114 protein-coding genes, 1 tRNA gene and 3 pseudogenes (1 of these 118 running past the window's edge) are annotated in these 108,365 nt (G+C 70.1%); 68 read left to right on the top strand and 50 right to left on the bottom strand.

Going from position 1 to position 108,365, the window contains the following annotated elements; genetic code table 11:
* The 4 genes in view from ACIBQ6_RS44220 to ACIBQ6_RS44205 are tightly spaced (each overlapping or abutting the next) and all read left to right on the top strand, a layout consistent with a single transcriptional unit that may run on beyond the window.
* Nucleotides 1-761 carry the 3' portion of a sugar ABC transporter permease gene (locus ACIBQ6_RS44220; protein WP_358298176.1) on the top strand. It extends 157 nt beyond the left edge of the window, so only the last 761 of its 918 coding nucleotides appear in the window; its start codon lies beyond the left edge, outside the window; the stop codon is at nucleotides 759-761.
* Nucleotides 758-1,558, top strand: coding sequence for a carbohydrate ABC transporter permease (locus tag ACIBQ6_RS44215; RefSeq protein ID WP_358298174.1), 801 nt, complete (start codon nucleotides 758-760; stop codon nucleotides 1,556-1,558). The genes ACIBQ6_RS44220 and ACIBQ6_RS44215 overlap by 4 nt, the downstream gene beginning before the upstream one ends.
* Nucleotides 1,555-2,877 (top strand): M28 family metallopeptidase, encoded by a 1,323-nt coding sequence (locus ACIBQ6_RS44210; RefSeq protein ID WP_397218824.1) that lies wholly within the window; start codon nucleotides 1,555-1,557, stop codon nucleotides 2,875-2,877. Before ACIBQ6_RS44215 ends, ACIBQ6_RS44210 begins: the two co-directional genes overlap by 4 nt.
* Complete coding sequence (locus tag ACIBQ6_RS44205; RefSeq protein ID WP_397218823.1) at nucleotides 2,874-4,229, top strand: carboxylesterase/lipase family protein; 1,356 nt, start codon at nucleotides 2,874-2,876, stop codon at nucleotides 4,227-4,229. Before ACIBQ6_RS44210 ends, ACIBQ6_RS44205 begins: the two co-directional genes overlap by 4 nt.
* 3 nt (nucleotides 4,230-4,232) lie before the next feature.
* Here ACIBQ6_RS44205 and ACIBQ6_RS44200 read toward each other — a convergent pair whose 3' ends face one another.
* A complete protein-coding gene (locus tag ACIBQ6_RS44200; RefSeq protein WP_397218822.1) occupies nucleotides 4,233-5,078 on the bottom strand; it encodes an SDR family oxidoreductase in 846 nt (281 codons plus the stop codon).
* A 103-nt stretch (nucleotides 5,079-5,181) separates the two neighbouring features.
* Between ACIBQ6_RS44200 and ACIBQ6_RS44195 the strand changes: the two genes are divergently transcribed.
* Together ACIBQ6_RS44195 and ACIBQ6_RS44190 are read left to right on the top strand one after the other, a co-directional pair.
* The gene (locus tag ACIBQ6_RS44195) at nucleotides 5,182-6,189 is read left to right on the top strand and encodes a helix-turn-helix transcriptional regulator (protein ID WP_397218821.1); all 1,008 of its coding nucleotides are present in this window, start codon (nucleotides 5,182-5,184) and stop codon (nucleotides 6,187-6,189) included.
* Between the two features lie 129 nt (nucleotides 6,190-6,318).
* Nucleotides 6,319-7,149, top strand: coding sequence for a hypothetical protein (locus ACIBQ6_RS44190; protein ID WP_397218820.1), 831 nt, complete (start codon nucleotides 6,319-6,321; stop codon nucleotides 7,147-7,149).
* 57 nt (nucleotides 7,150-7,206) lie between these two features.
* Here the strand turns inward: ACIBQ6_RS44190 and ACIBQ6_RS44185 are convergent, their stop codons facing one another.
* Entirely contained in the window at nucleotides 7,207-7,677 is a 471-nt protein-coding gene (locus ACIBQ6_RS44185) for a pyridoxamine 5'-phosphate oxidase family protein (RefSeq protein WP_397218819.1), read from the bottom strand.
* Between the two features lie 295 nt (nucleotides 7,678-7,972).
* Between ACIBQ6_RS44185 and ACIBQ6_RS44180 the strand changes: the two genes are divergently transcribed.
* The 6 genes from ACIBQ6_RS44180 (at nucleotide 7,973) to ACIBQ6_RS44155 (ending at nucleotide 14,626) form a co-directional block, all read left to right on the top strand.
* On the top strand, nucleotides 7,973-9,616 hold the full coding sequence (locus ACIBQ6_RS44180; RefSeq protein ID WP_397218818.1) for a chitobiase/beta-hexosaminidase C-terminal domain-containing protein: 1,644 nt from the start codon (nucleotides 7,973-7,975) through the stop codon (nucleotides 9,614-9,616).
* Between the two features lie 270 nt (nucleotides 9,617-9,886).
* Nucleotides 9,887-10,762, top strand: coding sequence for a hypothetical protein (locus ACIBQ6_RS44175; RefSeq protein WP_397218817.1), 876 nt, complete (start codon nucleotides 9,887-9,889; stop codon nucleotides 10,760-10,762).
* 64 nt (nucleotides 10,763-10,826) lie between these two features.
* Complete coding sequence (locus ACIBQ6_RS44170; RefSeq protein WP_358298157.1) at nucleotides 10,827-11,270, top strand: hypothetical protein; 444 nt, start codon at nucleotides 10,827-10,829, stop codon at nucleotides 11,268-11,270.
* 51 nt (nucleotides 11,271-11,321) lie between these two features.
* Nucleotides 11,322-12,452 (top strand): sensor histidine kinase, encoded by a 1,131-nt coding sequence (locus ACIBQ6_RS44165; RefSeq protein WP_397218816.1) that lies wholly within the window; start codon nucleotides 11,322-11,324, stop codon nucleotides 12,450-12,452.
* 5 nt (nucleotides 12,453-12,457) lie between these two features.
* Nucleotides 12,458-13,144, top strand: coding sequence for a response regulator transcription factor (locus ACIBQ6_RS44160; protein WP_358298154.1), 687 nt, complete (start codon nucleotides 12,458-12,460; stop codon nucleotides 13,142-13,144).
* Between the two features lie 36 nt (nucleotides 13,145-13,180).
* Nucleotides 13,181-14,626 carry a hypothetical protein gene (locus tag ACIBQ6_RS44155; protein ID WP_397218815.1) on the top strand — a complete coding sequence of 482 codons (1,446 nt, stop codon included), beginning with the start codon at nucleotides 13,181-13,183 and terminating at the stop codon, nucleotides 14,624-14,626.
* On the opposite strand, the gene ACIBQ6_RS44150 is transcribed toward ACIBQ6_RS44155, so the two are convergent.
* Nucleotides 14,574-15,617 (bottom strand): Lrp/AsnC family transcriptional regulator, encoded by a 1,044-nt coding sequence (locus tag ACIBQ6_RS44150; protein WP_397218814.1) that lies wholly within the window; start codon nucleotides 15,615-15,617, stop codon nucleotides 14,574-14,576. The genes ACIBQ6_RS44155 and ACIBQ6_RS44150 overlap by 53 nt on opposite strands.
* A 139-nt stretch (nucleotides 15,618-15,756) precedes the next feature.
* On the opposite strand from ACIBQ6_RS44150, the gene ACIBQ6_RS44145 reads away from it, so the two are divergent.
* Complete coding sequence (locus tag ACIBQ6_RS44145; RefSeq protein ID WP_397218812.1) at nucleotides 15,757-17,169, top strand: diaminopimelate decarboxylase family protein; 1,413 nt, start codon at nucleotides 15,757-15,759, stop codon at nucleotides 17,167-17,169.
* On the top strand, nucleotides 17,166-17,612 hold the full coding sequence (locus ACIBQ6_RS44140) for a VOC family protein (RefSeq protein ID WP_358298147.1): 447 nt from the start codon (nucleotides 17,166-17,168) through the stop codon (nucleotides 17,610-17,612). The genes ACIBQ6_RS44145 and ACIBQ6_RS44140 overlap by 4 nt, the downstream gene beginning before the upstream one ends.
* A gap of 567 nt (nucleotides 17,613-18,179) precedes the next feature.
* Here the strand turns inward: ACIBQ6_RS44140 and ACIBQ6_RS44135 are convergent.
* The 4 genes and pseudogenes from ACIBQ6_RS44135 to ACIBQ6_RS44120 form a co-directional block, all read right to left on the bottom strand.
* Nucleotides 18,180-22,022 carry a S8 family serine peptidase gene (locus ACIBQ6_RS44135; RefSeq protein WP_397218811.1) on the bottom strand — a complete coding sequence of 1,281 codons (3,843 nt, stop codon included), beginning with the start codon at nucleotides 22,020-22,022 and terminating at the stop codon, nucleotides 18,180-18,182.
* Nucleotides 22,023-22,206: 184 nt separating this feature from the next.
* Nucleotides 22,207-25,059: an ATP-binding protein gene (locus ACIBQ6_RS44130; RefSeq protein WP_397218810.1), complete on the bottom strand. Its 2,853-nt coding sequence runs from the start codon at nucleotides 25,057-25,059 to the stop codon at nucleotides 22,207-22,209.
* A 220-nt stretch (nucleotides 25,060-25,279) separates the two neighbouring features.
* Nucleotides 25,280-25,465: pseudogene (locus ACIBQ6_RS44125) on the bottom strand (hypothetical protein); the annotation flags it as partial.
* 30 nt (nucleotides 25,466-25,495) lie between these two features.
* On the bottom strand, nucleotides 25,496-26,104 hold the full coding sequence (locus ACIBQ6_RS44120) for an AAA family ATPase (RefSeq protein WP_397218809.1): 609 nt from the start codon (nucleotides 26,102-26,104) through the stop codon (nucleotides 25,496-25,498).
* A 717-nt stretch (nucleotides 26,105-26,821) separates the two neighbouring features.
* On the opposite strand from ACIBQ6_RS44120, the gene ACIBQ6_RS44115 reads away from it, so the two are divergent.
* The 4 genes from ACIBQ6_RS44115 (at nucleotide 26,822) to ACIBQ6_RS44100 (ending at nucleotide 30,158) form a co-directional block, all read left to right on the top strand.
* Nucleotides 26,822-27,430 carry a dihydrofolate reductase family protein gene (locus ACIBQ6_RS44115; protein WP_397218808.1) on the top strand — a complete coding sequence of 203 codons (609 nt, stop codon included), beginning with the start codon at nucleotides 26,822-26,824 and terminating at the stop codon, nucleotides 27,428-27,430.
* 53 nt (nucleotides 27,431-27,483) lie between these two features.
* Nucleotides 27,484-27,807 carry a YciI family protein gene (locus ACIBQ6_RS44110; protein WP_358298135.1) on the top strand — a complete coding sequence of 108 codons (324 nt, stop codon included), beginning with the start codon at nucleotides 27,484-27,486 and terminating at the stop codon, nucleotides 27,805-27,807.
* Between the two features lie 364 nt (nucleotides 27,808-28,171).
* Nucleotides 28,172-28,378: a cold-shock protein gene (locus tag ACIBQ6_RS44105; RefSeq protein WP_020545593.1), complete on the top strand. Its 207-nt coding sequence runs from the start codon at nucleotides 28,172-28,174 to the stop codon at nucleotides 28,376-28,378.
* 352 nt (nucleotides 28,379-28,730) lie between these two features.
* A complete protein-coding gene (locus ACIBQ6_RS44100) occupies nucleotides 28,731-30,158 on the top strand; it encodes a DEAD/DEAH box helicase (RefSeq protein ID WP_397218806.1) in 1,428 nt (475 codons plus the stop codon).
* 196 nt (nucleotides 30,159-30,354) lie between these two features.
* Here ACIBQ6_RS44100 and ACIBQ6_RS44095 read toward each other — a convergent pair whose 3' ends face one another.
* Entirely contained in the window at nucleotides 30,355-30,489 is a 135-nt protein-coding gene (locus ACIBQ6_RS44095; protein WP_397218805.1) for a hypothetical protein, read from the bottom strand.
* A gap of 74 nt (nucleotides 30,490-30,563) precedes the next feature.
* On the opposite strand from ACIBQ6_RS44095, the gene ACIBQ6_RS44090 reads away from it, so the two are divergent.
* Nucleotides 30,564-30,719: a hypothetical protein gene (locus ACIBQ6_RS44090; protein ID WP_358298133.1), complete on the top strand. Its 156-nt coding sequence runs from the start codon at nucleotides 30,564-30,566 to the stop codon at nucleotides 30,717-30,719.
* A 44-nt stretch (nucleotides 30,720-30,763) separates the two neighbouring features.
* Here the strand turns inward: ACIBQ6_RS44090 and ACIBQ6_RS44085 are convergent, their stop codons facing one another.
* From ACIBQ6_RS44085 to ACIBQ6_RS44075, 3 genes and pseudogenes are all read right to left on the bottom strand, one after another.
* Nucleotides 30,764-31,018 (bottom strand): hypothetical protein, encoded by a 255-nt coding sequence (locus ACIBQ6_RS44085; protein ID WP_397218804.1) that lies wholly within the window; start codon nucleotides 31,016-31,018, stop codon nucleotides 30,764-30,766.
* A 90-nt stretch (nucleotides 31,019-31,108) separates the two neighbouring features.
* Entirely contained in the window at nucleotides 31,109-31,537 is a 429-nt protein-coding gene (locus tag ACIBQ6_RS44080; RefSeq protein ID WP_397218803.1) for a hypothetical protein, read from the bottom strand.
* Between the two features lie 564 nt (nucleotides 31,538-32,101).
* Nucleotides 32,102-32,821: pseudogene (locus ACIBQ6_RS44075) on the bottom strand (helix-turn-helix domain-containing protein); the annotation flags it as partial.
* Nucleotides 32,822-32,990: 169 nt separating this feature from the next.
* On the opposite strand from ACIBQ6_RS44075, the gene ACIBQ6_RS44070 reads away from it, so the two are divergent.
* Nucleotides 32,991-34,901: a sensor histidine kinase gene (locus ACIBQ6_RS44070; RefSeq protein ID WP_397218802.1), complete on the top strand. Its 1,911-nt coding sequence runs from the start codon at nucleotides 32,991-32,993 to the stop codon at nucleotides 34,899-34,901.
* On the opposite strand, the gene ACIBQ6_RS44065 is transcribed toward ACIBQ6_RS44070, so the two are convergent.
* Nucleotides 34,827-35,432 carry a response regulator transcription factor gene (locus ACIBQ6_RS44065; RefSeq protein WP_358302969.1) on the bottom strand — a complete coding sequence of 202 codons (606 nt, stop codon included), beginning with the start codon at nucleotides 35,430-35,432 and terminating at the stop codon, nucleotides 34,827-34,829. The two genes, ACIBQ6_RS44070 and ACIBQ6_RS44065, sit on opposite strands and share 75 nt — an antisense overlap.
* Before the next feature lie 71 nt (nucleotides 35,433-35,503).
* On the opposite strand from ACIBQ6_RS44065, the gene ACIBQ6_RS44060 reads away from it, so the two are divergent.
* The 6 genes and pseudogenes from ACIBQ6_RS44060 to ACIBQ6_RS44035 all read left to right on the top strand — a co-directional run bounded on the left by ACIBQ6_RS44060 (nucleotide 35,504) and on the right by ACIBQ6_RS44035 (nucleotide 40,007).
* Complete coding sequence (locus ACIBQ6_RS44060; protein ID WP_358302966.1) at nucleotides 35,504-36,049, top strand: dihydrofolate reductase family protein; 546 nt, start codon at nucleotides 35,504-35,506, stop codon at nucleotides 36,047-36,049.
* A 99-nt stretch (nucleotides 36,050-36,148) separates the two neighbouring features.
* Entirely contained in the window at nucleotides 36,149-36,697 is a 549-nt protein-coding gene (locus tag ACIBQ6_RS44055; protein ID WP_397218801.1) for a dihydrofolate reductase family protein, read from the top strand.
* 5 nt (nucleotides 36,698-36,702) lie between these two features.
* Complete coding sequence (locus ACIBQ6_RS44050) at nucleotides 36,703-38,052, top strand: DUF6351 family protein (RefSeq protein ID WP_397218879.1); 1,350 nt, start codon at nucleotides 36,703-36,705, stop codon at nucleotides 38,050-38,052.
* A gap of 11 nt (nucleotides 38,053-38,063) precedes the next feature.
* Nucleotides 38,064-38,242: pseudogene (locus ACIBQ6_RS44045) on the top strand (transposase); the annotation flags it as partial.
* Between the two features lie 10 nt (nucleotides 38,243-38,252).
* Nucleotides 38,253-38,807: a hypothetical protein gene (locus tag ACIBQ6_RS44040; RefSeq protein ID WP_397218800.1), complete on the top strand. Its 555-nt coding sequence runs from the start codon at nucleotides 38,253-38,255 to the stop codon at nucleotides 38,805-38,807.
* A gap of 162 nt (nucleotides 38,808-38,969) precedes the next feature.
* Nucleotides 38,970-40,007, top strand: coding sequence for a helix-turn-helix domain-containing protein (locus ACIBQ6_RS44035; protein WP_397218799.1), 1,038 nt, complete (start codon nucleotides 38,970-38,972; stop codon nucleotides 40,005-40,007).
* Nucleotides 40,008-40,156: 149 nt separating this feature from the next.
* On the opposite strand, the gene ACIBQ6_RS44030 is transcribed toward ACIBQ6_RS44035, so the two are convergent.
* Both ACIBQ6_RS44030 and ACIBQ6_RS44025 read right to left on the bottom strand, forming a co-directional pair.
* On the bottom strand, nucleotides 40,157-40,447 hold the full coding sequence (locus ACIBQ6_RS44030) for a hypothetical protein (protein ID WP_397218797.1): 291 nt from the start codon (nucleotides 40,445-40,447) through the stop codon (nucleotides 40,157-40,159).
* A 262-nt stretch (nucleotides 40,448-40,709) separates the two neighbouring features.
* Nucleotides 40,710-41,249, bottom strand: a complete 540-nt coding sequence (locus ACIBQ6_RS44025; RefSeq protein ID WP_397170915.1) for a DUF5994 family protein — start codon at nucleotides 41,247-41,249, stop codon at nucleotides 40,710-40,712.
* Between the two features lie 535 nt (nucleotides 41,250-41,784).
* Between ACIBQ6_RS44025 and ACIBQ6_RS44020 the strand changes: the two genes are divergently transcribed.
* Nucleotides 41,785-42,636, top strand: a complete 852-nt coding sequence (locus ACIBQ6_RS44020) for a universal stress protein (protein WP_397218796.1) — start codon at nucleotides 41,785-41,787, stop codon at nucleotides 42,634-42,636.
* Here ACIBQ6_RS44020 and ACIBQ6_RS44015 read toward each other — a convergent pair.
* From ACIBQ6_RS44015 to ACIBQ6_RS43965, 11 genes are all read right to left on the bottom strand, one after another.
* Nucleotides 42,631-43,002, bottom strand: coding sequence for a hypothetical protein (locus ACIBQ6_RS44015; protein WP_397218795.1), 372 nt, complete (start codon nucleotides 43,000-43,002; stop codon nucleotides 42,631-42,633). The genes ACIBQ6_RS44020 and ACIBQ6_RS44015 overlap by 6 nt on opposite strands.
* A 34-nt stretch (nucleotides 43,003-43,036) precedes the next feature.
* Entirely contained in the window at nucleotides 43,037-43,339 is a 303-nt protein-coding gene (locus ACIBQ6_RS44010) for a hypothetical protein (RefSeq protein ID WP_397218794.1), read from the bottom strand.
* Between the two features lie 300 nt (nucleotides 43,340-43,639).
* Nucleotides 43,640-44,245: a hypothetical protein gene (locus ACIBQ6_RS44005; protein ID WP_397218793.1), complete on the bottom strand. Its 606-nt coding sequence runs from the start codon at nucleotides 44,243-44,245 to the stop codon at nucleotides 43,640-43,642.
* Between the two features lie 542 nt (nucleotides 44,246-44,787).
* Entirely contained in the window at nucleotides 44,788-45,924 is a 1,137-nt protein-coding gene (locus tag ACIBQ6_RS44000) for an AI-2E family transporter (RefSeq protein WP_397218792.1), read from the bottom strand.
* On the bottom strand, nucleotides 45,846-46,088 hold the full coding sequence (locus ACIBQ6_RS43995; RefSeq protein WP_397170926.1) for a DUF6328 family protein: 243 nt from the start codon (nucleotides 46,086-46,088) through the stop codon (nucleotides 45,846-45,848). Before ACIBQ6_RS43995 ends, ACIBQ6_RS44000 begins: the two co-directional genes overlap by 79 nt.
* 121 nt (nucleotides 46,089-46,209) lie before the next feature.
* Nucleotides 46,210-46,869, bottom strand: a complete 660-nt coding sequence (locus ACIBQ6_RS43990; protein WP_397218791.1) for a hypothetical protein — start codon at nucleotides 46,867-46,869, stop codon at nucleotides 46,210-46,212.
* 139 nt (nucleotides 46,870-47,008) lie between these two features.
* The gene (locus ACIBQ6_RS43985; protein WP_397218790.1) at nucleotides 47,009-48,064 is read right to left on the bottom strand and encodes a LysR family transcriptional regulator; all 1,056 of its coding nucleotides are present in this window, start codon (nucleotides 48,062-48,064) and stop codon (nucleotides 47,009-47,011) included.
* Nucleotides 48,065-48,157: 93 nt separating this feature from the next.
* Entirely contained in the window at nucleotides 48,158-48,355 is a 198-nt protein-coding gene (locus ACIBQ6_RS43980; RefSeq protein ID WP_397218788.1) for a hypothetical protein, read from the bottom strand.
* A gap of 129 nt (nucleotides 48,356-48,484) precedes the next feature.
* The gene (locus ACIBQ6_RS43975) at nucleotides 48,485-48,658 is read right to left on the bottom strand and encodes a CsbD family protein (protein WP_397218787.1); all 174 of its coding nucleotides are present in this window, start codon (nucleotides 48,656-48,658) and stop codon (nucleotides 48,485-48,487) included.
* A gap of 134 nt (nucleotides 48,659-48,792) precedes the next feature.
* Nucleotides 48,793-49,782: an acyl-CoA desaturase gene (locus ACIBQ6_RS43970; protein WP_397218786.1), complete on the bottom strand. Its 990-nt coding sequence runs from the start codon at nucleotides 49,780-49,782 to the stop codon at nucleotides 48,793-48,795.
* Between the two features lie 19 nt (nucleotides 49,783-49,801).
* Nucleotides 49,802-50,113, bottom strand: a complete 312-nt coding sequence (locus tag ACIBQ6_RS43965) for a UBP-type zinc finger domain-containing protein (protein ID WP_397218785.1) — start codon at nucleotides 50,111-50,113, stop codon at nucleotides 49,802-49,804.
* A gap of 336 nt (nucleotides 50,114-50,449) precedes the next feature.
* Between ACIBQ6_RS43965 and ACIBQ6_RS43960 the strand changes: the two genes are divergently transcribed.
* A complete protein-coding gene (locus tag ACIBQ6_RS43960) occupies nucleotides 50,450-50,743 on the top strand; it encodes a hypothetical protein (protein WP_397218784.1) in 294 nt (97 codons plus the stop codon).
* Nucleotides 50,744-50,875: 132 nt separating this feature from the next.
* Here ACIBQ6_RS43960 and ACIBQ6_RS43955 read toward each other — a convergent pair whose 3' ends face one another.
* Entirely contained in the window at nucleotides 50,876-51,133 is a 258-nt protein-coding gene (locus tag ACIBQ6_RS43955) for a hypothetical protein (RefSeq protein ID WP_397218783.1), read from the bottom strand.
* A gap of 350 nt (nucleotides 51,134-51,483) precedes the next feature.
* Here ACIBQ6_RS43955 and ACIBQ6_RS43950 point away from each other — a divergent pair, with 350 nt between their 5' ends.
* Nucleotides 51,484-51,849, top strand: a complete 366-nt coding sequence (locus ACIBQ6_RS43950; protein WP_397218782.1) for an STAS domain-containing protein — start codon at nucleotides 51,484-51,486, stop codon at nucleotides 51,847-51,849.
* A 705-nt stretch (nucleotides 51,850-52,554) separates the two neighbouring features.
* Here the strand turns inward: ACIBQ6_RS43950 and ACIBQ6_RS43945 are convergent.
* Entirely contained in the window at nucleotides 52,555-53,544 is a 990-nt protein-coding gene (locus ACIBQ6_RS43945) for a NaeI family type II restriction endonuclease (RefSeq protein ID WP_397218781.1), read from the bottom strand.
* 79 nt (nucleotides 53,545-53,623) lie between these two features.
* Nucleotides 53,624-54,583 (bottom strand): HNH endonuclease, encoded by a 960-nt coding sequence (locus ACIBQ6_RS43940; protein ID WP_397218780.1) that lies wholly within the window; start codon nucleotides 54,581-54,583, stop codon nucleotides 53,624-53,626.
* A gap of 274 nt (nucleotides 54,584-54,857) precedes the next feature.
* On the opposite strand from ACIBQ6_RS43940, the gene ACIBQ6_RS43935 reads away from it, so the two are divergent.
* Nucleotides 54,858-55,853: a hypothetical protein gene (locus tag ACIBQ6_RS43935; protein ID WP_397218779.1), complete on the top strand. Its 996-nt coding sequence runs from the start codon at nucleotides 54,858-54,860 to the stop codon at nucleotides 55,851-55,853.
* 119 nt (nucleotides 55,854-55,972) lie between these two features.
* Here ACIBQ6_RS43935 and ACIBQ6_RS43930 read toward each other — a convergent pair whose 3' ends face one another.
* Both ACIBQ6_RS43930 and ACIBQ6_RS43925 read right to left on the bottom strand, forming a co-directional pair.
* Nucleotides 55,973-56,677 carry an HAD family hydrolase gene (locus ACIBQ6_RS43930; RefSeq protein WP_397218778.1) on the bottom strand — a complete coding sequence of 235 codons (705 nt, stop codon included), beginning with the start codon at nucleotides 56,675-56,677 and terminating at the stop codon, nucleotides 55,973-55,975.
* Entirely contained in the window at nucleotides 56,674-57,564 is an 891-nt protein-coding gene (locus tag ACIBQ6_RS43925; RefSeq protein WP_397218777.1) for a GntR family transcriptional regulator, read from the bottom strand. The genes ACIBQ6_RS43930 and ACIBQ6_RS43925 overlap by 4 nt, the downstream gene beginning before the upstream one ends.
* 231 nt (nucleotides 57,565-57,795) lie before the next feature.
* Here ACIBQ6_RS43925 and ACIBQ6_RS43920 point away from each other — a divergent pair, with 231 nt between their 5' ends.
* From ACIBQ6_RS43920 to ACIBQ6_RS43885, 8 genes are all read left to right on the top strand, one after another.
* Nucleotides 57,796-57,933, top strand: a complete 138-nt coding sequence (locus ACIBQ6_RS43920; RefSeq protein ID WP_397218776.1) for a hypothetical protein — start codon at nucleotides 57,796-57,798, stop codon at nucleotides 57,931-57,933.
* A gap of 96 nt (nucleotides 57,934-58,029) precedes the next feature.
* Nucleotides 58,030-58,689: an NUDIX domain-containing protein gene (locus ACIBQ6_RS43915; RefSeq protein WP_397218775.1), complete on the top strand. Its 660-nt coding sequence runs from the start codon at nucleotides 58,030-58,032 to the stop codon at nucleotides 58,687-58,689.
* 97 nt (nucleotides 58,690-58,786) lie between these two features.
* The gene (locus ACIBQ6_RS43910) at nucleotides 58,787-58,966 is read left to right on the top strand and encodes a hypothetical protein (RefSeq protein WP_397218774.1); all 180 of its coding nucleotides are present in this window, start codon (nucleotides 58,787-58,789) and stop codon (nucleotides 58,964-58,966) included.
* An 81-nt stretch (nucleotides 58,967-59,047) separates the two neighbouring features.
* Complete coding sequence (locus tag ACIBQ6_RS43905) at nucleotides 59,048-59,410, top strand: WhiB family transcriptional regulator (protein WP_397218773.1); 363 nt, start codon at nucleotides 59,048-59,050, stop codon at nucleotides 59,408-59,410.
* Entirely contained in the window at nucleotides 59,410-59,823 is a 414-nt protein-coding gene (locus tag ACIBQ6_RS43900; protein ID WP_397218772.1) for an RRQRL motif-containing zinc-binding protein, read from the top strand. The genes ACIBQ6_RS43905 and ACIBQ6_RS43900 overlap by 1 nt, the downstream gene beginning before the upstream one ends.
* Entirely contained in the window at nucleotides 59,820-60,785 is a 966-nt protein-coding gene (locus tag ACIBQ6_RS43895) for a hypothetical protein (protein WP_397218771.1), read from the top strand. The genes ACIBQ6_RS43900 and ACIBQ6_RS43895 overlap by 4 nt, the downstream gene beginning before the upstream one ends.
* 111 nt (nucleotides 60,786-60,896) lie before the next feature.
* Complete coding sequence (locus ACIBQ6_RS43890; RefSeq protein WP_397218770.1) at nucleotides 60,897-63,164, top strand: cell division protein FtsK; 2,268 nt, start codon at nucleotides 60,897-60,899, stop codon at nucleotides 63,162-63,164.
* Nucleotides 63,165-63,304: 140 nt separating this feature from the next.
* Entirely contained in the window at nucleotides 63,305-63,523 is a 219-nt protein-coding gene (locus ACIBQ6_RS43885; protein WP_397218769.1) for a hypothetical protein, read from the top strand.
* A 17-nt stretch (nucleotides 63,524-63,540) separates the two neighbouring features.
* Here the strand turns inward: ACIBQ6_RS43885 and ACIBQ6_RS43880 are convergent, their stop codons facing one another.
* Nucleotides 63,541-63,810 carry a hypothetical protein gene (locus ACIBQ6_RS43880; protein ID WP_397218768.1) on the bottom strand — a complete coding sequence of 90 codons (270 nt, stop codon included), beginning with the start codon at nucleotides 63,808-63,810 and terminating at the stop codon, nucleotides 63,541-63,543.
* A gap of 122 nt (nucleotides 63,811-63,932) precedes the next feature.
* On the opposite strand from ACIBQ6_RS43880, the gene ACIBQ6_RS43875 reads away from it, so the two are divergent.
* The 9 genes from ACIBQ6_RS43875 to ACIBQ6_RS43835 all read left to right on the top strand — a co-directional run bounded on the left by ACIBQ6_RS43875 (nucleotide 63,933) and on the right by ACIBQ6_RS43835 (nucleotide 73,037).
* Nucleotides 63,933-64,379, top strand: coding sequence for a single-stranded DNA-binding protein (locus ACIBQ6_RS43875; protein ID WP_397218767.1), 447 nt, complete (start codon nucleotides 63,933-63,935; stop codon nucleotides 64,377-64,379).
* 115 nt (nucleotides 64,380-64,494) lie between these two features.
* Nucleotides 64,495-64,719, top strand: a complete 225-nt coding sequence (locus ACIBQ6_RS43870; RefSeq protein ID WP_397218766.1) for a hypothetical protein — start codon at nucleotides 64,495-64,497, stop codon at nucleotides 64,717-64,719.
* Nucleotides 64,716-65,732, top strand: coding sequence for a DNA cytosine methyltransferase (locus tag ACIBQ6_RS43865; protein ID WP_397218765.1), 1,017 nt, complete (start codon nucleotides 64,716-64,718; stop codon nucleotides 65,730-65,732). Before ACIBQ6_RS43870 ends, ACIBQ6_RS43865 begins: the two co-directional genes overlap by 4 nt.
* Nucleotides 65,729-66,631 carry a bifunctional DNA primase/polymerase gene (locus ACIBQ6_RS43860; protein WP_397218764.1) on the top strand — a complete coding sequence of 301 codons (903 nt, stop codon included), beginning with the start codon at nucleotides 65,729-65,731 and terminating at the stop codon, nucleotides 66,629-66,631. Before ACIBQ6_RS43865 ends, ACIBQ6_RS43860 begins: the two co-directional genes overlap by 4 nt.
* Before the next feature lie 20 nt (nucleotides 66,632-66,651).
* Complete coding sequence (locus ACIBQ6_RS43855; RefSeq protein WP_397218763.1) at nucleotides 66,652-67,824, top strand: DUF3631 domain-containing protein; 1,173 nt, start codon at nucleotides 66,652-66,654, stop codon at nucleotides 67,822-67,824.
* Between the two features lie 180 nt (nucleotides 67,825-68,004).
* On the top strand, nucleotides 68,005-68,202 hold the full coding sequence (locus tag ACIBQ6_RS43850; protein WP_397218762.1) for a helix-turn-helix transcriptional regulator: 198 nt from the start codon (nucleotides 68,005-68,007) through the stop codon (nucleotides 68,200-68,202).
* Complete coding sequence (locus ACIBQ6_RS43845; RefSeq protein ID WP_397218761.1) at nucleotides 68,202-69,626, top strand: tyrosine-type recombinase/integrase; 1,425 nt, start codon at nucleotides 68,202-68,204, stop codon at nucleotides 69,624-69,626. The genes ACIBQ6_RS43850 and ACIBQ6_RS43845 overlap by 1 nt, the downstream gene beginning before the upstream one ends.
* Before the next feature lie 319 nt (nucleotides 69,627-69,945).
* A complete protein-coding gene (locus ACIBQ6_RS43840) occupies nucleotides 69,946-71,868 on the top strand; it encodes an ATP-binding protein (RefSeq protein ID WP_397218760.1) in 1,923 nt (640 codons plus the stop codon).
* The gene (locus ACIBQ6_RS43835) at nucleotides 71,865-73,037 is read left to right on the top strand and encodes a hypothetical protein (protein WP_397218759.1); all 1,173 of its coding nucleotides are present in this window, start codon (nucleotides 71,865-71,867) and stop codon (nucleotides 73,035-73,037) included. The genes ACIBQ6_RS43840 and ACIBQ6_RS43835 overlap by 4 nt, the downstream gene beginning before the upstream one ends.
* Before the next feature lie 213 nt (nucleotides 73,038-73,250).
* Here the strand turns inward: ACIBQ6_RS43835 and ACIBQ6_RS43830 are convergent.
* Nucleotides 73,251-73,324 (bottom strand) — tRNA-Ile (locus ACIBQ6_RS43830).
* A 239-nt stretch (nucleotides 73,325-73,563) separates the two neighbouring features.
* On the opposite strand from ACIBQ6_RS43830, the gene ACIBQ6_RS43825 reads away from it, so the two are divergent.
* On the top strand, nucleotides 73,564-74,109 hold the full coding sequence (locus ACIBQ6_RS43825) for a histidine phosphatase family protein (protein WP_397218758.1): 546 nt from the start codon (nucleotides 73,564-73,566) through the stop codon (nucleotides 74,107-74,109).
* A gap of 281 nt (nucleotides 74,110-74,390) precedes the next feature.
* Here the strand turns inward: ACIBQ6_RS43825 and ACIBQ6_RS43820 are convergent, their stop codons facing one another.
* Nucleotides 74,391-75,323, bottom strand: coding sequence for a LysR family transcriptional regulator (locus ACIBQ6_RS43820; protein WP_397218757.1), 933 nt, complete (start codon nucleotides 75,321-75,323; stop codon nucleotides 74,391-74,393).
* A 96-nt stretch (nucleotides 75,324-75,419) separates the two neighbouring features.
* Between ACIBQ6_RS43820 and ACIBQ6_RS43815 the strand changes: the two genes are divergently transcribed.
* The gene (locus ACIBQ6_RS43815) at nucleotides 75,420-75,644 is read left to right on the top strand and encodes a DUF6158 family protein (RefSeq protein ID WP_125631040.1); all 225 of its coding nucleotides are present in this window, start codon (nucleotides 75,420-75,422) and stop codon (nucleotides 75,642-75,644) included.
* Nucleotides 75,644-75,883, top strand: coding sequence for a hypothetical protein (locus ACIBQ6_RS43810; protein WP_358302494.1), 240 nt, complete (start codon nucleotides 75,644-75,646; stop codon nucleotides 75,881-75,883). Before ACIBQ6_RS43815 ends, ACIBQ6_RS43810 begins: the two co-directional genes overlap by 1 nt.
* Before the next feature lie 104 nt (nucleotides 75,884-75,987).
* Here ACIBQ6_RS43810 and ACIBQ6_RS43805 read toward each other — a convergent pair whose 3' ends face one another.
* Nucleotides 75,988-76,155: a hypothetical protein gene (locus ACIBQ6_RS43805; RefSeq protein WP_352353608.1), complete on the bottom strand. Its 168-nt coding sequence runs from the start codon at nucleotides 76,153-76,155 to the stop codon at nucleotides 75,988-75,990.
* Complete coding sequence (locus ACIBQ6_RS43800; RefSeq protein WP_397218756.1) at nucleotides 76,152-77,783, bottom strand: sodium:solute symporter family protein; 1,632 nt, start codon at nucleotides 77,781-77,783, stop codon at nucleotides 76,152-76,154. Before ACIBQ6_RS43800 ends, ACIBQ6_RS43805 begins: the two co-directional genes overlap by 4 nt.
* A 102-nt stretch (nucleotides 77,784-77,885) precedes the next feature.
* On the opposite strand from ACIBQ6_RS43800, the gene ACIBQ6_RS43795 reads away from it, so the two are divergent.
* Nucleotides 77,886-78,665: a putative hydro-lyase gene (locus tag ACIBQ6_RS43795; protein WP_358302488.1), complete on the top strand. Its 780-nt coding sequence runs from the start codon at nucleotides 77,886-77,888 to the stop codon at nucleotides 78,663-78,665.
* On the opposite strand, the gene ACIBQ6_RS43790 is transcribed toward ACIBQ6_RS43795, so the two are convergent.
* Nucleotides 78,574-80,847: an excinuclease ABC subunit UvrA gene (locus ACIBQ6_RS43790; protein ID WP_397218755.1), complete on the bottom strand. Its 2,274-nt coding sequence runs from the start codon at nucleotides 80,845-80,847 to the stop codon at nucleotides 78,574-78,576. The two genes, ACIBQ6_RS43795 and ACIBQ6_RS43790, sit on opposite strands and share 92 nt — an antisense overlap.
* Nucleotides 80,848-80,899: 52 nt before the next feature.
* Between ACIBQ6_RS43790 and ACIBQ6_RS43785 the strand changes: the two genes are divergently transcribed.
* Nucleotides 80,900-81,520: a TetR/AcrR family transcriptional regulator gene (locus ACIBQ6_RS43785; RefSeq protein ID WP_397218754.1), complete on the top strand. Its 621-nt coding sequence runs from the start codon at nucleotides 80,900-80,902 to the stop codon at nucleotides 81,518-81,520.
* Here ACIBQ6_RS43785 and ACIBQ6_RS43780 read toward each other — a convergent pair.
* Nucleotides 81,445-82,089 carry an AAA family ATPase gene (locus ACIBQ6_RS43780; protein ID WP_397218753.1) on the bottom strand — a complete coding sequence of 215 codons (645 nt, stop codon included), beginning with the start codon at nucleotides 82,087-82,089 and terminating at the stop codon, nucleotides 81,445-81,447. The two genes, ACIBQ6_RS43785 and ACIBQ6_RS43780, sit on opposite strands and share 76 nt — an antisense overlap.
* Before the next feature lie 85 nt (nucleotides 82,090-82,174).
* Between ACIBQ6_RS43780 and secY the strand changes: the two genes are divergently transcribed.
* The gene (secY, locus tag ACIBQ6_RS43775) at nucleotides 82,175-83,464 is read left to right on the top strand and encodes a preprotein translocase subunit SecY (protein ID WP_358302476.1); all 1,290 of its coding nucleotides are present in this window, start codon (nucleotides 82,175-82,177) and stop codon (nucleotides 83,462-83,464) included.
* 48 nt (nucleotides 83,465-83,512) lie between these two features.
* Here the strand turns inward: secY and ACIBQ6_RS43770 are convergent, their stop codons facing one another.
* The 3 genes from ACIBQ6_RS43770 to ACIBQ6_RS43760 form a co-directional block, all read right to left on the bottom strand.
* The gene (locus ACIBQ6_RS43770; protein ID WP_352353595.1) at nucleotides 83,513-84,163 is read right to left on the bottom strand and encodes a response regulator transcription factor; all 651 of its coding nucleotides are present in this window, start codon (nucleotides 84,161-84,163) and stop codon (nucleotides 83,513-83,515) included.
* A 128-nt stretch (nucleotides 84,164-84,291) separates the two neighbouring features.
* On the bottom strand, nucleotides 84,292-85,479 hold the full coding sequence (locus tag ACIBQ6_RS43765) for a sensor histidine kinase (RefSeq protein ID WP_358302473.1): 1,188 nt from the start codon (nucleotides 85,477-85,479) through the stop codon (nucleotides 84,292-84,294).
* Between the two features lie 129 nt (nucleotides 85,480-85,608).
* Nucleotides 85,609-86,514 (bottom strand): aryldialkylphosphatase, encoded by a 906-nt coding sequence (locus ACIBQ6_RS43760; protein ID WP_358302470.1) that lies wholly within the window; start codon nucleotides 86,512-86,514, stop codon nucleotides 85,609-85,611.
* Between the two features lie 149 nt (nucleotides 86,515-86,663).
* Here ACIBQ6_RS43760 and ACIBQ6_RS43755 point away from each other — a divergent pair, with 149 nt between their 5' ends.
* Nucleotides 86,664-87,119, top strand: coding sequence for a TIGR02611 family protein (locus ACIBQ6_RS43755; RefSeq protein ID WP_358302467.1), 456 nt, complete (start codon nucleotides 86,664-86,666; stop codon nucleotides 87,117-87,119).
* A 72-nt stretch (nucleotides 87,120-87,191) separates the two neighbouring features.
* Nucleotides 87,192-88,121 (top strand): hypothetical protein, encoded by a 930-nt coding sequence (locus ACIBQ6_RS43750; protein WP_397218752.1) that lies wholly within the window; start codon nucleotides 87,192-87,194, stop codon nucleotides 88,119-88,121.
* Here the strand turns inward: ACIBQ6_RS43750 and ACIBQ6_RS43745 are convergent.
* Together ACIBQ6_RS43745 and ACIBQ6_RS43740 are read right to left on the bottom strand one after the other, a co-directional pair.
* On the bottom strand, nucleotides 88,116-88,436 hold the full coding sequence (locus ACIBQ6_RS43745) for a co-chaperone GroES (RefSeq protein ID WP_357700902.1): 321 nt from the start codon (nucleotides 88,434-88,436) through the stop codon (nucleotides 88,116-88,118). The two genes, ACIBQ6_RS43750 and ACIBQ6_RS43745, sit on opposite strands and share 6 nt — an antisense overlap.
* 74 nt (nucleotides 88,437-88,510) lie before the next feature.
* Nucleotides 88,511-89,434, bottom strand: a complete 924-nt coding sequence (locus ACIBQ6_RS43740; RefSeq protein ID WP_397218751.1) for an endonuclease/exonuclease/phosphatase family protein — start codon at nucleotides 89,432-89,434, stop codon at nucleotides 88,511-88,513.
* Nucleotides 89,435-89,489: 55 nt separating this feature from the next.
* On the opposite strand from ACIBQ6_RS43740, the gene ACIBQ6_RS43735 reads away from it, so the two are divergent.
* Nucleotides 89,490-90,743, top strand: coding sequence for an ArgE/DapE family deacylase (locus ACIBQ6_RS43735; RefSeq protein ID WP_358302458.1), 1,254 nt, complete (start codon nucleotides 89,490-89,492; stop codon nucleotides 90,741-90,743).
* Nucleotides 90,744-90,762: 19 nt separating this feature from the next.
* Here ACIBQ6_RS43735 and ACIBQ6_RS43730 read toward each other — a convergent pair whose 3' ends face one another.
* Nucleotides 90,763-91,080 (bottom strand): rhodanese-like domain-containing protein, encoded by a 318-nt coding sequence (locus ACIBQ6_RS43730; RefSeq protein WP_352323684.1) that lies wholly within the window; start codon nucleotides 91,078-91,080, stop codon nucleotides 90,763-90,765.
* 37 nt (nucleotides 91,081-91,117) lie between these two features.
* On the opposite strand from ACIBQ6_RS43730, the gene ACIBQ6_RS43725 reads away from it, so the two are divergent.
* Entirely contained in the window at nucleotides 91,118-91,756 is a 639-nt protein-coding gene (locus tag ACIBQ6_RS43725) for a TetR/AcrR family transcriptional regulator (protein WP_397218750.1), read from the top strand.
* A gap of 85 nt (nucleotides 91,757-91,841) precedes the next feature.
* On the opposite strand, the gene ACIBQ6_RS43720 is transcribed toward ACIBQ6_RS43725, so the two are convergent.
* The 3 genes from ACIBQ6_RS43720 to ACIBQ6_RS43710 are packed head-to-tail and all read right to left on the bottom strand — an operon-like array spanning nucleotide 91,842 to nucleotide 94,734.
* Complete coding sequence (locus ACIBQ6_RS43720) at nucleotides 91,842-92,645, bottom strand: ABC transporter ATP-binding protein (protein ID WP_358302451.1); 804 nt, start codon at nucleotides 92,643-92,645, stop codon at nucleotides 91,842-91,844.
* The gene (locus tag ACIBQ6_RS43715; protein ID WP_397218749.1) at nucleotides 92,645-93,652 is read right to left on the bottom strand and encodes a FecCD family ABC transporter permease; all 1,008 of its coding nucleotides are present in this window, start codon (nucleotides 93,650-93,652) and stop codon (nucleotides 92,645-92,647) included. Before ACIBQ6_RS43715 ends, ACIBQ6_RS43720 begins: the two co-directional genes overlap by 1 nt.
* On the bottom strand, nucleotides 93,649-94,734 hold the full coding sequence (locus tag ACIBQ6_RS43710) for a FecCD family ABC transporter permease (RefSeq protein WP_397218748.1): 1,086 nt from the start codon (nucleotides 94,732-94,734) through the stop codon (nucleotides 93,649-93,651). The genes ACIBQ6_RS43715 and ACIBQ6_RS43710 overlap by 4 nt, the downstream gene beginning before the upstream one ends.
* An 85-nt stretch (nucleotides 94,735-94,819) precedes the next feature.
* On the opposite strand from ACIBQ6_RS43710, the gene ACIBQ6_RS43705 reads away from it, so the two are divergent.
* Nucleotides 94,820-95,836, top strand: coding sequence for an ABC transporter substrate-binding protein (locus tag ACIBQ6_RS43705; protein WP_397218747.1), 1,017 nt, complete (start codon nucleotides 94,820-94,822; stop codon nucleotides 95,834-95,836).
* Here the strand turns inward: ACIBQ6_RS43705 and ACIBQ6_RS43700 are convergent.
* Both ACIBQ6_RS43700 and ACIBQ6_RS43695 read right to left on the bottom strand, forming a co-directional pair.
* Nucleotides 95,830-98,247, bottom strand: coding sequence for a helicase-associated domain-containing protein (locus ACIBQ6_RS43700; protein ID WP_358302439.1), 2,418 nt, complete (start codon nucleotides 98,245-98,247; stop codon nucleotides 95,830-95,832). The two genes, ACIBQ6_RS43705 and ACIBQ6_RS43700, sit on opposite strands and share 7 nt — an antisense overlap.
* 77 nt (nucleotides 98,248-98,324) lie before the next feature.
* Nucleotides 98,325-98,819, bottom strand: coding sequence for an ATP-binding protein (locus ACIBQ6_RS43695; protein ID WP_358302435.1), 495 nt, complete (start codon nucleotides 98,817-98,819; stop codon nucleotides 98,325-98,327).
* 232 nt (nucleotides 98,820-99,051) lie between these two features.
* Here ACIBQ6_RS43695 and ACIBQ6_RS43690 point away from each other — a divergent pair, with 232 nt between their 5' ends.
* The 5 genes from ACIBQ6_RS43690 (at nucleotide 99,052) to ACIBQ6_RS43670 (ending at nucleotide 102,015) form a co-directional block, all read left to right on the top strand.
* Nucleotides 99,052-99,873 (top strand): helix-turn-helix transcriptional regulator, encoded by an 822-nt coding sequence (locus tag ACIBQ6_RS43690; RefSeq protein ID WP_352323686.1) that lies wholly within the window; start codon nucleotides 99,052-99,054, stop codon nucleotides 99,871-99,873.
* On the top strand, nucleotides 99,874-100,110 hold the full coding sequence (locus ACIBQ6_RS43685; protein ID WP_352323675.1) for a DUF397 domain-containing protein: 237 nt from the start codon (nucleotides 99,874-99,876) through the stop codon (nucleotides 100,108-100,110).
* 87 nt (nucleotides 100,111-100,197) lie between these two features.
* The gene (locus ACIBQ6_RS43680; protein ID WP_358302432.1) at nucleotides 100,198-100,449 is read left to right on the top strand and encodes a hypothetical protein; all 252 of its coding nucleotides are present in this window, start codon (nucleotides 100,198-100,200) and stop codon (nucleotides 100,447-100,449) included.
* 43 nt (nucleotides 100,450-100,492) lie between these two features.
* Nucleotides 100,493-101,251, top strand: a complete 759-nt coding sequence (locus tag ACIBQ6_RS43675; protein WP_358302429.1) for a hypothetical protein — start codon at nucleotides 100,493-100,495, stop codon at nucleotides 101,249-101,251.
* 20 nt (nucleotides 101,252-101,271) lie between these two features.
* Nucleotides 101,272-102,015 (top strand): maleylpyruvate isomerase family mycothiol-dependent enzyme, encoded by a 744-nt coding sequence (locus ACIBQ6_RS43670; RefSeq protein ID WP_397218746.1) that lies wholly within the window; start codon nucleotides 101,272-101,274, stop codon nucleotides 102,013-102,015.
* A gap of 38 nt (nucleotides 102,016-102,053) precedes the next feature.
* Here ACIBQ6_RS43670 and ACIBQ6_RS43665 read toward each other — a convergent pair whose 3' ends face one another.
* Nucleotides 102,054-102,638, bottom strand: coding sequence for a histidine phosphatase family protein (locus ACIBQ6_RS43665; RefSeq protein ID WP_352323671.1), 585 nt, complete (start codon nucleotides 102,636-102,638; stop codon nucleotides 102,054-102,056).
* A complete protein-coding gene (locus ACIBQ6_RS43660; protein WP_397218745.1) occupies nucleotides 102,631-103,557 on the bottom strand; it encodes a TIGR03621 family F420-dependent LLM class oxidoreductase in 927 nt (308 codons plus the stop codon). Before ACIBQ6_RS43660 ends, ACIBQ6_RS43665 begins: the two co-directional genes overlap by 8 nt.
* 59 nt (nucleotides 103,558-103,616) lie before the next feature.
* Between ACIBQ6_RS43660 and ACIBQ6_RS43655 the strand changes: the two genes are divergently transcribed.
* The 5 genes from ACIBQ6_RS43655 (at nucleotide 103,617) to ACIBQ6_RS43635 (ending at nucleotide 108,278) form a co-directional block, all read left to right on the top strand.
* Nucleotides 103,617-104,384, top strand: a complete 768-nt coding sequence (locus ACIBQ6_RS43655) for a phytanoyl-CoA dioxygenase family protein (protein WP_397218744.1) — start codon at nucleotides 103,617-103,619, stop codon at nucleotides 104,382-104,384.
* Nucleotides 104,369-105,325, top strand: a complete 957-nt coding sequence (locus tag ACIBQ6_RS43650; RefSeq protein ID WP_397218743.1) for a phosphotriesterase — start codon at nucleotides 104,369-104,371, stop codon at nucleotides 105,323-105,325. The genes ACIBQ6_RS43655 and ACIBQ6_RS43650 overlap by 16 nt, the downstream gene beginning before the upstream one ends.
* The gene (locus ACIBQ6_RS43645; protein ID WP_397218742.1) at nucleotides 105,322-106,539 is read left to right on the top strand and encodes a cytochrome P450; all 1,218 of its coding nucleotides are present in this window, start codon (nucleotides 105,322-105,324) and stop codon (nucleotides 106,537-106,539) included. Before ACIBQ6_RS43650 ends, ACIBQ6_RS43645 begins: the two co-directional genes overlap by 4 nt.
* Nucleotides 106,536-107,348 carry an SDR family oxidoreductase gene (locus tag ACIBQ6_RS43640; protein WP_358302412.1) on the top strand — a complete coding sequence of 271 codons (813 nt, stop codon included), beginning with the start codon at nucleotides 106,536-106,538 and terminating at the stop codon, nucleotides 107,346-107,348. Before ACIBQ6_RS43645 ends, ACIBQ6_RS43640 begins: the two co-directional genes overlap by 4 nt.
* A 72-nt stretch (nucleotides 107,349-107,420) precedes the next feature.
* The gene (locus ACIBQ6_RS43635; RefSeq protein WP_358302409.1) at nucleotides 107,421-108,278 is read left to right on the top strand and encodes a Gfo/Idh/MocA family oxidoreductase; all 858 of its coding nucleotides are present in this window, start codon (nucleotides 107,421-107,423) and stop codon (nucleotides 108,276-108,278) included.
* Nucleotides 108,279-108,365 lie beyond the last annotated feature (87 nt).

The raw sequence follows: 108,365 nt of genomic DNA, 5'->3' as shown, positions 1-108,365 counted from the left end.
TCAGCTTCACCGACTACGAGATGGCCGGGACGCCCAACTGGATCGGCCTGGCCAACTACGAGCGCATGTTCGCCGACCCCGGCTTCCTCAACTCGGCGTGGATCACCGTCGTCTACACGGTGTGCACGGTCGTCCCGACGATCGTGCTGGCCCTGCTGGTGGCCGTGCCGCTGAGCAGGCCGGGACGGCTCAACCGCTGGCTCAGGGCGCTCGTCATGATCCCGGCCGTGATGCCGCTCGCCGCCACGTCCATGGTCTGGGTGATCATCTACTCCGACCGCGGCCTGGCCAACACCCTCCTCGGCCTGGCCGGGATCCCGCCGCAGTCCTGGCTGACCAGCTCCGGCCTGGCCATCTGGGCCCTGGTCGTGATGGTCGTCTGGAAGAGCATGGGGCTGTTCGTGATCATCCTGACCGCCGGGCTGCAGGCGCTGCCCGGCGAGGTGTACGAGGCCGCCGCCATCGACGGCTCGGGGCCGGTCACCACGTTCACCCGCATCACGCTCCCGCTGCTGCGCAGGACGCTGCTGTTCGTCCTGGTCATCTCGGTCGCCGGATCGATGCAGGCGTTCGTGCCCGCCTTCCTGCTCACCGGCGGCGGGCCCGCCGACGCCACCCAGGTGCTGCCGTACTACATCTGGGCCAACGCCTTCCCCTACGAGCACATGGGCTACGCCGCCGCCATGGGCATGGTGCTGCTCGTCGCCATGGTGATCGTCTCGGCGCTGCAGTTCGCGTTCCTGAAGGGCGGCGACGAATGAGGGTGCTGCGCGCCGTCTGGCTGATCGTCGCGGTCGGGTTCATGCTGCTGCCGGTCTACGCCATGGTCGTCGTCGCCTCGGCGCCGGACGACACCGACCTGCGCGGGCTGGTCTTCAACGGCTTCCACCTGCCCGAGAACATCGGCGTGCTGTTCGGCGCGGGCAACCTGCCCACGTACCTGCGCAACAGCCTGATCCTGTGCGTCGGCACCGGCGTCCTGGACGTGATCTTCTCGGCCGCCGCCGGGCACGCGATGGCCCACCTGTCCTTCCCCGGCCGCCGCGTCCTGTTCGCGCTGGTGGTCGGCACGCTCGCGCTCACCCCGATGGTCATGGTCATCCCGGTCTTCCTCATCGTGAAGGAGCTCGGCTGGGTCAACACGTTCCAGGGCATGATGGTGCCGGGCATGATCAGCGCGTTCGGCGTCTTCCTGGTGCGCCAGTTCGCCCTCGGCATCCCGAAGGAGCTGCTGCTGGCCGCGCGGGTCGACGGCGCGGGGGAGTTCCGCATCTTCGCGCGCATCGCCGTGCCGCTGCTGCGGCCCGCGCTCATCACCCTGTTCCTCGTGCACTTCCTGGCGCAGTGGGACAACCTGCTGTGGCCGCTGATCGTGGCCAACGAGCAGGAGCTGTGGCCGCTGCCGGTGGGGCTGGCCAACTTCCAGAGCGAGGTCGGCGTCACCTACCACCTGACCACCACCGCGGCGCTGGTCACCGCCGTGCCGCCGTTCATTCTCATGGTCGCGCTGCAGCGCTACTACGTGGCGGGGCTCACCTTCGGAGGCGTGAAACGATGATCCCGGACCTGATCCCCGGCGCCGCCCGGATGATGGAGTGGATCGAGACCGTCACCGCGCGCGGCGTCCGGCGGCCCGGGTACCCGGCCGACGACTGGACCGCCGCGTGGGCCGCCGAGCGCCTCGCCGGGTTCGGGCTGCGCGACGTACGGCTCGCGCCGGTCGAGCTGCCCGTCTGGCGGCCGGTGACGGCGTCCCTGGTGGTGCGTCTGGACGCCGACCCGTCGAAGGTCGTGCGGGTGGCGGCGTCCGCGCTGCCGTACACCACGCCGAAGGCGACCGTGACCGCGCCGGTCAGCCGCGAGGTCGTGCCGGGCGCGATCGTCGTGCCCGAGTACGCCTTCACCGAGCTGCCGCAGTCCTACGTCAGGGATCTGGCGACGGCCGTGCACGACCCCGAGGGCGTCTTCGACGACCTGGTCCAGATGCTGCCGTTCCAGCTCGACTACCTCGACGTGCTCCAGGGCGTGATCGACGGCGGCGCCGCCGCGTTCGCGGGCGCGCTGACCGGGGTGCCGTGGGAGACCCGCGACTACTACGTGCCCTACGACGCCGTGCGTCGCGACCTGCCGGCCGTCTGGTTGTCGGGCGGCGACTCGCGGCGGGTGCTCGACCTGGTCGACGCGGGCCCCTGCACGGGCACGCTCACCGTCGAGTCGGAGACCGGCCCGGCCGTCTCGCACAACGTGATCGGCACGCTTCCCGGCCGCTCCGACCAGTGGGTGATCATCGGCTCGCACCACGACGCGCCCTGGGCCTCGGCCGTCGAGGACGCCTCGGGGATCGCGCTGGTGCTGGCCGCCGCCCGGTACTGGGCGGCCGTGCCCGAGCGGGACCGGCCGCACAACCTGCTCTTCCTGCTGACCGCGGGGCACATGGCGCACGCAGCCGGCACCCGGGCCTTCATCGAAGAGCACCGCGGCCTGCTCGGCGACGTCGTGCTCCAGCTCCACCTGGAGCACGCCGCCCGCCGGTGCGTGGCCGTGGACGGCGAGCTGGTCCCCACCGGCGACCCCGAACCCGGCTGGTGGTTCACCACCCGCAAGCCGGAGCTGGAGAGCCTGGTGGCGGCGGCCCTCGTCGCGGAGGACCTGAGACGCTCGTTCGTGCTGCCGCCGGACGCCTTCTCCCCGATGCCGCCCACCGACGGGGCCTTCTTCCACCCCGAAGGGGTGCCGCTGGTGCACTTCCTGTCGGCCCCCATGTACCTGTTCGACTCGGCCGACACCCTCGACAAGGTGTACGAGGACGGCCTCGAACCGCTCACCCGGGCGGCCGTCAGAATCGTCGAAGGGACGGCCGGATGGCGTCGCGCATGATCGTCCGTACCACGTCCGGGCTGGTCGAGGGCAGGGCCGAGGAGGGCGGGCCGGCCTTCCTCGGCGTGCCGTACGCCGCCCCGCCCTTCGGCGAGCACCGCTTCGGCGCGCCCGTCCCGCCGCCTCCGTGGGACGGCGTGCGGCCCGCCGTCACGCGCGGCCCCGCCGCCCCGCAGGCGGCCGGCGCGGACATCGGCCTGTACGCGCCCGACGTCTTCGAGACCGGCGAGGACTGCCTCAACCTCGACGTGCGCATCCCCGGCGGCGGCGAGACGGGGCTGCCCGTCCTGGTCTGGATCCACGGCGGCGCGTTCTCCATCGGCGGCAACGGGGCGGCCTGGCACCAGGGCCACCGCTTCGCCCGCGACGGCGTGGTCTGCGTGGCCGTCAACTACCGGCTCGGCTTCGAGGGCTTCCTGGCCCTGGACGACGCCCCGCTCAACCGGGGCGTGCTCGACTGGCTGGCCGCGCTGGAGTGGGTGCGCGACAACATCGCGGCCTTCGGCGGCGACCCCGGCAACGTGACGGTCGCCGGGCAGTCGGCGGGCGCCGCGGCCGTCGCGACCCTGCTCACCATGCCGCGCGCCGAAGGGCTGTTCCGGCGCGCGATCGTGATGAGCGGCTCGGCCACCCTGGTCGCCGGCGAGCAGGAGGCCCGCGACCACGCCAGGGCGCTCGCCGCCCGTCTCGGGATCGCCCCGACCAGGTCGTCCTTCGCCGCGCTGCCGCCCGAGGCGCTCGTCGCGGCACAGCCGCCGCCGCTGACCGGCGGCTCCGGTGGGCTGAACGACTCGGTTCCGGTCAAGCCGGTCGTCGACGGCGACCTGATCCCGGCCGTCCCGCTGGACGCCCTGCGCGCGGGCGCGGGCGGGCGCCTTCCGCTGCTGGTCGGCTGCACGTCCCAGGAGGCCGACGTGTTCGTCCGGGGCATGGCCGCCGGGCTCGACGAGGCCGCCGCGCGGGCGGCGCTCGACCACCTCGGCGTCCAGGTGGACGAACCCGGCCTCACCCCGGCCGAGCGGGTCGGACGCGCCGTCACCCGGCACCTGTTCACCCGCGAGACGTGCTGGATCCGCGAGGCCAGGCCCGCCTACGGCTACGAGTTCCGCTGGGAGTCGCCGGTCGAGAGCCCGGCCGGCGGCGGACGCGTGGGCGCGGTGCACAACCTCGACCTGCCCTTCGTCTTCGACGTGCTGGACGCGCCCGGCGTCGCCCGCACGGCGGGACCGGGCGCGCCGCAGGCGCTGGCCGACGCGATGCACGCCGCCTGGGTGCGCTTCGCCCGCACCGGCGACCCCGGCTGGCCGCTCGGCCACACCATGATCTTCGACGATCCCGCACCGCCGGCGTGAGGGTCAGCCGGCCGTGAAGTCCGCGCGGTGGTCGGCGGCCCACTCCGCGAGCGTGCGGCCCGGCCGTCCGGTCACCGCGGTCACCGGACGCGGCACGTCGGGGACGGTGAGGGTGTCGTGCCAGTAGTCGAGCAACATCTTCAGCACGGGCTCGGGAATGAACCGCCCGGTCTCCGCGCGGAACTCCGCCGGCGTGATCTCCACCAGCGGGATCTCCACGCCCAGGGTCTCGCCGATGATCGCCACCTGCTCGGCGCGGGTCAGGGCCTGCGGGCCGGTGAGCGGGATCGCCGTTCCGAGGTGATCGTCGGAGAGCAGGGTCTCGGCGGCGGCCTCGGCGATGTCGTACTCGTGGATCGGGGCCTGCGCCGACGCGAGGTAGGGCGCCCGGATCGGTGCGCCGGAGCGGATCTGCCAGGCCCAGGAGAGCAGGTTGCCGGCGAACGTGCCGGGACGCAGGATCGTCCAGGCGCCGGCGCGGGAGGTCACGGCGGACTCGACCGCCGTGTGGTGGAGCTGGCTCGCCGAGCCGTGGTCGCGCCGGAACTCCTTCGCGGCGGCGAGGGAGGACAACACGGTGAAGCGGTGGACGCCGCGGGCGGTGGCCGCGGCGACGAACGCCTCCACCCCCTCGGCGGGGAAGACGAAGGCACGATCGACGCCGGCGAACACCTCCGGCCCGAGCGTGGCGGCGTCGGCCAGGTCGCCGGCCACGACCTCGACCCCGGCCGGCAGGACCGCGTCATCGGGCTTGCGGCTCAGCGCGCGCACGGCGGCGCCGCGGGCGAGCAGCGTCGTGACGAGGTGACGGCCGACGGCGCCGGTGGCGCCGGTGACAAGGATGCTCAAGATGACTCACCTCAGGGGAAGCGGTGCCGGTCCATCCGGCCCGAACTCCAACCTAGGGAGCTTTTAGGTCATTTCCTGTCCACTTCTACTAGGCTCGGCGGGTATGCCGGACCAGACCACGACCGGGCGGGCGCTGCGCCTGCTGGAGCTGCTGCAGGCCCGCCGGTCCTGGAGCGGCGGCGAGCTCGCCGGCCGCCTCGGCGTCGACGGCCGCACCCTCCGGCGGGACGTCGAGCGGCTGCGGCGCCTCGGCTACCACGTCGAGGCGCGCCGCGGCCCCGACGGCGGCTACCGGCTGTCCACGGGCAGCGACCTGCCGCCCCTGGTGTTCACCCCGGACGAGGCGCTCGCCGTGGCCGCCGCCCTCGCCTCGTCGGCCGCCGGCGGCGCGGCCGGCGGCGGCGAGGTGGCGCTCACCGCCCTGGCCAAGATGGAGCAGGTGATGCCTCCGGCGGTGCGCCGGCGGGTGCGGGCGCTGCGCTCCTCGGTCGCCTTCGGCAGCACGCCGAACGCCGTGGCCGGCGCCTATCCGGCGCCGCTGAACGCCGGCGTGCTGGCGGTCCTGGCGCTGGCGTGCCGGGACGCCGAGCGGGTCCGGCTGCGCGTGATGAGCACCGAGGGCGCCGACACCGGACGGGAGTCCCCGTGCCACGTCGAGCCCGCCGCCCTGGTGCCCCGGCAGACCCGGTGGTTCCTCGTCTGCCGCGACCTCGACCGCGGCTGGCGGGTGCTGCGCGTCGACCGGATCACGGCGGCGTCGGCGACGGGCGTGCGCTTCGAGCCCGAAGAGGTCCCCGGGGGCGACCCGGTCGCGTTCGTCACCAGCCGGCTCGGCGCTCCGCCCCGCCGGCACACGGCGACGATCCTCATCCACGCCCCGATCGAGCAGGTGCAGGCGTACATGGGCGGCTTCGCCACCGACTTCGCCCCGACGACCACCGCCACCGGCCAGGCGGCGACACACTGGCGGATCGCGGACGTACGCCTTGAGGTGCTCGCCGGCGGCCTGCTCTGGGTGCGTTGGCCCTTCGAGGTGGTCGACTCTCCCGAGCTCGCCGCCCTGCTCAGGGACCGGTCCGCGGCCTTCGCCCACGCTGCGGACCCGCGCTGAGGTCCGTGCCCACGACGCGGCGGCCTGACGCCCGGCTCGGGCGTCCGTCGTGACGGCGTCGAGATCTTCCTGCGCGATGATCTTCCACGCCCTCCGTTCCGGACGGCATGCGACCGAGCGGGGGAGCGTATGAGCAAGGGGCGATGGACGATCGGGGCGGCTCTCGTGCTGACGGCCTCGGTCTCGGTCTCGATCTTCGGCCCGCGGGCCGAAGCGGTCACCCGTCCCGGTCCGGTCGAGGCGCTGAAACGGCAGCTCCTCGGTCATGACGGGGTTCGGGAGACTTCGGTGCACCGGAGCGTCTGGGGGCCGAAGAAGGATCGAGCGACCAGCCGGGCGCGGTCCGTCCACGAGTTCGGTGGCGGGCGGGTCGCGGCCACGGACGTCAGCTACCCGAAATCCTCCTTCCCCGGCGCCTCCCGGAGCATCGCCTTCCCCGACCGCACGTACGGCTGGCGGCTCGACCGGCCTGACTACCTGCCCGCGGGGAAGACGTGGCTCCTGCAGACCGGGAAGAACGACCTCCACCTGGGCTGCGGGAAGATCAGGCTGAGCGATCCCGCCACCCTCCGGCACGTGCTGGCCACCACCACGGCCAAGAGGCCCGCCGGCGTCTACGACGGCACCCGCACCACCCTCTACGAGGGCAGCACCACCATCGGCGAACTGTTCAAGCTGGACCCGCGCCTGTGGGTGGCCGACCTGGAGAAGCCCACAGGACGGTACGCGAGCTACGCCAGGTTGCCCGTGAAGTGGCGGCTGTGGCTCGGCGCCGACCAGCTCGTCCGCAGGTGCCAGACGCGCTATGACGAGCCCGACTCCCTCTGGAACGACAAGGACCGCCGAGTCACGACCGCCGACGTGCGGTTCTCCGGCTGGGGCGACCCGATCGACATCAAGCCGCCGCCCGCCGAACTCGTGGCGACGCGCGACGAACTGGTCTTCCCCGACGAGGACTGACCGGTGAGCGGGCGATCCTGCCGGCCGGGGCCCCACCCGCGGCCTTCCACGGCCGGGTCATTCCGGCGGCGTCCAGATGCGGCTGCGGAGATCGGTGCCGCGGATCACCTGGACGCGCCAGGGTTCGAGGCGGAGGACGTGCAGCGCGGGGTCGGCGGGCGACCGCCAGAAGGCCCCGAGGTCGTAACCGGCCCCGCGCGGGCTGGTCGCCCGGTAGAGGTCCCAGACGCGGCGCTTGGTCGCCAGGTCGTCGACCCAGGTGGCCGTGGCGTCGATGGCGACCGAGCTGTTGCCGGGCTTCCAGTAGGAGAAGGAGGTGTGCGGATTGCCCGCCAGGTGGGCCGCCTTGACCGGCGTCCGGTAGGTGGCCAGCCATCCGCGCGGCCGCCCGTCCACGTTCTCCCAGACGGGGATGAGGATGCGGGTGCGGGGACGGTTCCTGGCGTCGACGGTGACCATCGTGGCGTACCGGATGGCACCGATATAGGTGTTGAACTCGCTCTCGATCTCGGCGAACGACGTGGTCATCGACGGCACTCCTTACGACTTGGGTGACCAGGGCATCTTGCGCCGCCGCGAAGACCCTGCGGAAGACGGCACTTCAAAGGCACCGAGTAACCGCCCGGGAACCACTCCTGACCAGGCAGGACGGCGATTGTGCCGCTCTCCAGGGTGAGGGGTGCTCAGTTCTTACCTTGCAGGTCGCGCGAACTTCATGCAGGTCGCCGGTTCCGTACATCTTGGTGCTCCAGGTTCAAGTCGTTCACTTTTGAAGCACGTGTCGTGGCGCCCAGCGCGCCGCGACAAGATCGGGGGGCACCACATGCGACATGCCGACTTCACCGTCCGCCGAGAACCGGCCGCCTGGCGCCACATCGCAGCCGTCTCGGTCGGCATCGGTCTGGGGCTCTTCCCGCTGGCACAGAGCGCGTCGGCCGCCCCGGGCGGGACGCCGCAGGCCCCGGCCTTCAGCGTGGACGGCGGTCGCTACGAGCAGGCGGTGTCCGTCGAGCTGCGGGCCAAGCAGGGCGAGACGATCCGGTACACCACCGACGGCAGCATTCCCACCAAGAGCAGCCTGACCTTCGCCGGCAAGCCCATCCGCATCACCGAGGACACGAATCTGACGGCACGCGCCTTCAAGGGCAACCAGCCCGGCACCGTCAAGTCCGAGGGGTACCTCATTCGCGAGGGGGAGCAGCCGATCGCCCGCATGATGATCGTCTCGGACGTTCACATCGGCGACTACGAAGCCGACCGCCACCGCTGGTCGTCCTACTTCGACACCATCGCGTCGGTTCTGGGCACCCCGGACGCCATCCTCTCCAACGGCGACATGATCAACGACAACTGGGACGGCCGCGGCAAGGACCACCAGTTGACCGCCCGCATCTTCAAGGAGAACCTCGCGCGCAAGGGCATGAACGCCACCCAGGTGTTCATGTCGTACGGAAACCACGACGCGACCCTGGCCGAGCTCCGCGCGGGCTACCCCAAGGAGTGGTTCCCCGACTCCGGCGACGGGTACTACCGCACGGACATCAAGGGCATTCCGATGATCACGGTCAACACCGAGAACTACTCCGCGGCCCAGGGCACCTGGCTGCGTGACCAACTCGGGCAGATCTCCGCGGACCCCGCCTACCGCGACCTGCCGATCATCGTCCAGGGGCACCGGCCGGCTCCGGGCACCGTGATGGACGGCCAGCAGACCAGCAACCCGCGCCTGACCGAGGATCTGTCGAAGTTCCCGCGCGCCGTCTACTTCTCGGGCCATTCGCACCTGAACGTGAACGACCCGCGCTCGATCCACCAGAAGAACTTCACCGCGGTCAACGACGGCAGCTCGTCCTACATCGAGATCGACCACGGATACCAAATGCTCGACGCGGAAGGGCAGCTGGCCAACCGCTTCGAGACCCCCACCGCCCAGGGGCTGGCCGTCGAGGTCTACCGGGGCCGTACCGTCGTCAACCGCGTCAACCTCAACGCCGACCTCCACGACATCTACACCGGCGGGAAGTGGTCGGCGAACTGGAAGCCCCCGTTCCAGAGCGACGGGACGCTGGCCGGCAGGTCCTGGGAGATCAGGACGGCCGGCGCCGACGCCCAGGTCGTGCAGAACTTCGCCTACACCGACGCCAACCGCAACCGCACGGCCCCGGCCTGGACGTCCCCGCGCCCGCTGACGGTCCAGACCGGCAAGGACGGCCGGCTCGCGCTGCGCATCGCACAGGCCCAGGACGACGAGCTGGTGTACCACTACAAGGTGCGCGTCACCCGCGCCGACAACGGCGCCGAGGTGCTCACCACCAAGGTCGCCAACCGCTTCGACGTGGTGCCCGCCGCCGCCTCCATGGACATTCCGGTCCCGGTCCAGCGCGACGGCGCCAGGTACCGCGCGGAGGTCGTCGCGGTCGACGCGCAGGGCAACCAGTCGCCTGTCGCCGCGGACGTGCTGAAGTAGCACCTTGCCCCCGTCATCGACCTGACCCGGTCGATGACGGGGCCTCCGTGGAAAGCCTGACGGCCTGCCGCTCCAGCGCGGGCGTCTCCATCGCCCGGGCGCAGGTAACGGGGACCCGGGACCGGCGGATTCTCCATCGTGGGCTTCTATGTGCGCACCAGCCTCAGGGCTGGACCGTTCCGTTTCACCCTCGACCAGGCCGGATTGGGGATCACGACCGGGATCCCGGGCCTTCGGGCGAGGATGGGCCCGCGCGGCAACGTCGTCCGCATGGGACGCGGCGCGATCTCCTACCGCACCACCGCGCCCGGCCGTGACGTGGTCATGCACGACGTCGTCAGCCTGGTCCCGGCGCGGCCGAGCGACGTCGTGCAGCAGTTGCAGAGGGCCGCAGGACGCCGGCCGTACTGGCCGTTCGCCCTGGCCGCCCTGCTCCTCGCGGGGCTGGTGACCGGACGCTTCGGCCTGGTCGTTCTCGCCGTCGGGCTGCCGGGCGTGCTCTGGGTGGCGTTGCGCGACCGGGCGGCTCGCGCGGTGGTCGTCATGTACGACGTGACCGACGAGGCCGCCCGGCGCTTCGATCACCTCGTCAACGCGATCACCGGCCTCCAGCAGGCCCACGGGTTCTGGCTGATCACCGCGTCCGGCGCGATCACCAGCACCTACCAGTTCAAGGTGAACGCCGGCGCCTCCAGTCTGCTGCGCCGGCTGAACGCCTCGGCCCGGCTGACGGGCCCGCGGATCCTGGTCACCAACGTCGCCGTCCCGACCCTGACCGCGGGCAGCCTGTCGGTGCACTTCCTCCCCGACCGGATCCTGTTCCGGGACGGCCGCCACGTCGCCGACCTGGCCTACCAGCACCTCCAGGTCGCCATGGAGCACGCGCGCTTCATCGAAGCAGGCCCGGTGCCCCGAGACGGCACGGTCGTGGACTCCACCTGGCGCTACGTCAACGTCAACGGCGGCCCCGACCGCCGGTTCAACAACAACGTCCGCCTGCCCGTCCTGCTGTACGGCAGACTGCTGCTCCGCAGCCACAGCGGTCTCAACCTCGTCTGGGACGCCTCCCAGGCCCCGCTCGTCCACGCGGTGGCGAACGCCCTCCACCAGTGCACCGCCGCCCGTCCGCCCATGTTCCATCCCTGACGGCCTCCGCCGGGCCATCCGGACACAGGAGAGCGCCTGAGCTGGAGTGCATAGACTTGTCCTCATGTTCGACGACAAAACGCAGGAGACCCTGCGGCGCCTGCTGGACCTCGCCGAACACCCCTCCACCCCGGACACCGAGCGGGCGCTGGCATTCGTCCGGATCCGCGCCCTGGTGGCGGTGCCGGCCGACGACACCCGGCGCAGGGCGCCCGTGGCCGGCATGGACGCCCAGCTGCTCACCAAGCTCAAACCGCTCCAGCGGCACGTGGACGAGGACCTGGTCGACGACGTGCACGGCGACCTGCACTCCTTCGGCATCCGCTACCGGCTGGTCTCGGAGGTCGCCGGCGAGCTGGCCCACATCCTCGACCTGCGCTCCCGCCTCGCCCCCGACAAACGACACCGCCACGACGACGGCGTACGCCAGACGGCCGCCAGGCTGACCTATCTCCTGGAGCGCTCCGACGGCTTCCGCACCTCCCGCTGGCGCACCAAGCGCGGCTGACCCGCCCGACCCGGTTTCCGCATGCCGGCAGCGACACCCTCGGAGGAGCGGATGACCAGCGTGGGGCGCGCCGGCGGGGTTCTGACGCTCTGGACTGCCAGGTTCTCCGGTCGTAGGGGCGACGTCGCGATCGCGGCGGTCACCACCGCGGCCACCCTCGGTCCGCTGCTGGTGCCGAGTCCGAAGGCGTGGTGGATCGTCGCCCTGGGCGCGCTCGCCTCCGCGCCCGTCTACTGGCGCAGGCGCGCGCCCATGGCCGTGGCGCTGCTCGTCGGGGCCGCGATGACCGTCATGGTCTTGTGGGAGAAGCCGTTCCTCCCGTTCGGGCCCCTGGTCGCCGTCCACACCATCGCCGACCTCAGTCCCATGTGGAAGCGCCTGGCCGCGATCCCGGCGATCGCCGTCATCGTCGGCTTCTCCCTGGCGCTGCCCGGGGAGGACAGCGAGATCTTCCGCCTGATCGGCACCGCCTTCGTGGCCGCCTACGCGCTGGGCACCAGCGCCCGCGCGAACCGGTCACGAGCCGCGGAACTGGCTGAACGGGCCCGTCGCCGCGAACAGCAGCACATCGCCGCGGTGGCGGAGGAACGAGCGCGGATCGCTCGTGACATGCACGACATCATCACGCACGCCGTCGGGCTGATGGTCGTCCAGGCCGAGGCCGGGCCCGTGGTCGTACGGAGCGACGCGCCCAGGGCCGAGGCCGTCTTCGACGCGATCGCCGACACCGGCAGGGGAGCGCTCACCGAGCTGCGCGGCCTGCTCACCGCGCTGCGCGCGTCGGACGGCCCGGCGGGGGAGGACCTCGGGCCCGCCCAGCCGAGCCTGGACGGACTCGCCTCACTGGCCGACCGCAGCGGCCTGGACGTGGTCATGACCGTGGAGGGCGAGCGGCGGCGGACATCGGGCAGCCTGGAAGCCGCCGTCTACCGGATCGTCCAGGAAGCCCTCACCAACGTGCGCAAACACGCCGGGGTGCGCAACGTACGGCTGCACCTGCGCTGGACCGCGCGGGAACTGGTGGTCGAGATCGCCGACGAGGGCGGCGGGCCACGTCGCGACGGCGGCGGCTACGGCCTGACCGGCATGCGGGAACGGGCGACCGCCTACGGCGGGACGCTCACCGCGGGACCGGGACAGGACGGGGGATTCCTCGTCAGAGCCGTCTTTCCGCTTGAATAGCGCGCATGCTGCGCGTGCTCATCGCCGACGACCAGGATCTCTTCCGCGCCGGGTTCGGGCTGATCCTCGGCGCCCAGCCGGACATGCTGGTGGTGGGCGAGGCGGCGGACGGCGACGAGGCGATCGCCCTGGCCGGGCGGCTGCGTCCGGACGTGGTCCTGATGGACGTGCGGATGCCGGGCAGGAACGGCATCGAGGCCACCAGGGAGATCTGCGCGACCACCACCGCCAAGGTGCTCGTCCTGACCATGTTCGACCTGGACGAGTACGTCTACGACGCCGTCCGCGCGGGCGCCAGCGGCTTCCTGCTCAAGGACATCCGCCGCGACGAGCTGGCGCACGCGGTGCGCACCGTGGCCGCCGGTGACGCGTTGCTGGCCCCCGCCGCCACCCGCAGGCTGCTGGAGGACCTGGTCAGAAGGCCGGCTCACGGCCCGATGCCGCGGCTGGCGGGACGGCTGGCGGCGCTCACCGAGCGGGAGCGCGAAACGCTGAGACTGGTCGCCCGCGGACTGTCCAACGCCGAGATCGCCGCCGCGCTCGTGGTCACCGAGCACACGGTCAAGACGCACGTCAGCCGCATCCTGACCAAGCTGGACCTGCGGGACCGGGTGCAGGCGGCGGTGTTCGCCTACGAATGCGGCCTCGTGGTCGCCGGTGAGAGTGACATCGGAGATCACACTCACGACTGACGCGCCGCCAGGGCGGCCGCGAGCAGCATCGTCGTCATGAAACGTGTCCTGATCGCGCTCGCCGCGGCCCTCGCCTCGGCCGTCCTGCTGCACTTCGGCACCGGCCCGCACCCCGTGGCCTGGCTGACGTGGCTCGCCCCCTTGCCCGTGCTGCTCGCCGCCCCCCGGGTGGGGGGAGGCTCGGCCTTCGCGGCGGGCGCCCTCGCCTGGCTCGCCGGGCAGCTGCAGTGGTGGCCGTACTTCACCGGGACGCTTGAGACGCCCGTCCCGGTGGCGGCCGGCCTGCTCGCCGGGCCGGCGCTGCTGTACGGCCTCGGCGTGCTGCTGCACCGTTCGCTGCTGGCCAGGCGGCGGACGCTGTCGGCCGTGCTCGCCGTACCGGCGTCGTGGGTCGGCGTCGAATACCTGATGGCGCTGGCCGGACCGCACGGCGCCTGGTGGAGCCTGGCCTATACGCAGGCCGACGTGTTACCCGTCCTGCAGACGGCCTCCGTCACCGGCGTCTGGGGGATCACCTTCCTGCTCCTGCTCGTGCCCGCCGCCGTGGCCGCGCTTCTCGCGCCGGACGCGCCCCGCCGGCTCTCCGTCGCGGTGACCGCGGGCGCGATGGTGGCGCTGGCCCTGGCGTACGGCTTCGCGCGGCTCGGCACCGGCCAGGACGGCGGGCAGCGCCGCGAGGTCGCGCTGATCTCCACCGACGACCCGAGCGACACCGTGGCACTGGACTCCCCGCAGGGGCGCGACCTGCTCCGGCGCTACCGCCGGGCCGTCGACGCGGCCGCCGCCCGCGGCGCCGAGATCGCGGTGCTGCCGGAGAAGACGTTCGACGCCGCCACCGCCCGCCTGCCGCTGGCCAGGCCGGGAGTGACGGTCGTCGCCGGTGTCGCGCTCGGCGCCGGCGCCACGCGGACCAACAGCGCGCTGGCCTACCCGTCCGGGGCCCGCTACGACAAACACCACATGATTCCCGGGCTGGAGTCGGAGTTCACGCCCGGACGCGCGCTGACCCTGCTCGGCCCGACCGCGACGGGCCTGATCGTCTGCAAGGACCTGGACTTCCCCTGGCTGGTACGGCAGTACCGCCAGGCCGGCGCGACGACGCTGCTCGCCCCCGCCTGGGACTTCGACGACGACGCCTGGCTGCACAGCCGCATGGCGGTGGTCCGCGGGGTGGAGAGCGGGTTGTCGGTGGCGCGCGCGGCCCGCCAGGGCCTGCTCACGGTGAGCGACACCCGGGGACGGGTGCTGGCCGAAGGCCGCAGCGGCAGGCCCGGCGTGACCACGGTGTTCGCGGCGCTGCCGCAGCAGGGCGCCTCCACCGTCTACGCCGGCCTGGGCGACTGGGCGGCCTGGTGCTCGGTCGCGATGCTGCTCATCGCCCTCGCCGGGCTCCGCATCGGCCGCTCCGCTGCCCGTACGGTCCGGCCGTCTACGGGTGGGCCGGCTCCCGGTGCGCCAGTCCGGGCGGCCACGGGTATCTGACCTTGAAGATGGACAGGAAGATCAGGATCTCGACGCCGCGCACGCCCGGGATCGTGCGAATCCGGCCGGTCACCAGCCGGTGGAGGTGCTCCTCGTCCAGATAGCCGACCTCCGCCATCAGGTCGAATCCGCCCGCGGTGGCCATCAGCCACTCGACCTCGTCCACCCGCGCGATCGCCGCCGCGATCGCGTCCAGGTCGCCCGCGCAGTGCAGCCCGACGGCGGCGCGGCGCAGCGGCCCCGCCGTTCTCGGATTGACGATGGCCGCGACCTTGATGACGCCTGTGTCGATGAGGCGGGCCACCCGCTGCCTGGTCGGCGCGAGAGTGAGCCCGACCGCCTCGGCGATGCGGCCATAGGTGCGACGGCCGTCCTGCTGCAGCTCGGCGATGATCCGCCGGTCGATCTCGTCGAGCGGAACCTCCTCCCCGTCGCCGGTCAGCACCGGCAGGACCGGGGCGCACCGCCGGGCGGCGGTCGTCTCGTCCGGTATCCGCCTGCCTGATCCGGGCGGCCAGGAGTACGCGGCCTTGAACAGGTTGAGGTAGAGGAGGGTCTCGACGCCGTGGACCCCGGGGATCACCCGGATCCGGTCGGTGAGCAGGCTGTACAGGTGCTGCTCGTCCACGCACCGCAGCTCGGCGATCAGGTCGTAGCGGCCCGCGGTGGCGACCAGCCAGTCGACCTCGTCCACTCCTGCGATCGCCGCGGCGATCGTGTCGAGGTCGCCCTCGCAGCGCAGGCCGACCGCGACCCGGAGGCGGCAGCCGAAGGCGGCGGGGTTGGTGATGGCCACGATCTCGATCAGGTTGGACCTGGTCAGACGGGCCACGCGTTGCCGGGTCGGGGCCTCGGTGAGCCCGACCGCCGCGGCGATGCGGCCGTAGGTGCGACGGCCGTCCTGCTGCAGCTCGGCGATGATCCGCCGGTCGATCTCGTCCAGCACGGGCCGATCTCGTGGTTCGCGGCTGCCGGGTGGTGCATCGGTCACCCCGCAATCGAAGCATGGAGGCGACTCGCGCACCACATCGCTCGCCGGTGCGGATCTTGCAGCGGAAATGTTTTGCTCTGGCGGATTTTTATTTCATAGTTAGTTGCCTATTCGGTGGGTGCCAACTATTTTCACCACCATGAGCGAATCCTACGATGCCGCGGCGGTGGCGCTGTCGGACGGCATGCTCCGCCGGGAGTCCGGCCGGCTGCTGATCGAGGAGGTGCCGGTGGACGTCCTGGTCGAGAGGTTCCCGGCGCCGCTGTTCGTGGTCTCCGAGTCCGCGTTGCGTCGGCGGGTCCGCCGCATCCGCGCCGCCTTCGAGCGGGTCTGGCGCCATGGCGAGGTGCTGGTGCTGCCGGCGGTCAAGGCCAATCCCGTGCTCGCGCTGCAACGGGTGCTCGCACAGGAGGGATGTGGCGCCGACCTGGTCGGAGCCGGTGAGCTGGAGGTCGCGGTCAGGGCCGGCGTCGACCCCGGCCGGATCTCGCTCAACGGCACCGCCAAGGACCGCGCCACGATCGAGCGCGCCGTGGCGCTCGGCGTCCGCGTCACCGTCGACGACGTACGGGAGATCGAGCTCGCGGTGATGGCGGCCCGCGCCCTCGGCAAGCAGGCCGACCTGCGGGTGCGGCTGCGGCCCCACTTCGAGACCGACGCGCGCATGGATTCCTTCGGCATGCCGATCAACGACATCTACGGCACCTACAAGTCGGGCCTGCCCTACGACGACCTGGCCGAGGCCGGCCGCACCTTGACCGCCCCTGAGCTGCGGGTCAGCGGCGTGATGATGCACATGGGCCGCTACACCACCGACCTGTCCGTCATCGGCGGGTACAGCAGGCGGTTCGGTGAGCTGACCGCCGAGGTGTCGGAACTGTGGGGCGGCTGGACGCCGCGCACCATAGACGTCGGCGGCGGATTCGCGCCGCCGGTCGACGGGTTCGGCCGGGCGAATCCGGACTTCGTCGCACCGGACCCGCCGTCGATCGAACGCCATGCCGAGGTCGTCTGCGAGAACCTGGGCAAGGGCCTGGCGTCCGGCGGCCTCGACCTCGAAGGCTGCGTCCTGGAGGTCGAGCCCGGCCGCGCGCTGTTCGGGCCCTGCGGCATCCACGTGGCGACCCTGCTCAACGTGAAGCGGCAGACCCGGCCCTTCCCCTTCACCTGGTACGAGACGGACACCACGCAACTGTTCCTGTCGGAGATCCCCGACGAGGCCGCTCGCCCGCCGGTGATCCCCGTGCACCTTCCCGAGACGGGCGACCGCGCCGAGGTCCGCGTCGTCGGCCGCTCCTGCATGTCGGACGTGCTCGCCCGCACCGCCACGCTGCCCGCCATGCGCCCCGGCGACCTGCTGGCCTTCTGCTTCACCGGCGCCTACAACGACGCGAACGCCAGCAACCTCAACCTGCTGCCCAGACCGGCCACGGTGCTGGTGAACGGCACACACGCCCACCTGGTACGGCGGGCCGAGACCATCGACGACCTACTGGCCCGCGACACCCTCCCCGACCACCTCCGCCACCCCGCGACAGGAGCCGCCCGATGAACGCCACCCCCACCCTCGACCACGCGGGACTCACCTGCGCCGACCTGTCCGCCTCCCTCACCTTCTACCGCGACCTGCTCGGCATGCCCCTGCTCGAAACGGGCGAGGCGCAGGGCCGCGCCGCGGGCATCGAGGGCGCCTGGCTCGCCTATGCCATGCTCGACGCCGGCCGTGGCCAGATGATCGAGCTGCTGGAGTACCGCGAAGCCGGCACCACCTCGACCGCGCCGCCGGTCAACAGCCCCGGGGGCGGGCACGTCGCCCTGGGCGTCCAGGACCTCGACCTGGTGCTCGCCCGCCTCGCCGAGGCCGGTTTCCATCCGCTCACCGCGACGCCGGTCACCATGTCCGCCCCCGAACTGGGCCGCTGGGACGGCGCAAGGCTGGTGTACGTACTCGATCCCGACCGCCACGTCGTCGAACTGGTCCAGTTCGCCGCGTAGCGCCCCGCTTGGCTCGTTGGTCACCTTCTCGTGGAAGCGCACAGGCAGCAGCGGTCGAAGGAGAACGGCTGGTCGCCGGCCTCTTGCCAGATGCTCATCCTGTTCCTGTGCCAGGCGCTGGGAACGATCAACCGGAGAAGGGCGAGCGCGACCACCTCCTCTGCTCCTGCCTTGAACAGGGTGTACGCAGCGCAAGCGTAGGACCTATGGTGAGAACCGCCTCGTATGTATCGGATCTCCAGTTGTCGCCGGGCATTGGAGCGTCGTTCCGAACGGGAGCGGCTGCGTACGGCGCCGAGGAAGGCGGGGCCTCTCCCCGAAGCGTGGACACCTTGGCTACCGGATGATGCAGATCCGGAGACAAGGAGTTCCACTAGGCACTGAAGTCATACCCGCCGGAGTTCAAGGCGGACGCCGTCGCGTTGCACCTCACATGCCGTCCGCGCTCCACCGTCCGGCGGAGCGGCTGCGGACGGGGAGGACCTGCGAGCCTGTCCAGCGTGGCGGCATGACAAGCCGGAACCCGCCGCCCTTGGCCAGGCGGCGGGTACGGGTCGGCTGCGGGGGTCAGCGCAGGGGGAAGGCGCGGGTGGTGGTCTGTTCGACCTTGTTGCCTCCGGTGTCCCAGGCTTCGGCCTTGAGGGTGACGGCCCTCTTGGTGTCGGCGAGGGCGGGATAGGTGAGCGTGGTGGTGTAGACGCCGGTGCGTACCCTGCGGACCTTGGCGTCCTTCCAGGTCTGGCCGTCGTCGGTGCTGTAGGCCAGCTTCAGCCCCGCGACCGCAGGCATGCGCTCGGCCGACGGGGAATGGGTCACGTCGATCTGGAAGGTGTGCCGCCCACCGGCGCGTACGGTGTTGTCCAGGGCCTGCGTGTCACCCAGGTCGTACCCGACGAACACCAGCGGTTGCGGGTTGCACGAGCCGGACGTTCCCATGATCGGGTGGCAGTCGGTCGTCGGCGGGACGGTGTCCTTGTCGCGGGCCTTGGAGCGGAAGGTCCAGACGTTGGCGTTGCCCGAGCCGCTCTGTTCGAGCCGGTAGACGCCTTCCTCCTTGGGCAGCGTGAACATCGGGACCGCCGCGCCTGCGATGCGCGGGAGCTCCTTGCCGTCCCTGGACAGCTTCACGTCGGCGTTGTAGAGCCCGCCGGGCCCGGCCAGCCGCCCGCCGCCGGTCACGTACGTGTAGGCGGGCAGGAACGTGTCGCCGAGCCGGCACATCGCGCACAACACCTTGTTCAGGACGCCGGGGACCTCCGGGATCACCATGCCGCCCGGGGTGGCCGGACCGGTGCCCCAGCGCATGGTGGCCCTGCCGGGCTTCTCGATCGTCGTGTCCAGCCCCCAGGGCCTGGTGCTGGTGCCGATGACGCTCCCCTTGCGCAGGGTGTCCGCGCCCGACACGCTGAAGTACTCGATCCGCCTGGAGGGGGCGGCGAAGTGGAAGGCCGTCGCGAATGACACCCGCTGCAACGGCTTGAGGCTGTGCCAGATCTCCATCTGGCTGTCGAGGCTCGTCGGCGCGTGGAACGAGGTGTCCACGGCCCGCAGCCGGCCGTCGGTGAAGCGGTAGACGGGCTCGGGGACCCTGCCGTCCTCGTAGTCCTGGAGCTGGTAGGTGTAGTCGACGCTCGGGTTGTTGGTGATCTCCAGCGTCACCGGGCCGTCCGCGAGCCGGGCGCGGAGCTTGTCGCCGACGGCCTTGAAGACCTGGATCACCGGCAGTTCCGGCTTCTCGTCCCGGCTGGGCCAGGTGGGGATCGAGCAGCCGGGGGACACGACGTTGGCGAACAGCACGATCCCGGCGGCGCCCGCGGCCTTCAGCGCCCGCACCCGATCGAGGTCGGTGAGGCATGTGTCGCTGGGGTCGATCGTCATCAGCGCGAGCTTGCCGCGCAGGTCACCCTGCGGGTTCGCGCCGCCGCCGACGTACGCGAGGTCGTAGCGGTGGGTGCCGGCCGGGAACGGCATCTCCCAGCCGAGGTCGAAGCCCAGCCCACCGTCGAAGTACTCATAGGTTCTGGCGTCGATCGCGTACCGCTGCGGGGCCACGGCGCGTACGGCCAGTTGCGGGTTGGCGGCCGTGGCGCTCATCGAGAACAGCAGCTTGCCCTTGGTCACCTTCTTGGTGGGGCTGATGTACCAGTCGTTCATCCCGAGAGCCCCCATGTTCCCGGAGGTTATGGGGGTGCCGTCCCAGGCCGTGCGCACGAGGGAGAAGCTGCCTCGGGCGTGCCGCCAGTCGATCGGCTTGGGCGTCGTGAAGCGCAGCAGTTCGGCTTCGCGGGCGTCGAGGGTGATCTCGGCGCCCTTCTCCGGCACGACCACCTCGGGGTCGTACAGCTGGGCGACCGGGGCCGGCCCGCTGTCGACCGTGTTGTGCTGGATGCCGGCCTGGACGCTGTAGGTGCCCGGTTCGAGCATGTAGCGGTAGACGCCGTCGGCGACGAACGTGCCCTGGGCGGGGCTGTAGCTGTCGACGACGTCGACCGCGCTCGCGGCCACCCAGGTCAACATCGGCGACGGCGGGTTGCCGTACCTGTCGACGAGGTGCACGGTCAGCGGCACCATCTTGGGCCCTCGGCGCAGCCCCACCGGGGTCGTGACGCGCGTGCCGGACGGCCCCGTGGCCACCACGGCGCCGGTGTGGCCGCCCTTGGGCAGGCCGCCCGGGTGCAGGGTGACGGTGACGGACGCCGTGCCGCCCGCCGGGACGGTCACCGACGGGGCGCTCAGCGTCAGCGTGTCCTTGTTCTCGCCCAGGGTGGCGGCGAGGGTCAGCGTCACCTCGGCAGTGCCGTCGTTGGCGTAGGTGAGCGTCTTGTCCGCGGTGTCGTTCACGTCGACCGGGACGATGCCGTAGTCCAGGTTCGGCGTGGTGGAGGTGACGGCCTGGGAGACGGCCCTGGCCACGTCGACGCGACCGGCGCCCTGCTCGTAGGCGGAGAATCCGGCGTCCTTGGCGGTCGACATCAGCGCCGCCTTGAGCCGCTGACCGTCCCAGGACGGATGCTGCTGGGCCAGCAGCGCGGCCGCGCCCGCGACGTGCGGGGTCGCCATGGAAGTGCCGTTCAGGCTGCTGTACAGGTCGTCGACCGGGCTGCCCAGGGATGTGCCGGTGGCGCGGGCGGCGACGATGCCCACGCCCGGGGCGGCGATGTCCGGCTTGAGCGCTCCGTCGACGGCCCTCGGACCGCGGCTGGAGAAGCTCGCGAGCTGGTCGGACTTGTCGGTGGCGGCGACCGTCAGCGCGGACGCGGCGGCGCCGGGCGCGCCGATCGTCTCCTTGCCGGGCCCGTCGTTGCCCGCGGCGATCACGAACAGCGCGCCCGTCGAGGCGCTCAGGTCGTTGACGGACTGGGACAGCGGGTCGGTGCCGTCGGTGGGATCGCCGCCGAGACTCATCGAGACGATCTTCGCCTTCTCCTCGGTGGCGGCCCACTCCATGCCGGCGATGATGTCGGAGATGCTGCCCGAGCCCGAGTCGGCCAGCACCTTGCCGATGACGAGCCTGGCGCCGGGGGCGACGCCCTTGCGTGAACCGTCCGAGCCCGCGCCGGAGCCCGCCACGGTCGCGGCGACGTGGGTGCCGTGGCCGTGGTGGTCGGTCACCTCCTGGCCCTCGACGAAGCTGCGGCTGCCGGCGATGCGGCCGGCCAGGTCGGGGTGGGTGGCGTCGACGCCGGTGTCCAGCACGGCGACCGTCGTGCCCGAGCCGTCGAAGCCGGCCTTCCACGCCTCGGGGGCGCCGATCAGCGGCACGCTCTCGGCCAGGTCCGCCTTGACCTTGGCGTCCAGCCAGACCTTGCCGACGCCGCCGGCCAGCGTCGTCCTGCCGGTGGCCGCGCCGCGCAGGGTGGCCCAGAAGTCGTCCGCCTTCGCCTTGTCGACCGTGAGCGCGGCGCCGTGGATGCTCGGCAGCGACCGGGTGGCGGTGCTGTCGGGCAGGGCGCGGGCGGTGCTCTTCTGGGTGCCCGGGTACTGGACGATCAGCGGCAGGCGGTCGGCGGCGCCGTCGGCGTAGCCGTTCTCGGCCAGGTAGCGGACGTCGAACAGCTTGCGGTCCAGGACGCGCGCGTCGAGGGCGGGCTGGGCGTCGTCCGGGATCACGAAGATCCCCTCCGGGCCGGCCTCGCTGCGGAACAACGGGGTGTGACCGTCGGGGCGGCGGACGGCCTCGGGGGTCGCGGTGTAGCGTCCGTCGCCGTCCCTGGTGAGGCGGACGGTGTCGCCGGTGATCAGGGTGAGGTTCCATTCGCCGCCGGCGGCGCCGGGGAGCGCGACGACGCCTGGGCCGCCCTTATCAGGCGCGGCGAGGGCCGTCGCCGGGGTGAGCAGGCCCGCGGCCAGTGCCGCTACGGCGGCGCCCGCTAACACGCGCGGCCACGGCCGCCTTCTGGTGGTTGGCATCGGGGGTGCTGCCTCTCTCCTCATGCGTCGACCCAGCCCTCTTCGAGTTCGGCCTCGGGCTCGGCCTCGGGCTCGGCCTCGGGCTCGGGTGTGTCCTGCTCGTCCGTCGGATCGGGCTCTTCGGGCATGCGCCCAGCTTCACAGGAGCGACAGAGGGCTACCTATGGGGCAAACACCCCAATAGTCAGGCGTCGAGTCGGTGCGCCAGCCCGGCTCGGGAGCGCAGGCCCAGCTTGCGCATGGCCGACCCCAGGTGCTTGTCCACGGTCTTGGCCGACAGGAACAGCTCCTTGGCGATCTCCTTGTTGGTCAGCCCGGTGGCGGCCAGCCTGGCCACCGCGTCCTCCCTGGGGGAGAGCGCGGACCCGTAGCCGCGCGGGCCGCCGCGGTGCCGGGCGGGCACGGGCAGGCCCCAGCGCCTGCTCAGCCGGCCGGCCCGGTCGAGGTCCCAGGCGGCGCCGAGCCCGCCGTACGCGTGCAGGGCGGCCTCCAGCATCGCCGCGCCCCGCTCGTCACCGGCGGTGAGCAGGCGTCCGGCCGCGTGCTCGCGCGCCTGCGCCGCCTCGTACGTCGCCCCCAGCCGGTCGTACGACGCCGCCGCGTCCACGAAGCGCACGGCGTCGGCGGACAGGAAGCCCCACGCATGGCCGAGCGCGGCCCGCGCGAACGGCGCGTCCAGCGCGGCGAGCTCGCCTTCGAGACGTGACACCAGCTCCCCGGCCTCCTCGGCCCTGCCCAGCCCCACCAGGGCTTCGACCAGCGCCGGAACCGCGCGGACACCCACCGGCCACAGCCCCTTGGCCGCCCACAGCGAGAACGCCTCGCCGGTACGCGCCACCGCCTCCGCGGCCCCGTCCTGCGCGACGGCCAGCCGCAGCAGCGCGCTCACCGGCAGCGCGAGCACGTCGGCCGCGCCCGCCTCCAGGTTCGCCCGCACCAGGTCGCCGAGAAGCGCGGCGTCGGCGCGCCCGCGCGCGAGGGCCAGGCAGCCGGCCACGGTGTCCGCCGTGAGGCGGTAACTCCGCAGGTCGGCGAAGCGGACCCGCAACGCTTCCAGCTCGTCCTCCACGCCGTCCCACGAACCCCGGCAGTACGCCAGCGTCGCCAGGTTCAACCGGCACCTGGACTCGATCAGGCCGGTGACATCGTGCTCGGCCGCCTCGGCCAGCGCGGCGTCCAGCAGACGGTGCGCGGTGTCGTGCTGCCCGGCCAGGCAGGCGACCTCTCCGACGGATTCGTAGGCCACCACCTCCCACCGGTTGGTCGGACGGCCGCCGGTCCGCGCCACGACCTGCGCGGTCAGGCTCGCCCCGCGCGGGTCGCCGACGAGGGTCAGCACCATGGCGACCTTGCCGAGCACGGAGATGCGCCGCTCGGACTCCGCGATCTCGGGCAGTCGTTCGAGCGCCAGGTCGAGCCAGCGCAGGTGCTCGGCGAGCGGGACACCAGGGGTTCTCGGCATGCCCAGGCCCACCATCGCGTACGCGGCCAGCACCGGGCGGTCGGCGAGATCGGCGACCGCCTCGATCATGGCCCCGCGGGTGAGCTCCGGCGCGGCGCCCCCGGCCTCCAGCTTCAGCCCGATGAGGTAGTTCAGCTCGCCGCGCACCGGTCCGGGCGGCTGGCGGGCGGCGGCGGGGCGCAGCAGGCCGATGAGCTCGTCGGCGCCCAGCGCGTAACCGCCCGCCCAGCCCAGTTTCGCCGCCAGCCTGCCCTCGCGTTCCGGGTCGAGGGGCGCGTGCCGCAGGACCGCCTCCAGCAGGCGTTCGGCCTCCGCGTCGTTGGCGAGGGCCACGGCCTGGTCGGCCGCCTTCTCCGCGGCGTCCACCCACGCGTCGTGCCGGCCGGCGTGACGGTGGTGGTGGGCGATCTGGCCGAGCGGCGTGGGATTCTGCCGCGCCACCGCCTTGGCCGCGCGGACGTGCAGGTCCTGGCGTCTGGACAGCGGGATGCTCCCGTACACCGCCTGGACGGCCAGCGCGTGCCTGAACCCCGCCGTGCCGCCCCGCTCGACGAACAGGCCGCGGTCGAGCAACTCGTCCAGGCCCTCGTGGGCGTCCTGCTCCGGCACGCGGCAGGTGGCCACGAGCTCCCGCACCGGCACGGCCACCTGCAGCACCGCCGCGGCCTCCGCCACCGCCTGCCCGTTCGCGCTCAGGCCGCGCACCCGCTCCAGCACCGAGTCACGAACCCCGGCCGGTACGCCGAGCTCGTCGAGCGTCTTGCGCGCCCACCTGGTGCCGCGCTGGACCAGGACGCCGCGGGCGCGCAGCAGCGCGACCAGCTCCTGGATGGCGTACGGCAGGCCGGATGTCCGCTCGCACAGGTAGGCGGCGAACTCGTCCGACACCTGCGCGGTCCCCAGGATCGATGCCGTCAGCTCGTTCGTCCGCGCGACGTCCAGCGGGGCCAGGGCGAGGTGGGCGTGGGCGAGCTCCGGCCGCAGCCGTGCGGTGAGCGCCCGCAGGCCGGGACCGGCCTCCTCAGCACGGAAGGTGAGCACGAGGCCAAGTCCGGGCGGCGGGTCGCTGAGCAGGTAGCCGAGGAACTCGATCGTCTGCTCGTCGGCCCAGTGCAGGTCTTCCAGCACCAGGACGACCTGGCCGAGCGCGGCGAGCAGTTCCGCGAGCCCGCGGAACACGCGGTGCCGCAGCCCGGCGGGGTCGTCGAGCGGGCCGGGTGCGGCCGGCAGGACGGCGGCAAGTTCGGGCAGCAGCGGGTGCAGAGCACCAGTCACCGGCGACAGGCCCACCGCGGGAAGCTTCCCAGCGGCGCCGCGCAGTGCCTCGATGACGGGACCGAGCGGGAACGGCTCACGGATCTGCGCGCATCCGCCGACGAGCGGGGGCCGGTCGCGCAGCTCGACGGCGGCCGCCAGCTCGCCGACCAGCCGCGTCTTTCCGATGCCCGCCTCGCCCTCGATCATGACGACAGCCGGGGGACGCCTCACCGCCGCCAGTAACCGCCGCAGCTCCGTGTCCCGGCCAACGAGAATCGGCGAGATCACGCGCTCCGCGGCCACATCGGCATCGTCCATAATCGAGCAATTGAAGCGCCGACTACGTGAAATGTCACGTCTTGTCGCAGGCCCGGGTAGCCGCCATCGGGCGAGACAGCGTGATCGCCGTCCAGGCGTGCGAACATCGCCCGGCGCGTTCGGCGGCCCTCGCGCAGCGCCCGGCGGTAGCGGCCGTCATCGAGCACCGGCGAGGCCGGCGGAGCTTCGGCGCGGGCCGGCGGCAGCTGGTCGAACCCGGTCACACGAAACCAGAAGTGCAGGTCACGGCGGCCACTCCTGGTCCGCCTGCGGCCGCGGGCGGGAGGCGCACACCGGCCACGTCCGCCGTCTCCAGCCCCAACGCCCCGGTGAAGTAGGCGGTGCCGGTGAAGGTCGCCTTGTTGAAGACGGCGTGGTCGGTGAAGGTCGCCCTGTCGAGCCGGGCGCCGCCGGTGAAGAAGGATCGCCCGGGTGTTCAGCCGGCCGTGCGGAACTCGAAGAGCCGCGCAGCCTGGGAGGCGGTGAGGTGTTGCGTGCGTCCGGGAACGTCCTGCACCAATGACACGCCTTCTGCGTAAAGCTGGCCAGGGCTGGCGTGCATGGCCATGAGCTTGGCGTATCGGGAGACGTCGGCCGCCGGTAGGGCCTTCCGCCGTTCCTGGTTCTGCTCCAGCAGGACCTCCTCGGGCTGGGTGAAGCGCAGTGCGGTGACCGGCATCTGAAACCTGTTGGCGATGGCGAGCAGCCTGGCGCGCGCGTGAGGGAGCACGTTGGTTGACTCGGCGATCACGGTGCGGCCCGTCGAAAGTCGCGCCATGACTCGGCGATCTCGTTCCTGGAAGATCTGGGGGTCGGCTGATTCACGGTCGACAGCAGTGTTGAGGTAGCGCTCGGCGATGGTGTCGCTGGACACGACGGCCTCGGGATCGATCTTGCCTTGATCGATCAGCGCCCGGCAGAAAGAGCTCTTGCCCGAGGCCGGCGGCCCGACCAGCAGCACGAGCCCAACAGGGATCCAGACTCGTTCGGGTTGTCCGCCGTCGCCGTCGCCGTCGCCGTCGCGGATCTCACGCTCGAAAATCACGGTCAGACGATAGACCTCCGCCTTGCACTGTGACTTCACGGTCTATCGGCCAGGCGCCTGGCGTCATGGCAGCCTCTCGCCGTGCGGATGATCACGGGAGTGAGTAGCGGACTGGCACGTCTCTCAGCACTGACGGCCCAGCGGGGTGGCGTTCGGTTCAGGCGGCTCCAACTGCGTGCGAAGTTCCTGGTTCTCCAGGCGGCCTGGTGCCGGGATCGGCCGGGGAACCGGTCGCGGCCGCGGTCGAGCGCTTCCTGGGCTCCTGCGGGCCGCCACCACGTGCGGCAGCTACGCCCGCACCAGTCCGCCTCCCTGTCCCGCTCACGCCGCACCGCAACAGAGCGCCGCCCTGGCTGACGAGACCGCCTGACCGGCTGTCCGCAAGGCGCACAGGGTGTACGCCGCCCGCGTTGCCGCCGTCGATCAGTCACTGCCGACAGGCAACTGACCAACACCCCAGCCAGCGCCCGGTCCGGCTACTCGTCTTCCCAGGTCTTCGCGATCGATCTGGTCCCAAAGCCCCGTCCGCGCTGGGCGCGATCAAGGAGGCGGAGCGCCGTCGCCGCGAAGCCGTCGTGCTGTCGGATCGCTGACGAGACCGGAGCTCCGGCCAGTTCTTCAAAAAAATCCGGGAGGCGGTGTCGGATCGGGGCGGTGGTGTTCGTAGCAGGGGCGAAGGCGCCCACAAGGGGCATCGCACGACAAAGGAACCGCAACATGAAGCTGACGACCATGACTCAGGTCACTCTCGATGGCGTGATGCAGGGAAACGGCGCCGCGTCGGATGACCGCAGGAACGGATTCGAGCGCGGCGGCTGGGCCCGGGGGAAGGGCGACGACGAGACCAGGACGTTCATCACGCAGACCTACCAGCGCGCCGAGGCGTTCCTGTTCGGCCGGCACACCTACGAGCTGTTCGCCGGCTCCTGGGGATCCATCGACCAGATGCGCGCACATCCCATCGGCGTGGCCTTGAACGAGGCCCCCAAGTACGTTGCCTCGACCACGCTCACCACCCCGCGTTGGCAGGACACGACCGTGCTGCGCGGTGACCTCGCGGCGGCCATCAGTGAGCTGAAGGCCAAGCCCGGGGGTGAGCTGCAGGTGCACGGCAGTGGCATCCTGGTCCAGTGGCTGCTGGAGAACGACCTGGTCGACGAGATGACTCTGATCACCATCCCGGTGGTCGTCGGCCAGGGCGCGCGGCTGTTCCCCGACGCGGGCCCGGATCTTGCGCTCGACCTGGTCGAATCGCGGGCCGACTCCAAGGGTGTGTCGATCCAGGTCTACCGGCCGGCCGGGCGCCCGCAGTATGCGACGGCTTGAAGTCCCTGACCAGCGCACCACGCTGATTTGGCACCCCGGGAGTTGATCTTCAGATGCGGTACCTGGTTTCCGTGATCGACGACAGAGACAATCCCGATGACACGGACAGGCGGCCTGCCATCAGCGCGTTCAACGAACGACTGATCGCCGAGGGCTACTGGGTCTTCTCGGGCGGACTCGCGGACACCAGCGCGGCCACGGTCATCGACAACCGGGGCGAGCAGGCGATGTTCGGCGACGGGCCTTTCGTGGAGTCGAAGGAGTACCTCGCCGGCATCTGGGTGTGGGAGGCCCCCGATCTGGATGTGGCGCTCAAGCTCGCCGCCGAGGCGTCGAAGGTCTGCGACCGGAAGATCGAGGTGCGGCCGTTCCTTTGACCGACGTCCGGGAGGTGATCACCCAGGCCCACCACGACGAGTGGGCGCGGGTGATCACCTCCCTGACCAGGCGTTTCGGTGACCTCGACATCGCCGAGGTTGAACCTGGAACTTGCAGGTCAAGGCGGCGATGGCGCGCGGATGAGGTCGGCGTCGGCGGGGGCATGCGCAGCCCGCCGGCACATGTGCTAGATTGAGATCAGTTGCAGTTGTGGTACCCATAAAGACTTGTGTGCACCTGACGGTATGTAGCCTCAGGTGCATTTTTTGTTCTCCGGTCATTTCCGGGTGTGTGGTCCTATCGCGGCGACGCGGAATCCGTTCGATGCGGATTTCGGCTTTGCACCCATCGAAGGAGATCAACATGGCTTCTGGCACCGTGAAGTGGTTCAACGCGGAAAAGGGCTTCGGCTTCATCGAGCAGGACGGCGGCGGCGCCGACGTCTTTGCGCACTACTCCAACATCGTCGCCAACGGCGGCTACCGTGAGCTGCGCGAGGGCCAGAAGGTGGCCTTCGACGTCACGCAGGGCCAGAAGGGCCCGCAGGCCGAGAACATCGTTCCCGCCTGACACTGCGCACCACGTAGCCGGGGCCCGCGCCGCAGGGCGCGGTCCCCGGCGCGTTGCTTTTGTGGCATCCATCGTGCCGTGATGACCTCACAACCCGAGAAGCACAGCATGTCTGTTCTTCCGCCGCACACCGGATGCACCACCGATGGCTCCGGTTCGGGCATAGGCCCGATCCAGTTCCACGGCGCGGCATCACAGCCGCGTTCTTCCCGGCGAAAGCCGACCATTTCGACGTACGAGCCCAGGCTGTTTCCGCCGGTTCGACTCGTCTTTCTTCGGCTCGTGCTAGCCGTTCTTGTGCCGCTCATCGCGCCGAGGATCCTGACACGTGCCGCATCGAGGAAGGTTCTGCATGAACCACGCAACTCGCGCGCACGATCGCAACTCTTCGCCCCGTACGGGCGGCTCCGCCCGAAGCAGGGGCGGCCGATTCAGCTCTCCGGCTCAGGGCCGTTCAGGCGCCTCCAACCGGTCCGGCAACGGGCGGCGTCCCGCCGCGCTCCAGAGAGAGTTCGCGCTGCCGGTCACCGTAACCCCGGCCCTGCCGGCAGCCGCGACATTCGCTGAGCTGAGCATGCCGCCCGCACTGCTCAAGGTGCTCAGCGGCCTGGGCGTGAACGAACCGTTCCCCATCCAGGCGGCCACGCTGCCGAACTCCCTGGCCGGCCGGGACGTCCTGGGACGGGGGCGCACCGGGTCGGGCAAGACACTCGCCTTCGGCCTGGCCCTGCTCGTCCGCACCTCCGGACAGCGGGCACAATCGCGGCGACCGCTCGCCCTGATCCTCGTCCCCACCAGGGAACTGGCCCAGCAGGTCACCGATGCGCTCACGCCGTACGCCCAAGCACTGAAGCTGCGGCTGGCCACGGTCGTCGGCGGCATGTCGATCAGCCGCCAGGCCCATGCGCTGCGCAACGGTGCCGAGGTCGTCATCGCGACCCCGGGACGGCTCAGAGATCTCATCGAGCGCGGCGACTGCAGCCTGGACCAGGTCGGCATCACCGTGCTGGATGAGGCCGACCAGATGGCCGACATGGGCTTCATGCCGCAGATCACCCACCTGCTCGACCAGGTGCGCCCAGATGGCCAGCGGATGCTGTTCTCCGCCACTTTGGACCGCAACGTCGATCTGCTGGTCCGCCGCTATCTGAGCGACCCGGTGGTCCATTCGGTCGACCCCTCGGCGGGCGCGGTCACCACGATGGAGCACCACGTGCTGCACATCCAGGGCGCCGACAAGCAGGCCACCACCGTGGAGATCGCTGCTCGCGACGGTCGGGTGATCATGTTCCTGGACACCAAACACGCTGTGGACCGGCTCACCGAACAGTTGCTGAACAGCGGAGTGCGCGCCGCCGCGCTGCACGGAGGCAAGTCCCAGCCCCAGCGCACGCGCACCCTCGCCGAGTTCAAGAGCGGCCACGTCACGGCGCTGGTGGCGACCAACGTCGCGGCCCGCGGCATCCACGTCGACGACCTGGACCTCGTCGTCAACGTCGACCCGCCGAGCGACCACAAGGACTACCTGCACCGCGGCGGCCGCACCGCCCGCGCCGGCGAGTCCGGCAGCGTCGTCACCCTGGTGCTGCCCAATCAGCGCCGTGACATGACCCGCTTGATGGCCGACGCCGGTATCGTCCCGCAGACCAGCGAGGTCCGTTCGGGCGAGGCCGAGCTGAGGCGTATCACGGGCGCCCAGGCTCCCTCAGGCATCCCCGTGACCATCACCGCACCGGTTGTCAGTCGCCGGTCGGGACGGAACGGCAGACGATTCCGGTAGCAGCGGATGGGGACTCGCCCAAGGCCAGGCAGTTGAGGCTTCTGGGCTGTTGGCAAGAGTGCTGAAGAGATCGGCCGGGCGGTGTGGATACCCGGCCGATCTTGCGGATGAGTTGGCTGCCGGCCCAGCGAGACAGTTGCCGCTACACGGTGTCGAGGGTGACATCGCGGAGGTGGCGGGCGATGCCCCGGGCTGGTCAGGGGCGGTTGGGGTCATGGTGGAGCAGGGCCAGGACCTGTTGTTGTCTGCGGTGCTCGGCCGGGGCGATGGCGTAGTTGTCGCCGTCATCTCTGCGCCTGCCGAAAATTAGATCGGCCGAGGTCGTGACCATGTGAGGCCTTCGCATGGCGGCGCGAACTCAGGGCCACCCGGGGGACAGAAACGCGTGCGGCAGGATGATGAGTCGTGCTCCTTCGCCTGGCCTACCCCACCGTCACGAACACGTTCGCCGCGCTGCGGTTGCTGCCCCTGAGCGATCGGGACAAGGACGTGGAGATACTCCCGTCCTGCGCCACCAGATCACCGTCCTCCAACGCCATATCGGCGCCGACACCAGAGTGAAATTCGCACCCGAGGACCGGGCCTTTCTCGCCGCGCACCTGACCTCACTGCCGCGTGAGGTTCTGCGCCGGCTGCGGCTTGTCGTCCGTCCGGACACCGTCCTGCGCTGGCACCGCGACCTGATGAGACGGCGCCACGCCGATGGTGAGCTCGCCAGACTCGGCATCAAGGTCGCGCCGTCCACAGTCTGGGAGATCTTCAAGCAAGAAGGCATTCATCCAGCGACCCCGGCGGGCATCCACCACTTGGGCCGACTTCCTGCGCTCCCAAGCCCACGCTCTGCTCGCCTGCGATTTCATCGAGACCGTCACCTTGAACGGGCAACGCCAGTACATCCTGGCCGTCATCGAGCACGCCAGCAGGCGCGTTCGCGTACTGGGCACCACCGCTCACCCGACCGCCGACTTCCTGATCCAGACGATCAGGAACCTAGTGATGGACCCGGAAGACGCAGGCTGCCGAGCACGCTTTCTGATCCGAGACAGGGATGGGAAGTTCCCCACCCTCATGGACGGAATCCTCGCCGACGCGGGCATCCAGACCGTACTCACCGGCATCCGGATGCCGCGCATGAATTCCATCATGGAGCGGTGGTGCAGTCTTGCCGCCGTGAACTCCTCGACCGCTGCCTCCTGTGGAACGAACACCACCTCCGCCACGCCCTCGGCGAGTACGAGAAGTTCTACAACCAGCACCGCGCCCATCAAGCCCTCGACCAGGCAGCACCACTCCGCGCCATCCCGGATCCGATCATCGAACCGGCGCGTGTCATTGACCTGACCATCCGCCGACACGACCGGCTCGGAGGCATCATCCACGAATACTCACATGCTGCTTGAGCTGCACGGACGTATTTTCCGGCAGGCGCAAAGACGAGAGAGCCGACCGGCGAGACGAGTTCGACTTGGCCGAGGCTTGACCATACCTGGAGCCGTCCCTGCTGGGCGAGGCTGAGCCGGGCGTTCTGGCTTGATCTTCTGGTGGTCGTTTTTGGGGTCTGAGTTGGTGCTGGACGTCTAAACGATCTACCGCGGTACACGGTCCGTACGCAAGAGCAACCAGCGAGCGACCAGCCATGATCAAAAACGAGATCCGAGGCTGGCGAGAACCGAGAAATCCCAGGTCGGACGTGGTTTTGAAGAGTAGGGCGGGTGGGACTTGAACCCACGACCCACGGATTATGAGTCGGTTCCTTTGCCGGCGAGGAGCCGTAGCCGGCGAACAGCGTCACGCACCAGGCGGCGTAGCCGAGCTGCACGACCCTGCCCTTGCTCCACCGGTCGACCACCATCTGGCTGATGCTGTCGAAGCAGACCGACTCAGCCGTCTTCAACCCCTCCAGGGGCCTGGGGGACCAGCCAGCCCATGTCGCCGTAGAGCACGCAGGCGCCGTTGTCGGTCAGGACGCGGCGGACGGTGATGCCCAGGCTGGTGAAGTGGGCGTGGGCGCGGTGCCAGAAGGCGGCGGCGGTTTGTTTGGTCTCGTCCGGCAGGATTTCGGTGTAGGCCAGGCGGGAGTGGTCGTCCAGGGCGGTGTGCAGGTAGCTGTAGCCGATCTTGGGCTTGCCGTGCCGGTAGCGGGCGGTGGTGGTGGCCTTGCGGTGGTGATGTGCGGTCTGCCGGTCGGTGATGCGGTGTCCGCCGCCGTCGGGGATGTTGCCGAGTTTCTTGACGTCGACGTGTACCAGGTCGCCGGGCCGGTCGTGTTCGTAGCGTCGTATGGGGTGGGCGGTGGCGCGGTCCAGGTGTCGCAGGCGGGCCACGCCGGGGCGGGACAGCACGCGGTGCACGGTGGAGGGGTGCAGGCCCAGGAGGTGGGCGATGCGGGCCGGTCCCCATCGGCGCAGGATGCGTACTTTGATGATGCGGCGTTCGGTCCGGGGCGGGGTCTCGCGGGGGCTGTGGTGCGGCCGGCAGGGCTGGTCGGTCATACCGGCGGGGCCGAGCTGGCGGTAGCGATCGGCCCTTCGTTTGGCGGTGTTGACCGCTACTTGGAAGCGTTCGGCAGCGCGTCGCAGGGGCCAGCCGTCCTCCACCACGCAGCGGGCCAGGCGTAGGCGTAGGCGTCCTAGTTCGGTCGGCGGCGCGTTACTGTGGGGCATGAAGGGCCTCCGGGGCTCGGCGTAGATGTCGCAATCCACACCGAACCCGTAGGCTCTTTCCTATGCAATGATCTTGGGGATCGTGTGTCTTCGCGTTCTCAACCTCTGTGGTCAGTACATCTAGACACACCCCTTAGTGAAGGCGTCGGAGTGCGGTAGCCTGCCCGAAATGCCGGTATTGAGTCGATCCGCTGTCTCCGGGGTGCGCGTCGCGCGCCTCGTCGCGGCCGTGGCAAGCTGCGGGTTCGCCTTCGGCGGGTTCGTCGGGATCGTCAACGGCGACCCGGCCGAGCGGCCGGTCGCCACCGCCCTGCTGGTGGCCCTGCTCGCGTTGCACCTGCGAAACTGCGTGCGCTGGTCGCAGGAACCACGGCCAGCGGGCTGGCCGTGGACGCTGGCCGCGCAGGTCGTGCTCACCGTCGCAGGCATGATCTGGTTCGCCGACACCTGGTACGGCAACTCCGGCTTCGCCGCCGCGGCGTTCCTGCTGCTAATCAGGCGGCGATGGCTCGCGTGGACGTGCTTCGGGGTCGTCCTGGCCGCCCAGGCGGCGTCTACGCTGGCGGAGGGGTTCGGGCCAGCAGAGTCGCTGTATCTGGCGATCGGGCAGGCGGCCTTCGCCGGGATCGTCCTGTACGTCGTGGCGCGGCTCGCAGACATGGTCACCGACCTTCAGCGGACGCGGGCGAGCCTCGCGGAGGCCGCGGTCGCACGCGAGCGGGCGGCCTTCACCAAGCAGCTCGGCGAGCGGGTCGCGGGTTCGCTGGAGGGGATCGTCGCGGGCGGGCGGAAGGTGCTGGAGAGCGGGCGGTCCGAGGACGTGCGGGAGCGGCTCGCGGCGAGCGTGGACACCGCGCGCGCCGCGCTGAAGGAGACGCGTTCCGTCGCCCACGGGCATCGGGGCGAGCGGCCGTCCGCGGCCGTGGCCGACGACCTCACTACCACCGGGGTGACCGTCCTGGGGGTCATGACGATCTGCCTCATGATCGTGCCGAACGAGGTGCGGCGGATCTTCCGCGTCGACGTCCCGGTGCTCCACGAGGCGATCTTCTGGGTGGCGCTGGCGGCGTTCCTGGCGCTGTTCCTGCGGGCGTGCGTCCCCGGGCGGCCTGTCAAGCGGGCCGCGCTGATGCTGTTCGCGCTGGGCATACCGGCCGTGGCGCCCTTGCTGATCTTCGAGCTGGACCTGTGGCACCCGGTGTACTTCCTGCCGGGGGCCGGGCTCGTGCTGTTGTCCGGGTGGATGCGCTGGGTGGCGGTGGCCGTGCTGCTCGGCGGCGTGCTGGCGCTGTGGAACGTGCAGCTGGGGGACTCGACCGTGCTGAGCGCGGTCTACGAGGTGGTGTGGATCAGTGTGCGCGCGCTCGTGGTGTACGGGCTGGTCAACATGGGGACGCTGGTCGTGGCGCTGAAGGCGGCGCGGGCCGAGCTGGCACGCACCGAGGTTGCGCGGGAGCGCCTGCGCTTCGCCGGTGACCTGCACGACCTGCTCGGACTGCGACTCTCGGTCGTGGTGCTGAAGAGCGACCTGGCCTTCCGGCTGGCGGGCAGGGACGCGGAGCGGGCCAGGACGGAGCTTTCCGCGGCGGTCGATGCGGCGCGTCAGGCGCTGGCGGAGCTGGGCACGATCGTGTCGGGGCCTGGGGAGATGTCGGTGGCCCAGGAGGTCGGCACGGCGACAGCCGCGCTGTCCGCCGCCGGTGTGTCGGTTCGTTCCTCGGTCTCGGTGTTGGAGCTGGACTCGGAGGCCGATGCCGCGCTCGCCGCCGTTCTGCGGGAGGGGACGGCCAATATCGTATGGCACAGCTCCGCCGTGCGGGCTGAGCTGGTCTTCGAGGAGAAGGACGGCGTGGCGTGGCTGCGGCTGACCAACGACGGGGTCAGCCGGGACGCGGTGGAGCCGGGGATCGGGCTGGAGAGCCTGGCCGGGCGGATGCGCGCGGTCGGCGGCGAGCTGACCAGCGGGATCAGGGGAGACAGGTTCGTGCTCGAGGCGAGCGTGCCGCTACAGCCACCCCTGATCGGTGGCGATCTTGATGGCGTCGATCCTGTTGCGGGCGTTGAGCTTCATGAGCGCTGATGACAGGTAGTTGCGCACCGTCCCCAGGCTGAGGAACAGCGTCTTGGCGATCTCGTCGGGTTCGGCGCCGGTGGCGGCGATGCGCAGCACCTCGGCCTCGCGCGCGGTCAGCGGGCTCTCGGCCCGCTCCAACTCGGCGAGCGCAAGCTGCGGATCCACCACCCGGCCGCCGGCGACCACCTTACGGATCGCGTCGATCAGCTCGTCGGGCGGCGAGTGCTTGAGCAGGAACCCCGCGACGCCCGCGTCCAGCGCCCTGCGCAGGTGTCCGGGCTTGTTCAGGCCGGTCAGCATGACGGTACGGCAGCGCGGCAGCTTGTCACGGAGCAGAGCGGCGGCCTCAAGCCCGTCCATCCCCGGCAGATCGATGTCCAGAACGGCCACGTCCGGCTCGGCGTCGAGGGCCGTGGGCACCACCTCGTCACCGCGTTCGACGGCCACCATCACGGTGATGTCGTCCTCCAGGTCGAGGACGGCGGCCAGGGTGTCGCGCAGGATGCGGACGTCCTCGGCGATCATCACACGGATCATGTGAATCCTTCACATCCCCCTGATGAAACGGTGCACTACCTGGCAAAACGGATGGTTGTGAGTATAGATGCATGCGAAAGATCATCGTTTCCACGCACGCCACGCTCGACGGTTTCATCGACAACCCGCACGAGTGGTCGCCGCAGCACTCCGACAAGGAGACCGAGACCCACGCCACCGCGATGACCAAGGGGGTGGACGCGCTGCTGCTGGGCCGCGTCACCTACGAGGGCATGGCACAGGCATGGCCGAACATGAGCGGCGACTCCTTCGCCGACCACGTCAACGCCATCACCAAGTACGTCGTCGCCTCCCAACGCGTCGACACTGCCACCTGGAGCCCGACTGTCGTCATCCCAGGCGACGACGTGGTGGCCCAGGTCACCGAGCTGAAGAGCCGGCCCGGCGGCGACATCCTCATCTGGGGCCACGGCCGCCTCACCGACACACTCGCCCAGGCCGGGCTACTGGACGAGTACCGCATCTGGATCTACCCCGTCCTCAAGGGCTCGGGCGAGCCGCTCTTCCGCGCAGAAAGCGCCACCCCGGTCGAGCTCGTCGATGCGCAGCGCTTCGCCACCGGCGCGCTGCTGCTGACCTACCGCCCCGTTGTCTGACCACTGCTAACAGAATCCGCGCACCTCCCGCCCCTTCCGACGCTCGGGGATTGAGGGACGAGAGAGGTCATTTTCGTCATGGGTCTTAAGGAGAGTGCCATGCGCAAGTTGATCGAGTCCACGTTCATGACCATTGACGGCGTCGTCAGCGGCGCGGACAAGTGGAGCACGCCGTACTGGGACGAGGAGTACTCGGCCTACGCCCGTGAGCTACTGTTCGCCGCCGATGCCCTGCTGCTGGGACGTAAGACCTACGAGGGCTTCGCGGCGAGCTGGCCGAGCCTGGAGTCGGTCGAGGGCGACTACGCGGTCAGGATGAACACGCTGCCCAAGCACGTCGCCTCCCGTACGCTCACCGACACCACCTGGAACGCCACCGTCATCAAGGGCGACGTCGCAGAGGAGGTCGCCTGGCTCAAGCGGCAGCCCGGGCAGAACCTCCTCAAGTTCGGCACCGGCGAGCTCGACAGGACACTGCTGGAGCACCGGCTCGTCGACGAATACCACCTGTGGGTTACCCCGGTCGTCGCCGGCAGCGGTGACCGCCTGTTGGACGGCATCGACACCACCCACCTGAAGCTGGCCAGGACGACGACGTTCGCCTCGGGCGTCATCGTGCTCACCTACACCCCTGGAGCCCCGCAGTGAAGATCATGAGCGTGCTGGCGATCGGCGCGAGTCTGCTCGCGGCGCCGGTCGAATCCGGCCGCGCCACCCACACGGGTACGATCGACGGCGCCAAGTACCGGGTCGAGACCCCGGACCGGTGGAACGGCACGCTGCTGCTGTTCAGCCACGGCTACCACCCCGAGGGCTTCCCCGTCGGGACGATCAGCCTGACCAATCATCCCAAGACCGAGAAGTGGCTGCTCGACCGCGGCTACGCGCTGGCCGCCTCGCAGTACAAGGATGGTGGCTACGGCTATCAGACCGAGAACGCGATGACCGATCAGCTCGCGTTGCTCGACTGGGTGGAGAAGAAGATCGGTAAGCCGAAGCGGACGGTGGCGACAGGCCAGTCGATGGGCGCCGTCGCCGCGACTCTGCTCGCTGAGCGCAACCCGGGCCGCTTCGCCGGGGCGATGAACGTATGCGGCAACTTCGACGCCCTCGGCTCCCTCAACGCCGAGCTGGACGTCTTGTTTGCGGTCAAGACGCTGCTCGCGCCGGGCAAGGACATCGACCTGGTCGGCGCCGAGGACCCGGACGCGAGCGCGAAGGCGCTCGCCGACGCGGTCGAGGCAGGCACGAAGACACCCGAGGGTCGTGCCAGGCTCGCGCTGGCGGGCGCGTTCAACAACGTCTCCGACTGGTACTCCACTCACGGCCCCCGTCCGAGGAAGGTGGCCGAACGCATCCGCCAGCAGGCCAAGTGGGTGATGGGCTCCTACGCCTACGGTTACGGCGGCCCGTCCGGCCAGGCCGACCTCGCTGCCAGGGCGGGCGGCAACCCCGCCTCGAACACCGGCGTCGACTATGGCCGCCAGCTCGCCCAATCCGCCCAGAAGAAGCTGGTCAAGCAGGCATACGAGGCCGCTGGCCTCTCGCTGCGCGGCGACCTGAAGCAGCTCGCGTCCGCCGAACGCGTCGCCGCCGATCCCGAGGCCGTCGCCTACCTGAAGCGGTACGGCGTGCCAAAGGGGAACCTCAAGGTCCCGATGATCACCGCCCACAACACCGGCGACGGCGGCACCAGCACCGACCAGGAGAACTGGTATGCCAAACAGGTCCGCGACCCGGGCAACCTGCGCCAGGTGTACGTCGGCAGGGGAAGCCACTGCGCGCTCAGCGCCGCCGAGGAGATCGTCACCCTGCGGACGTTGCTGACCCGCATCGACACCGGAAAGTGGCCCACTACGAAACCCTCCCGGATGAACGCCGCCGCCCACGCCGTAGGCGACGGCTACCAGGCGCCGCTCGACTTCCTGACCGGAGTGGACAGGGCGATGCTCCCTGCCTTCACCAAGCACGACCCGCCGCGGACGCTGCGTCCCACGGGCTGACGGGCGCGGCACCGCTCGATCGCGTGTACCGGTCCTGTTCGTGGACGCGATCAATGTCAAGATCCGGGATGGTCACATCGCCAACCGGCCCATCTACCTGGTGATGGCCGTCACCGTCGAGGGGCACCGCGACATCCTGGGTATCTGGGCCGGCGACGGTGGTGAGGGCGCCAAGCACTGGCTGGCGGTGCGCCAACCGGATGACCTCGCTGGTCGAGCCGGTCTCCGCGTCCGAGCAGATCACCAGCACCTTCGGCTACGACGCCGCCGGCGCGCAGACCCGCACCACCAACGGCCGCGGCAACTCCACCTACACCACCTACAACAGCCTCGGCCTGGTGGAGACCGTGATCGAGCCGGCCACCGCGCAGCACCCCGACCTGAAGGACCGCACCTGGACCGTCGCCTACGACGTGGCCGGCAACCCCGCCGTCAGCCTGGCTCCCGGCGGGGTACGGGTCGAGCGCACCTTCGACGAGCTGAACCGGCTCGTCACGCAGACCGGGACGGGAGCCAAGGCCGACACCGAGGCCAAGAGGTTCGGCTACGACTCGGTTGGCCGCATGATCACCGCCAACGATCTCACCTTCACCCTCAACGACCGCGGCCAGCTGCTCAAGTCCAGCAGCGCCGTCGCCGGCGACCTCAACGTCTATGCCTACGACGCCGACAACCGCGTGGTGCAGCGCATCGACGGCACCGGCACCTCCACCTTCACCTGGGACGACGCCGACCGGCTCTGCGCCTGCCGATAACTACATCCGCCCATCTCATGACTCTGTGAGAGCTTCGCGTGGTGTACGCGAGCTCTGGCGGCCCGGAGACAGAAGCGCGTACGGCAGGATGATCCGCTGTGGCTCCTTCGCCTGGCCTACCTCACCGTTACGAACGCTTTCGCCGCGCTGCGGTTGCTCCCCATGAGCGATCGGGACAAGGATGTGGAGATTCTCGTCCTGCGTCACCAGATCGCCGTCCTTGAACGCCAACTCTGCGCCGACACCAGAGTGCGATTCGCGCCCGAGGACCGGGCCTTCCTGGCCGCTCTCCTGACGTCGCTGCCCCGCGAGGTTCTGCGCCAATTGCGGCTTCTCGTCCGGCCGGACACTGTCCTGCGTTGGCACCGCGATCTGATGAGACGGCGTCACGCCCGTATCTGCCGGCCGAAGCGGCCCGGGCGCCCACCCACGGTCCCCTCCATCCGCGCCCTCATTCTGCGCCTGGTCCGGGAGAACCCGAGCTGGGGCTATCGGCGGGTCCACGGAGAGCTCACCACGCTCGGCATCAAGGTCGCGCCGTCCACCGTCTGGGAGATCCTCAAACAGGCAGGCCTCGACCCGGCACCCGAACGGGCTTCCACCACGTGGACCGACTTTCTGCGCTCGCAAGCCGACGCCCTACTGGCCTGCGACTTCATCGAGACCATCACCCTCAGCGGGCAACGCCAGTACGTCCTGGCGGTCATCGGGCACGCCACCAGACGCGTCCGCGTGCTCGGCACCACCGCTCACCCGAGCGCGAACTGGGTCACCCAGGCAATCAGGAATCTAGTGATGGACCTGGACGATGCAGGCTGCCGAGCGCGCTTTCTGCTCCGAGATCGGGATGGCAAGTTGCCGATCCTCATGGACGAGGTCCTCGCCGAGGCCGGCATCAAGACGGTGCTCACCGGCATTCGGATGCCGCGGATGAACTCCATCATGGAGCGGTGGGTGCAGTCCTGCCGCCACGAGCTTCTCGACCGCTGCCTCGTCTGGAACGAACGCCACCTGCGGCACGCTCTACGCGAGTACGAACGGTTCTACAACCAGCACCGCGCACATCAAGCCCTGGCCCAAGCCGCCCCGCTGCGTCCCGTCCCGGAGCCGATCACGGGGCCAGAGCGAATCACTGATTTGAACATATGCCGACGAGCCCGGCTTGGCGGTGTCCTCCATGAGTACTCACATGCCGCTTGACCTGCATGGATGGAATTGTCGGCAGGCGCAAGGCCGCCTGCTCGAGACGGCGGCGCCGCCGGGCTCGTTGCCGCCGAGATCGAGCCGGAAGGGCGGGTATCGGTCGGTCATGAGCGCCGCGTAGCCGGCGACCCGCAGACCCCAGCGGTTCAGACCGAGGATGAGGTCGAACAGGGGCGGGGGTAGCGGCCGGTGACGGTGAGCGCGATCCCGGCGATCAGGACGAGCAGTGCGACCAGACCGCCGCCGCCCCAGTCCCATGCGTCGCCGCCGGCCTGCCAGCCGATCCAGGCGCTGCCGCTGAACAGGATCCCGACGATCAGGAGGTGCGGGACGGCCAGGAGCCACTTCACCAGGACGAGACCGCGGTGCAGCCGCGTCGGGTACGGCTTGACCGCGGGAGTGGGGGCTTGCATGGCCAACGGGGTTGGCGAGCTCATGGTCGAGTTCCCTTCTTGTCCGGGAGTCGCAGGTAGGAGGAGGCCGCATGGCCACTGCTCGGGAGCGCCAGGCGGTGCGGACGTCTCTTCGGCAGAGGTCTGTTGCGGGCGCGGGGCCGGCTGTGAGCCAGGAGCCGGCCGGACACGCGAACCTGCTCGTTTGTGAGGGGATGAGCGCGCCGCCGGATCCGCGCTGAGAGACCGAGCCGTGCCCCGTCTCATCGGAGGCCCGTGTCCACCGGGAACGACGGCTCGGCGTGTGTCAGATGGTGACGGGCCGTGCTGGCACGGAGGCCGTGATGCGGCCGCCCTCGTTCTCCCAGGAGGCTGAGTCGTCCCGGCCGGGTGAGCCCTCCTCCGGGTGTGCGGGGTGAAGGATGTCGGCGGGACGGACTCCGGCCGTGCCTGCGGCTGCGAACGCCAGCGCGGCCGTGGCTGGGCCGTCCGCGGTGCCGGGCGGGATGACCAGCAGGGTGATGGGCACGGTTCCGGCGATGCTCAGGGTGATCAGGTGCGGGTCGGCGCTGCGGAACCAGCCCACTCTGACCTGGCGGCCGCGGGCCGGGATGCGGCGCGGGATGTGATCCCAGGCGTCCAGGTGCAGGCCCACGCGCAGGACTGCCCTGCCGAGCCGCTGGTCGACGGCGGAGATGAGGGCGGGCAGTTCGGCGGCGGCGTCACGGGTGCGCGGCCACCATGCCCCGTCGACGGTGCCTCGCCGGTCGAGGACGGTGTTCAGGCTGAGCCTGGGGGCGGCCTCGGCCGCGAGAACGGGGCTGGACGGGAAGAGGGGTGTCGTCATCGTGATCGCCTGGCCTGTCGGGCCCCCGTCACGGGGCCGGAAGTGGTCTGTCGCCGCGGGCGACGCCAACCTGGGTGCCAACGCTCGAAATGTCCTCGGCATTTATTATTCTACCTCGCTTTGCGAGGCAAGGAAAAACATCATGTCGCCGGCAGGTGCTGTTATCGATTGTGGTGATAATCGGGCCGGTGATTGCCTGTTGTCTGTTCTCGCCAGGAAGAGCAGCCTGGTGCCGGGTTCGAGAGCAGCAGAAGGGAGGCGCCATGAGTCCGTCATGGAGGATCAAGTCCAGGATGCGGGCCGTCCGGAGTTGGATCATGCTCTACTACGGCCGTGCCACCGGAAACCAGCATCTGGAGTCGAAGGGCATGGCCGACCGGGCTGGAAATGATCCGGGGCGGCGCAGCGAGAAATCCAAAAGGATGTTCAAGCGCTGATGTGGCGACCGTCAACGGCGCCTAAATGTGCCGGCCCGGTCCAGTGCATTCGTTCTTCACGTCATCAGTAAAAATGCCGGCACAAATCTGGAGTAGCCATGAATCGTGTCATTGTCGTGGGCGCCGACGGTTCGGATGCCGCCACCTCGGCCGTCGAGTGGGCCGCCGACGACGCCGCTCGCATGGCGGCCCGGCTCCGCATCGTGCACGCCGTGGACCGCTCGCCGTACGAGATCGCGAGATTCTCCACCCCGGGCCAGGACGACGTCATCATGCTCAGCGCGCAGAGCGTGCTGAGCGACGCCGAGGCGGCGGCGCGCAAGCGACAGCCCGGCATCGACGTCGGCTGCGAACTTCTTCAGGGCGCCGCCGCGGCGGTGTTGCGCAGCCGGGCCGGTGACTGCGCCGAGATCGTGATCGGCGGCACCGGCCTCGGCGGCTTCCCCGGGGCCGTGCTGGGCTCGGTGAGCACCCACCTGGCCGGGCACGCGCACGGCCCGGTGGTCGTCGTCCGATCCGACCATGACACCGTCCACGGGGAGGTCGTGGTCGGGCTCGACGACTATCACGCCTGCGAACCCGCCCTCGGCTACGCCTTCGAGCAGGCGATGCTGCGTGCGAGCACGTTGCGCGCGCTCTGCGCGTGGCAACCTCCGGCGCACGCTCACATCCCCGACGACGCCTATGACCTGGACGAGATCCACGCTACCCAGAGCCGGACCGCGGCCGGCATCCTCCAGGGGTGGCGGCAGCGATATCCGCAGGTTCCGGTGATCGAGGATGTCCGTCGCGCCCACCCCGTCGATGCTCTCATCGGAGCTTCCGTCACGGCGGATCTGGTCGTCGTGGGCTCTCAGGGCAGAGGGGCGATCGGCACCGTGATGCTCGGATCCGTCGCCCTCGGGATCTTGTACGGCGCGCGCAACTCCGTCGCGGTGGTGCGGTCATGAGCGTGCCTTGGCCGGCGACCTGGAACCTGAGCCGGTGGCCGTCTGGGCCGGTCGGTCGGCAGGCTCGGGGGTGAGCAGCGGCTCGGACGGCCCCGTCGGCGCGCCGGGCGGGATCGCCGGGCCGTAGACGGGTTTGTCAGAGGGTCGCGGCCGCTGTCTCAGGTGTCTTGCTGGGATGTTTCCGCTCGTCCTGGGTGGCTGTGACCAGCTGATCGGCCGCAAGGACCGCCAGAGCCGGCGCGACGTCGAGCTGTGATCTCGGCGACCGGGGTGCCGGCGAATCTGTTCCCAGCCCAGCCGCACCACGACGAAGCCGACGGCTGCGACCATCGTCGCCACCATCACGATGGCGACGATGGTGGTCATCGTGGACATGTTCGCCTCTCAGGGGCAAACCTGTTCAACCGTCCCGCCTGGCCGTTGCGTCTGATTGTCCGGGCGTCCGGCGGAGATCGGCGTCGGGTGCGGGCTCGTGACTGCCGCGCCGCCTGGCATTGTGGCCGGCCAGGTCGTCCATGGCGTCCTGTCGGCTTCGGACGGTCGACCCACTCCAACGCGACTGGGTGCGGAGCAGGAGAATCGACACAGCGAGGACACCGCCGAGCATCAGCATGACGCCCACGATGCGCACGTCGAATCCGCCGGGCAGCAGGTCTGCCACGGCGGGCACCGGCCCGAGGACGATCGAAGCGATGATGCCCATGGCGGCACTCCTCTGGCGGTGCGTCGATGTCCGCACGAGACCGGTCTTCCGGACCGGTCGAAGCAGGGTTCCGGCCGCTGCGTGATCGCCGCGGCCGGGGTCGAACGCTTTCACCTCCAGAGCACACCCACGGGCGCCGTACAGACACAGGCGATTCGGAATGGATCCATCTCCAGAAGCGATCACCACGCGTTGGGTCCCCGCACACCAGGCAGACCCATCAGTGGGCGCCTCGCGGCTCGCGGACTTGACGCCGCTCCTCACCCTCATCGTGACCTCCAGACGCGGCCAGTCGCTTGGTCAGCGGCTCGCCTGCTCGTCGGCGAGTGCTGGTTGCTCGTGGGGGGTTGCGGCTGGTTGCGGGCGGTGCTCGTCGTCGTTGGCGAGGAGTTCCTCGAACAGCACGCGGTAGTGCACCATGGCCTGCCGCAGGTCCTCGGTGGAGGCGTCGCCGGAGGCGGCGCGCCCGCTGATCCGGTGGGCTTGCCGGTAATGGTGAAGGGTGCGGCCGTGCACCACCGACAGGTCCGCCAGCTGCTGCCGGAAGCCCCCGGTGGGGTAGCCGCGTTCGGCCATCGCGGCCGTGACCAGCTGGTCGGCCTCGGTGACGGCGGGACCCGGCACGTCCACGAACCGCTCTTGCAGCCGGGTCCAGCGCTCCGCGTAGGTCTGCCGGGAGGCGGGGGTGAGCGGGATGATGTCGAGGGTGGCGAAGCGTTTCTCCCGGGCACGCAGCTCCTGCTCGGCCTCTCCACGACTGTCCTGTTCGTTCAGGGCGTGTTCGTATTCGGGGCCGAAGCGCCGGCGCGGCCCTTCCCGGCGGCGGCGTAGCAAGACGTAGCCGATGGCCAGTGCCAGGATCACCGCCACGGCGACGGCCACCCAGAGGATGGTAACGATGGTCATGTCTGCCTCCTGCAGATGTCGATGCCTTTCGCACACGGCTGGTGAGCACGGGCAGAGGCAGCGGCCGGGATGTGGATCGACGGTCACGGGCCACCCGCCGGAACGCAGGGCCGTACCTCACCTCCTCTGTGGCGGGAACGCGAGCTCCGGGGGGCGGGCTGGACGGGGTCATCGGCGGCCGGCCCAGCGGCCTGAACCTCGGCCAGTGCGCCGGCCGGTGACCAGGTTGTAGGCGAGCAGCAGCACTGCCGCGCCGACGACGGCGCAGACCCAGGTGGACAGGTTGAAGAAGCCCTGAATGCCGGAGACGTGTGCCCATGGCCGTTCTCCCTAGGGCGGTGCCTCGATGTCTGCGGGATCGGTCTTCCGGACCGGTCGAAGCAGGGGGCCGGCCGGTTGCCGGCGGCTACGGTCGAACTCACCCTGAGCCAACACCCGCGCGGAAGGGGCGGAAACAAGCGAACGGCGAAGGGGCCATCTTCAGGACCGATCACCAGGAAGAAGAGGGGTTGTACGGCACGACCAGCGGTGAGGCCGGCGCGTCAGACCGCCTCGTCGCCGCGGCTGCTGGTGGCCGCTGGTGCACCTTCGCCGGGCGCCGGCCCTGGGGGGAGGGGGATCGGGTCGCTCTTGAAGAGTTCGGGCACGGCCCGGTAGAGGATGGCGGTGATCGGGACGGCCACGACCGCGCCGGCGATCCCGGCCAGGATGCCGCCGACGGCCAGCACGATGATGATCGCCAGGGGGTGGAAGTGCAGCACCCGGCCGACGATCAGCGGTTGGAGCACGTGGTTCTCCAGTTGTTGCTCGACGATGAGGATGCCGATGAAGATCAGTGCGTAGATGGGGCCCTTCGCGCCGAGCGTGACCAGCGTCGCGACCGCGCCGGCGAAGAGGATGCCGACGATCGGGACGAAGCTGGCCAGGAAGATCAGTACGGCCAGTGCCGCCCACAGCGGGACGCCCATGACGGCCAGCACCACGCCCATGAGCACGCCGTGCACCGCGGCCACGGCCACCGTGCCTTGCACGTAGTGCGACAGCGTGGTCCAGGCGGTCCGGCCGGCCCGGTCGACCCGTGGCGCCATCCGGCCGACCCCCTTGAGGAACCAGGACCAGATCTGGTCACCGTCCTTGAGCAGGAAGAACGTCACGAACAGCAGGAGCACGATCGAGGCCAGCACCTCCACCACCACCACGGTCCCTGCCAGAACGGTCGAGGTGATCTGCTGCTGCCGTTCGGTGACCAGCTTGGCGATCTCGTCCACCCAGCCGCTGAGCTGGAGGGGCTCCAGGTGCAGAGGGCCGGTGTAGAGCCAGCTCTCCACCGTCTTGGCCGTCTGCCTGACCTGTTTCACCAGGCCGGGGAACTCCTCGTTGGCCCGGACGCCGATGATCCAGCCCGTCCCGCTCAGCACGGCGAGGGCGACGAACATGGTGATCCAGGTGGCGTGGATCGACCGCAGCCCCGACGCGCGCAGGTGTCGGGTGAGCGGGAACAGCAGCGCGGTCAGCAGCAGGGCGATCGCCACCGGCAGGGCGAGGATGCGCATCGTCGCCACGAAGCCGAGGACGAAGTTGGCCACGATGCCGATGACGATCAGGCACGCGCACCACGCGGCGATCTTCGCCAGGATCGGGGGCACCAATCTCGACAGGCGCTCCTGAGGTGAATCCATGTAGGGCAACCTTCCCGCCGTTCGTTGGCGCGGTGCACGATCTTCTCCTTCAGCCCCGTACGAAACAGCAGCCGGCGCCGAACGGCGGGCGTGATGAAACAGAGCGAAGTGGTGGCTGCCCCGGTCAGCGCGATGAAGAACAGCCAGTGGCCCGAGGAGTCCACCTTGGCGTCCGGGCAGAGGATCCGTCATCGGTGAAAAGGCGGCTTCGTCTCTCCTGATGAGGCAGCGCCATCGGTCGGGCACTACCCTGAGTTTCCATGGCACGACGACCACGGCATGGACTCATCGATCATGGTTCCGGTTCGCGACCTGTTGGGCGCCCGTGACCTTACCGGCGGAACCTACAGCTCCAGATGGGCGGGTCAAGGGTGCCAGCGCGGCGGCGGCCCGAGCTCCGAGGGGCCGCTGGTCGCCGCCGATGAGGTCGTCGAACAAGGCGCGATAGTGCGTCATGGCCTGCCGCAGTTCGTGGATCGACACCCACCCGTCCCCGGCGCGCCCGCTGATCTCGTGGGCTTGACGGTAGCGCACCAAGGTGCGGCTGTGGCGCAGCGACAAGTCGGAGACCTGCTGGGCGAAGTCCTCGGTGCTGTATCCGCGCTTGGCCATGACGGCCCGCACCAGCAGATCTGCCTCGCAGACCGCGGGACTCGGCTCGTTCACGAAACGCTCCTGCACCGCTGCCCACCGGCCGGCGTAGCCGCGGCGCGCCTCGGGATCGAGTGGCTGTACGTCGAGTGGCCCTGATCGCGTCCGGCGGGCTCGCAGCTCACGCTCGGCCGCCCGCCGATCGCCCGCCGCGGCGGCCATGCGCTCGTAACCGGGGCCGAATCGCTCGCGAAGGCGACCCCGACGCCTGCGCAGCAAGAAGAAGCCGATGGCCGGAACCATGACCATCACCCCCACGATGAGAGCCACCCACATGACGGCCTCGGCGGACATGATCGCCTCCGTTCCGATCGCCGGCGTCCCGCCTTAGGACGGGTGACCGGATACCGCCAGTCAACGCCACCCGTCCGGAGACGGACAGGGGCGTTCGCAGCAAAGCTCATCGCGGGAGCTGATCACCGCACCCCCGCGATCACTTGAGCTCACGGCCCGGTGGCGGCGTCGGTGGGGCGCGCGTACCAGCGTCGTACGGCTTGGTTCGCGAGGCCGAGGTCGATGGCCTGCTGGGGGAGCAGGATGCGCTCCGGCCTGGCGCGTCTTCGCCGGACGGCGGTTCGGTGGCCGGAGCGACGGGTTCGAGCCAGTCGAGTCGTTCGGCCAGGTGGCGGGCGGTGTCAACGACGTCGGCGATGTGCGGGGAGGGGTTGGCGTCGTGCCACAGCAGGGACCAGGGGTAGTACGTGGTGGGGTCGGTCAGGGGCCGCCAAGTGGTGCCGGGCCGGTTGGAGGAGCGGAAGGAGGAGGGGACGCAGTGCACGCAGCGGTGCTGGAGTACGAGGTCGGCGGCGGCCCGGGAGCTCTCGACGGTGCCTTCGTAGAGAGCGGGCTCGAACCCGGCCGAGCGGCACAGCGCGAGGACGAACTGGTTGAGCTCCGGCGTCTGCGATTCCTCGCCGAGCAGGAGCAGCTCGTCGGCGAGGGCGGCGACGGGTACGCCGTCAAGGTCGGCGAAGCGGTGGTCGTCGGGGACGAGCACGCCGAGGGGATCGAGCCTGACGAGTTTGGAGGCCACGTCGGCCGGGGTCCGGGAGGCGTGTCCGATGGCGATGTCGAGGCGGCCGTCGGCCAGTTGCCGGTACTGCTCGGGGGTGCCCGCTTCGATCTGGTGGATCGTGATGCCGGGACGGTTGTCCTGGAGTGCGCGCAGGATCTGCGGCATGGTGTCGTAGCCGGCGTCGATGATGCCGACGCGCAGCGTGGGCGCGGACGCGGCGGCGTTGCGCGCGGCCTGCGTGGCCCGGCTGACATGGTGGAGGATCTGGCGGGCTTCGATGAGGAAGGCGGCTCCGGCGGAGGTCAGGTCGACGTGGTGGGTGCTGCGGTCCAGGAGCCGCACGCCGAGCTCGCGTTCCAGCCGCTGGACCTGCTGGCTCAGCGCCGACTGCACGATGTGCTCGCGGGCGGCGGCGCGGCCGAAGTGCAGCTCTTCGGCCAGCGTCACGAAATAGCGCAACTGCCGTAACTCCATGCCCGACACCCTTCCTCTCCCAGGCGGTGCCGATGCGCCCGTGGTCTCCCACTCTAGGTTCCTCGTGGGTATGTCAACTTCTGGAGGCGGGCCCTACTCGCTGGGCTGAGGCGTCTGGCAGTCGATCTTCGGGTTCATGCCGAGGTAGTTGAGGGGGCCGGCCAGGATCGTCACCGCGATCGTGGCCACCTGGTTGCAGTTCTCCACCGGTGCCGTGTAGTACCTGCGCTGGCCTGCGGCGACGGCACCGACGATCAGCCACAGGATCAGCACCAATGATGCGACGCGCATCGGTTCTGCCTCCATCTTCGTGCCTGCGAGGCTGGCGGAGACGATGGGACCGTTGACGAGTTCGCCCGCGTCCGGACGGGATCCCGATCCGGGACCTGGGACCCACCGGGCGGTTCGTCGAAGCGGGGATCAGCGTTTGAAGGCGTTCCTGGCCTTGTCACCGGCCTGCTTCAGATTGCCTGCGGCCTGGTCCCTCTTGCCTGTGGCCTGCTGATGCCGGTTGCCGGTGACGCGGCCGAAGCGTTGCCTGGTCCAGCCTTTGAAGGCCTGGACCTTGTTGCTGATTTCCCAACGTAAACTCATTGTGATCTTCCTTCGCTGCTCCGCCGCGGTCAGGCGGCTTGGAGCCTCAGTGTCTGTCCCGGCTTGCGAGGGGGAAACGAGCAATGGCCGCGCCGGTTATCACAGGAACTGATGAGCGGTGGGGGCATCCGGGGTCAGTGTCCGGCCGGTGAGAGCGGGCCGGTACGGCGGCGCCGGAGACGTTCGGGATCGGGCCAGTGCACGTTGCTCGCCCAGCCGAACCGTTCGAACAGGCGGATCACCCCGCTGGACGGGTCGATCTGGCCGCGGTCGAGACCGTGGCGGGCGCAGGTCGGCTCGCTGTGATGGCCGTTGTGCCAGCTCTCACCGAACGACAACAGGGCCAGCGGCCACAAGTTCCTCGCCCGGTCGTGATCGCGGGTCTTGAAGGGCCGGCTGCCGATGAGGTGGCACAGCGAGTTGACACTCCAGGTGACGTGCTGGAGCAGCGCGATCCGGATGAGCCCGGCCCACAGGAAGGCGGTCAGGCCGCCGTACAGGGTGCCGGTGATCGCCCAGCCCGCTGCGAACGGCAGCGCCGGCGACAGCCCGCACAGCGCGGGGAAGGCGCGGGCCACGCGGGTCATGGCCGGATCGGCCAGCAGGTCAGGGGCGTAACGCCCGGCCGGAGTCTGGTCGTCGGTGAACAGCCAGCCCAGGTGGGCGTGGGCAAGCCCCCGAAGCTGCCCGCGCAGGCTGGTTCCGTACCGGTAGGGCGAATGGGGATCGCCGGGCCGGTCGGTGAAGGCGTGATGGCGGCGGTGCACCGCCACCCAGTCGATCACGTTGCCCTGGAAGCCCATCGACCCGGCGACCGCCAGGCTCACGCGCAGCCAGGGCCGGGCGGTGAAGGAGCCGTGGGTGAGCAGCCGATGGAAGCCGACCGTCACCCCCAGACCGGTCACCACGTAGAAGGCGGCGGCCAGGAGCAGGTCGGTGAGCGCGACCCCATGCCCCCACGCCAGGTAGATCACCGCGCCGAGCGCGGCGAACGGCGCGATCACGATCGCCCCGGTCAGCGTGGTCTGCGCCCGCCCGGCTGGCACGTGCTCGCCGGCCCCGGGGAAGGGCGAGGTTCCGTCGTAGTCCTGCCGGCGTTGCACCGGTCGTTCGGAAACAGTCATGAAGCAGCCTTTTTCTCATCTATACGGTCCGCCGGTGCACGTAGCACCAGCGCCAGGTCGACCTCGGTGCCAGGGCGGCGGCCACCGCGTGGTCGGTCTCCTGGTAGTGGGCCTTGGCGTGGCCGCCCTGCGAATCGTCGGAACAGGCCACCCAGCCGCAGGTCAGGCACACCAGCAGGCGCGTCCAGGTCTGGTCGAGGGCCAGACATTTCTTGCATTCGGGCGGTCCGTACCGCACTTGGGGGAGCTGGTGGATGTGATCGCAGCGCGGGGCCTGACCGTTCATGTCTACGCGGTCGGTCGCGGCCATTCCTTGTGCGTCCAGGGTCATGACGACCCCCTCACGGTGACAGCGACGCAAGGTGCGCCGGCTGGTCGCCTGCCAGTCAACGTGCTCAGCCGCCTCGGCGGAAAGGCGCAATCCCAGTCAGCCTCATCAGCTGCGGCGATAGCGGGCCTGCGGGCGATTTCACGAGACGCCACCGGATCATGCGGATCGTCACGTAGAGAACCGCCGGACCATGAAGTCGTCTGGATATTCCCCGCTGCGGGCCTTCCGTCGCCTTATGCCGAGAGCGAATTTCGCACGTTTATTTGACATTTCCTTGCCATTTATTTCGGGTTGGCATTGAATGAGGAATGCAAGCAAGGAAAAGGGGAGGCTCTCATGAGCTTCGTACAGATTCTCGAATTCAGCACCAAACGCGCCACGGAAGTCGAGTCGCTCATGAACGAGTGGCGGACGCAGACCGAAGGAAAGCGCCATGTGAAGCGCGAGATCGTGGCGAAGCACCACGACCGCCCCGATCACTACGTGGCCCTCGTCGAATTCTCCTCCTACGAGGAGGCCCAGCGTAACAGCAAGCTGCCGGAAACCGGCTGGTTCAACGCGCACATGGTCAAACTGTGCGACGGTCCGATCAAGTTCTCCGACTACGATGTGATTCGCGACAAGAGCTGATCACCGGCTGAACATCGCGAAAAGCTCAACCTGTGCTGTGGCGTGCGAGAACATTCTCGCGTCATGGCACGGGGCTTTTTTGTGTCGGCCCATCGTCGCGCGAGACGTGAAGGGGCCGGCACCGGCCGACCGCTACGGATTCCTCCTGGCGAGCGCCTGCTCGGCCGCGGCGCCCAGCAACCGGGCGGCGGTGGCCACCTCGGCGAGCCGGCCGGGCCCCATCGCGTCCAGGCAGCCGGCCAGCCGCCGCCGGTCACCATGGCAGGCCATGTTCGTCGCACGCTGGACGGCGAGGGCGAGCGAGGCCGTGCCGATCGCCGTCAAGACGTCGGCCAGGGCCTGATCCACGCCGTCGTTCGGACCCGGCGGCTGCGCAGGTTGAGCGGTCAATGCAAGTCACCCTGCCGTCTTTGAGCTCCGCGTGCGATCCGGTGCCGCCGGCCGGCCTGCTCCATCTGCCGGCCGAGGACAACGGGAGAGCGCCCCAGTGGTTCCCCATGAGACGCCACGAGCGGTGCGGCCGTCAAACCCATCGCGTCACCACGCGGGCGCCGACCCCCGGTGATCACGGCTGATGATAAGCGTGAGGCAGATTGCCGCTATCCACCGGGCCGAGCCGACGGGATGATCAGTACATCGCACCGGACTGCTCCACTCACGCCGGCTCCCGCACCACGTGTTCATGGCCACCTCACACGCGCGGACACCTTATTCCGTACTTCCCGCCCGTAGGAGTCAGCATGGACACCGCGGACACAGCCGGCATCCGCACGCCTGACACGGTCGCCGATCCGCTCTTGCGTATCACGCCGCTCGTCGATTCCACGGGCCTGTGGATCGAAGGCGAGCTCGACTACGCCACCCTGCCTGTCCTGACCAGGGCACTGGCCTCGATGGCGAGAGGTGGCAGCTTCTGCGTCGATCTGAGCGGCCTGGTGTTCTGCGACGTCGGCGGGTTGCGCGCGTTGGTCACCCCCGCCGCCGGCATGCGCGACGGCCAGGTTCTGACGTTACGCTCGCCCTCTCCGCAGGTGCGACGCCTGCTCCAGCTCACCGGCTGGCACCCGAAGGCCGGTCTTCGCCTGCAGGATCGGAGCACCTCATGACGGCCCTCGATCGCCGCACCGGGCAGGTCTGTGGCCCATCCCCGCCACCGCCACCGTCGTCCGCCCGTTGCCGACCTGTCCAAGGTGTCGTTCTGCGACGCCGCCGGGCTGGGTGTCGTGGTTGGCGTCCAGCCCGAACCCAATCCCGGACACCGTCCTCGGCCTGGCCGCCCGGGCCACGCCTTGCCCTCAGCGGGTCGTGGCCGGGGCTGCTGCGGCGGGATCTACTGCTCAGGCGGCGGGCAGGGGGGACGTGACATGAGTGAGGAGTTCGGAAACCTCCCAGAGCTGGTAACTGTCGCTGGGGTCTGAGCTGACGATGGCGGTCTAAATGATCTACCGCAGTACACGGTCCGTACACAAGAGCAACCACCGAGCAACCAACCATGATCAAAAACGAGATCCGAGGCCGGCGAAGCCGAGAAACCCCAGGTCGAACGCGGTATTGAAGAGTAGGGCGGGTGGGACTTGAACCCACGACCCACGGATTATGAGACCAGACTACACAACGGCCTCATGATGTCTCTCACCTGCAATAACTGATCCGGGGCGACACCTGTGATGCTAGATGGGGAGACATTGGGGAACGATCAAGGCTGAGGGCCATTCTCCTGCCCCTTACGGTCGCTTGGGCGTAGGCATCCCGACGCCTGGCGAACGGCCGTCTGACCTACATCTAGAGCGGCGCCGTCGCGGCCTGAAGCGTCATGTTCGCTTGCGTCCGCCTTCTCGTTTCGGCAGCGGCAGAAGTAGCTCCTCGACCGGATCGTCAGGGTCTGCAACGACCCAGTGATCTCCCCAAAGGTAAGTGGACGGCTTCGCAGCATGGTGAGGCTGTGCACGTGCGATCCGGAAGGATACGAACTCTCCCTTCTGCGGAACGGGGCCACCAAGCTCTTTGGCGATTACTGCATGTTCCAGACCTTCGCCGAGAATAATGATGCCCTCCTGGCGTAACCGGGGGCGGGCACGGGAAGTGCCGCCGTCTTCCCGGATGCGTGCCATGTAGTCAAGCTGGCGAGCAACTGTGCGAACCGTTCCTCGGCCAATTCTGCGTCCTTGCACTAGGCGGAATAGCTCATTGATGCGAGCCTGGCCAGAGCTGGAAGCCAAAATGCGGTCTCTAATATTTGTGGGGAGATGTAAAAGGATATTCTCGGTTAACTCGACGTTATGCCAGAGCCACCGAACGAGGTGGAGATTCTCCTTGTTGAGCCGGAGCTTCTTGTCTCGGTTGCCTTTTCGGGTTCTGGTGCCGCTCTGTGTGAGCTTGCTTGTCTCAGCGCGGAACAAGCCGGCACTCCACAAGCTCTTGCGGTCGTCGGCCCAGACTAGGAGGCAAATTTCATCCAGAGCCTCTGGTGGAATCATCCAACCCCCGAGGTCCTTGGAGAACTTGCAGTCCACATCTACGCCCGCGATGCGGTAATCCATATCCTGGCCGTTCGCGAACTCAAATTCTCGCTGCAGGTTGATTTCCACGAGAGTGCCCGCATGAGTCTTCTCTGTCTTGAACAGCTTTTCTGGATCAAATCGGCCCGTTCGTTCGCCGTCCAGAAGCTGGTCAATAGTGTCTCGGAGGACCCGGCCGAATCTATCCCGCCCATCCTTGATGCCGAGCAATTCTGCCTCAACGGCAAGCAGTTCAACATCTTGAGATGGGGGAGATGCGTCTTGCGTCTCGAAAAGCGTCACGTTTCCCTCGGTGTCATCAATAGCTAGCTGTCTTATCTAGGAGTTGCAGGAGTGAGGTAAGCTCTAACTGTACATAAACTTACCAAGTCTCAATCGCAAGGTCGTGGTGCACCGCAAGGTAGCTGACGTTGGGACGGTCGGCAGGGGAGATGCTAAGGGCCTGACCGTGAAGTACTGCAAGCTCCTTATAGGAGTGCAGACGTGGCGCGACTTTGACCGTCCAGGTGGCCGGATCGATTGCCAGCAGACCGCGATCCATGAGGGCGTGAAGGTCGCGCCTCAGAAGCAGACCTCCAGCGAGATCATGATGCGGAGTGTCGGCGTAGCGGTAGAGGTGAGCAGCTTCCAGGCTCTCCTCTGGCTGTGGCCCGCTTATAGCGCATCGGGAACCATACCGGGCAAGCAGGGCTTGGCGGAACTCCTGCTGTCCAATGCGAGCCTTCTGCAGGATGAGCTTGTGGCCACCAGGGATGGCTGGCCGGAGTCCTGCGTCAGCTTTCCACCAGCTTGGCCCTAGACCCGACTCTGCGCCTAATTCAGCGCGCAGACCGTCGAGGTTCATGGGCCGAATGGACTGCTGGCCAGAGTTGTTCAAAAAGAAGGGCTTGATCCTGCTGATGAGAACGGGCCGATCAAAGGGGCGCCATGTGCGCCCATAGTCAGCCTCATAGATCGTGACATCGAGGACCTCCACAACCGGATCGCGGAATGATGCTCTACAGGGAGATTCGGAGCACCTGAAAGGGACGCTGGAGTACTTCGCACTCTTGCGTGGTTTGATGGCGGTTGAACGGCACTGTGGGCACCGCTGCTGAACTTTCTTGCCAGGGCCCGTAGTGATCTCATCGACCCATGCGATCCCGAGTGCCAGCTTCTTGCCGCGCAGCAGGACCAAGTCCCCTGGCTGGACGGCTTTGCCGTTCGCAACGGTGTTGTTCCACAGGTACTTCTCCCCGAGCACATCTTCGTAGCCCAGGTTGCCGCCGAACTGCAGATCGCTCGCCTCGACCGTTAGGAGACCCCATGCCCTAGATGTCATGAGCTGATCATGGCACAGCCGAACGACAATTTAGGTCGGCGTGGCCATCCCATAGGATCCACTGACCGTTGGGATGATAAGCCGGGACCGATAGTGGTATTTCGGTCGATCCGATAATTTGCACGCATGCAAAGGCGCCGAGCCACCGCACAGGCGTGGCTTTCAGGGGGACACCACCAAGCGATCCCGCGTAGCGTTCCAGTGTGACCAGAGCCAAAGACGAGGATGGCCCGTAGTCCGCCAACAGGAGTTGCCAAGAGGAAAGGGGAAAGGTATGACGACCGTGCAACGGGAGCTTCCCAGTCGCAAGATGTCGAACACCTTGCGAATTTTTATACTTTCCCCAATTGTCCTGATATTTGGGTCGGCAATTCGACTCCTCATAATCTCGAACTATGATTCATCGACGGCCGGTGCTATCGCGTCGTTGGGCGGGGTGGCGGGCACGTTGCTTGGAACGCTGGTTCCACTTATTCCGCCATTCTTTCCAGTGATGGCATTTTGTCTCTACCTGCTGCGTATGTGGAAAAGCTTATTGGCCGCCCTAATCGGTATGGCGGTGGTCGTGCCAGCCTATGCGAGCGTTCCTGAGTCTCTTGGCCGAGGCTGGAATGCGGTCACTAGCCTATGGAGCCTCATCTTCGATTCTGAGGAAAGGGTGATCCTTTGGCCATCCGTGAGACCGGCTCTTATATTCGCCGCATTCGTTGTAGCGGTTATAATTCTCGACCACTACAAGCCGTTCCGTGCAAAGCTGCTGGCGCAGTTCTCTGTTGTGGAGCAGATGCGTCAGGAACTGGAGCAAGCGGAGGATAGTGAAACCTCAGGAGAGGGGACCTCTACGGAGAGGAGTCGAGCGTGGGACCGAGAGGTGCGAGTTATCAAGGTAAATATGTTGATTGAGCATGCATTATATGTGGTCCCTACTATAGTATTTGTCTCTATTGTCGCAGTGTTTGGCTTCGCTTCTATAACGCATATGTATCATGTACCTTACGGCTATACGACCATTAAGGAGGTTGCGCGTAAGCCGTGGATGCCTCTGGAGGTGATAGAGACAAAAACTGTCAGGTACGTTGGATATTCGATCGCTGTAAGAGATGGCTGGCATGCGATTCTTGACGATAAGGAGCGCATGATTCACTATGTACAGTCCGTCGACGTGGTGCGTCGCGAGATCTGTAGGAAAAGTTCGGAGCTGCTGAGTCATCCAAAGCCGCTTGTTGATTTTTCGGAGAAAACGTCCTCGGTCTGGAGATCATGCCCGTGACTGCAGAGGTTGAAGACTGAGGTATCACCCTGCGGTTGCATGCTCACCAGGAGGTTCGGGTGCAGCTTCCCTTCCTATTGTCTCGATACCCTGGAGGCCGATGGGCTTACCCCAGCCTCTCAGCATGTCTCTGTGGAGTTGGCTTCGAGCAACTCTGTCATGCTGGTCACGATGTGGTCGGCTCCGGCTGTTTCGAGCCGCGACGCTTTACCGGGTCGATTGGCGTACCCGACTGCGACAACGCCTGTCGATTTACACACCTCCATGTCAGTTTCGGAGTCGCCCACAAGCACGCTCGCTGAGGGCTTGGCGGCAAGCCGTGCGAGCGCGTGACGTACCAGGTGCGGATCCGGCTTCATAAGGTTCGGGTCTAGTTCGACGCGTGCTGACACGTAGTCGATCTCTTCTCCAAGGTGAGTTCGCTGTAGATAGGCCGTTACCGCCATGGTCGAGTTGTTGCTGACCACTGCCACGGCCTTGCCTAGGCGTTTCGATTGCCGGATGAGATCGACGGCCCCCGGGGTCGGACGCGCCGTCTGGACCGCCTCGACTTCGAGCCTCGTCAACATGTCCCGCGTGATGCGGCTCATGTCTGGTCCGAGTTGCCAGCTGAACCGGAAGACCGCCAGCGGATCGTCAAAGGCTTCGACCTCTGGCGGGATGTCGACATCATGCTCAGCAAGGAGGCTGCACAGTGATGCCGCGACTCGCGGCGCGGGCAGTCCCGCGAAGATGTCGCAGATGGGGCCGTCGAAGTCGAGCAGGACACACTCAGCTTTCCGCATCGCATCCTGTACGGAGAGCGGTCCCGCGTGCGCCGTCACGCTGACTCTCGCGCGACCGTGTTCCACACGCTGTCGAACCAAGCACGCGACTGTATGACGAACTGACCTGATGTGGAGTCCTCTCCGTCGCTCAGAACGAAGTGGAACAGCTCCGCATCCTTACCCATCAGGTCATAGATGCCCTGCGGCTCTCCGCCGAGAGCGACAGTGTGTTTTGTGACCGGATAGAAGCCGAAGAACGCCTCTTCGCCATTGATCACGTAGAGCTTGAAGCGGGGCGGTTCGCCACAGATGCGCACCTCGGCTGAGGCTGACGCGACAAGGCCGAGATCCTTGAGTTCTTGTACAGACTCCACGATGGCCTGAGCGTGGCGGGAGGTGATTCGTTCTGCCCGCTTCCGGAACAGGGGCTCGTCTTCGAGGTTGTCTACGCGGCACGGCAGTGACCACGGGCGAGACGTGTCTGGGATTAGGATGCGGACGCTGATGCTCTCGGGGACGAGCTTGCCGGCACGGATGTTGTCGAGTGGCTCTTGGATCGCGCCGTGAAGTGTCTCGCCAGAGAAGCCCGCGAACTCTATTGAGACCTCTGCGCGCTTGAACGCCTGCTCAACGTGCGGACGGAGGCCGACGGGGCGCGAGGTCCGCTCGCGAACGAACACGCCGCTTCCTTGCCTTGTGACCACCAGCCCCTCATCACGGAGCTGGCGGATGGCCTGCTGAACGGTCATGCGGGCAACGCCGAAGCTCTTAGCCAGCTCAGGACCAGACGGAAGCTTGTCGCCAGGGGCGAACTTCCTCGTGAGGATTGCGGCCCTCAGTTGATGGGCTACCTGCAGATACGGCGGACGCGGGTCATCTGGGTCAAGTTGCATGCCGTACAGCCTAGCCGCTACCTGGTCAACATTCCTAGGCAACTTGAGCATGTCTCTTGACATGGCTAGCCAACCCAGCCAGCATGATGCTTGTACGACCTGCCTAGGCAGGTTGGACAACCTGCACAGCCGGAAGACCTGGGAAGGCGGCGCAAGCCGCGCGCCAACGGGCTGGAGCACACGTCACTCAGATAACTGCATAAAGGGCCACCGCCTCCCACCGAAAAAGGCGACCCAAGCAGGGAAAACGCCCTGCTATCGATCTCTTTTCGAGGAGACGACATGAGCTTCTTCGCTCATACCCTCGCCAACGCGGACCACCTGAGCCAGGCCGACCTGAAGGACTTCGCATCCTTCATGGAGCCGGACCAGGCCGAGGCGTTTCTGAGCGAGGTCAACACCATCCGCAACGGCAAGTAGCTGTCCGCCCCGACGGTCGCAGGCAGGGTTCGACTCCCTGCCGGGGCACGCCGGCATGCGCGCCGGGTTCGCACACTCCGATCGAAGGAACCCACTATGACCATGGCCGTGACGTTCACGCACCCTGACGTGTTCGACAAAGGTGTTCAGGAAGGCTGGGCCGACCCGCACACTGATCCCACACAGATCGACTGGACCAGCCGCCAGGCCGCCGCCGCGATCCCGTTCATGGTGATCGACGGTCGGCCCGTCAACCCTTGCGAGAGCACGGGCATCCGCTACGGCCGCAACGAGTTGGGCCACTGGGGTGAGCAGTTGGCCGCCGATGCCATCGTCACCGCCGATACCGAGGCCGGCCGCTGGCTGGTCATGGTCGAACGCTCAGACGGGCACGGCTGGGCACTGCCCGGCGGCTACGTCGAGCCCGGTGAGGACCCGGAAGCGGCGGCGCTCCGCGAGCTGGAAGAGGAGACCTGCCTGGACCTGGCGAGCATGGTTCGCCACCCGCTTCCCGCCCGGTACGTGCCCGATCCCCGCGCCAGCGATGAGGCATGGATGGTCACCGTGCCCGTCCGGTTCCATCTCGGCACCCTGGCCCGCGCCGACCTGCCCGCCGTGGTCGGTGCAGACGATGCCAAGCGCGCTGTCTGGGTCCGCGCTGACAGCTACGCCCACCTGGTGGCCCACCTCGGCAGCTTCTACGCCGGCCGCGTCTTCCGCGCCCATAAGGCCATGCTGCGAGTCCTCCTCGGCTGATCGCTCTACCGCCCCGATGGTCGCAGGCAGGGTTCGACTCCCTGCCGGGGCACTCCGGCTGCTTCGCCGGCCACCTACACCCCCGAGGGAGCTTCCCATGCAGATGCAGCCTGCTAAGAGCGTCGGCCGGTTCCTGCCGACGCTGTTCCTGATCGGCTTCGTCATCTACCTGTTCACCGACCCGGCCGGCGCTGCCACGGCGGTCAAGTGGGCGTTCGAGGCGATCGTCACCGGCGCCCAGCAGTTCGCCGAGTTCATCAAGGCAGTCAGCAATTGACCCGTCTCACCCCGCGGGGGCGGCCCCAATCCGCCAAGACCTGAGCCGCCCCCGCCCGACTCCCGAAGGAGTACCACCATCATGGCCCATTCGCTCGATCATCCTTCCCGCCTGTCGCTGCCCGAGATTGAGGTGGCTTGGCTGTGCGAGAGTGACCCACCGCTTCCTGAGTGCACCTACGACCCGGAGCTGCACACCGGCCCGCGCCCGCTCACCGAGACCAGCGCCGAGCGCGCCGCCCGTGAGGCCGTGGCCCGCGAGGTGTGTGCCTCCTGCCCCGCGTTGGAACTCTGCTTTCTGTACGCCCTGCGCGTCCGGCCGACCGCGGGCATCTGGGCCGGCCACACCGCCGCCGAGATCGACACCTATGCCCAGATCACTGAGCTGTACGAGGCCATGCGTTCGCGCGCCGCTGAGCGACTGTCCGGGTTGGAGGTGGCGTGATGTCGCGCATCCGCGCCGCGTTCTGGGACCCGACCGGTATCCGGTACAGCATCCCCACCTACCCGTGGAAGATGGCCCCGCCGCACTTGCTCACACTGCGGCAGCTCACCGCCGAGGGCTTGCGGCCCGGCGGGCAGGGCGTACAGGCCCAAGTGCTGTGGCGCTCGCGTCGCCACGGCGCACCCGGCGTGCGCGCCGCCTACCTCTACGACGTGCGCTTCGCCCTGCCCAAGCGCACCCCGACCGCGCGGCAGCGCGCCGCCCTCGGCAAGGCGAACGCCGCCCGCCGCACCTGCCCCGAGTGCTTGCGTGATGTCGGCTACGTGCTGCCGCGCCATCTGGGCATCTGCCTCGACTGCGCCGAGGACGCCGCCACCCGCACCGATCAGGCCGATGGGAGGAAAGCCGCATGAGCACCGCCACACCGACGCCCGAGCCGAGCCCGGAGGACATCTCCCGCGCGCTGGCCGAGATCGAACGACACCTGACCGAACCGGCGCCGCCCGCGCCCGCGCTGCCGGCCGAGCCGGACGACGCGGGGGAGACCCGGCGGGTACGGCAGTTGCGCGCCGAGGTCGCCGAGGCCCGCCACCTGGCCGAGCTCCAGAACGACGACACGCCGCTTCTGCTGGACACGCCCCGGCTGCGCAAGCGCCGCAAGAAGGCCCACGAGGCCGCCCGCCTGCACCGGCTTGGCCAAGACCCCGAGATGCGCGCGTGGCAGGCCGCCCGGATGCGGCGGCTGCTGGTTGCCGCCGCGATGGTCGCGCTGACGTTGGCGCTGGCCTGGTCAACCGCCGGCGTTCAGCACTTCGCCGCCGAGGGCGCGCCGGCATGGTCGGCCGGCTGGATCTTCGCCTGGCTGGTTGAGCCGTTCATGTCCATTGCTCTGCTGGTTGTCGTGGGCGCCCGCGCCTACCTCGGCACCCAAGGGCAACCGCTCAACGATCGCAAGCTGATCCGCGTCGAGTGGCTGTTCCTCGGGCTGACCCTCGGCATGAACGCCTGGCCGTACCTGCCGTGGAGCGCCGAGGAGTTCTCGCTGTCGCGGTTGGTGCTGCACGTGCTGGGGCCGATCGTGGCCGTGGCCATCGTCACCGCCCTGCCCATCATCCTGGCCGCTTTCGCCCGGCTCGACCCCACCGGGGGGACGGCCGGCGGCGGGCTTACCGGCCTTACGTACAGCACAAACACCGGAGATCGGGTAAGGCGAACCGCCGCCGAGGTGGCCCCGCTGATCGAACGCGCACAGATCCTCATCGCCGCGGGCACCCTGCCCGCCAACCCCAGCGCCTACAAGCTCCAAAGGGCGCTTCGCTGCGGCATGGACGACGCCCGCGCCGTCCGTGACGCCCTCGCCGAGGAAGCCGCGTGACGACCACGCCGGCCAGCCTCCACCCGAACGCGCAGGGTGCGGCCACATCCGCCAAGACCCGGCCGCACCCTGCCACCCCGCCCGCTGCAACGCACACGAGGTGAACCCATCATGACGCACGACCCGTTCCACCACGCCAACCAGCCCGAGCAGCCCGAACCGCCCACGAGCGGCACCCCGGCCACCGACCCCGGGCACGCCGCCGAGCTCGCCGAGCCTGCCGAGGCCGGCGACGACAAGGGCGCGAACATCGTCCACCTGGACGCCGCCCGCGCCGGCCGCCACCCCTACCGGCCCGACGACCCGGAGCCGACCACCCCCGCCCCGGCCGGCAGCCGCCCGCCCGTGGAAGGCCATGTCATCCGGGTTGACCAGCCCGGCGCCCAGGATCGCGACTGGCGCGCCGAGCTGGAGGCCAAGGTGCGCACCAGCCGCCCCGTGGTGCCGCTGTGGCTGCGCTCGCGCGCCGAGGCGATGCAAACCCTGACCTGGCTGGGCAAGCACTACGCCCACGTGGCCGGCTACCAGCTCGCCCGCACGCCGATGTACGCCGGCCGGCTGGCCATCCGTTCCCCGCGCGGCCTCGCCCGGCTGGCCAACGGCATGGTGCGCTGGACGTTCGACCTGGAAGGCGAGCCGGTACGGGTGGCCGCCGTGACCAAGGCCGACCCCGAGGCGTACCTGAAGCTGTCGCGGCAGCGTGACTCCCGCGTCCGGCTGCGCGTTCCGGTCATGCTGGTGGTGCTGGTCACGCTGCTGATCGCCGCCCTCATCGTGGCAGGCCAGCCGGCCGCCGTGCAGTGGGGCGCCCTCGCGGTGGCGCTGGCCGCTCTCGGCATCCTCGGCAAGCCCGCCGACCGGCCGCTGATCGAACGCGCCGTGCTGGCCTCCACCGTGGAGAAGCTGACCAGCGACATCGTCATCCGCGCCCTGACCACGCTGGGCATCTCCGGCATCACGCAAGCCATGTCGAAGAACCCCAAGGACGCCATCCGGTTCGTCGCCCCGATCACCCGCGACGGCCCCGGCTGGCGCGCCGACCTCGACCTGCCGCACGGCGTGACCGTCGGCGACGTGCTCGACAAGCGCGACCGCATGTCCGGCGCGCTGCGCCGCCCGCTGGGCTGCATCTGGCCCGAGGGCGACTCGACCATCCACGAGGGCCGGCTCATCCTGTGGGTCGGCGACAAGGACCTGTCTCGCACCGTCGTGAAGTCTCCGCTGGTCAAAGCCGCCAGCCACGACGTGTTCAAGGGCATCCCGTTCGGGGCCGACCCGCGAGGCCGCTCCATCACCGTCCCGATCATCGAACAGAACATCCTGATCGGCTCCCAGCCCGGCCAGGGCAAGACCGCCTCGGTGCGCGTGCTCGCCTCCGGCGCGGCCCTCGACCCGTCCACCGAGCTGTGGATTCACGAACTCAAGGGCACCGGCGACCTCGACCCGCACGAGCAGAACTGCCACCGCTACGTCTCCGGCATCGAAGATGAGGCCATCGCCTACGCCGCCGACTCGCTGGCGCTGCTGCGCAAGGAAGTCATGCGCCGCGCCGCCGCCCTCAAGGCGCTGCCGCCGGACCTGTGCCCGGACAAGAAGGTCACCAGAGCGATCGCCGACAAGCGATCGTTGGGCCTGCACCCGCTGGTGGCCATCTTCGACGAGTGCCAGAACCTGTTCGCCCACGAGGAATACGGGGCCAAGGCAGGTGAGGATGCCGAGTTCATCATCAAGCTCGGGCGCGCCCTCGGCGTGGTGCTGATCCTGGCCACCCAGCGCCCGGACAAGCGCAGCCTGCCCACCGGCATCAGCGCGAACGTCACCATCCGGTTCTGCCTGCGGGTGGCCGGCCAGCTCGAAAACGACATGATCCTCGGCACGTCGTCGTATCAGAACGGCATCCGCGCCACGCTGTTCGTCCCCGGCCCGCCGGACAAGGGCGGCGACGCCGGTACCGGCTACCTGGTCGGCGCCACCCCGATGCCCAAGGTGGTCAAGTCCGGCTACCTCGACACCCCGGCCACCCAGCTCATCGCCGACCGCGCCCACGCCCTGCGCAAGGGAGCCGGCGTGCTGACCGGTCACGCCCTCGGCGAGAAGCCCGAACAGAGCGCGCCGAGCCATGACCTGCTGGCCGACATCCTGGCCGTGCTCGGCGCGTCCGAGGCCAAGGTGTGGAACGAAACCGTCATCGCCCGACTGGCCGACCTGCGCCCCGACATCTACGGCGGGTGGGAGGTCGAACAGCTCACCGCGATGCTCAAGCCGCACGGCATCAAGACCGTCCAAGTGTGGGGCACCACGGCCGACGGCAAGGGCGCGAACCGCCGCGGCATCATCCGCGAAGACATCGCGGAGCGTAGCCGCGGAGCCGCTTCGTAACCCGGTGATCTCCCGCTAGGTCTAGCGGCCCCACCTGCTAGACCTAGCACCCCTCCTAGCGCCCAATCCCGCGACCTACCAGCGCACTAGTGCCTAGCGTCCGACCTGCGGCAACCCCGGAAACCGGCCTGGAGGCCACCTTGGCTACCGTCATCGCCCTGCTAGTCGTCTGCCTGCCGATCGTCACTCTCGGTTACGCCTGCTGGTGCTACGCCTCCCCGTGGGGCACCTGCCGGCGCTGCGCCCCCGGCGGCAAGAACCACACCTGCCGCGCCTGCGACGGCACCGGCATGCGACCCCGACTCGGCTGGCAGCTCTACGTCTACCTACGCCGCCTGCACCACGGCGGCACCCGCTGAGGCGTCGGCCGACGCCTTCAGTCCTCCTCAACCACGCCCAGCCCAGCCACCCGCCCGTCACGAACATCGGCCAGCGCCTGCGCATACCCGGTCTCCACTGCGCGATGCACGACGTTGGAGATCGCTTCCGGCATGTCCATCCAGCCACCCCACGCCGAGCACAGATTCGCGGTCGCCTCGTACGCCGCCCGCGCGTCGCTCGCGTCCTCGCGCGGACCGCCACGCAGCACGTCCACCGACCGCTCCCACGCCGCCAGGTCATCCCTGGTGTAGCTCTCCTCAGCCATACGCACGACGGTACGCGCTGCCACCCCCGGCGTCTCGCCAAGGCGGCACACGCGCGTGCCCCACGCCCACCTCCCAATCCCGTTGACCCGACCCGATCCCAGATCGTGAAAGGAAGTCGGCCATGTCCGGCGAGACCACCATCACCATCATCGGCAACCTGACCGGCGATCCCGAACTGCACTACACCCAGACCGGCACCGCCGTAGCGAGCTTCACCATTGCCTCCAGCGCCCGCACCTACAACAAGCAGGTGGAGCAGTGGCAGGACGGCGAGGTCCTGTTCATGCGCTGTAGCGCGTGGCGCGACCTCGGCGAGCACATCACCGAGTCCCTGACCCGCGGCACGCGTGTCATCGCCTCCGGCCGGCTGCGCATGCGCACCTACGAGACCAGCGACGGCGACAAGCGCACCGTCACCGAGATGACCGTAGACGAGATCGGCCCGTCGCTGCGGTTTGCCACCGCCAAACCGCAGAAGGCCGCGCGCACCGGCAGCAACGGCCACGGTGGCGCACCCGCCGACCCGTGGGCTACCGCCGCACCGGCCGGCGACGAACCGCCCTTCTGAGGGCTTCCGCATCCATGAGCACGAGGGCGGAACGCGGCCTCGGCGACAAGCCGCCAAGCACAACCGCCGAGGCCGCCCGCCCGCTCCGATCAACCAGAGGAAGGCACCTGCCAGCATGACACCCACCGCCAACACCGGCCACCGGATCTACCAGGGGCGCGTGTCCCTGGACTGGCACAAGAAACGCGAACACTGGGGCGGCGGACGCCGCTGCCCCTGCCGCTACTGCCACCGCCCGAGCTTCCTGCTGGACGACGACCGGCGCCCGGTCCACAAGGTCTGTCTGGAACAGGCGATGACCACCGCTCTCCAGGCCGCCCCCGACCGGCGTGCGGCATGACCGGCCTACTCACCGCAGCGTCGATGTGCTCAGGCTATGGAGGTCTGGACATGGCCGTGGCCGCCGTGCTCGACACTCGCCTGCTGTGGGTCGCCGACAACGACGACGACGCCGCGCGGGTGCTCGCGTATCGCTTCCCCGGAGTGCCCAACCTCGGCGACCTGACCGGCATCGACTGGGGCACCGTCCCGGCGCCCGACGTGCTGACCGCAGGGTTCCCCTGCCAAGACCTCTCCTACGCCGGCCGTGGCGCGGGCATCAAGGAAGGAACACGCAGTGGTCTTTGGCACACTATCGCCGACGCCGTCGCTACGCTACGACCCCGCTTGCTCGTGCTGGAAAACGTGCGGGCCATCGTTACTCGGCGACCTGGTCTTGACGTCGTCCTCGCTGACCTTGCCCGCCTCGGGTTCGATGCGAACTGGACATGTCTCCGAGCGTCCGACGTCGGCGCCGCTCACGAGCGCTGGCGCTGGTTCTGTCTGGCTTGGCCAGCCGAAGCTGTTCAAGACCCCGACCGCTCAGCTAGCGGTCAACGGGGGATCGCAGCATCCGGACAAACGCAAGGCAGGCGGGCACGGCCCGACACTGGCCGACGAAGTAGAACACCTGCTGCCGACACCTGCGGCCAGGGACCACAAGGGCCCGGCAGCACGCAAGAACGGCATCCCACAGCTCCCCAACATCGTGCGGGACCTGACACCCGCGCCGTCGACTGGGGGCCCTACGCCGCGGCCGTCACGCGCTGGGAAGCGACGTCCGGCCGCCCGGCACCCTGGCCAGTTGAGCCTGGACGAGGCGGGCGCCCCCGGCTGAGCCCGCGTCTCGCCGAATGGCTCATGGGCCTGCCTGGGGGATGGGTCACGGACGTACCCGGCATCTCCTACAACGGCCAGCTCCGACTGATCGGCAACGGGGTCGTACCGCTTCAGGCCGCCGCCGCCGTGGCCGCACTACTGCCTGAGCACCTGCGCCCCGACACCATCACGTCAACCGAGGTGATCGCCGCATGACCGCACCACACCGTCACAACCTGGTCGCCGCCGCGTTGGGAGCTGCCGCCCGCGGCTGGCCGGTCTTCCCTCTCGCCGTGGGCGACAAGGCGCCCCCGCGAGGCTTCACCGACTGGGAGACCTGCGCCACCCGCGACCCCGAGCGCATCCGCGCTTGGTGGCGACACGCGCCCTACAACGTGGGCATCGCCACCGGCCCTGCCGGACTGGTCGTGATCGATCTGGACACGCCCAAGCCTGGACAGCGTCCGCCGCAAGAGTGGGATCTGCCCGGCATCGGCGACGGCGCCGACGTGTTCGCGCTCCTGTGCCAGCGCGTCGGCGTCCCAATCGACTGGGAGACGTTGCAGGTACGCACCCGGCGCGGTGGCCTGCATCTGTACTACACCGCCCCGTCCGGCGCCCGGCTCCCGAGCACCAACGGCAGCCTTGGATGGCTGATCGACACCCGCGCCTGGGGTGGTTACGTCGTCGCCCCCGGCAGCGCCGTCACCCTCCCGGACGGGACGGGCCGCTACACCGTGCAGCACGCCACGACGCCCGCCCCGCTACCCCCCTCCCTGTTCAAGCTGCTCAAACCCACCCCGCTACCGGCCAAGAGGCCGGTACACGTCCCTATCGCCGATGACCGCCATTCCGCCTACCTGTGCGCGGCCCTGGACCGCGAGCTTGCGCACCTGGCCGCCGCTCAACCCGGCCAGCGCAACCGCGCCCTGTTCGGCGCTGCCGCCGCCCTCGGCGAACTCATCGCCGGCGGCGCGCTCCCCGAACAGCCCGTCAAAGAGCTGCTTGAACAGGGAGGGGGCGACCTCGGGCTGTCCCGCAGCGAAGTCATCCGAACCATCGAGTCAGGGTTGCGGCACGGCGCTCGCCGGCCCCGCCGCCTGGCCACCGTCTGACCTCAGCCGTGGGAGGCACCATGACCCATCACCCGACCGGCTCACAGCTACTCGACCGGCTGCGCGCCGCCCTGACCCGCTACGTCATCCTGCCGACACCCGAGGCCGCCGACGCCGTCACGCTGTGGATTGCCGCATCCCACGCGCAACCCGCGTGGGCGCACGCGCCTCGCCTGGTCATCCGCGGCCCCGAGAAGCGGTGCGGCAAGTCCCGGCTACTCGACATCGTGGAGGCCACCTGCCACAACCCGTTCATCACCGTCAACTCATCCAGCGCCGCCGTCTACCGCTCCATCACCGACGACCCGCCCACCATGCTCGTGGACGAAGCCGACACCATCTTCGGCCCCAAGGCAGACGGCAACGAAGACCTACGCGGCCTGCTGAATGCCGGACATCAGCGCAACCGGCCGGCCAAACGCTACGACGCGGCCACCAACCGCGTGGAGAGCATTCCGACCTTCGCCATGGCCGCACTCGCCGGCATCGGCGCCATGCCCGACACCATCGAAGACCGCGCCGTCGTCGTCCGCATGCGCCGCCGCGCCCCCGGCGAAACCGCCGCACCCTACCGCCACCGCCGCGACCGCACACCACTGCGCGACCTGGCCGCCGACCTCAACCAGTGGCTCCGCGCCGACCTGGCCACCCTCGAACAGGCTGAACCCGCCATGCCCGTGGAAGACCGCGCTGCCGACACCTGGGAACCCCTGGTCATCGTCGCCGACTACGCCGCCGGCACCTGGCCCGAGCGCGCCCGCGCCGCCGCCTTGGCCCTCACCGCCGAGGCCGACGACAACGACCAGGCATCGGCGCGCGTGCGGCTGCTGGCCGCCTGCCGCGCCGCATTCGGCGCCGACAACGCGCTGCCTACCGCCGTACTCCTGGAACGGCTCAAGGCCGACCCCGAGGGTGAATGGAACGAGCACGGACAGGCCGGCCTGACACCCATACGCCTCGGCACGATGCTGCGCGAATACGACATCCGCCCGGCCCTGATCCGCTTCCCCGACGGTCCGCTCAGGGGGTACCGCCGCGGCGACTTCGCCGACGCCTGGGCGCGCTACTGCCCGACCCTCGAACCCGCTCCAGAGGCCGACATCCTGCACCTGGAGCGGGGTAGCCGTTACAGCCGTTACAGCCGTAACACCGCAGGTCAAGGCGATACGGCTTCCGACCCCGTAACGGCTTAACCCGTTACACCGCAACAAGCCGTTCCGGCCCTGAGCTGCAATGTTACGGGTGTAACGGGTTGAAACGGCTACCCCCTCCAGACATGTCATCGGCCCCCTCGGCGACAAGCCGCCAAGCACGACCGCCGAGGGTGCCGAACCGCTTTCCGATCACGCCACATCCGGAAGGAACGCGCCGCCATGGCCACTGTCACCCGCCTACGCGGGATGCTCACCGTCCCCGAGGTCTGCGCCGAACTCCAGATCTCCCGATCCACCTTCTACGACTGGCGCCAGAAAGGTCGCGCTCCGCGCTGCATCACGCTGCCCAACGGCTCGCTTCGCGTCCGCCGTACCGACCTTGAGAGCTGGCTTAACGCCCGAGAGGACGCGGCCTGATGGAGAGAACCACCTACCGAGTTCGCGTTCACAAGACCGAGGTCCGCAAGAACTCCCTGGGCAAGGTCACCTCCTACCGCGTCCAGTGGACCACGGATGGCAAACCGTGGAAGCGGACCTTTCAGAAGAGCGCGCAGGCAGACGCGTACCGGAGCAAGCTGCTCACCGCCGCTCGGGAGGGTGAGCCGTTCAGCTTGGCCACCGGCGAGCCGGTGAAGTGGAGCCGCGTTGAGCGGCCAGAGATGACCTGGTACGACTTCGCCTGCAAGTTCGCTGACTTCAAGTGGAAAGCTGCCTCGGCCAAGTACCGCCAAGACATCGCCCGCGCCCTTACCGCAGCTACGCCGGCGATGCTCACGAGCGGCAAGGGCAAGCCGTCTGACCTGGACTTGCGAACCGCCATGCGTCGATGGGGGTTCAACACGAAACAGCGCGCCGAAGCGTCCGCGGAAACGGCCGAAGTGTTGGCGTGGCTGGCCAAGAACACCCGTCCCGTTTCCGCGCTGACCGAGGCATCCACTGTCCGTGCGCTGCTCGATGCTGCCACCTCGCGCCTGAACGGGAAGACCGCTGCCACAAGCACGATTCGTCGGCACAAGACCATCTTGCAGAACGCCATGGACTACGCGGTGGAGCTGAAGCTCCTAGATTCCAACCCGCTCAAGGCTCTGAAGTGGAAGCCACCGCGCGTCACCTACGAAGTGGACAGACATAGCGTCGTCAATCACGCTCAAGCGCGCCGCCTCCTTGCCGCGGTGGAAGCACAACAACCCAGCGGGAAGCGGCTGGTCGCGTTCTTCGCCGTCATCTACTATGCAGGGCTACGTCCCGAGGAAGTAACAAGGCTTGGGGAGGACAAAGTCATCCTTCCCGAACTGGTCAGGAATCCCGAGATGGGGGAACTGGAGGAGCCGGCTGACGGCTGGGGCGAGCTTCGCCTCGCCAGCGCAGCGCCTTTTGCCGGCCGTGAATGGACGGACGACGGCAGCCTGCGGGAAGAACGCGCGCTCAAGCACCGCGCCGAGGGAGAGACCCGCATCGTTCCGTGTCCTCCCGCGCTTACCAGGATTCTCCGTTCACACCTAGCGGAGTTCGGTATCGGCCCCGGAGGGCGGTTGTTCACCGGAGTGCGCGGTGGCGAACTGGCCAGCATCACATGTCGGCGTGTATGGGCCAAGGCTAGAGAGCAGGCCCTGACCGAGAAGGAGGCACAGTCACCACTGGCCAGACGGATCTACGACCTGCGCCACGCCTGCGTCTCGACCTGGCTCAACGCGGGAGTTCCCGCGACACAGGTAGCTGAATGGGCAGGTCACAGCGTGGATGTCCTACTCAGGATCTACGCCAAATGCATCGTTGGCCAGGAGGAGGCAGCTAAACGCCGCATCGCGAACGCACTACGAGATGGCGATCGGCATTCGTGACTTCGGAGAAGGGCCCCGTCTGCAATTCCGCGCAGACGGGGCTTCTCCGGTTGTCGCGGCGTCCGCCTACATGGTGAGGCAGGAAGCTGATGTAAGTGGGCTGCGCTCGATAGGCGACCTGGCGACACCGCTTTGAGCAGCGCTGCCGTGGTTGACCACCGTTGACCTCTGGGGATTCTGGAGGCGAATCCAGGACGCCATGAGATCACCAATTCGCTGCGCTATCTAGCAGGCCACGACGCTAGAGTGACCTTGTCGGCCGCCGGAAGCGCCACCTGTGCTAGGAAGTGATCATGACCTTCAACATGGTGTTGATGCCGTGAGCACACCAGGACCGGAACAGGAGGCCGACCTGGCTCAGGCGCTTCGCGACTTCGTGCCTGGCTCTGAGCCTCTGGCCACCGAGCTGCGCACTAGCCAGCGGGTGCTGGCCCGTGTGACTGATGGCATCTATCGCCAGCCGGGTTCGGCCCTGCGTGAACTCATCTCGAATGCTTATGATGCTGACGCGACTCGCGTCACGATCAGCATGGATCGGCCCCGGTTCGACCGCATCACGATCTCCGACGATGGCATGGGAATGAGCCCGGAGGTGCTCAAGCACCTTCTTCACAACATCGGCGGCAGTGCCAAGCGCACCGACACTGGCAAGGCCCTGCACGTGACCTCGGAGCAGGACGCCAACCTGAGCCCAAAGGGCCGCCCGCTGATCGGTAAGATCGGTATCGGGTTGTTTAGCGTCGCCCAGCTCACCCAATCCTTTCAGATCTCCACAAAGGTGGCCGGTGACCGCTTCCAGAGCGTCGCGCGGGTGCTGCTTCGCCAGTTCTCTGATGCCACCGCCGAAGTCGACGAGGATGGCCAGTACAAGGCTGGACGGGTCTTGCTGTGGACCGAACCAGCTGAAGACGTAGAGAATCAGGGCACCACGATCACCCTCACGTCAGTGCGGCCGCAGACCCGGGAGGCGCTGCGCTCGGAGGACCTGTGGCATCGGGTCACCGCAGCTGCTGAGGGCCGGAGTAAACAGGCTCCGATGTTCCATGTGGGCGTGGTGGAAAGCGCCCGCCCGGACGTCCAGGTGCTCGTCAATAATGAGTATGAGCGGCTGCCCTGGCAGCGCGGCAGCGGTAGCAACGGGGCGTTCGAGCAGTTCGTCACCGCCCCCCTGCGGGCGCTGGAGGCCGGCCGCCGCAACGCTCAGCTGGAGAACATTTTCGACGATTACCTGCGGATGGCCTGGAATCTGGCGCTGTCCGCGCCGCTGCCCTATGTGGCAGGACACCCGTTCGACGCCGGGGCGGACAGCGGGATTGACTTCTTCCTCGTGAACGGTCGGTCTGGTGACGAGGCGGTCACTCTGTCAGTTCCGCCTGAAAAGACGCTGCGCGAGGTTCTGCCTTTCGACGCTCCTGATAATCCAGCCGGTTTCGAAGTCCACCTCGACGAACTCAGCCTTAAACGCCCCATTACGCTCGCAGCGCCTCCACCCACCTCGGCGGCCCTCCAGCGACCCATGCTGTTCGTCGGGCATTATCGCACGGACTACCCCATGCGCGCAATCGAGCTAAGTGGGGGGCCGCTGGAATTCAGCGCCTATCTGTTCTGGACACCCCGGCTACTACCGCCTGAGCACAGTGGCGTGTTGATCCGAGTTAACGAAGCCAGCGGAACCCTGTTCGATCCTAAGTTCCTCGGATTCCCCTCTGCCGAGGAACGCCGAATGAGTCAGGTATTGTGCGAAATCTTTGTGCGAGAGGGCTTCGACGGCGCACTCAACATCGACAGGGAATCGTTCAACCAGGCGCATCCCCATGTGGTCACCATCACACGTTGGGTGCATGGCGCGCTGCGCCAGCTGATCGCAACCCACAAGCGTCTTGGCAAGTCGGCTAGGCATCAGCGTCGGCGGCACGCTGCGGACGACGCGACCGCGCAAGTTCAGGCACGCGTTGATCAGGTCTGGGAAAACCTTGAGCTTGACGGTGAGCCGCCCCCCGTGCACTTTGGCGCAGCCAGTCCCAGTGTCCTCCCAGGCGACCGCGGTTTCACTTGGCCAGAGGGCTTACTAGGTGACCTCTCCGGACCGAACAGGGAAGCGCGAAAGGCGCAGCGCGAGGAGATTGTTGCCGCCCTCACGCAAATCCTGGAGGCATATGGCGTGTGGGACAGCGTCGAGCCGCTACAGCAGGCCGAGATGCTGAAGGCTCTCTATGACGTCATCGCGGTGCACCTGAAATGACGAACGAGCCGCTCGACGAGCTGGATGCCGACCTCGGGCTTGATGACTACGAACTGCTGGCTCCGCCGCCACGCAGCTACGACGGATGGCACCTGCCACGCAAACAGTTCATCCGACACAGCCAGTGGAGCGAGCCACTGAGGGACATCCTTGACGCCCGTAGCGATCCACTGGCGCCCATCAGCTACCTCGGCCTGCCCGGCGCCGACCTGCTAGACCTGCGGCATCTGCACGAGCGGTTATGCGAGCCCACCGGGCGCCGGCTGAGGTTCGTAGGTTTTGACCGTGCGGCACGGCCGCAAGAGTCTGACAACGCCATTCTTAACACGGCGTTTGCCGACATGATCCGCAAACCACTGGTGGAAGATGAGAGCCGGCTGTTCGGTGACGATCTGCACCTGCTTCTGGATGAGGCCTCGGTTGCGTTTCGTGAGGTCAGGCGTCGCGCTCCGTTCGACGTCATCAACCTTGACTTCTGTGAACCAGTGGTCGGGGCGGATCTAAGCTCCATTTCGTGCGTGTATCCGCTGCTCAAGCGCTTGTTCAGTTTGCAGCGTACGAACAACCCTTGGCTACTGTTACTGACAAGCCGCGTGAAAGAGGAAGCCTTCGCCTCCAGCACACTAGTGAGCTTGCTAAAGGTTCTCGAAATCAACCGTCAGCGATGCGACGGATTCGAGGCGCTGCTGCCGGAGCTTCTCGCTGGGGGCCGTCCCCTTGCCGAGCAAGATGCCCGCTCGATGGAAGAGGGGGAGTTCTTCCGTCTAGTCGCACTGCTGTTGGGCCTCTGGCTAATCAGCGCCGCTGAGGATGCGCACTGCAAGGTTTCACTGGTGAGCGCAGCGGGATATGCCGTGTACGGCGGTGGTGGCATGGACATGCTGTCGCTGTCGATCAAGGTTGAGCCGGACTACGGGCTGGCAGCTGATGGCGTAGGGCGTGCTGACCGGGCAAAGCAGGAGTGTCAGCAGGCTAAGCGCATGGCGCCTCGCATTTCGCGCCCGGACAGTATCGATGACTACCTGGCGGCGAACATCGAATGGGCGCACCGCGCGACACGGGAGGCCGTGGCTCTGATGGAAAGTGCCAACCATCCGCTCGGTCCGTACCTAGATTGGTTGGTGGCCAAGGGCATCGACATCACACATGTAAGAGCTGGCTCCGTTTGAGCTGTCCTCGGAGCCCATCAGGCGCCTTTGGTGTGCTGGACGGTGGCGATCGCGATGGCACGATTGGTGATCCGGCACATGCTCAGATCGCGGGTAAGCATTGGGTAAGAACATCCGCAGACGATCGACACGAGTCGTGGACAGCCGGACATGCGGAACCCCGTCCCTGCGCAACAGCGCAGATCAGACGGGGTTTCTGCTGATAGGGAGTAGTAGGGCGGGTGGGACTTGAACCCACGACCCACGGATTATGAGTCCGATGCTCTGACCGGCTGAGCTACCGCCCCTGGATTCAGTTGTGACATGCGGTGTGCGGCCGGTGGATCTTGGTGAGGCTCGCGCATGTCAAGGCTAGAGCATCGGATCCGGGTGTGCCGCACGGCCGGATGGGGACGGGGTCCCGCGGACATCATTCCATGCCGGGCAAGGTTGGTGGAGTCGTGTCGATCATATTCGGGTCTCGGTTGGGGGTTGTGTTTGCTGTGGGCGGAATGGGAGGGGTTGGGAGGGGAGGTACGGTGCCGATATGGCGATCAAGGTGGTGTACGAGACCCACTCCATCACTGTGGACAACGAGGTCGGCGTCGCCACCGGGTGGCTGCCCGGGGAGTTGTCCGAGCGGGGGCGGGAGCGGGCCGCCGAGCTCGGGGTGCGGAGGCGGGGGGTGGACGTCGTCTATTGCTCGGATCTGCGCAGGGTGGTCGAGACGGTGGAGGTGGCGTTCGGGGGTGGGAAGAGCGGGAAGGGCGGGAAGGAGGTCCGGCTCGACGCGCGGCTCAGGGAGTGCGACTACGGCAGCTACAACGGACGGCCGGTGAGCGAGGTGGCAGCCCTGCGCAGGCGGCACATCGACACGCCGTGGCCGGGCGGGCAGAGCTATCGGCAGGTCGTGGCGGCGACGGCCGCGTTCCTCGACGACCTGCGGGAGGAGTGGCAGGGGGCCACGGTGCTGGTGGTGTCCCATTCGGCCAATCGGTGGGCGTTGCAGCACCTGCTGGACGGCACTCCGCTCGAGGACCTGGTGGACGCGCCGTTCGAGTGGCGGCCCGGGTGGGAGTACGAGGTGGCGTAGCGCCTTGGGGTACGTGGTGGCGTAGCGCCTTGGGGTACGACGTGGCATCGCGTCTTGGGGTGCGAGGTGGCATGGCGCCTTGTCTGGAGGCGGGGGCCGGTTCAGGGTGGGGTTGGACGTGAAGGGTCGCGGCCCAGGCAGCCGGACATGGCTGATGCGCCGATCGCGTCCGCGATCAGCGCCGGCGAGTGGAGCTGGGTTGTCTCCCGCCGCTGGGGGTGCCGTCACGGTAACGGCGGGCCCACGGGGCGAGGAGTTATTACTTCACTCCTATCAGGGTGTTATGGCGTGGTGCCGTACGCCGGGTTGCGTGCGAGCCAATCGGAGTAGACCGGACTGCGGCGTACGGCCTCGGTGTGTGCCTGTTTGGCCTGGGCGACCACCCAGGTGGCGTCGGGGGCGGTGGGGTGGCGGCCGAGGAGCTGCCGCCAGCGCAGCGGCGCGCCGGAGAGCGGGACCATGGCCAGCCCCGGCAGGGCCTGGTGGGTCGCCTGGCAGAGCACCACGGCGCGGCCCACCTGGGCGAGGTGGGTGCAGGTCGGGACGTCCGTCTCGTAGATCGTTCCGGGGGTGAAGCCGGCTCGGGCGCACGCCATGGCGAAGCAGTCGGCGAAGCAGCCGTCGCCGGGGGTGACGGCCCATTGTTCGCCGGCCAGGTCGGCCAGCTCCACCTCCTTCTCCTTGGCGAGCGGATGGTCCTCGCCGACGAGGGCGAAGACCGGGTCGACGCTGATCGTCTCCCACAGGAGCGTTCCTGTGGGGGTGCCGGAGTCGCCGCAGGCGCCGGTCAGCACGTAGTCGAGGCGGCCGAGCTCGACCATGTTGATCAGCTCGTGCGTTGACCACGACGTGAACGTGGTGACCGTGCGCTCCGCGGCCAGCCGGTCGACCAGGCCGCCGAGTATCGGGCCGTTGGTGGCGCCGATACGGAAGCCGGGGGAGGGGGTGTGGGCGAATCGTACGGCCTCGTCCTGCAATTCCTTGGCCGCGGGGAGCAGCACGCGCGCCCGGGCGAGCACCAGCTCGCCGAGTCGCGTGGGCCGCGCCCCGTGGCGGTCACGTTCGAACAGGGCGCCGCCGAGCACCCTCTCGATCCGTTTGAGCTGGGCGGTGAGGGCCGGCTGTGCCAGCCCGAGCAGGGACGCGGCCTTGCTCACACTTCCCGCGTCCGCTACCGCGCGGACGATCCTGAGGTGCCTGAGCTCAAGGTCCATACCGGGAAGGTAAGGCGACGAATCGCTCCCAAACAATGGCTATATGTCAGGAATTGTGACAGATATTGTCGGGGGTGTCTGGGGTAGGGGGAACCCATGACGACGATGGGAATAGATCCGGCCCAGCTCAGCGACGAGGATGTGGTACGCGAGCTGCGGCAACTCCATGCCACTCGTAGTGACACATTCTTCCATGGATCAGACGATGCTCTGGCACGTCACACTTCCCGTACCAATGAGCTAGAGGCGGAATACCTTCGCAGGTTCCCCGACCGCGAGGTCGATCCGGCCAGGCTGAGGGAGGGGGCGAGGCAACGTTGATGTCCGAGGGGCATGACGTGCAGGAGCTGTCGGACGTCGACATCCACGTCTACGAGGCGGTGGCCTCGCAGGCGATCGGGTCCGGCGGCGTGGCCGGCCTGGAGGCGGTGATCCGGGCGACCGGCCTGGAGGACGACGAGGTGCGCGACAGCCTGGCCGTCCTCGCGAACCAGGGGTACGTCGTCCCGCGGGGCGACGGGTACGGCCTCGGTCCCCACACCTTCGAGGTCGAGTACTGAACGGGCGCGGACGGCTCCGCGCCGCCGCCGCGGCGGCGCCGGCGCGGGGCCCACAGGCCGGGCGTACGGCCTGTGGGCTGTAGGGCGGGTCGAGGGCGGTGCGGCTAGGGCTTGAGGGGGCGGAGGCGGGCCCACAGGACGAAGGCGGCGCCGAAGACGGCCATCGGCAGGCCCGTCCACAGGTTCACCGCGTCCCCCAGCAGGCCGGCCACGACGAGGATCACGCCGTACAGCAGGAACAGCCCGCCGATCACCATCCGGATGTCGCTCACAGGATCACTCCGTACAACAGGGCGGCCAGGATCACGGCGCCGGTGCCGAGCAGCACCGGCGAGCGGTACCAGCGTGTGTCGCCGGCAAGGGCGTCGTCCTCCAGGTCCGCGGCGTTCAGGCCGTACACCAGGCCGCGCAGCTCCCGCTCCGGCTTGGGCGTGGTGACCAGCGTGACGACCACCGACACCAGCACGTCCACGGCGAAGGCGATGCCCGCGCCCCAGAAGCTGGCGTTCAGCTCGGTGCCGAAGTCCACCACGCCGGCCTTGTAGGCGAAGTACGACGCGAAGGCGCTCAGCGTCCCCGCCAGCAGCCCCCAGAACCCGGCCCACGGCGTCATCCGCCGCCAGAACAGCCCGACGACGAACGTCGCGAACAGCGGCGCGTTGAAGAAGCTGAACAGCGCCTGCAGGTAGTTCATGATGTTGGAGTAGCCGGCCGCGATGAACGCCGTGCCCACGCCGAGCGCCACGCCGGCGACGGTGGCGACGCGCCCGACGTTCAGGTAGTGGCCGTCCGGGCGGTCGGGCCGTACGTGCGCCTGCCAGATGTCGTTGGTGAACACCGTGTTGAACCCGCTGATGTTGGCCGCCATCCCCGCCATGAACGAGGCCAGCAGCCCGGTCACCGCGACGCCGAGCACGCCGTTCGGCAGCAGGTCGCGCATGAGCAGCGGGATCGCGTCGTTGTAGTCCTGACCCTTGCCCAGGTCGCCGAAGAGCACCAGCGCGATCATCCCCGGCAGCACCGTGACCAGCGGGATCAACAGCTTGGGGAAGGCCGCGATGATCGGCGTCATCCGGGCCGCGTTGGTGTTCCTGGCCGACAGGGCGCGCTGCACCTCGGCGAAGTTCGTCGTCCAGTAGCCGAAGGAGAGCACGAACCCCAGCCCGAAGACGATCCCGATCCAGTGGGCCTGCATCGGGTTGGCGCCGGCGGTCCCGGCCCAGGTGTGCAGGCCGCCCTCGCCGAGCGCGCTCTGCCGTACCTTGTCGAAGAGCCCGGCCACGCCGCCGACCTTGACCAGGCCGAGCACGGTCAGCGGGATCAGCCCGGCGAGGATCACGAAGAACTGCAGCACCTCGTTGTAGATGGCCGAGGACAGGCCGCCGAGTGTGATGTAGGAGAGCACGATCAGCGCCGAGACCACCACCGACACCGGCAGCGGCCAGCCCAGCAGGGCCTCCATGACCAGGGCGAGCGCGTACAGGTTCACCCCGGCGATGAGGATCTGCGCGACCGCGAACATGAGGGCGTTCAGCAGCTGGGTGGCGCCGTTGAAGCGCCTGCGCAGGAACTCCGGGACGCTGCGCACCTTCGAGCGGTAGTAGAAGGGCATCATCACGATGCCGAGGAACACCATCGCGGGGACGGCGCCGATCCAGTAGTAGTGCACGGTCATCGCGCCGTACTGGGCGCCGTTGGCCGCCATGCCGAGGATCTCGATCGCGCCCAGGTTGGCCGACACGAACGCCAGCCCGGTGATCCAGGCGGGCAGTCCGCGGCCCGCGAGGAAGAAGTCGAGGCTGGAGCTGATCCGGCGGCGGGCGGCGAACCCGATGGCGAGCACGGTGGCGAAGTAGACCGCGATGAGCAGGTAGTCGAGGAGGTTGACGTCTAATCGCACAACCGGCCCGCTACCCGGAAAACACCGCGATAGCCGTACGGCCGGGCGTCCCGGTGAGGTGCGATTGTGGACCGTGCGAGCCGGTCGCCATAGTGTCGAGAGGTGGACGTCGCCACCTTGACCCCCGCGCAGGCGCGGGCCCGCTTCCGCGTCGGCGAACGGGTGCCCACCGCGGGCTGGTGCCGCGGCTGGACGCAGGCCAACCTGATCGCCGTGCCCGCCGCCCTGCGGTACGAGCTGCTGCTGTTCGCCCACCGCAACCCCCGGGCCTGCCCCGTGCTGGACGTGGGCGAGCCGGGCGCCTGGTCGACCACCCTGTTCCGCGGCGACCTGCGCACCGACCTGCCCGGCTACCGCCTCTACCGCGACGGCGAGCCCGTGGCCGACCTGGACGAGGTGACCGGGCAGTGGCGGGCCGACCTCGTGCCGTTCCTCATCGGCTGCAGCTTCACCTTCGAGGCGGCGCTGCTGGCCGCCGGCGTCCCGGTACGGCACCTGGAGCAGGGCAGGAACGTGCCGATGTACCGCACGAACGTGCCGTGCGAGTCCACCGCCTCGCTGTCGGGGCCGCTGGTCGTCTCGATGCGGCCGGTCCCGGAGGAGCTGGTGCGGCGGGCCGTCGAGGTGAGCGGCAGGTATCCGCGGGTGCACGGCGCGCCGGTGCACGTGGGCGACCCGGCCGCGATCGGCGTGCTCGACCTGGGGCGTCCCGACTTCGGTGACCCGGTGGAGCTGCGGCCGGGGGACGTGCCGCTGTTCTGGGCCTGCGGGGTGACGCCGCAGGCGGCGGTCATGGCGAGCGGCGTGGAGTACGCGATCGGTCATCTGCCCGGTCACATGGCCGTGCTGGACGTCCGGGACGACGACTATCGAGTGACTTGACCAGATATTTCGCGGTATAGGTGGATGCTTCGGTCAGTTCGGCCGGGGTGCCTTCGAAGATCACCTCGCCGCCCTGCCGGCCCGCCTCGGGGCCGAGGTCGATGACCCAGTCGGCGTGCTTGACCACGTCGAGGTCGTGCTCGACCACGATGACCGTGTCACCGCCGTCCACCAGCCGGTCGAGCAGGGCCAGCAGCGTGTCCACGTCGGCCATGTGCAGCCCGGTCGTCGGCTCGTCGAAGACGTACACCTGGCCGCGCTCGCGCATCCGGTGCGCCAGCTTGAGCCGCTGCCGCTCCCCGCCGGACAACGTGCTGAGCGGCTGCCCGAGGGTCAGGTAGCCGAGCCCCAGCGCGCCGAGCCCGCCGATGCCCGGCAGGTCGAACAGGCCCGCGGCCTCCTCGGCCGTCATCGCCAGCACATCCGCGATCGTGCGGCCCTCCACCGTGTACGACAGCGCCTGCGGGCTGTACCGGCTGCCTCCGCACGCGTCGCACACCCGGGTCACCGGGTCCATGAACGCCAGGTCCGTCTTGATCTCGCCGCGCCCCTTGCACACCGGGCACGCGCCGGCCGAGTTGAAGCTGAACAGCCCCGGCCGCACCCCGTTGGCGTCGGCGAACAGCTTGCGCAGCGGGTCCATGGCGTCGAGGTACGTCGCCGGGGTCGAGCGCGGCGAGCCGCCGATGGCCGACTGGTCGATGAGCACCACGTGCGGATGCCGGGCGACCAGCTCCTGGCGCATCAGCGTGCTCTTGCCCGACCCGGCCACGCCGGTGACCGCGGTGAGCACGCCGAGCGGCACGCGTACGGTGACGTCCTTGAGGTTGTGGGCGTTCGCGCCCTCGACGGTCAGCCAGCCGGCCGGGGCGCGCACGGCGTCCTTGAGCCCGGTGACCCGCCGCAGCATGCGGCCGGTCAGCGTGCCGCCGGACGTCAGCGCCGCCACCGTGCCCTCGAACACGACCCGGCCGCCCCGCGTGCCCGCGCCCGGCCCCATGTCCACCACGTGGTCGGCCAGCTCGATCAGGTCGCGGTCGTGCTCGACGACCAGCACCGTGTTGCCCTTGTCGCGCAGCTCCACCAGCAGGTCGCCGAGCCGGTGGACGTCACGCGGGTGCAGCCCCACGCTGGGCTCGTCGAAGATGTACGTCATGCCGGTGAGGCTGCTGCCCAGGTTCCGCACGGTCTTGAGCCGCTGCGCCTCACCGCCCGACAGCGTCGGCGTCCCGCGGTCGAGGCTGAGGTAGCCGAGGCCGATGGCGTCGATCCGGCGCAACGACTCCACCGCCGCCTCGGCCACCGGGTCGCCCAGGCCCTCCAGCACGCCGATGAGGTCGGTCACCTCCATCGCGCAGTGGTCGGCGATGGACCGGCCGTCGATGCGCGAGGCCAGCGCGGCCGCGTTGAGCCGCCGGCCGCCGCACTCCGGGCACGTGGCCTGCCGCACGTACGGCGCCGCCGCCTTGTCGAGCTGGTCGAGGTCGCGCTTGAGGTGGACGCGCTCGAACCGGGTGACCAGCCCCTCGTAGGTGTTGGTGTACTCGCCCCGGTTGACCTTGAAGCCGCCGCCGTACAGCAGCAGGTCGCGCTCCTGCGGCGTGAAGCCGCGCAACGGCTTGTCCGGGTCGAACAGCCCCGACCTGGCGTAGAGCTGCCACACGTACGACCCGGGCGGGGCCATGCGGATCGCGCCCTCGTTAAGCGAGAGGTCCTCGTCGAGCATCTTGCCGACGTCGGCCTCCACCTTCTTCCCCAGACCGTCGCAGACCGGGCACATGCCCTGCGGGTCGTTGAACGAGTACGCCGTCGCGGGCCCCGCCGACGGCTCGCCGCGCCGCGAGAACAGCACCCGCAGGATCGCGTGCACCTCGGTCATGGTGCCCACGGTCGAGCGGGCGCCGCCGCCGACCGGCTTCTGGTCCACGATCACGGCGGCGGTCAGGCCGGACATGCGCTCGGCGCGCGGGCGCTCGTGCTTGGGCAGCCGGTTCCTGACGAACGCGCTGAAGGTCTCGTTGAGCTGCCGCTGCGACTCCGTGGCGATGGTGCCGAACACGATCGAGGACTTGCCCGACCCCGACACGCCGGTGAACACCGTCAGCCGCTCCTTGGGCAGCCGCAGCGAGACGTCCTTGAGATTGTTCTGCCGCAGGCCGATCAGCTCGATGTCGCGCGACACGTGCCACACCCCCAATAGCTTTGGCTACTACCTATAGCCTAAGCTATTTCATGTGGCTGACATTCCCGACCGGCGAGCACGACGGCGAGCCGAGACGCAGGCCGAGATCCTCGGCATCGCCCTCGACGTGATGGCGGAGGAGGGCGTCGCCGGGCTGAGCCTGGCGACCGTGGCCAGGCGGCTCGGCATCCAGCCGCCGTCGCTGTACAAGTACTTCCCGTCCCGGCACGCGGTCTACGACGCCCTGTTCAGGCGCGGGCAGGAGGGCTACCTGGCGGCCGTGCGGCGGGGGGCCGAGCCGCATGAGCCGGGGCTGGCGGCCATGGGGTCGTCCATGGAGGCCGGAGCGCGGTGGATCATGGAGAACCAGGTGCTGGCCCAGTTGATGTTCTGGCGGCCGGTGCCGGGGTTCGCGCCCTCGCCCGAGGCGTACGCGCCCGCGCTGGCCGTCCACGAGCACTTCGCCGAGCTGATCAGGGCCGCCGTCGGGCGCGGCGAGCTGCATCCCGACGCCGCGGGCGAGGAGGGGCTGGCCCTGGCCGCGAGCCTGATCGCCGGGCCCGTGTCCCAGCAGCTCAGCAACGAGCCGGGCGCCTCCTACGAGGAGGGGCGGTTCACCCGGCTCGTCCCCCGGCTGCCGGCCGTGTTCGCGGCGGTGTACCCGCCGCCATGAGCAGGTCGCGGCGGTGTGCCCGCCGCCGTGAGCTGGTCGCCGACCGGCGGCGCGCCCCGCCGGTTGTCGATCTCCAGGTGCGGCACGACGGGCGGCTCGTCCACCCGGATGTTCCGCAGGTAGTCGGCGAAGGCCGCCAGCTTGCCCGCGTCCCTGGCCAGGCCGCGCGCCTCCAGCCGGGCGCGCAGCGTCGGCCCGTCCGAACGCACCCACAGCAGGCGTACGGGCGGGCCGCCCAGCTCCGCCACCCACCGCGCCCACCGCGCCGCGTCGTGCACCTGCGCGGTGAACGGGCCGTCGAGCAGCACCGGGCAGCCGTGGCCGCGGATCTGCGCGGCGATCCTGGTCAGGCCGGTGTACTCGTGGTGCTTGACGTGCCGGTCGTACCAGGGGCCCTCGCGCTCGCCCTGGTCGCGGCCGTGGGCCCGCAGGACCTCCGCGACGAGGTCGCCGTAGACGGTGTCCTTGTCGAGCAGGGCGGGCACCGGCGACAGGCGGGCCAGCAGCTCGGCCGCCACCGTGGACTTGCCCGCCCCCGGCGGCCCGCTGATCACCCACACGGTCGTCATGCGCCCAACCTACGCGGATCTGCGTACGCGGGTGCCTCGCCTGGGCGGACGACGCCCGGCCCGCCCGCGGACAGACTTCCTGCTCATGCTGACCGTCTTCGCCAGAGCGTTCCGGGTGCCGGAGCTGCGCAGGAAACTGCTGTTCACCTTGGGGCTGATCGTGCTGTTCCGCCTCGGCCAGATCATGCCCGCGCCCGGCGTGGACGTCGTGGCCGTGCGGCAGTGCGTGGGCTCGGCGAGCGGCGGCGTCTTCGACATGATGCAGATGCTCAGCGGCGGCGCGATGCTCCAGCTGTCGGTGTTCGCGCTGGGCGTCATGCCCTACATCACGGCCAGCATCATCCTGCAACTGTCCGCTGTCGTGGTGCCGCGGCTCGACACGCTCAGGAAGGAGGGGTCCAACGGGCAGGCGCGGATCACCCAGTACACCCGTTACCTGACCGTCGGCCTCGCCGTCCTGAACGCCACGACCGTCGTCACCCTGGCGCGCTCGGGGAACCTGCTGCCCGGCTGCGCCCGTCCGCTGCTGCGCGACCAGGGGCTGCTCGCGGTGTCGGTGATCGTGGCGACGATGGTCGCGGGCACCTGCGTGGTCATGTGGATGGGCGAGCTGATCACCGACCGGGGGATCGGCAACGGCATGTCGATCCTGATGTTCACGCAGGTCGTGGCGGTGTTCCCGGGGTACATGGCGAAGATCTTCGTGCTCACGCCGTTCGGGTTCGCGGTGATGCTGGCGGCCGGGTTGTGCCTGGTGGCGGCGGTGGTGTTCGTCGAGCAGGCTCAGCGGCGGGTGCCCGTCCAGTACGCCAAGCGCATGGTGGGGCGGCGCATGTACGGGGGCAGCAGCACGTACATCCCGCTCAAGGTCAACCAGGCGGGGATCGTACCGGTGATCTTCACCTCGTCGCTGCTCTACGTGCCGACGCTGGCCGCGCCGCTGCTCGGCGCGGAGGCGGGCGCCTGGGTCTCGCGCAACCTGACCGCCGGGACCCATCCGCTCTACATGAGCGTGTACGTGCTGCTGATCGTCTCCTTCGCCTACTTCTACGTCGCGATCACCTTCAATCCCGTCGAGGTGGCCGACAACATGCGGCGGTTCGGGGGGTTCGTGCCGGGGATCCGGCCGGGCGCGCCGACGGCCCGCTACCTGGCGTACGTGCTGTCGCGGCTGACCGCGCCCGGAGCCCTCTACCTCGGCGTGCTGGCGCTGCTGCCGCTGGTGGCGTTCGCGATCCTGCGCGACCCCGGCACGCAGCAGAACTTCCCGTTCGGCGGGACCAGCGTGCTCATCATGGTCGGCGTCGGGCTGGACACGGTCAAGCAGATCGAGGCCCAGCTCCAGCAGCGCAACTACGAGGGCTTCCTGCGGTAGGCCGCGGGCCCGGCAGGAGGGTTACCTCCGGCGGGCCGCGGGCCCGGCTCAGACCGGCGGCGCGAGCCCGGCCCGCATGGCGAACACCACGAGCTGGGCCCGGTCGCGGGCGCGCAGCTTGACCATGGCCCGGCTGACGTGCGTGCGCACGGTGTCGGGGCTGATCACCAGCTCCCTGGCGATCTCGTCGTTGGACCGGCCCGTCGCCACCCACGCCACCAGCTCGCGCTCGCGCGGGGTGAGCGTGCCCAGGCCCTCGACGGGCTCGGCGCCGCCGCGGCCGAACAGGCCGATGACCTTCCTGGTGATGGACGGCGACAACAGCGCCTCGCCCGCCGCCACCACCCGCACGGCGTTGACCAGCTCGTCGGGCGCGCTGTCCTTGAGCACGAATCCGCTCGCCCCGGCCTGGAGGGCGGCGAAGACGTACTCGTCGACGGCGAACGTGGTCACCACGACGATCCGGGTGCCGGCCAGCGTGGGATCGGCGGCCACGGCCCGCAACGCGGACAGGCCGTCGGTGCCGGGCATGCGGATGTCGAGCAGCAGCACGTCGGGACGGGTGCGGCGGATCAGGTCGAGCGCCGCCGCGCCGTCGGCCGCCTCGCCCACGCACTCCATGCCGGGCTCCCGCTCCAGCAGCGCCCGCAGCCCCATCCGCACGACGGCCTGATCGTCGGCGACCGCCACCCTGATCACGCGGCCCCCGGCGTCCGCACCGGGCAGGGCTGTGCCGGCGGCGGGCGCGTCCGGGCCTGTCCGGACGGGGGGTGGGCCGGTGGCGTGCGCGTCCGGGCCTGGGTGGTGGGGGCCTGGGCCGGGGGCGGTCATGCCTCGTACCGGGGGAAGCGGGCGGTCACCTGGAAGCCGCCGCCCTCGCGGGGCCCGGCGGTGAGCCGGCCGCCCGCCTCGGTGACGTGGGCGCGCATCCCGGCCAGCCCGCGGCCCTCGGCGGCGCCGTTCCAGCCCGCGCCGCGGTCGGCCACCTCCAGGACGAACGCGCACGGGCCGTCGGCCAGGCGCACCGAGGCCCTGGTCGGGCCGGCGTGCCGGAGCACGTTCGTGAGGGATTCGCGGACCACCCGGTAGACGGCGTCCTTGAGGTGGGCGGGCACGGCGGGCTCGGCGGGCTCGACGTCGACCGGCAGGCCCGCGGCGCGTACGCCCGCGATGAGGCCGGGCAGGTCGGCGGCCGGCGGGTCGATGCCGTCGAGCGCGGCGCGCAGGTGGGCCAGGGCGGTGGTGCTGGTCTCCCTGATCGCCCGGAGCGAGGCCCGTGCCTGCTCGGGGTCGTCGTCGAGGACGACGAGCGCGAGCCCGGCCTGCATCGCGATGGCGGCGAGCCCGTGACCGGCGGCGTCGTGCACCTCCCCGGCGATCCGCGCCCGCTCGGCCGCCACCACTTCGGCCCTACCGAGGAAAGCCCCCGACCGCCCGAGCACGGCGTCCGGCGCGTGCGGGGCGGCGGTCGCGGAGGCATCGGCGGTGGCGGCGGGCCGGGCGGGACGAACGGTGGCGGCGGGACGGGCGACCGCGGGCGCCGGGATCCCCCAGGCCGCCCCCACCGGCCAGGCCCCGCGCCCCGAAGCCGCATCCCCGGCCCCCGGACCGCACAGCGCCCCGCCCCCGGCAACGGGCGCACCCGGGACGAACGCGGACGGCAACGAGGAGTGGGAAGTGAGTGCGGACGGCGACGCGGTGTGCGAGGCGAGCGCGGACGGCGGCGTGGTGTGCTGCGAGGCGACCGCGGACGGTGGCGTGCTGTGGGAGGCGAACGCGGACGGCGGTGGGGCGGTGTCGGAGGCGTGGGACGAGGGCGGGGGCTCGGCGTCGGCGGCGGCCGCCGCTGCCGCGGCCCTGGCCTGCGCGAGGCCGCTGAACGACCACGGGACGGCCAGCCACCCGGCCCAGGCCAGCATGACGACGACCGGGACGTCACCCACCCGGCTCAGGCGCGACAGCGCCGCGACCGACCTGCGCAGGCGCCCGCCGCGTTGCGTGTGCTCGCTCACCATCCCCCACCCGGCCAGGCTCGTGTCGCCCCGATCCTAGCGAGTTCTGGGCGGCACGGTCCGATCACCGCCCGCCCGGCCGCCCCGAGACGATCTTGACGACAGCGCCCGGTGTCGGGGCGGGGCCCCGGGTCAGCGCATGCCGTCGGTGAGCCAGCGCAGGGGGTTGTCGTGGGTGATCAGGCGGATGACGTCCTCGCCGGTGCCGGCCTCGCGCAGGCGGGGGAGCAGGCTGTGGAACAGGTGGGCGTAGCCGCAGCCGCCGTACCGCTGGACCTGGGCCACGCGGCTCAGGCCGGTGCTGAGGAGCAGGCGGTCGGCGTGGCCGTCCTCGATGAGGCCGAGCGCGATCCTGGCCGCCTGGTCGGGGCCGAGCGCCAGGACGCTGAGGCTGACGTACGCGCCCGCCTCGGCGATCTTGCGGGCGCCGCCCAGGTCGCCGGAGTAGCCGGCGGCCACGCGGGAGCCGGGCAGGTTCTCGCCGAGCAGGATCTCCAGCAGCGCCGGGGCGTTCTGGCCGTGGGTGGCGACGGGCAGGCGCGACTGCCGGGAGGCGCGGGCGGCGGCGCGCAGGCAGCGCTCCTCGCGGGCGGTGGGCTCGGCGCCCCAGCTGCCGACCTCGCCGATCACGCCGGGGAAGACACCCGTGCCGTCCACGCCGCTGGAGATCTCGGTCATCAGGCGCCGGGTGAGCTGCTCGACGTCCTCGTCGCCGACGTCGGTGAACGGCTGGGCGAAGAAGCCGGTCGAGGCGATCACCGGCACCCGGCTGCCGGCCGCGATGCGGGCCAGGGCGGCGGCGTCGCGGCCCATGCCGAGACAGGTGAGCTCGACCACCAGGTTGAGCTCGTCGGACTGGCGCAGCTCGCGGAGCTCCGCGGTGACAGTGGTCTCCTCGTCGAGCCAGCGGTGGGGGTCGGAGTCGATGCCGACCGCCCAGCGCATGTCGTTGCGCAGGTGCTCGTGGGGGAGTACGGCGCCGTTCACCGCTGCCGCGCGGATCGGGCCGGTGACGGTGCGAAGGATGACCTCGGGCATAGCCGACATTAACCGATAGTTGCCGGAATACCCTTCCTTCTGGCGGGAAATTTTACTCTTCGTCCTGTTTGGCGGCCTGCTAGTGGTCTGCAAGTGTTCCTGTCAATGTGGGCCGTATCCTGAGAAGCAGCCGACGACACGGGGGAGACGTGCCGATCCAGAACTCCGAGACGGGCGACGCCGACGTGATGAAGGACGAGGCCGCCGAACGCTCCGCCATGCCCGCCCGCCGCGGCGGTCTGAAGGGCCGGCTCGACGGCATACGGTCCACCCGCGCGGGCGCGCTCACGCTGAAGATCGTGGTCGGCGTCATCGGCGCGGTGATGGTGGTCGGCGGCCTGATCATGGTGCCGTTCCCCGGGCCCGGCTGGCTCGTGGTGTTCGCCGGGCTGGCGGTGCTGGCCACCGAGTTCCACTGGGCCCACCGGGTGCTGGAGTTCGGCAAGCAGACGCTGCACGCCTGGACGCAGTGGTACAAGCGGCAGGGCTGGACGGTGCGCATCCTCGTGCTGCTGGTGACCGTGGCCGCCGCCGCGGTGATCGTCTATTTCGGCATGCTGACGCTCGGCATCGACCTGCTGGAGATCGCCCAGCGTTTCGTCTAGTTCCGCGGGGGCTTTCAGACCGGGTCGTTATCGTTCCCGGAATCGCCGCCTTTCCCTGCCTATTCTGCGGGCGTGCTCGCTCACCTCGCCGTCGCGCTGTCGCTGACGTTCCTCGCCCCGGCCGCCGCTCGGGCCGACCTGACGTTGCCGGAAACCGGCGGCATGAAATATCACGAGAAATCGGGCGACCCGGTACGGCTGAGCGCGTACGGCCTCAGCACCGGCCGCACGTACCTGCGCGCCGCCACCGGCGACTCCTTCACCCGGCAGAAGGGCCTGTCGGAGGTGGCCGTCTCGCCCGACGGCCGCCTGACGGCCGGGGTGCCGTCCGCCTACCGGGCGGGCTACGACTCCGTGGTCGTCACCGACCGGGCCACCGGCAAGACCGCGCGGATCCGTACCGTCAAGAAGCCCATGACGGCGGCCTACGCCTCCTGGTCCAGGGACGGCAGGAAGCTCGCGCTCACCGTCGAGCAGAAGAGCGGCGGGACGTGGCGGGTGCTCGGCTTCACGGTGGTGGACGTGCGCGCGGGCACCGCGAGCACGGTCCGCGTCGCGGGCCTGGCCCGGAAGGCCGGGTTCTGGTGGAGCCCCGACGGCAACCTCGTCAGCATGTACGGCACCGGCCTGCGCGTCTACCGCCCCACGGACGGCGCGGTGCTGCGCACGTACGCGGACGTGGGCCTGCCGACCGGCCCCGAGGACTCCTACGCGCCCTCGGGCAAACGCCTGACGACGTGGTGCCCCTCGCGGTTCAAGGAGCAGGTGTGCCTGGTCGACCTGGCCACCGGCACGATCGCCCAGCGCGTGGCCGTCAAGCCGGTGGCCCTGTTCGGCTGGTGGGACGACACCCACCTGATCGCCGTCACGACGGCCGGGAAGGGCCGCCGACTGTCGGTGCTCGACCTGACCGGCCGGACGACGCGGGTGCTCGCGGACGTGCCCGCCGCCACCTGGGCCGCCGAGCTGTGGGTCAACTTCGCCAGGACCCGGGTGTCATAGGTACAGGCCCGTGCCGTGGTCGGTCTCCTGGGTGGCCACCGCGTGCAGGTCGCGCTCGCGCATGACGAGGTAGACCCGCGCGTGCACCTCGACCTCGAACTGGTCTTCCGGGTTGAACAGCACCTTGTCGCCCACCTTGACCGCGCGCACGTTCGTGCCGACGCCGCAGACCTCGCCCCACGACAGCCGGTTGGCCATCTTGACCGTCGCGGGGATGACGATCCCGGAGCCGCTGCGCCGCTCCTCGGCCTCCTGCTCCAGCCGGATCATCACCCGGTCGTGCAGCATCTGAATCTCGAACTTGGGCGCTTCCACGGGTCACAGTTTACGAGCCGCCGCAGCTCCGGAATCCCGCGGTCGTCCCAGGTCCCGCCTTCCCCGGGATGGGGTCACGGCAGCAGGAGCTCGGCGTACACCGGACGGTGGTCGCTGCCGACCGGCGCGAGCACCTGGAAGTCCCGCACCGCCATGCGGTCGCCGGCCAGCACGTGGTCGATCGTCACGCCGGGCAGCGGCCCCCATCCGCCCCACGTCGTGGACAGGCCGCGGCCCATGGCGTCGGCCGCGTCGCGGTAGCCGGCGGCCAGCAGCTCGCGGAGTGGGAGGTGGTCGAGGGTGGCGTTGAAGTCGCCGGCCAGCACGCGCAGCCGTCCGCCGCCGCGCGGCAGGCGCTCCAGCCCAGCCAGCCAGCACGGCTGCCTCCCCGTCCGCTTGGGGGCGCACGGATGCACCGAGACGATCTCCACCCGGGCCCCGCCGGGGTGCGTCAGCACGGCCGTGGCCTGGCCGAACCCGCCCGCCTCGATCAGCTCGCCGGCGGTGAGGGGGTGGCGGGCGTACACGGCCGAGCCGCCGACGCCCTTGGCGGGCCACGTCACCGCGTACGGCAGCAGCTCGCGCAGCCCGGCCGCCGTCAGCCGTCGCTCGGCGAGAGGCGTGAACTCCTGCAACGTCAGCACGTCCGGCCGCAGCGACCTGACCTGAGCGGTCAGCTCGGCCGCGTCGGCCGTGCCGACCAGCAGGTTGGCGGCCAGCACGCGCAGCGGCGCGCCGTGGGCGGCCGGCGCGGGGTCGGGCAGCGCGCGGGGCAGCACCGCGACGCCCAGCGCCAGCACCGTGACCAGCGCGACCGCCCCCGCCGCCCACCGCCGCAGCAGCCCGGCGAGCACCAGGCCCAGGGCTGCCCCCACCGCCGCGTGCGGCGTGAACGCGACCACCGGCACCCACGGCCAGTCCGGCTCGAACCCGCTCAGGCGCACCGCCGCCCAGACGGCGAACGGCGTCACCGCGATCCAGCTCATCCAGCTACGCACGTTCTGTATCGCCATATGTCGTGAAAGGCGTTCACGGCGTGAGAAAGTGTGCTGCATGCGCGACGTGGAAGCCCGGGTCCTGAACGCCATCGACGAAGCGGAGACCGTCGGCCTGCTGGCCGAGACGGTGCGCGTCCCGAGCGTCACGGGCACCGACGCCGAGTCCGACCTCCAGCACCGCTTCGCCCGCCTGCTCACCGAGGCCGGCCTGGACGTGGACGTCTGGAAACTCGACCTCGCCGACCTCACCGCGCGCGCCGGTTTCCCCGGCACCGAGGCCCCCAGACAGGAGGGCTACGGCGTCGTCGCCGTGACCGAGGGCGAGGGCGTGCCGGCGCTGGCCCTCCAGGGCCACGTGGACGTCGTCCCGACCGGCGACCTGGCCAAGTGGGAGGGCAGCGACCCGTTCGCCGCCCGGATCACCGGCGACGTGCTGCACGGCAGGGGCGCCTGCGACATGAAGGCCGGCCTGGTGGCCAACCTGGCCGTCGTCCGGGCGCTGAAGCGGGCGGGGGTGCGCCTGGCCAGGCCCCTCGCGGTGCACTGCGTGATCAGCGAGGAGGACGGCGGCCTCGGCGCGTTCGCCACCCTGGCCAGGGGCCACACGGCGGAGGCCGCGGTCATCACCGAGCCCACCAGCGGCGCGGTCATCACCGCCAACGCCGGCGCGCAGACCTTCCGGCTGGAGGTCGCCGGCCGCGCCGCGCACGGCGCCACGCGGTACGAGGGCGTCAACGCGATCGAGGTCTTCTGGCCGGTGTTCGAGGCGATCAGGCGTCTGGAGGCCGACCGCAACCGGGACGTGCCGGAGCTCTTCGGCGCCAACCCCATGCCGTACCCCATCGAGGTCGGCACCGTGCGGGCCGGCGACTGGGCGAGCACCGTGCCGGACCTGCTGGTCGCCGAGGGACGCCTCGGCGTGCGCCTGGACGAGGATCCGGCCGCGGCGCGGGCGGCCTTCGAGGAGGCCGTCGCCTCGACCGGCCATCCGTGGCTGCGGGACAACCCGCCCGCGGTGACCTGGCCGGGCGGCCAGTTCGCCAGCGGCCGGCTGCCCGCCGGGCACGAGCTGCTCGGCGCGGTCAACCAGGCCGTCGCCGACGTCGCGGGCCGCCGTCCGGCCGAGGCGGCCGCGCCGTACGGGAGCGACCTGCGCCTGTACGCGGCGGGCGGCGTCCCGACCCTGCACTACGGCCCGGGGGACGTCCGGTTCGCGCACGCGCCCAGGGAGCAGGTCGAGCTCGCCGAGCTGCGCGAGGTCACCCGCGCGCTGGCGCTGCTCGCGGTGCGCCGCTGCGGCGTCCTGTGAGCAGTTCCCGGTACGACGGTCACAGGGACGACTCGACCGGCAGGCCGGCCCCGACCCAGTCCTCGATGCCCTCGACGTACCGGCGCACGTCGGTGTAGCCGAGCGCGGTCAGCCGGTTGGCCACGGCCTTGCTGTTGCCGCAGGCCGGGTTGGAGCAGTAGGTGACGATGGTGGCGTCCTTGTCGGGCAGCAGCTCGGCGGCGCGCTCGGCGACCTCGCTCTCCACCAGGGCGACGGCCCCGGGCAGGTGCTGCTGGGCGTAGTAGGAGCCGCCGAGCGTGTCGAGCACGGTCACGCTGCCCAGACGGGCGTGCAGCTCCTCGCGGGTGATGGTCATTGTGGCCTCCGAGCGAAATGGACTAGAGTCCGGATGTGTGAATGGCCAGGAACCTAACGGACCACAGTCCGGTTCGTCAAGCGAGCCGCTGGAGCTGCTGACCGGCAAACCGGTCAGGGAACGCGCGGACGCGGCCCGCAACAGGGAGAAGGTGCTCGCGGCCGCCGCGCGGCTGTTCGCCGAGAAGGGCGTGGAGGCCGTGTCGATGGACGCGGTCGCCGCCGAGGCGGGCGTCGGCAAGGGCACGCTGTTCCGCCGGTTCGGCGACAAGTCCGGGCTGGCGGTGGCGCTGCTGGACGCCCGCGAACGCGACCTGCAGGAGCGCGTGCTGTCGGGGCCGCCGCCCGTCGGCCCCGGCGCTCCGGCCGCCGAGCGCCTGACCGCCTTCACGGCCGCCTACCTCGACTACCTCTACGCCCACCTGGACCTGGTGCGGATGTCCGAGACGGCCAGCCCGGGGGCCCGCTACCGCATCGGCGCCTACCGCTTCTGGCACCGCCACGTCGCGATCCTGCTGGCCGAGGCCCGGCCCGGCGGCGACGCCGACGTGCTCGCCCACACCCTGCTGGCCGCGATGGGCGCGGAGGCGGCCGGGGTGCTGCGCGAGGAGTACGGCCGCGAGCGCGCGACCGCGGGCATCACGGCCCTGGCCGCCGCCCTCGCCCAGCCGGTCTAGCTCAGCCGGTCCGGCTCAGGCGGTCTAGCTCAGCCGGTCCAGCTCAGGCGGTCCGGCTCAAGTGGTTCGGCTCAAGTGGTTCGGCTCAGGCGGGGGCGGCCACCCGCCGCCGCGCCTCGGGCACGATCATCGGCGTGCCCGACTGCGGGTCCTGGATGATCTCGCACCGCAGCTCGAACACCCGGTGGACCAGCTCGGGCGTGACGATCTCGGCCGGCACGCCCTCGGCCACGACCTGGCCGGCCCGCATGACGATCAGGTGGGTGGCGTACCGGCACGCCTGATTGAGGTCGTGCAGCACGGCGACCATGGTCCGGCCGGCCTCGTGCAGGTCGGCGCAGAGGTCGAGCACCTCGATCTGATGGGAGATGTCCAGGAACGTGGTGGGCTCGTCCAGCAGCAGGATCGGCGTCTCCTGGGCCAGCGCCATGGCCAGCCACACCCGCTGCCGCTGCCCGCCGGACAGCTCGTCCACGATCCGGTCGGCCAGCCCGGCGACGTCGGTCGCGCGCATGGCCTCGGCCACGGCCGCCTCGTCGGCCCTCGACCACTGGCGCATGAGCCGCTGGTGCGGGTAGCGGCCGCGGGCCACCAGGTCGGCCACGCTGATCCCGTCGGGCACGATCGAGCTCTGCGGCAGCAGGCCCAGCCGCCGCGCCACCTCCTTCGACGGCAGCGCGGTGATCACGCTGCCGTCCAGGTGCACGGCGCCCTTCCTGGGCTTGAGCATCCTGGCCAGCGCGCGCAGCAGCGTGGACTTGCCGCACGCGTTCGGGCCGATGATCACGGTGAAGGACTCGTCCGGGATCGCCACGCTGAGCTCGGTGGCCACGACGCGCTGGTCGTAGGCGAGGGTGAGGCCGGTGCCCGACAGGCGGTGGTCAACCATCAGTGACGGTCCTTTCGCAGGAGCAGGGCGAGGTACGTGCCGCCGACGGCGGCGGTGACCACCCCGACGGGAAGCTGGGTCGGCGCGAGCAGCCGCTGGGCGACCAGGTCGGAGGCGGTCAGCAGCACCGCGCCCATGAGCGCCGAGGCGCCCATCGTGACGCCGGGGGAGCGGGTCAGCCGGCGGGCGATCTGCGGCGCGGCCAGCGCGACGAAGACGACGGGCCCGGCCGCCGCGGTGGCCACGCCGGTCAGCAGCACCCCGGCGGTGATGGCCGCCGCCCGTACGGCCTCGACCTTGACGCCCATGGCCCGGGCCGCGTCGTCGCCCATCTCGATCATCCGCATCGGCCGCGCCACCAGCGCGCACACCGGCAGCAGGACGGCCAGCGCCACCGCGACCGGGATCGCGTGCTCCCACCCGCGCCCGCCGAGGCTGCCGGTCAGCCACGCGCCCGCGGTGGCCGCGTCGTTGATGTTGGCCCTGGTCAGCAGGTAGTTGTTGACCGCCAGCAGCAGCGTGTTGGCGCCGATGCCGACCAGCACCAGCTGGTAGCCCTGCACGCCGCGCCGGAAGGCCAGCGCGTAGACCAGGACGGCGGTGACCACGCAACCGGCCAGCGCGCCGCCCGCGATCGTCATGGCCGAGCCGCCCGCGACGACGGCGAGGATGCCGCCCGTCGAGGCGCCGGCGGTGAAGCCGATGAAGTCGGGGCTGCCCAGCGGGTTCTTGGTCAGGCTCTGGAAGATCGCGCCGCCCGCCCCGAACGCCGCCCCCACCAGCAGCCCGGTGACCACGCGCGGGGCCCGCAACCTGCTCACGATCAGCTCGGCGACCGGCGTGCCCTGGCCGAACAGGGCGTCCAGGATGTCGGGCACGGAGACGGTGAACTCGCCGGTGGCGATCGCCGCCACGCCCACCCCGCAGCCGACCGCCACGAGGGCGGCGCAGACGAGCAGGGACCGGGGCGCGAGCCGTACGGACCAGGGGCCGAGACGTACGGTCACAGCGCCGCCACCCGCCTGCGCCGGGCCAGCAGGATGAAGATCGGCGCGCCGATCACCGCCCACACGATGCCCACCTGCACCTCTCCCGGACGCGCGATCAGCCGCCCGACGACGTCGGCGCCCAGCAGCAGCACCGGCGCGGCCAGCGCCGAGTACGGCAGCACCCACCGCTGGTCGCCGCCCACCAGCGCGCGCACGGCGTGCGGCACGACCAGCCCGACGAACCACAGGGGCCCGGCGGCGGCGGTCGCGGCCCCGCACAGCAGCGTGACGGCCACGCCGGTGAGGACGCGCGTCCTGCCGACCGCGACGCCCAGCGAGCGCCCGGCGTCGTCGCCGAGCGAGAGCATGTTGAGCGGCCTGGCCAGCGTCAGCCCGAGCGCCAGCCCCGCCACCATGAAGGGGGCCAGCCGCACCAGCGTGTCCGCGTTCTGCCCGGCCAGCGAGCCGGTCAGCCAGAACCGCATCCGGTCGAAGGTCTGCGCGTCCATGCGCAGGATCGCCGAGGCGACGGCCGTGAACACCATGCCGAGCGCGACCCCGGCCAGCGCCAGGCGTACCGGTCCGGCGCCGGAGCGGCCGGCCGCGGCCAGCGCGTAGACGACGACGGAGGCCACCGCGGCGCCGCCGAAGGCGAACCAGACGTACACGGCGGGGTCGGAGAGGCCGAACAGGCCGAGCGCGAGCGTGACGCCGAGCGCGGCGCCCTCGTTGATGCCGAGCAGCCCCGGGTCGGCCAGCGGGTTGCGGGTCAGGCTCTGGATGAGCGCCCCCGCCAGGCCCAGCGTCGCGCCGACGCCGATGCCGAGCAGCGTGCGCGGGATGCGCAGCTCGCGGATGACGACGTGGTCGCTGGAGCCGTCGGGGGCGAGCAGCGCGTCGATCACCGTCGAGAACGGCACCGACCGCGCCCCGAGCGCCACGCTCGCCATCGCCACCAGCGCCAGCACCCCCGCGGTCACGACCAGCCCGCTCACCAGCACGGACGCGGACCGGCGCGGCCGCGGCCCCTCCGCGGTGGCCGGCGGTCGCCCGCCGGCGTCCTCAGCCCAGTCCTCAGCCGTGTCCTCAGCCGGGCGCACCCGACCCCCTCTCGTAGCGGTCAAACTTAGGCAAGGCTAATCTAATGTCTCTGTAAGAAGGCAAGCCTAACCTTAGGAGCTGGACATGTCGGGACCGGTATTCGCGCGCAGAGGCTTCCTGGCCGCCACGGCAGGGCTCGCGGCGGCCCTGACGCTGTCGGCCTGCGGCGGTGGCGGCACCCAGGCGGCGGGCGACGGCGACGCGACCGCCTCGGCCGCGCCCGCCGCGCAGGGCTGGACGTTCACCGACGACCGCGGCAAGAAGCTGGACCTGCCCAAGCGCCCGTCCCGGGTGGTGGCCCAGGTGGGCGCCGCCGCCGCGCTGTGGGACTTCGGCGTGCGCCCGGTCGCCGTCTTCGGCCCGCACAAGCTCGCCGACGGATCCAGGGACCCGCAGGTCGGCAACGTCGACATCGCCAAGGTGGAGGGCCTGGGCAACGTGTGGGACGAGTTCAACGTCGAGAAGTACATCTCCCTCCAGCCCGACCTGCTGGTCAGCAGCATGTACGTCAAGGGCGACCTCTGGTACGTGCCGGCGAAGTCGAAGGAGACCATCGAGCAGGTCGCCCCCACCGCCGGCGTCATGCTCACCGGCCGCAGCGCCACCCAGGTGATCGGCAGGTACGAGGAGCTGGCCAGGTCACTCGGCGCCGACCTCCAGGGCGTGCCCGAGGCCAAGGCCCGCATGGAGGCCGCGACCAAGGAACTGGCCGCCTTCAAGGACCTCAAGATCCTCTTGATGTCCGGCGGCGCCGACGCCATGTGGGTCGTCAACCCGCCCGAGTACCCCGACATCGTGCATCTCACCGAGAACGGCCTGGACGTCGTCAAGCCCGCGAAGGTGGACGAAGGCGGCTTCTTCCAGACCCTGAGCTGGGAGAACGCCGACACCTACGACGCCGACGTGATCCTCTACGACACCCGCACCCAGTCGCTCAAGCCCGAGGAGATGCTGAAGAAGCCCACCTTCGCCAAGCTCCCGGCGGTCAAGGCGGGCCAGTTCTACCCGTGGCGGGCCGAGGCCCCCTTCAGCTACCAGGGCTACGCCACGTTCCTGGAGGAGCTGGTGTCGAACCTGAAGAAGGCCAAGAAGCTTCAGTAGGCCCCGCGCACCTCGACGATCTCGGCGAGCGGGAACTCCAGGTAGTCGCCGGCCTCCTCGCACCAGGCGTCGAGCGCCCCGGCGCGCAGCTCGCCGTGGCTGATCGTGGCCGTCAGGCCGTCGGCCAGCGTGATGCCCGCCCGGACTCCCCGGTCGACGACGAAGCCGAGCAGCGACTGCTGGGCGGTCGGCAGCCTGGTCGCCATCCGGCCGATGACCGCCCAGGTGCGGCCGTGCTTGCCGGAGTCGTCCCGGCCGGCCGCGACCAGGCGGCGGGCGTGCTCGTGCGGGTCGGGGGCGGGCTCGGCGATCACGTACGGCGCGTGCGGCTCCGAGCCGGGCGTGAACTCCGACAGCTCGGCCACCTGCCCGCCGGGCAGCAGGATCAGCTTGCCGTTGTGCGGCTCCTCGGCCCTGGCCCGGTGGATGGTGATCTCGCCGGTGTCGGAGACGGGCACGGGGGAGTAGCCGTTCTCGCGCAGGGCGGCCAGCGTGCGCTCGGCCGGCGCCGCGCTGATCAGCACCGTGGGGGCCAGCAGCCGCAGGCCCAGCCGGGCCAGCCGCCGGTGCCCGGCGATCTCGGCGAGCAGCGCGGTGTCGCCGGCCTGCACGACGCAGCCGACCGTGGAGACCGTCACCTCGCCGTGCCGGCGCGCGGTGTCGCGCACCAGGTACTCCAGGGGCTGCGGGATCGTGCCGACCGTGGCCAGCTCGTCGAGCAGCTCGTCGGCGTCGTAGCCGTGGTCGAGCGCGCCGCGCACGCTCTCGGTGGTGAAACGCCACACCGAGGCCGCGCCGCGCGACTCGCGCTCGGCCACCCGGTCGAGCAGCGCCGCCAGCTCGGCCGACGGCGGCCCGGTCACCACCGCGGTGAGGTCGGGGCCGAACAGCGCGCTCCTGCGCACGCTGGCCAGCGCCCTGGTGGACGCCTCGGCCAGCACCGGATCGTGCTCGACCTGCGGGACGGCGTCGTCGTTCTCGTCGCCGGGGTCGGCGGTCAGCCCGGCCAGGGCGCGGCCGAGGTCGGTGAGCGCGCCGTTGGCCAGCAGGCCGAGCAGCGTGGCCTCCTCCAGCACGGCCGGCGCGCACTCGGCCAGCAGCGCCTGGTCGAGCAGCGGGGCGTGCCAGTGGACGTTGCGCACGAGGCTGTCGCGGTCGGCGAAGGCGGTGCCGGCCGGCAGATGGGCCAGCGCCGCCAGCACGGCCCTGCGCACCCTGGCCACCGCGCTGCCCGAGGGGTCGTCGCCGAGCACGGTGGCGTACTTGCCGTCGACCTTGCGCAGGGACGAACGTTCCATCCGCCACCACGCCGACAGCAGCACCCGCAGCCGGGCCGAGCCCTCGTCGAGCCGCCAGCGGTCGAACCGCTCGGTGGGGATCATGCCGCCCGACTGCTCGTCCCAGGCCAGCAGCCTGGCCACCGCGCAGACCTCCAGCAGCAGGCGGGTCTCGTCCTCGTCGCAGCCGGTCTCCTTGGCCACCCTGCGGACCTCGCGCACGCCCACTCCGCCGGTCTTGAGCAGCGGCAGCGGGGTCTTGGAGGTGTTGTCGAGCAGGGCCGCGCAGCGCTCGACCACGTGCGGGGCGGCCAGCGTCATCAGGTGGTCGACCTCCTCGGGGTCGACCGGGATCGAGGCCACCTCGGGCGCCTCGGGCTGGAACGGCGGATGGTAGGCGGGGCCGCGCAGGCACAGCGCCACCTCGCGGGGGATCTCGGCGACGTGCCAGCTCGGGCGGAACAGCAGGCCGTGGTCGGCGCACCACTTCTCCGGCGTGCCGGGGGTGACGAACCGGCCGCCGTCGACGTCGCGGGCGGGGCCGTCCCAGGCGAGGCGGCCGAGCAGCGCGAGCGTGCCGTCGGGGGCGGTGGCCGTCAGCCGGTCGAGGCGGCCGGGGTCGGACAGCAGCTCGATGACGCGGGCGATCGTGCGCCGCTTGTTGCCGTGGGCGGGCAGGCCGAGCACGCGGGCCAGGGCGCGCAGGGCGTCGTTGCTGATCGTCCAGGAGTTGAGGTAGTGCTCCAGCGGCTCGCCCAGGCCGAGCGGCGCCGCCCACCAGCGCGCCACGCCCTCGGCCAGATGGATCACGCCGTCGGCGTCGGGCCAGGCCAGCGCGTGGTCGTACAGATGGTCGAGCCAGGGGGCCACCGTCTGGCCCGGGACGCCGAGGAAGGCGGCCAGCCCCTCGGGCGTCGGCCGGCTCATGGTCAGGCCGGCCTCGGCCAGTTGCAGGGCGGGCAGCGGCAGCCCCCGCATGGCCTCCATGACGGCGAAGCCGTTGCCCAGGCGCTGGGCCAGCGTGTCGAGCCTGCGGGGCCAGGGCGGCGCGATGGCGTCGGGCCTGTTGGCCAGGATGCGGGCAAGCCGGTTTTCGTCTAGTGTGCGCAGCCAGCCGAGCAGGTGATCTTCCATCTGTCAGCACTCTCATGGGGTCGCGTGGGACTCACCGTGAGCCATGACCATCCACGGTAGTGCAGAGCACCCCTCTCTCAGGAGAGGACTGCCCAGACGATCTTGCCGTGGGGCGCGAGTGCCGACCACCCCCAGCGGAGGCTGAGTGATTCGACGATGTGGAGACCCAGGCCGCCGGTGTCAAGGGGGCCAGGGTATCGCAGCACGGGCACCGAGGTGCCGGGATCGGTGAACGCGCTGGTGACGAGCGAGCCGCGGCGCACCAGGGACATGTGGACCGGGCGCTGGCAGCGGGGCTCGTCGAGGCGCAGACCGTGGCGCAGGGCGTTGGTGGCGAGCTCGGAGACCACCAGTTCCATGTTCTCGGCCAGCTCGCCGAGCCCCCAGCCGGACAGGGTCCCCGTGGTGAAGCTGCGCGCGGAGTGGACCGAGGAGGCGGTGGGCGGGAGCACGTACGTGGCGCTCGCGGACGGGCCGGTCACCAGGAGATCGCGAGCCGCCTCCGGCCACCAGCCGACGGGCGGCCACCAGTCGAACGTGGTCCACTGGCCGGACGCCGTGGTGGATTGCACGTGATCATTCTGCGGCAATCTCTCGTGCAGGTGCAAGAGCGAATGCACGTGCAGACAACTCGTGCAACCGCTACGGTTCTCCTCAAGTGGTCAATATGGGGGAAAGGGGATCTTGTCCGCGGCCCATGATCTTTCGGCCGCCAAGTGACAGACTGTGTCTTCAAGGAAACGACACAAGGAGCAGCACGTGTCCATTGATCCGCCCGGCTCCGGCTCGACCGTTCGGCGCATCATGCTGGGTGCGAGCCTCAGGCGCCTGCGCGAGGCCTCTGGGCTCGACCGCGGCCAGGCCGGGTTCCACATCCGGGCGTCCGAGTCCAAGATCAGCCGTATGGAGCTCGGGCGTGTCGGGTTCAAGACACGTGACGTGGAAGACCTGCTCACCCTGTACGGCGTCGTCGACGATGCCGAACGCCGTGCCCTGCTGGAGATGGTCCGCGAGGCCAACACCCCCGGGTGGTGGCACAAGTACTCCGCCGAGCTGCCCTCGTGGTTCACGACGTACGTGGGCCTGGAGGAGGCCGCGAGCGTGATCCGCACCTACGAGGTGCAGTTCGTGCCCGGCCTGCTGCAGACGGCCTCGTACGCGCGATCGGTCTTCCAGCTCGGCAATCCCGACGCGAGTCCGGACAAGATCGAGCGCCGCGTGCACATGCGCATGCAGCGCCAGGAGCGCTTCACCCAGAAGGACGGCCCCAAGCTGTGGGCCGTCATCGACGAGGCGGCGCTCAAGCGGACCATCGGCGGGCGAGAGGTCATGTCCGAGCAGCTCCAGCATCTGCTGGAAGTCGCCGCCCTGCCCAACATCACCCTCCAGGTGATGCCCTTCAGGTTCGGCAAGCACGCCGCCGAGGGGGGCGCGTTCAGCATCTTGCGGTTTCCCGAGTCCGATTTGTCGGACGTTGTCTACGTCGAGCAGCTCTGGGGTGCCCTGTACCTGGACAAACGTGAGGACATCGACCCGTACCTCACCGCCATGGAGCAACTGTGCGTGGAAAGCACCACGCCAGGGGGCACCGTCGAGCTCATCGGCGGTCTTCTCAGAAAGATGTAGATGAACCACACCTACAACGGCATGCCCGCGGCCGACCTCACCCAGGTCGCCTGGCGCAAGAGCCGCTACAGCAACTCGCAGGGCAACTGCGTGGAGCTCGCGGAGCTTCCCGACGGAGGGATCGCGGTCCGCAACTCGCGCTTCCCCGACGGTCCTGCTCTCATCTATACCCGCGACGAGATCCGGGCCCTGGTGCTCGGCGCGAAGGACGGCGAGTTCGACGGCCTTCTCGTGTAACAGCCTGTTCACCTCCGGCGCGCTCCCTTAACGGGGGCGCGCCGGTGGCGTAACCGGCGGGGACTTTCCGCCGGTCAGGATGGGCGCATGCTCGACCGGATGAACCTGTACCCGATCGCCGACGACGTGCTGCTCGCGCCGGGCGGCAAGGTCGTGGTCCGCACGTACGGCGTGGCGCCCGCGGGCGCCGCCATCTCCTACCGCACCTGGGTGACCGGCCTGCGCGACCAGCCGCGCTACTGGCACTGGGGCCACTTCGAGGACGCCGCCTCCGGGCACCGCCGGGTGCTGGAGTGGCTGACCGGCAGGGGGCCGCGGCCTTCCCAGGCGCTGACCTGATCGCTATCCTCGTGCCAAGCAAATGCTTGGTAGAGGAGGCGTGGTGCGGCGCGCGATCCACCTGCTCGAAGAGGTCGACTTCCGGCCGATGAACTCCAGGCGGCCGCTGGAGTACCTGACCTGGCTGACCCGCTACAAACGCGAGGACGAGAGCCGTGCCGAGCCCGCCCTGACCACCGGCATGTCCATCAGGTCGCGTGAGATCGACCTCGTCGGCGCCTTCTACGCCGTGGGCATCACCGGCCACCCCCAGTTCAAGGCCGTCACGCTGTGGGACTGCCACGGCGGGTGGGACGGCGGCTGGCGCCAGATGATGGACATCTACCAGGGCGTGGACGAGCGCCTGTTCCTGTCCGACATCGACGACCTGCGCTTCTCCGCCTTCTCCAGGCCGCTCGGCGCCGCGCCGGGCTGCCCGCCGCTCGCCGAGGCCCCCGCCGCCGAGTTCTACCTCTTCGAGAGCGCCCGCGTCCGCCCCGGGGCCGCGCTGGACTACCTGGAGGCCGTCCGCGCCGAGCGCGCCCCGCTGCTGGCCGAGCACGGCCACACCCTGACCGGCCTGTACGAGGTGCTGTTCTGCGACACCGAGGCCGTCACCATGTGGGCCGTCTCGCTGGAGGACCACCTGGCCACCCAGCGGGCCCGCGACGCCGCGCTCGGGCTCGACGACGAGGTCCCGCCCGATTCCCGGCTGCTCGACTGGGGCAGGCGGGCCCGCGGCTACCTCGAAGGCCCCTGGCGCGAGACCCTGCTCGCGCCGTTCCCCGGCAGCCGTCTGGCGCGGGAACCGCGGCCGGGTTAGCGTCGGCTGCGGAGGCAGCCATGACGGACCCGTACCTCTACGGCGTGGGTGAGGCCGGGGGCGTGGCGTCCGTGACCGTGCCGTACGCCGAGCAGGTGGCGCTCATGGACGACCTGCTCGCCGAGCTGAGCCCGGCCCAGTGGGACGCGCCGATCGCCCGGCACGGCACGGTCCGCGCCCTGGTGGGTCACCTGGCCGCCAACGACGCCACCGTGACCTCCTTCATGGGCCTGCCCGGCGCGGGCGCGGCCTCGGAGCACCGGCGCTGGCGGAAGCAGGCCGGGGCGCTGCTGGAACGGCTCTCCAGGACCGGGGAGGTGCTGCTCGGGGTGGAGGTGGCGCTGGCGGGGGTGCGCCCGGCCCGCGCGCCGCTGCGCCAGGCCCTGGTCCAGCGTACGTTCGAGACCTGGACGCACGCCGACGACATCAGGGCCGCGACCGGCCGCCCGCCCGCGCCGCCGCCCGCCGGGCACGTGCGCCTGGTCGCCGAGTTCGGCCTGGCGCTGCTGCCCCGGGCGCTGCGGGGGCCGCGCCGCGACGTCTCGGTCACCGTCGTGCTGACCGGGCCAGGGGGCGGCACCTGGACGGTCCCGCTCTCGCGCACCCCGGGCCGGGACGCCGGGCTGATCTCGGCCGGCGCGGTGGACTTCTGCCGGCTGGTGGCCGGCCGGTGGCCCCCGGACGCCTTCCCGCACGCGTCGGAGGGCGACCGGGACCTCGCCCGCGACCTGATCCGCGCCGCCGCCACCCTCGGCTGCGACTGACGGGTCTCCTCAAGGGGCCACGACCCCGGCGTTCCGGCTCAGGCCACCGGCGAGTTCCAGCTCAGCAGCACCGGTTCGGCGTGCTCGAAGCCGAGCCGGGAGTAGGTGCCGGTGTCGAGCCGCAGCAGCCGCCCGTCCGCCGGGTCGAGGCCGAGCCAGCGGGCGGCCAGCACGCGCAGGAAATGGCCGTGCGCCACCAGGACGACCCGCCCCTCGGCCCCGCGGGCCCGCTCGATCACCCGGTCGGCGCGCGCGGCCACCTCGGCGGCGCTCTCGCCGGGATGCTCGGCGTCGCCGGGGATCACGCCGTCACGCCACAGGTACCAGCCGGGCCGGGTCTTCCTGATGTCCGGCGTGGTGATGCCCTCGTAGCCGCCGTAGTCCCACTCCCACAGGTCGGGGTCGACCTCGTAGTCCGTCAAACCGGCCAGCTCCGCCGTACGGCGGGCCCGCTGCGCCGGGGAGACCAGCGCCAGCCCGAACGCGGACGCCTTGACCAGCGGCGCCAGTGCCCTGGCCTGATCCTCCCCCTCGGGCGTCAAGGGCAGGTCGGTACGGCCGGTGTGCCGGCCGGCCGTGCTCCATTCGGTGGCTCCGTGCCTCAGCAACAACATCTCATCCATGAGGTCCATCATCCGGCAGGGCCGCCAGCTCCTCGACGACAGGGGTGAAGGCGGCCAGGTCACGCTCATGGTGCAGCACGAAGTAGGTGACGCCGTGCGCGTCGCGCCAGTGGCGCAGCTGGTCCGCGATGTCGCGGCGGGTGCCGAGCAGCACCTGCGGCGTGTCGCCGAGGCCCGAGCTGTCGGCGGCGCTCCACGACTCCTCCGGCTTGCGCTCGCCCACCTGCATCACGCTGGTGCCGATCTCCAGCAGGTGGTGGCGGGGGCTGCGCCGCAGCAGCGCCAGCTTGGCGAGGAACGCCTCCGGTCCGGCGTCGCGCGGGTCGGGGCCGGTGCCGTCCGCTTTGACGCGGGTGCCGAGGTTGACGATGTCGGCGTGCTCGGCGGCCAGGGTCAGCATGCGGGGGCCGCCGCCGCCCAGCAGGATCGGCGGGCGCGGGCGCTGCACCGGCCGGGGCTCCTGCGCCAGCCCGGCCAGGCGGTAGTGCGCGCCCTCGTACGTCAGCGGGCCGCCGTCCCACAGGCCCTTGATCACCTCCAGGGCCTCGCGCAGCCGGTCGAGGCGCACGCCGGGCGGGTCGAGCCGCAGCCCGGTCCGGTCGTACTCGTCGGCCATCCAGCCGGTGCCGAGGCCGAGCTCCAGGCGTCCGCCGGAGAGCAGGTCCAGGGTGGCGGCCTCCTTGGCCAGCACGGCCGGGTGCCGGAAGTCGTTGGCGAACACCAGCGTGCCGACGCGCAGCCGGGTGGTGGCGCAGGCCGCCGCCGTCAGCGCCGCGACGGGCGCGAAGCGCGGGCCGACCAGATGGTCGGGCACCAGCAGCACGTCGAAGCCGGACGCCTCCAGCCGCCTGGCCCGCTCGGCCCACTCCTTGCCGGACCGCGCCCCGCGCAGCACCGCACCGAACCTGAACCGTCGCACGACATCCTCCTCGACCCGGATCTTACCAAGCGCTTGCTTGGAGTGGCACACTGGTGGCCATGGAGATCCCGGTACGCCACGCGACGGACGACGAGGCGGCGTTCTTCGGCGAGCACGGCTGGGTCCGCCTGGACCGGCTGGTCGCCCCGGACACGGTCGGCGAGCTGCGCGAACGGGCCCGCGAGCGCCTGCGGTCGCGCGGCCGGGCCGGAAACACGCCGGTCGACCGGGCCTTCGGGCAGTCCCGCGACGTCGCCGCCGAGGACGAGCTGTTCGGCGCGCTGAGCACCAGCCCGGCCATGGGCCGCAACGCCGTGCGGCTGCTGGGCGGGGTGCGGGCCGTGCGCGTGCAGGTCACCAACCTGCTGGTCAAGGAGCCGGGCGAGCACGGCGCCACCGAGTTCCACCAGGACTTCCCGTGGATGCCCATGGACCGCTCGGCCATGCTGACCGTGTGGCTGGCGCTGGCCGACGTGCCCGCCGACATGGGGTCGCTGCGCTTCTACAGCGGCTCCCACCGCTGCGGCCTGCTCGGGCGCAGCTTCACCCGCGCCGGGGACGACCAGCTCAGCCAGCATCCCTGGCTCGCCGAGCTGGAGCTGTCGCCGCCGCTCGACCTGCGGGCCGGGGATGCCACCGTGCACCACGCGCTCACCGTGCACGGCGCGCCCGCCAACCGGCGCGACGCCGCCCGCCTGTCGTTCACCGTCACCTACTTCGACGCCGACGCCCTCTACACCGGGCTGCCGTACCGGCAGACCGACGGGCTCGGCCTGGAGGTCAACCGGCCCTTCGAGCACGAGAGGTTCCCGTGCCTGAGACCGTGAGGGGGCCGGTCGCCGACCTCGGGGCGACGCTGATGCACGAGCACGTGTTCGGGCTCAGCCCGGAGATCCTGTGGAACTGGCCGGACGTGCCCGAGGGCTGGGACCTGGAGCGGCGGGCGCGGGAGGCGGCGGCCAAGCTCGACGCGCTCAAGGCCGAGGGCATCGACACGATCGTCGACCTGACCGTCGTCGGCCTCGGCCGGTACGTCCCGGCGGTCCAGCGGGTGGCCGAGCTGACGTCGGTGAACATCGTGGCCGCCACCGGGCTCTACACCTACGACGCGCTGCCGCCGTACTTCGGCAACCGGGGGCCGGGGTCGCTGTTCGGCGGCCCGGACCGGCTGGCCGAGTTCTTCGTCCGCGACCTCGCCGAGGGGATCGGGCGGACCGGGGTGAAGGCGGCCATGCTGAAATGCGCCTCCGACCACCTCGGCATGACCAAGGGGTGCGAGCGGGTGTTCCGGGCCGTGGCCGAGGCCCACCTGGCCACCGGCGCGCCGATCACCACGCACTCGCACAGCGCCTCCAGGGGCGGGCTGGAGCAGCAGCGGCTGCTCGGCTCGCTCGGCGTGGACCTGGAACGGGTGGTGATCGGGCACGCGGGCGACTCGACGGACCTGGCGTACCTGGAGGAGCTGGTGGCCGGCGGCTCCTACCTGGGCATGGACCGGTTCGGCATCGAGACGATCAGCTCGTTCGAGGACCGGGTGGCGGTGGTGGTGGCGATGTGCGAGCGCGGCCACGCCGGAAAAATGGTTCTAGGTCATGATTCGTACTGTTTCAATGACCGGTTCGACCCCGACGTCGTACGGCGTCGCCATCCGAACTACCACCTCCTGCACATCTCCCGCGACGTCGTGCCCGAACTGCGCAGCCGCGGCGTCACCGGCGACCAGCTCCACCAGATGCTCGTCGACAACCCCAGGAGGATCCTGCGATGACCTCTGCGACGACCCCCGCCTCGGCGCAGGACTTCGACGTCGCCGCCGACTGGCACGTCGCCGCGCCGTACGACTTCCTGCGCCGTCTGCGCGCCGGACGGCCGGTGTTCCGCAGCGAGCACCTGGGCGCGTACGTGCTGACCCGCCACGCCGACGTGCGCGCCGCGTACGGCGACCCGGCCCGCTTCTCCTCCGAGGGGTCGCTCACGATCTCCCGCAGCCTCACCCCGCAGACCCGCGCCAAGCTGGGCGAGCACGGCTCGTTCCTGTCCAGCTTCGTGGCCAACGTGGACCCGCCCGACCACACCCGCCTGCGCCGCTCGGTCTCCCGGGCCTTCACGCCGCGGGCCGTCGCCGCCATGGAGGAGCGCTTCCGGCGGCTGAACGAGGACGTCCTCGACCGGGTCGCGCCGAGGGGCCGGGCCGACTTCGTCGCCGAGATCGGGCACGAGCCGTCGGTCAAGCTGACCGCCCGCTTCATCGGCGTGCCCGCGGCCGACGAGGCGTTCGTGCGGGCGCACGTCAAGGACTGGTTCATGCTGTTCCTGTCGCCGCAGCCGCCGGCCCGCCAGCTTGAGCTGGCCGACAGCTTCCTGGCCTACCTCGACTACGTCGACCGCCTGGTGGCCGCCCGCGCCAAGGACCCGCGGGACGACTTCACGTCCCTGATGACCTCGCTGATCGGCGACGAGCTGAGCCGTCGGGAGGTCGTCGAGCTGATCTCCACGATCCTGCTCGGCGGCAACGACACCGTCCCCAACCAGCTCGGCAACAGCGTCCTGCGGCTGCTGCGCGAGGACGCCTGGCCGGTGCCGCCGGACCTGATCCCGGGGGCGGTCGAGGAGTGCATGCGGATCGACGGCGCCTCCCTGGGCTCCTTCCGGCACGCCGTCCAGGACGTCGTCCTGCACGGCGTGACGATCCCGGCGGGCTCGCTCGTCCTGCTGTCCACCGACTCCGCGGGGCACGACGAGACCGTCTTCCCCGACCCGGAACGGTTCGTGATCGACCGTCCCAACGCCGCCGACCACCTGGTCTTCGGGTACGGCATCCACTTCTGCGTCGGGGCGGCGCTCGGCCGCCTGCAGCTGCGCACCGCGCTCGACGTCCTCGGGCGCCGCCTGCCCGGCCTGCGGCTCGCCCCGGACGCGCCCGTCGCCTACCGCAGGTCGCTGGTGGGGCGCGGGCTGAGCGCGCTGGAGGTGGAGTGGTGACCGCGGATCCCTCGAACGGGCGGTTCGGCGGGCGGGTGGCGCTGGTGACGGGGGCGGGATCGGGCATCGGCGCGGCGTGCGCGGCCCGGCTGGCCGCCGAGGGCGCCCGGGTGGGCGTGCTCGACCTGCGCGCCGCCCCCGCCCGGGCCACCGCCGCCGCCGTACGGGCCCGGGGCGGCGCCGCCATGGCGCTGACCTGCGACGTGTCGGACGAGAAGCAGGTGGCGGAGTCGGTGGCCGCGCTGGTGGCCGCCTTCGGCCGGGTGGACGTGCTGCACTCCAACGCCGCCTGCCTCGACCGCGACGTCTACGGCCGCGACCGCGACCTGACCGCCATGGACGCCGCCGTCTGGGACCGCACGATGGAGGTCAACCTGCGTGGCGCGATGCTGCTGGTCAAGCACGTCGTCCCGGTGATGCGCGACGGCGGCGCGATCGTCCTGACCTCCTCGGTGTCGGGCCTGACCGGAGACGTGGACCACGCCGCGTACGGCACCTCGAAGGCGGCCCTGGTCGGCTTCACCCGCTACGTCGCCACCATGTACGGCGCCCGCGGCATCCGCTGCAACGCCGTCGCCCCCGCCCTGGTCATGACCGCCGCCGCCGAGCGCGCCCTCACCCCCGGGCAGCTCGCCGACAAGGCCGCCGAACGCCTCCTGCCCTGGCCCTGCGCCCCCGAGGACGTCGCCGACCTGGTCGGCTTCCTGGCCTCGGCCGAGTCCCGCTGCATCACCGGCCAGACCATCGCCCTCGACGGCGGCACCCTCGTCCACCGCCCGGAACACGCCATCCACCGCTCCCGCGCCTGACCACAGGGGCCGGTGGGCGGGAGCCCGGACAGGGGATCTAAGGTCTGGAGAAAAGCGGACTAAGGGGGACGGATGGAGCCGGTCGCGGTCGGGCTGATCGGGGCAGGGCCCTGGGCGGAGATGGCGCACGCGCCGATGCTGGCCAAAGGCCCCCACACCCGGCTCGCCGGCGTCTGGGCCCGCCGCCCCGAGCAGGCCGCCAGGCTCGGCGCCCCGGTGTACGAGCGGGTCGAGGAGCTGTTCGACGCCTGCGAGGCCGTGACGTTCTGCGTGCCGCCCGGCGTGCAGGCCGAGCTGGCCGTCCGCGCCGCCCACGCGGGCAAGGCGCTGCTGCTGGAGAAGCCGCTCGCCGACTCCGTCGAGGGGGCCATGCGGGTGGCCGAGGCCGTGGCGGAGACGGGCGTGCCCTCGCAGATGATGCTCACCATGCGCTACGCCACCCCGACCCGCACGTTCCTGGCCCGCTGCGCCGAGATCCAGCCGTTCGGCGGGCACGCCGCCAACATCTCCGGCGCGTTGCTCGGCGGCAACCCGTTCGCCACCCCGTGGCGGCTGGAGCGCGGCGCCCTGCTGGACGTCGGCCCGCACGTGATCGACCTGCTCGACGCCGCGCTCGGCCGGGTCGTCGGCGTGCGCGCGCACGGCAACCCGCTCGGCTGGACCGGCCTGCTGCTGGAGCACGAGGGCGGCGCGGTCAGCGAGGCGTCCCTGTGCATGGCGGCCGTCGGCGACCTGCCGCCCTCGACCTTCGAGGTGTACGGCAGGACCGGCAACGCCGTCCTGCTGCCCGGCGACGAGGACCCCTTCGAGGTCGTGGCCGAGGAGTTCGCCCAGACCGTCCGGCGCGGCGGCGGCCACCCGCTGGACGCGGCGCACGGCCTGCGCCTGCAGGAGATCATCGCCGCCGCGGAGGCGCAGCTCGCCGCCTAATGGGAGCTACCGTGGCTGCTGATCGGGCAGACTCGGTGCCTGGTAGCCGCTGGTGAGTGAGCACTCTCGCCGCCTGGATCTTGAATC

This window comes from Nonomuraea sp. NPDC049655, assembly GCF_044465465.1.
Lineage (GTDB): Bacteria > Actinomycetota > Actinomycetes > Streptosporangiales > Streptosporangiaceae > Nonomuraea.
Note: the sequence above shows the minus strand (reverse complement) of the source record. Positions and strands in the feature narration are given on the sequence as shown.

Excerpts from the sequence above, each read along its gene's own strand:
- ACIBQ6_RS44215 (WP_358298174.1), top strand. The coding sequence starts at position 758 with ATGAGGGTGCTGCGCGCCGTCTGGCTGATCGTCGCGGTCGGGTTCATG.
- ACIBQ6_RS44210 (WP_397218824.1), top strand. The coding sequence starts at position 1,555 with ATGATCCCGGACCTGATCCCCGGCGCCGCCCGGATGATGGAGTGGATC.
- ACIBQ6_RS44205 (WP_397218823.1), top strand. The coding sequence starts at position 2,874 with ATGATCGTCCGTACCACGTCCGGGCTGGTCGAGGGCAGGGCCGAGGAG.
- ACIBQ6_RS44195 (WP_397218821.1), top strand. The coding sequence starts at position 5,182 with ATGCCGGACCAGACCACGACCGGGCGGGCGCTGCGCCTGCTGGAGCTG.
- ACIBQ6_RS44190 (WP_397218820.1), top strand. The coding sequence starts at position 6,319 with ATGAGCAAGGGGCGATGGACGATCGGGGCGGCTCTCGTGCTGACGGCC.
- ACIBQ6_RS44185 (WP_397218819.1), bottom strand. The coding sequence starts at position 7,677 with ATGACCACGTCGTTCGCCGAGATCGAGAGCGAGTTCAACACCTATATC.
- ACIBQ6_RS44180 (WP_397218818.1), top strand. The coding sequence starts at position 7,973 with ATGCGACATGCCGACTTCACCGTCCGCCGAGAACCGGCCGCCTGGCGC.
- ACIBQ6_RS44175 (WP_397218817.1), top strand. The coding sequence starts at position 9,887 with ATGGGACGCGGCGCGATCTCCTACCGCACCACCGCGCCCGGCCGTGAC.
- ACIBQ6_RS44170 (WP_358298157.1), top strand. The coding sequence starts at position 10,827 with ATGTTCGACGACAAAACGCAGGAGACCCTGCGGCGCCTGCTGGACCTC.
- ACIBQ6_RS44165 (WP_397218816.1), top strand. The coding sequence starts at position 11,322 with ATGACCAGCGTGGGGCGCGCCGGCGGGGTTCTGACGCTCTGGACTGCC.
- ACIBQ6_RS44160 (WP_358298154.1), top strand. The coding sequence starts at position 12,458 with ATGCTGCGCGTGCTCATCGCCGACGACCAGGATCTCTTCCGCGCCGGG.
- ACIBQ6_RS44155 (WP_397218815.1), top strand. The coding sequence starts at position 13,181 with ATGAAACGTGTCCTGATCGCGCTCGCCGCGGCCCTCGCCTCGGCCGTC.
- ACIBQ6_RS44145 (WP_397218812.1), top strand. The coding sequence starts at position 15,757 with ATGAGCGAATCCTACGATGCCGCGGCGGTGGCGCTGTCGGACGGCATG.
- ACIBQ6_RS44140 (WP_358298147.1), top strand. The coding sequence starts at position 17,166 with ATGAACGCCACCCCCACCCTCGACCACGCGGGACTCACCTGCGCCGAC.
- ACIBQ6_RS44135 (WP_397218811.1), bottom strand. The coding sequence starts at position 22,022 with ATGCCAACCACCAGAAGGCGGCCGTGGCCGCGCGTGTTAGCGGGCGCC.
- ACIBQ6_RS44130 (WP_397218810.1), bottom strand. The coding sequence starts at position 25,059 with ATGGACGATGCCGATGTGGCCGCGGAGCGCGTGATCTCGCCGATTCTC.
- ACIBQ6_RS44115 (WP_397218808.1), top strand. The coding sequence starts at position 26,822 with ATGAAGCTGACGACCATGACTCAGGTCACTCTCGATGGCGTGATGCAG.
- ACIBQ6_RS44110 (WP_358298135.1), top strand. The coding sequence starts at position 27,484 with ATGCGGTACCTGGTTTCCGTGATCGACGACAGAGACAATCCCGATGAC.
- ACIBQ6_RS44105 (WP_020545593.1), top strand. The coding sequence starts at position 28,172 with ATGGCTTCTGGCACCGTGAAGTGGTTCAACGCGGAAAAGGGCTTCGGC.
- ACIBQ6_RS44100 (WP_397218806.1), top strand. The coding sequence starts at position 28,731 with ATGAACCACGCAACTCGCGCGCACGATCGCAACTCTTCGCCCCGTACG.
- ACIBQ6_RS44095 (WP_397218805.1), bottom strand. The coding sequence starts at position 30,489 with ATGGTCACGACCTCGGCCGATCTAATTTTCGGCAGGCGCAGAGATGAC.
- ACIBQ6_RS44085 (WP_397218804.1), bottom strand. The coding sequence starts at position 31,018 with ATGAAATCGCAGGCGAGCAGAGCGTGGGCTTGGGAGCGCAGGAAGTCG.
- ACIBQ6_RS44070 (WP_397218802.1), top strand. The coding sequence starts at position 32,991 with ATGCCGGTATTGAGTCGATCCGCTGTCTCCGGGGTGCGCGTCGCGCGC.
- ACIBQ6_RS44065 (WP_358302969.1), bottom strand. The coding sequence starts at position 35,432 with ATGATCCGTGTGATGATCGCCGAGGACGTCCGCATCCTGCGCGACACC.
- ACIBQ6_RS44060 (WP_358302966.1), top strand. The coding sequence starts at position 35,504 with ATGCGAAAGATCATCGTTTCCACGCACGCCACGCTCGACGGTTTCATC.
- ACIBQ6_RS44055 (WP_397218801.1), top strand. The coding sequence starts at position 36,149 with ATGCGCAAGTTGATCGAGTCCACGTTCATGACCATTGACGGCGTCGTC.
- ACIBQ6_RS44050 (WP_397218879.1), top strand. The coding sequence starts at position 36,703 with ATGAGCGTGCTGGCGATCGGCGCGAGTCTGCTCGCGGCGCCGGTCGAA.
- ACIBQ6_RS44040 (WP_397218800.1), top strand. The coding sequence starts at position 38,253 with ATGACCTCGCTGGTCGAGCCGGTCTCCGCGTCCGAGCAGATCACCAGC.
- ACIBQ6_RS44035 (WP_397218799.1), top strand. The coding sequence starts at position 38,970 with ATGAGCGATCGGGACAAGGATGTGGAGATTCTCGTCCTGCGTCACCAG.
- ACIBQ6_RS44030 (WP_397218797.1), bottom strand. The coding sequence starts at position 40,447 with ATGAGCTCGCCAACCCCGTTGGCCATGCAAGCCCCCACTCCCGCGGTC.
- ACIBQ6_RS44025 (WP_397170915.1), bottom strand. The coding sequence starts at position 41,249 with ATGACGACACCCCTCTTCCCGTCCAGCCCCGTTCTCGCGGCCGAGGCC.
- ACIBQ6_RS44020 (WP_397218796.1), top strand. The coding sequence starts at position 41,785 with ATGAATCGTGTCATTGTCGTGGGCGCCGACGGTTCGGATGCCGCCACC.
- ACIBQ6_RS44015 (WP_397218795.1), bottom strand. The coding sequence starts at position 43,002 with ATGACCACCATCGTCGCCATCGTGATGGTGGCGACGATGGTCGCAGCC.
- ACIBQ6_RS44010 (WP_397218794.1), bottom strand. The coding sequence starts at position 43,339 with ATGGGCATCATCGCTTCGATCGTCCTCGGGCCGGTGCCCGCCGTGGCA.
- ACIBQ6_RS44005 (WP_397218793.1), bottom strand. The coding sequence starts at position 44,245 with ATGACCATCGTTACCATCCTCTGGGTGGCCGTCGCCGTGGCGGTGATC.
- ACIBQ6_RS44000 (WP_397218792.1), bottom strand. The coding sequence starts at position 45,924 with ATGGATTCACCTCAGGAGCGCCTGTCGAGATTGGTGCCCCCGATCCTG.
- ACIBQ6_RS43990 (WP_397218791.1), bottom strand. The coding sequence starts at position 46,869 with ATGTCCGCCGAGGCCGTCATGTGGGTGGCTCTCATCGTGGGGGTGATG.
- ACIBQ6_RS43985 (WP_397218790.1), bottom strand. The coding sequence starts at position 48,064 with ATGGAGTTACGGCAGTTGCGCTATTTCGTGACGCTGGCCGAAGAGCTG.
- ACIBQ6_RS43980 (WP_397218788.1), bottom strand. The coding sequence starts at position 48,355 with ATGCGCGTCGCATCATTGGTGCTGATCCTGTGGCTGATCGTCGGTGCC.
- ACIBQ6_RS43975 (WP_397218787.1), bottom strand. The coding sequence starts at position 48,658 with ATGAGTTTACGTTGGGAAATCAGCAACAAGGTCCAGGCCTTCAAAGGC.
- ACIBQ6_RS43970 (WP_397218786.1), bottom strand. The coding sequence starts at position 49,782 with ATGACTGTTTCCGAACGACCGGTGCAACGCCGGCAGGACTACGACGGA.
- ACIBQ6_RS43965 (WP_397218785.1), bottom strand. The coding sequence starts at position 50,113 with ATGACCCTGGACGCACAAGGAATGGCCGCGACCGACCGCGTAGACATG.
- ACIBQ6_RS43960 (WP_397218784.1), top strand. The coding sequence starts at position 50,450 with ATGAGCTTCGTACAGATTCTCGAATTCAGCACCAAACGCGCCACGGAA.
- ACIBQ6_RS43950 (WP_397218782.1), top strand. The coding sequence starts at position 51,484 with ATGGACACCGCGGACACAGCCGGCATCCGCACGCCTGACACGGTCGCC.
- ACIBQ6_RS43940 (WP_397218780.1), bottom strand. The coding sequence starts at position 54,583 with ATGACATCTAGGGCATGGGGTCTCCTAACGGTCGAGGCGAGCGATCTG.
- ACIBQ6_RS43935 (WP_397218779.1), top strand. The coding sequence starts at position 54,858 with ATGACGACCGTGCAACGGGAGCTTCCCAGTCGCAAGATGTCGAACACC.
- ACIBQ6_RS43925 (WP_397218777.1), bottom strand. The coding sequence starts at position 57,564 with ATGCTCAAGTTGCCTAGGAATGTTGACCAGGTAGCGGCTAGGCTGTAC.
- ACIBQ6_RS43920 (WP_397218776.1), top strand. The coding sequence starts at position 57,796 with ATGAGCTTCTTCGCTCATACCCTCGCCAACGCGGACCACCTGAGCCAG.
- ACIBQ6_RS43915 (WP_397218775.1), top strand. The coding sequence starts at position 58,030 with ATGACCATGGCCGTGACGTTCACGCACCCTGACGTGTTCGACAAAGGT.
- ACIBQ6_RS43910 (WP_397218774.1), top strand. The coding sequence starts at position 58,787 with ATGCAGATGCAGCCTGCTAAGAGCGTCGGCCGGTTCCTGCCGACGCTG.
- ACIBQ6_RS43905 (WP_397218773.1), top strand. The coding sequence starts at position 59,048 with ATGGCCCATTCGCTCGATCATCCTTCCCGCCTGTCGCTGCCCGAGATT.
- ACIBQ6_RS43900 (WP_397218772.1), top strand. The coding sequence starts at position 59,410 with ATGTCGCGCATCCGCGCCGCGTTCTGGGACCCGACCGGTATCCGGTAC.
- ACIBQ6_RS43895 (WP_397218771.1), top strand. The coding sequence starts at position 59,820 with ATGAGCACCGCCACACCGACGCCCGAGCCGAGCCCGGAGGACATCTCC.
- ACIBQ6_RS43890 (WP_397218770.1), top strand. The coding sequence starts at position 60,897 with ATGACGCACGACCCGTTCCACCACGCCAACCAGCCCGAGCAGCCCGAA.
- ACIBQ6_RS43880 (WP_397218768.1), bottom strand. The coding sequence starts at position 63,810 with ATGGCTGAGGAGAGCTACACCAGGGATGACCTGGCGGCGTGGGAGCGG.
- ACIBQ6_RS43875 (WP_397218767.1), top strand. The coding sequence starts at position 63,933 with ATGTCCGGCGAGACCACCATCACCATCATCGGCAACCTGACCGGCGAT.
- ACIBQ6_RS43870 (WP_397218766.1), top strand. The coding sequence starts at position 64,495 with ATGACACCCACCGCCAACACCGGCCACCGGATCTACCAGGGGCGCGTG.
- ACIBQ6_RS43865 (WP_397218765.1), top strand. The coding sequence starts at position 64,716 with ATGACCGGCCTACTCACCGCAGCGTCGATGTGCTCAGGCTATGGAGGT.
- ACIBQ6_RS43860 (WP_397218764.1), top strand. The coding sequence starts at position 65,729 with ATGACCGCACCACACCGTCACAACCTGGTCGCCGCCGCGTTGGGAGCT.
- ACIBQ6_RS43855 (WP_397218763.1), top strand. The coding sequence starts at position 66,652 with ATGACCCATCACCCGACCGGCTCACAGCTACTCGACCGGCTGCGCGCC.
- ACIBQ6_RS43850 (WP_397218762.1), top strand. The coding sequence starts at position 68,005 with ATGGCCACTGTCACCCGCCTACGCGGGATGCTCACCGTCCCCGAGGTC.
- ACIBQ6_RS43845 (WP_397218761.1), top strand. The coding sequence starts at position 68,202 with ATGGAGAGAACCACCTACCGAGTTCGCGTTCACAAGACCGAGGTCCGC.
- ACIBQ6_RS43835 (WP_397218759.1), top strand. The coding sequence starts at position 71,865 with ATGACGAACGAGCCGCTCGACGAGCTGGATGCCGACCTCGGGCTTGAT.
- ACIBQ6_RS43825 (WP_397218758.1), top strand. The coding sequence starts at position 73,564 with ATGGCGATCAAGGTGGTGTACGAGACCCACTCCATCACTGTGGACAAC.
- ACIBQ6_RS43820 (WP_397218757.1), bottom strand. The coding sequence starts at position 75,323 with ATGGACCTTGAGCTCAGGCACCTCAGGATCGTCCGCGCGGTAGCGGAC.
- ACIBQ6_RS43815 (WP_125631040.1), top strand. The coding sequence starts at position 75,420 with ATGACGACGATGGGAATAGATCCGGCCCAGCTCAGCGACGAGGATGTG.
- ACIBQ6_RS43810 (WP_358302494.1), top strand. The coding sequence starts at position 75,644 with ATGTCCGAGGGGCATGACGTGCAGGAGCTGTCGGACGTCGACATCCAC.
- ACIBQ6_RS43780 (WP_397218753.1), bottom strand. The coding sequence starts at position 82,089 with ATGACGACCGTGTGGGTGATCAGCGGGCCGCCGGGGGCGGGCAAGTCC.
- secY (WP_358302476.1), top strand. The coding sequence starts at position 82,175 with ATGCTGACCGTCTTCGCCAGAGCGTTCCGGGTGCCGGAGCTGCGCAGG.
- ACIBQ6_RS43765 (WP_358302473.1), bottom strand. The coding sequence starts at position 85,479 with ATGGTGAGCGAGCACACGCAACGCGGCGGGCGCCTGCGCAGGTCGGTC.
- ACIBQ6_RS43760 (WP_358302470.1), bottom strand. The coding sequence starts at position 86,514 with ATGCCCGAGGTCATCCTTCGCACCGTCACCGGCCCGATCCGCGCGGCA.
- ACIBQ6_RS43735 (WP_358302458.1), top strand. The coding sequence starts at position 89,490 with ATGCGCGACGTGGAAGCCCGGGTCCTGAACGCCATCGACGAAGCGGAG.
- ACIBQ6_RS43730 (WP_352323684.1), bottom strand. The coding sequence starts at position 91,080 with ATGACCATCACCCGCGAGGAGCTGCACGCCCGTCTGGGCAGCGTGACC.
- ACIBQ6_RS43720 (WP_358302451.1), bottom strand. The coding sequence starts at position 92,645 with ATGGTTGACCACCGCCTGTCGGGCACCGGCCTCACCCTCGCCTACGAC.
- ACIBQ6_RS43705 (WP_397218747.1), top strand. The coding sequence starts at position 94,820 with ATGTCGGGACCGGTATTCGCGCGCAGAGGCTTCCTGGCCGCCACGGCA.
- ACIBQ6_RS43700 (WP_358302439.1), bottom strand. The coding sequence starts at position 98,247 with ATGGAAGATCACCTGCTCGGCTGGCTGCGCACACTAGACGAAAACCGG.
- ACIBQ6_RS43690 (WP_352323686.1), top strand. The coding sequence starts at position 99,052 with ATGCTGGGTGCGAGCCTCAGGCGCCTGCGCGAGGCCTCTGGGCTCGAC.
- ACIBQ6_RS43685 (WP_352323675.1), top strand. The coding sequence starts at position 99,874 with ATGAACCACACCTACAACGGCATGCCCGCGGCCGACCTCACCCAGGTC.
- ACIBQ6_RS43680 (WP_358302432.1), top strand. The coding sequence starts at position 100,198 with ATGCTCGACCGGATGAACCTGTACCCGATCGCCGACGACGTGCTGCTC.
- ACIBQ6_RS43670 (WP_397218746.1), top strand. The coding sequence starts at position 101,272 with ATGACGGACCCGTACCTCTACGGCGTGGGTGAGGCCGGGGGCGTGGCG.
- ACIBQ6_RS43665 (WP_352323671.1), bottom strand. The coding sequence starts at position 102,638 with ATGGATGAGATGTTGTTGCTGAGGCACGGAGCCACCGAATGGAGCACG.
- ACIBQ6_RS43655 (WP_397218744.1), top strand. The coding sequence starts at position 103,617 with ATGGAGATCCCGGTACGCCACGCGACGGACGACGAGGCGGCGTTCTTC.
- ACIBQ6_RS43645 (WP_397218742.1), top strand. The coding sequence starts at position 105,322 with ATGACCTCTGCGACGACCCCCGCCTCGGCGCAGGACTTCGACGTCGCC.
- ACIBQ6_RS43635 (WP_358302409.1), top strand. The coding sequence starts at position 107,421 with ATGGAGCCGGTCGCGGTCGGGCTGATCGGGGCAGGGCCCTGGGCGGAG.